General features: G+C 71.3%; 101 protein-coding genes and 1 pseudogene (1 of these 102 running past the window's edge). 56 read left to right on the forward strand and 46 right to left on the reverse strand.

Annotation, left to right across the window (positions count from 1 at the left end):
* From ACGFY5_RS18420 to ACGFY5_RS18435, 4 genes are all read right to left on the reverse strand, one after another.
* On the reverse strand, nucleotides 1–53 hold the start of the coding sequence (locus ACGFY5_RS18420) for a sensor histidine kinase (protein WP_392721244.1). 1,690 nt of this gene lie to the left of the window's left edge; 53 of the gene's 1,743 nt are visible here — the first part of the coding sequence; its start codon is at nucleotides 51–53; the stop codon falls past the left edge of the window.
* Nucleotides 54–145: 92 nt separating this feature from the next.
* Nucleotides 146–823: a response regulator gene (locus ACGFY5_RS18425; RefSeq protein WP_392721247.1), complete on the reverse strand. Its 678-nt coding sequence runs from the start codon at nucleotides 821–823 to the stop codon at nucleotides 146–148.
* A complete protein-coding gene (locus ACGFY5_RS18430; RefSeq protein WP_392721249.1) occupies nucleotides 814–2,574 on the reverse strand; it encodes a sensor histidine kinase in 1,761 nt (586 codons plus the stop codon). The genes ACGFY5_RS18425 and ACGFY5_RS18430 overlap by 10 nt, the downstream gene beginning before the upstream one ends.
* 244 nt (nucleotides 2,575–2,818) lie before the next feature.
* Entirely contained in the window at nucleotides 2,819–3,472 is a 654-nt protein-coding gene (locus ACGFY5_RS18435; protein ID WP_392721251.1) for an MBL fold metallo-hydrolase, read from the reverse strand.
* Nucleotides 3,473–3,585: 113 nt separating this feature from the next.
* Here ACGFY5_RS18435 and uvrA point away from each other — a divergent pair, with 113 nt between their 5' ends.
* A complete protein-coding gene (gene uvrA, locus ACGFY5_RS18440) occupies nucleotides 3,586–6,522 on the forward strand; it encodes an excinuclease ABC subunit UvrA (RefSeq protein ID WP_392722520.1) in 2,937 nt (978 codons plus the stop codon).
* Nucleotides 6,523–6,573: 51 nt separating this feature from the next.
* On the opposite strand, the gene ACGFY5_RS18445 is transcribed toward uvrA, so the two are convergent.
* Nucleotides 6,574–8,730 carry a SulP family inorganic anion transporter gene (locus tag ACGFY5_RS18445; protein WP_392721254.1) on the reverse strand — a complete coding sequence of 719 codons (2,157 nt, stop codon included), beginning with the start codon at nucleotides 8,728–8,730 and terminating at the stop codon, nucleotides 6,574–6,576.
* A 169-nt stretch (nucleotides 8,731–8,899) separates the two neighbouring features.
* Nucleotides 8,900–9,853, reverse strand: a complete 954-nt coding sequence (locus tag ACGFY5_RS18450) for a glucosyl-3-phosphoglycerate synthase (RefSeq protein WP_392721256.1) — start codon at nucleotides 9,851–9,853, stop codon at nucleotides 8,900–8,902.
* A 276-nt stretch (nucleotides 9,854–10,129) separates the two neighbouring features.
* Between ACGFY5_RS18450 and ACGFY5_RS18455 the strand changes: the two genes are divergently transcribed.
* Together ACGFY5_RS18455 and ACGFY5_RS18460 are read left to right on the forward strand one after the other, a co-directional pair.
* On the forward strand, nucleotides 10,130–10,666 hold the full coding sequence (locus tag ACGFY5_RS18455) for a polyadenylate-specific 3'-exoribonuclease AS (protein WP_392721257.1): 537 nt from the start codon (nucleotides 10,130–10,132) through the stop codon (nucleotides 10,664–10,666).
* 105 nt (nucleotides 10,667–10,771) lie between these two features.
* On the forward strand, nucleotides 10,772–11,800 hold the full coding sequence (locus ACGFY5_RS18460; RefSeq protein WP_392721258.1) for a 6-phosphofructokinase: 1,029 nt from the start codon (nucleotides 10,772–10,774) through the stop codon (nucleotides 11,798–11,800).
* 45 nt (nucleotides 11,801–11,845) lie between these two features.
* Here ACGFY5_RS18460 and ACGFY5_RS18465 read toward each other — a convergent pair whose 3' ends face one another.
* Nucleotides 11,846–12,235, reverse strand: coding sequence for a phage holin family protein (locus ACGFY5_RS18465; protein WP_392721260.1), 390 nt, complete (start codon nucleotides 12,233–12,235; stop codon nucleotides 11,846–11,848).
* Between the two features lie 28 nt (nucleotides 12,236–12,263).
* Nucleotides 12,264–13,463 (reverse strand): hypothetical protein, encoded by a 1,200-nt coding sequence (locus tag ACGFY5_RS18470; protein WP_392721263.1) that lies wholly within the window; start codon nucleotides 13,461–13,463, stop codon nucleotides 12,264–12,266.
* A gap of 80 nt (nucleotides 13,464–13,543) precedes the next feature.
* Between ACGFY5_RS18470 and ACGFY5_RS18475 the strand changes: the two genes are divergently transcribed.
* The 3 genes from ACGFY5_RS18475 to ACGFY5_RS18485 are packed head-to-tail and all read left to right on the forward strand — an operon-like array spanning nucleotide 13,544 to nucleotide 17,131.
* Nucleotides 13,544–14,869 (forward strand): class II 3-deoxy-7-phosphoheptulonate synthase, encoded by a 1,326-nt coding sequence (locus tag ACGFY5_RS18475; protein ID WP_392722522.1) that lies wholly within the window; start codon nucleotides 13,544–13,546, stop codon nucleotides 14,867–14,869.
* Nucleotides 14,866–15,855 (forward strand): threonine aldolase family protein, encoded by a 990-nt coding sequence (locus tag ACGFY5_RS18480; protein ID WP_392721265.1) that lies wholly within the window; start codon nucleotides 14,866–14,868, stop codon nucleotides 15,853–15,855. The genes ACGFY5_RS18475 and ACGFY5_RS18480 overlap by 4 nt, the downstream gene beginning before the upstream one ends.
* A 58-nt stretch (nucleotides 15,856–15,913) precedes the next feature.
* Entirely contained in the window at nucleotides 15,914–17,131 is a 1,218-nt protein-coding gene (locus ACGFY5_RS18485; RefSeq protein ID WP_392721267.1) for a hypothetical protein, read from the forward strand.
* Here ACGFY5_RS18485 and ACGFY5_RS18490 read toward each other — a convergent pair.
* The 6 genes from ACGFY5_RS18490 to pknB all read right to left on the reverse strand — a co-directional run bounded on the left by ACGFY5_RS18490 (nucleotide 17,128) and on the right by pknB (nucleotide 23,261).
* Nucleotides 17,128–18,153 (reverse strand): GDSL-type esterase/lipase family protein, encoded by a 1,026-nt coding sequence (locus ACGFY5_RS18490; RefSeq protein ID WP_392721269.1) that lies wholly within the window; start codon nucleotides 18,151–18,153, stop codon nucleotides 17,128–17,130. The two genes, ACGFY5_RS18485 and ACGFY5_RS18490, sit on opposite strands and share 4 nt — an antisense overlap.
* A gap of 94 nt (nucleotides 18,154–18,247) precedes the next feature.
* Nucleotides 18,248–18,727, reverse strand: coding sequence for a bacterioferritin (gene bfr / locus ACGFY5_RS18495; RefSeq protein ID WP_392721271.1), 480 nt, complete (start codon nucleotides 18,725–18,727; stop codon nucleotides 18,248–18,250).
* A gap of 130 nt (nucleotides 18,728–18,857) precedes the next feature.
* Entirely contained in the window at nucleotides 18,858–19,040 is a 183-nt protein-coding gene (locus ACGFY5_RS18500) for a bacterioferritin-associated ferredoxin (protein ID WP_392721272.1), read from the reverse strand.
* A 149-nt stretch (nucleotides 19,041–19,189) separates the two neighbouring features.
* Nucleotides 19,190–20,215 (reverse strand): 3-deoxy-7-phosphoheptulonate synthase, encoded by a 1,026-nt coding sequence (gene aroF / locus ACGFY5_RS18505; RefSeq protein ID WP_392721273.1) that lies wholly within the window; start codon nucleotides 20,213–20,215, stop codon nucleotides 19,190–19,192.
* Nucleotides 20,216–20,412: 197 nt separating this feature from the next.
* On the reverse strand, nucleotides 20,413–21,273 hold the full coding sequence (locus tag ACGFY5_RS18510) for a deoxyribonuclease IV (RefSeq protein WP_392721275.1): 861 nt from the start codon (nucleotides 21,271–21,273) through the stop codon (nucleotides 20,413–20,415).
* Between the two features lie 11 nt (nucleotides 21,274–21,284).
* Nucleotides 21,285–23,261, reverse strand: a complete 1,977-nt coding sequence (gene pknB, locus ACGFY5_RS18515) for a Stk1 family PASTA domain-containing Ser/Thr kinase (RefSeq protein ID WP_392721277.1) — start codon at nucleotides 23,259–23,261, stop codon at nucleotides 21,285–21,287.
* 203 nt (nucleotides 23,262–23,464) lie between these two features.
* Between pknB and ACGFY5_RS18520 the strand changes: the two genes are divergently transcribed.
* From ACGFY5_RS18520 to ACGFY5_RS18530, 3 genes are read left to right on the forward strand one after another with little or no spacing between them, the layout of a single operon-like run.
* Complete coding sequence (locus ACGFY5_RS18520; RefSeq protein ID WP_392721278.1) at nucleotides 23,465–23,821, forward strand: Rv2175c family DNA-binding protein; 357 nt, start codon at nucleotides 23,465–23,467, stop codon at nucleotides 23,819–23,821.
* Nucleotides 23,818–24,141: a lycopene cyclase domain-containing protein gene (locus ACGFY5_RS18525; protein WP_392721280.1), complete on the forward strand. Its 324-nt coding sequence runs from the start codon at nucleotides 23,818–23,820 to the stop codon at nucleotides 24,139–24,141. Before ACGFY5_RS18520 ends, ACGFY5_RS18525 begins: the two co-directional genes overlap by 4 nt.
* Nucleotides 24,138–24,440: a lycopene cyclase domain-containing protein gene (locus ACGFY5_RS18530; RefSeq protein WP_392721281.1), complete on the forward strand. Its 303-nt coding sequence runs from the start codon at nucleotides 24,138–24,140 to the stop codon at nucleotides 24,438–24,440. The genes ACGFY5_RS18525 and ACGFY5_RS18530 overlap by 4 nt, the downstream gene beginning before the upstream one ends.
* Here the strand turns inward: ACGFY5_RS18530 and ACGFY5_RS18535 are convergent.
* The 7 genes from ACGFY5_RS18535 to ACGFY5_RS18565 are packed head-to-tail and all read right to left on the reverse strand — an operon-like array spanning nucleotide 24,391 to nucleotide 31,785.
* Entirely contained in the window at nucleotides 24,391–24,831 is a 441-nt protein-coding gene (locus ACGFY5_RS18535; RefSeq protein WP_392721283.1) for a VOC family protein, read from the reverse strand. The two genes, ACGFY5_RS18530 and ACGFY5_RS18535, sit on opposite strands and share 50 nt — an antisense overlap.
* Nucleotides 24,828–25,274, reverse strand: a complete 447-nt coding sequence (locus ACGFY5_RS18540; RefSeq protein ID WP_392721284.1) for a helix-turn-helix transcriptional regulator — start codon at nucleotides 25,272–25,274, stop codon at nucleotides 24,828–24,830. The genes ACGFY5_RS18535 and ACGFY5_RS18540 overlap by 4 nt, the downstream gene beginning before the upstream one ends.
* 22 nt (nucleotides 25,275–25,296) lie before the next feature.
* A complete protein-coding gene (locus tag ACGFY5_RS18545) occupies nucleotides 25,297–26,229 on the reverse strand; it encodes a phytoene/squalene synthase family protein (RefSeq protein ID WP_392721286.1) in 933 nt (310 codons plus the stop codon).
* The gene (gene mptB, locus ACGFY5_RS18550) at nucleotides 26,216–27,700 is read right to left on the reverse strand and encodes a polyprenol phosphomannose-dependent alpha 1,6 mannosyltransferase MptB (protein WP_392721288.1); all 1,485 of its coding nucleotides are present in this window, start codon (nucleotides 27,698–27,700) and stop codon (nucleotides 26,216–26,218) included. Before mptB ends, ACGFY5_RS18545 begins: the two co-directional genes overlap by 14 nt.
* A gap of 13 nt (nucleotides 27,701–27,713) precedes the next feature.
* On the reverse strand, nucleotides 27,714–29,201 hold the full coding sequence (gene crtI, locus ACGFY5_RS18555) for a phytoene desaturase family protein (protein WP_392721290.1): 1,488 nt from the start codon (nucleotides 29,199–29,201) through the stop codon (nucleotides 27,714–27,716).
* A gap of 44 nt (nucleotides 29,202–29,245) precedes the next feature.
* The gene (locus ACGFY5_RS18560; protein WP_392721291.1) at nucleotides 29,246–30,640 is read right to left on the reverse strand and encodes a Tat pathway signal sequence domain protein; all 1,395 of its coding nucleotides are present in this window, start codon (nucleotides 30,638–30,640) and stop codon (nucleotides 29,246–29,248) included.
* A gap of 50 nt (nucleotides 30,641–30,690) precedes the next feature.
* Nucleotides 30,691–31,785: a polyprenyl synthetase family protein gene (locus ACGFY5_RS18565; RefSeq protein ID WP_392721293.1), complete on the reverse strand. Its 1,095-nt coding sequence runs from the start codon at nucleotides 31,783–31,785 to the stop codon at nucleotides 30,691–30,693.
* Between the two features lie 38 nt (nucleotides 31,786–31,823).
* On the opposite strand from ACGFY5_RS18565, the gene metF reads away from it, so the two are divergent.
* Complete coding sequence (gene metF, locus ACGFY5_RS18570) at nucleotides 31,824–32,735, forward strand: methylenetetrahydrofolate reductase [NAD(P)H] (protein WP_392721296.1); 912 nt, start codon at nucleotides 31,824–31,826, stop codon at nucleotides 32,733–32,735.
* Here the strand turns inward: metF and ACGFY5_RS18575 are convergent.
* Genes ACGFY5_RS18575 through ACGFY5_RS18600 form a run of 6 tightly spaced genes read right to left on the reverse strand, consistent with a single transcriptional unit; the run spans nucleotide 32,732 to nucleotide 37,929 of the window.
* The gene (locus tag ACGFY5_RS18575; protein WP_392721298.1) at nucleotides 32,732–34,210 is read right to left on the reverse strand and encodes a phytoene desaturase family protein; all 1,479 of its coding nucleotides are present in this window, start codon (nucleotides 34,208–34,210) and stop codon (nucleotides 32,732–32,734) included. The genes metF and ACGFY5_RS18575 overlap by 4 nt on opposite strands.
* Entirely contained in the window at nucleotides 34,203–35,354 is a 1,152-nt protein-coding gene (locus ACGFY5_RS18580; protein ID WP_392721299.1) for a glycosyltransferase, read from the reverse strand. Before ACGFY5_RS18580 ends, ACGFY5_RS18575 begins: the two co-directional genes overlap by 8 nt.
* Nucleotides 35,351–36,121, reverse strand: a complete 771-nt coding sequence (locus tag ACGFY5_RS18585; protein ID WP_392721300.1) for a carotenoid biosynthesis protein — start codon at nucleotides 36,119–36,121, stop codon at nucleotides 35,351–35,353. The genes ACGFY5_RS18580 and ACGFY5_RS18585 overlap by 4 nt, the downstream gene beginning before the upstream one ends.
* The gene (locus ACGFY5_RS18590; protein ID WP_392722523.1) at nucleotides 36,118–36,663 is read right to left on the reverse strand and encodes a GNAT family N-acetyltransferase; all 546 of its coding nucleotides are present in this window, start codon (nucleotides 36,661–36,663) and stop codon (nucleotides 36,118–36,120) included. Before ACGFY5_RS18590 ends, ACGFY5_RS18585 begins: the two co-directional genes overlap by 4 nt.
* Nucleotides 36,664–36,668: 5 nt before the next feature.
* Nucleotides 36,669–37,397, reverse strand: a complete 729-nt coding sequence (locus ACGFY5_RS18595) for a monooxygenase (RefSeq protein WP_392721301.1) — start codon at nucleotides 37,395–37,397, stop codon at nucleotides 36,669–36,671.
* 37 nt (nucleotides 37,398–37,434) lie between these two features.
* On the reverse strand, nucleotides 37,435–37,929 hold the full coding sequence (locus tag ACGFY5_RS18600; RefSeq protein WP_392721303.1) for a YbaK/EbsC family protein: 495 nt from the start codon (nucleotides 37,927–37,929) through the stop codon (nucleotides 37,435–37,437).
* 61 nt (nucleotides 37,930–37,990) lie between these two features.
* Between ACGFY5_RS18600 and ACGFY5_RS18605 the strand changes: the two genes are divergently transcribed.
* A complete protein-coding gene (locus ACGFY5_RS18605) occupies nucleotides 37,991–39,310 on the forward strand; it encodes an acyltransferase (RefSeq protein WP_392721305.1) in 1,320 nt (439 codons plus the stop codon).
* A 65-nt stretch (nucleotides 39,311–39,375) separates the two neighbouring features.
* Here the strand turns inward: ACGFY5_RS18605 and ACGFY5_RS18610 are convergent, their stop codons facing one another.
* The 4 genes from ACGFY5_RS18610 to ACGFY5_RS18625 form a co-directional block, all read right to left on the reverse strand.
* Entirely contained in the window at nucleotides 39,376–40,725 is a 1,350-nt protein-coding gene (locus ACGFY5_RS18610) for a trypsin-like peptidase domain-containing protein (protein ID WP_392721307.1), read from the reverse strand.
* Nucleotides 40,726–40,782: 57 nt separating this feature from the next.
* Nucleotides 40,783–41,478, reverse strand: a complete 696-nt coding sequence (locus ACGFY5_RS18615) for a phosphoadenylyl-sulfate reductase (RefSeq protein ID WP_392721309.1) — start codon at nucleotides 41,476–41,478, stop codon at nucleotides 40,783–40,785.
* Nucleotides 41,479–41,638: 160 nt separating this feature from the next.
* The gene (locus ACGFY5_RS18620; protein ID WP_392721311.1) at nucleotides 41,639–43,306 is read right to left on the reverse strand and encodes a nitrite/sulfite reductase; all 1,668 of its coding nucleotides are present in this window, start codon (nucleotides 43,304–43,306) and stop codon (nucleotides 41,639–41,641) included.
* A 113-nt stretch (nucleotides 43,307–43,419) separates the two neighbouring features.
* Nucleotides 43,420–43,512: a putative leader peptide gene (locus ACGFY5_RS18625; RefSeq protein WP_342673838.1), complete on the reverse strand. Its 93-nt coding sequence runs from the start codon at nucleotides 43,510–43,512 to the stop codon at nucleotides 43,420–43,422.
* Nucleotides 43,513–43,655: 143 nt separating this feature from the next.
* Between ACGFY5_RS18625 and ACGFY5_RS18630 the strand changes: the two genes are divergently transcribed.
* From ACGFY5_RS18630 to map, 6 genes are all read left to right on the forward strand, one after another.
* Nucleotides 43,656–43,721 (forward strand): putative leader peptide, encoded by a 66-nt coding sequence (locus tag ACGFY5_RS18630; protein ID WP_392722525.1) that lies wholly within the window; start codon nucleotides 43,656–43,658, stop codon nucleotides 43,719–43,721.
* Between the two features lie 283 nt (nucleotides 43,722–44,004).
* Nucleotides 44,005–44,544, forward strand: coding sequence for an adenylyl-sulfate kinase (cysC, locus tag ACGFY5_RS18635; protein ID WP_392721313.1), 540 nt, complete (start codon nucleotides 44,005–44,007; stop codon nucleotides 44,542–44,544).
* Nucleotides 44,545–44,549: 5 nt separating this feature from the next.
* Nucleotides 44,550–45,482, forward strand: coding sequence for a sulfate adenylyltransferase subunit CysD (gene cysD, locus ACGFY5_RS18640; RefSeq protein WP_392722526.1), 933 nt, complete (start codon nucleotides 44,550–44,552; stop codon nucleotides 45,480–45,482).
* A gap of 2 nt (nucleotides 45,483–45,484) precedes the next feature.
* Nucleotides 45,485–46,741: a sulfate adenylyltransferase subunit 1 gene (locus ACGFY5_RS18645; RefSeq protein ID WP_392721315.1), complete on the forward strand. Its 1,257-nt coding sequence runs from the start codon at nucleotides 45,485–45,487 to the stop codon at nucleotides 46,739–46,741.
* The gene (locus ACGFY5_RS18650; RefSeq protein ID WP_392721317.1) at nucleotides 46,738–47,565 is read left to right on the forward strand and encodes a sirohydrochlorin chelatase; all 828 of its coding nucleotides are present in this window, start codon (nucleotides 46,738–46,740) and stop codon (nucleotides 47,563–47,565) included. The genes ACGFY5_RS18645 and ACGFY5_RS18650 overlap by 4 nt, the downstream gene beginning before the upstream one ends.
* Nucleotides 47,566–47,624: 59 nt before the next feature.
* Entirely contained in the window at nucleotides 47,625–48,476 is an 852-nt protein-coding gene (gene map, locus ACGFY5_RS18655) for a type I methionyl aminopeptidase (protein ID WP_392721318.1), read from the forward strand.
* Here map and ACGFY5_RS18660 read toward each other — a convergent pair.
* Nucleotides 48,463–49,257, reverse strand: coding sequence for a YaaA family protein (locus ACGFY5_RS18660; protein WP_392721320.1), 795 nt, complete (start codon nucleotides 49,255–49,257; stop codon nucleotides 48,463–48,465). The genes map and ACGFY5_RS18660 overlap by 14 nt on opposite strands.
* 17 nt (nucleotides 49,258–49,274) lie before the next feature.
* Here ACGFY5_RS18660 and ACGFY5_RS18665 point away from each other — a divergent pair, with 17 nt between their 5' ends.
* Entirely contained in the window at nucleotides 49,275–49,982 is a 708-nt protein-coding gene (locus ACGFY5_RS18665; protein ID WP_392721321.1) for a VIT1/CCC1 transporter family protein, read from the forward strand.
* Here ACGFY5_RS18665 and ACGFY5_RS18670 read toward each other — a convergent pair.
* A complete protein-coding gene (locus tag ACGFY5_RS18670; protein ID WP_392721322.1) occupies nucleotides 49,979–50,677 on the reverse strand; it encodes a nucleotidyltransferase domain-containing protein in 699 nt (232 codons plus the stop codon). The two genes, ACGFY5_RS18665 and ACGFY5_RS18670, sit on opposite strands and share 4 nt — an antisense overlap.
* A 60-nt stretch (nucleotides 50,678–50,737) precedes the next feature.
* Between ACGFY5_RS18670 and ACGFY5_RS18675 the strand changes: the two genes are divergently transcribed.
* Nucleotides 50,738–51,931, forward strand: coding sequence for a hypothetical protein (locus ACGFY5_RS18675; protein WP_392721324.1), 1,194 nt, complete (start codon nucleotides 50,738–50,740; stop codon nucleotides 51,929–51,931).
* A gap of 47 nt (nucleotides 51,932–51,978) precedes the next feature.
* On the forward strand, nucleotides 51,979–52,668 hold the full coding sequence (locus ACGFY5_RS18680) for an HAD family hydrolase (protein WP_392721325.1): 690 nt from the start codon (nucleotides 51,979–51,981) through the stop codon (nucleotides 52,666–52,668).
* Between the two features lie 124 nt (nucleotides 52,669–52,792).
* On the opposite strand, the gene ACGFY5_RS18685 is transcribed toward ACGFY5_RS18680, so the two are convergent.
* The gene (locus tag ACGFY5_RS18685) at nucleotides 52,793–53,221 is read right to left on the reverse strand and encodes a ferritin-like domain-containing protein (protein ID WP_392721327.1); all 429 of its coding nucleotides are present in this window, start codon (nucleotides 53,219–53,221) and stop codon (nucleotides 52,793–52,795) included.
* A complete protein-coding gene (locus ACGFY5_RS18690) occupies nucleotides 53,218–53,784 on the reverse strand; it encodes a hypothetical protein (RefSeq protein ID WP_392721329.1) in 567 nt (188 codons plus the stop codon). Before ACGFY5_RS18690 ends, ACGFY5_RS18685 begins: the two co-directional genes overlap by 4 nt.
* 129 nt (nucleotides 53,785–53,913) lie before the next feature.
* On the opposite strand from ACGFY5_RS18690, the gene rimP reads away from it, so the two are divergent.
* The 15 genes from rimP to ACGFY5_RS18765 all read left to right on the forward strand — a co-directional run bounded on the left by rimP (nucleotide 53,914) and on the right by ACGFY5_RS18765 (nucleotide 68,854).
* Nucleotides 53,914–54,429 carry a ribosome maturation factor RimP gene (gene rimP, locus ACGFY5_RS18695; protein ID WP_392721331.1) on the forward strand — a complete coding sequence of 172 codons (516 nt, stop codon included), beginning with the start codon at nucleotides 53,914–53,916 and terminating at the stop codon, nucleotides 54,427–54,429.
* Nucleotides 54,426–55,472, forward strand: coding sequence for a transcription termination factor NusA (gene nusA, locus ACGFY5_RS18700; RefSeq protein WP_392721333.1), 1,047 nt, complete (start codon nucleotides 54,426–54,428; stop codon nucleotides 55,470–55,472). Before rimP ends, nusA begins: the two co-directional genes overlap by 4 nt.
* A 68-nt stretch (nucleotides 55,473–55,540) precedes the next feature.
* A complete protein-coding gene (locus tag ACGFY5_RS18705; protein WP_392721334.1) occupies nucleotides 55,541–55,822 on the forward strand; it encodes a YlxR family protein in 282 nt (93 codons plus the stop codon).
* Between the two features lie 104 nt (nucleotides 55,823–55,926).
* Nucleotides 55,927–59,046 (forward strand): translation initiation factor IF-2, encoded by a 3,120-nt coding sequence (infB, locus tag ACGFY5_RS18710; protein WP_392721336.1) that lies wholly within the window; start codon nucleotides 55,927–55,929, stop codon nucleotides 59,044–59,046.
* 61 nt (nucleotides 59,047–59,107) lie between these two features.
* Nucleotides 59,108–59,404 carry a DUF503 domain-containing protein gene (locus ACGFY5_RS18715; RefSeq protein ID WP_392721338.1) on the forward strand — a complete coding sequence of 99 codons (297 nt, stop codon included), beginning with the start codon at nucleotides 59,108–59,110 and terminating at the stop codon, nucleotides 59,402–59,404.
* Nucleotides 59,405–59,452: 48 nt separating this feature from the next.
* Nucleotides 59,453–59,959, forward strand: coding sequence for a 30S ribosome-binding factor RbfA (gene rbfA / locus ACGFY5_RS18720; protein WP_392721339.1), 507 nt, complete (start codon nucleotides 59,453–59,455; stop codon nucleotides 59,957–59,959).
* Between the two features lie 86 nt (nucleotides 59,960–60,045).
* The gene (locus ACGFY5_RS18725) at nucleotides 60,046–61,101 is read left to right on the forward strand and encodes a bifunctional oligoribonuclease/PAP phosphatase NrnA (protein WP_392721341.1); all 1,056 of its coding nucleotides are present in this window, start codon (nucleotides 60,046–60,048) and stop codon (nucleotides 61,099–61,101) included.
* The gene (gene truB, locus ACGFY5_RS18730; RefSeq protein WP_392722528.1) at nucleotides 61,098–61,985 is read left to right on the forward strand and encodes a tRNA pseudouridine(55) synthase TruB; all 888 of its coding nucleotides are present in this window, start codon (nucleotides 61,098–61,100) and stop codon (nucleotides 61,983–61,985) included. Before ACGFY5_RS18725 ends, truB begins: the two co-directional genes overlap by 4 nt.
* Nucleotides 61,986–62,054: 69 nt before the next feature.
* Nucleotides 62,055–63,056: a bifunctional riboflavin kinase/FAD synthetase gene (locus ACGFY5_RS18735; protein ID WP_392721342.1), complete on the forward strand. Its 1,002-nt coding sequence runs from the start codon at nucleotides 62,055–62,057 to the stop codon at nucleotides 63,054–63,056.
* A gap of 119 nt (nucleotides 63,057–63,175) precedes the next feature.
* Nucleotides 63,176–63,445: a 30S ribosomal protein S15 gene (gene rpsO, locus ACGFY5_RS18740; protein ID WP_035856924.1), complete on the forward strand. Its 270-nt coding sequence runs from the start codon at nucleotides 63,176–63,178 to the stop codon at nucleotides 63,443–63,445.
* A gap of 219 nt (nucleotides 63,446–63,664) precedes the next feature.
* Nucleotides 63,665–65,881, forward strand: a complete 2,217-nt coding sequence (locus tag ACGFY5_RS18745; RefSeq protein WP_392721343.1) for a polyribonucleotide nucleotidyltransferase — start codon at nucleotides 63,665–63,667, stop codon at nucleotides 65,879–65,881.
* Complete coding sequence (locus ACGFY5_RS18750) at nucleotides 65,878–67,197, forward strand: M16 family metallopeptidase (RefSeq protein WP_392721345.1); 1,320 nt, start codon at nucleotides 65,878–65,880, stop codon at nucleotides 67,195–67,197. The genes ACGFY5_RS18745 and ACGFY5_RS18750 overlap by 4 nt, the downstream gene beginning before the upstream one ends.
* Before the next feature lies 1 nt (nucleotide 67,198).
* A complete protein-coding gene (gene dapB, locus ACGFY5_RS18755) occupies nucleotides 67,199–67,954 on the forward strand; it encodes a 4-hydroxy-tetrahydrodipicolinate reductase (RefSeq protein WP_392721348.1) in 756 nt (251 codons plus the stop codon).
* A 1-nt stretch (nucleotide 67,955) separates the two neighbouring features.
* The gene (locus tag ACGFY5_RS18760; protein ID WP_392721349.1) at nucleotides 67,956–68,423 is read left to right on the forward strand and encodes a hypothetical protein; all 468 of its coding nucleotides are present in this window, start codon (nucleotides 67,956–67,958) and stop codon (nucleotides 68,421–68,423) included.
* A 68-nt stretch (nucleotides 68,424–68,491) separates the two neighbouring features.
* The gene (locus ACGFY5_RS18765) at nucleotides 68,492–68,854 is read left to right on the forward strand and encodes a zf-TFIIB domain-containing protein (RefSeq protein ID WP_392721351.1); all 363 of its coding nucleotides are present in this window, start codon (nucleotides 68,492–68,494) and stop codon (nucleotides 68,852–68,854) included.
* A gap of 47 nt (nucleotides 68,855–68,901) precedes the next feature.
* Here the strand turns inward: ACGFY5_RS18765 and ACGFY5_RS18770 are convergent, their stop codons facing one another.
* Entirely contained in the window at nucleotides 68,902–69,477 is a 576-nt protein-coding gene (locus tag ACGFY5_RS18770; RefSeq protein WP_392721352.1) for a GNAT family N-acetyltransferase, read from the reverse strand.
* Between the two features lie 182 nt (nucleotides 69,478–69,659).
* On the opposite strand from ACGFY5_RS18770, the gene ACGFY5_RS18775 reads away from it, so the two are divergent.
* From ACGFY5_RS18775 to ACGFY5_RS18795, 5 genes are all read left to right on the forward strand, one after another.
* Nucleotides 69,660–70,976, forward strand: a complete 1,317-nt coding sequence (locus ACGFY5_RS18775) for a winged helix-turn-helix domain-containing protein (RefSeq protein WP_392721354.1) — start codon at nucleotides 69,660–69,662, stop codon at nucleotides 70,974–70,976.
* Nucleotides 70,977–71,048: 72 nt separating this feature from the next.
* Nucleotides 71,049–71,567, forward strand: coding sequence for a DUF2752 domain-containing protein (locus tag ACGFY5_RS18780; protein ID WP_392721355.1), 519 nt, complete (start codon nucleotides 71,049–71,051; stop codon nucleotides 71,565–71,567).
* 38 nt (nucleotides 71,568–71,605) lie between these two features.
* Nucleotides 71,606–72,364, forward strand: a complete 759-nt coding sequence (gene thyX, locus ACGFY5_RS18785; RefSeq protein WP_392721357.1) for an FAD-dependent thymidylate synthase — start codon at nucleotides 71,606–71,608, stop codon at nucleotides 72,362–72,364.
* A gap of 44 nt (nucleotides 72,365–72,408) precedes the next feature.
* Complete coding sequence (gene dapA / locus ACGFY5_RS18790; RefSeq protein WP_392721360.1) at nucleotides 72,409–73,323, forward strand: 4-hydroxy-tetrahydrodipicolinate synthase; 915 nt, start codon at nucleotides 72,409–72,411, stop codon at nucleotides 73,321–73,323.
* Entirely contained in the window at nucleotides 73,320–75,038 is a 1,719-nt protein-coding gene (locus tag ACGFY5_RS18795) for a ribonuclease J (RefSeq protein ID WP_392721362.1), read from the forward strand. The genes dapA and ACGFY5_RS18795 overlap by 4 nt, the downstream gene beginning before the upstream one ends.
* Before the next feature lie 17 nt (nucleotides 75,039–75,055).
* Here the strand turns inward: ACGFY5_RS18795 and ACGFY5_RS18800 are convergent, their stop codons facing one another.
* Complete coding sequence (locus tag ACGFY5_RS18800; RefSeq protein ID WP_392721364.1) at nucleotides 75,056–75,205, reverse strand: hypothetical protein; 150 nt, start codon at nucleotides 75,203–75,205, stop codon at nucleotides 75,056–75,058.
* Nucleotides 75,206–75,366: 161 nt separating this feature from the next.
* On the opposite strand from ACGFY5_RS18800, the gene ACGFY5_RS18805 reads away from it, so the two are divergent.
* Entirely contained in the window at nucleotides 75,367–77,937 is a 2,571-nt protein-coding gene (locus tag ACGFY5_RS18805) for a DNA translocase FtsK 4TM domain-containing protein (RefSeq protein ID WP_392721365.1), read from the forward strand.
* Nucleotides 77,938–77,949: 12 nt separating this feature from the next.
* Here ACGFY5_RS18805 and ACGFY5_RS18810 read toward each other — a convergent pair whose 3' ends face one another.
* On the reverse strand, nucleotides 77,950–78,600 hold the full coding sequence (locus tag ACGFY5_RS18810) for a hypothetical protein (RefSeq protein WP_392721367.1): 651 nt from the start codon (nucleotides 78,598–78,600) through the stop codon (nucleotides 77,950–77,952).
* 330 nt (nucleotides 78,601–78,930) lie between these two features.
* Between ACGFY5_RS18810 and ACGFY5_RS18815 the strand changes: the two genes are divergently transcribed.
* Nucleotides 78,931–79,800: a nucleoside-diphosphate kinase gene (locus tag ACGFY5_RS18815; RefSeq protein ID WP_392721369.1), complete on the forward strand. Its 870-nt coding sequence runs from the start codon at nucleotides 78,931–78,933 to the stop codon at nucleotides 79,798–79,800.
* Here the strand turns inward: ACGFY5_RS18815 and ACGFY5_RS18820 are convergent.
* Nucleotides 79,728–80,366, reverse strand: coding sequence for a peptide deformylase (locus ACGFY5_RS18820; RefSeq protein WP_392721370.1), 639 nt, complete (start codon nucleotides 80,364–80,366; stop codon nucleotides 79,728–79,730). The genes ACGFY5_RS18815 and ACGFY5_RS18820 overlap by 73 nt on opposite strands.
* A gap of 223 nt (nucleotides 80,367–80,589) precedes the next feature.
* On the opposite strand from ACGFY5_RS18820, the gene ACGFY5_RS18825 reads away from it, so the two are divergent.
* Complete coding sequence (locus ACGFY5_RS18825) at nucleotides 80,590–81,240, forward strand: HAD family hydrolase (RefSeq protein ID WP_392722530.1); 651 nt, start codon at nucleotides 80,590–80,592, stop codon at nucleotides 81,238–81,240.
* On the opposite strand, the gene ACGFY5_RS18830 is transcribed toward ACGFY5_RS18825, so the two are convergent.
* Nucleotides 81,202–82,239, reverse strand: coding sequence for a helix-turn-helix domain-containing protein (locus ACGFY5_RS18830; RefSeq protein ID WP_392721372.1), 1,038 nt, complete (start codon nucleotides 82,237–82,239; stop codon nucleotides 81,202–81,204). The genes ACGFY5_RS18825 and ACGFY5_RS18830 overlap by 39 nt on opposite strands.
* Before the next feature lie 206 nt (nucleotides 82,240–82,445).
* Here ACGFY5_RS18830 and rimO point away from each other — a divergent pair, with 206 nt between their 5' ends.
* From rimO to ACGFY5_RS18865, 7 genes are all read left to right on the forward strand, one after another.
* Nucleotides 82,446–84,023 carry a 30S ribosomal protein S12 methylthiotransferase RimO gene (rimO, locus tag ACGFY5_RS18835; RefSeq protein WP_392721373.1) on the forward strand — a complete coding sequence of 526 codons (1,578 nt, stop codon included), beginning with the start codon at nucleotides 82,446–82,448 and terminating at the stop codon, nucleotides 84,021–84,023.
* A gap of 5 nt (nucleotides 84,024–84,028) precedes the next feature.
* Complete coding sequence (pgsA, locus tag ACGFY5_RS18840) at nucleotides 84,029–84,715, forward strand: CDP-diacylglycerol--glycerol-3-phosphate 3-phosphatidyltransferase (RefSeq protein ID WP_392722531.1); 687 nt, start codon at nucleotides 84,029–84,031, stop codon at nucleotides 84,713–84,715.
* Nucleotides 84,712–85,179 (forward strand): CinA family protein, encoded by a 468-nt coding sequence (locus tag ACGFY5_RS18845; RefSeq protein ID WP_392721374.1) that lies wholly within the window; start codon nucleotides 84,712–84,714, stop codon nucleotides 85,177–85,179. Before pgsA ends, ACGFY5_RS18845 begins: the two co-directional genes overlap by 4 nt.
* 216 nt (nucleotides 85,180–85,395) lie before the next feature.
* On the forward strand, nucleotides 85,396–85,791 hold the full coding sequence (locus ACGFY5_RS18850) for a helix-turn-helix domain-containing protein (RefSeq protein WP_392721377.1): 396 nt from the start codon (nucleotides 85,396–85,398) through the stop codon (nucleotides 85,789–85,791).
* Nucleotides 85,788–86,387, forward strand: a complete 600-nt coding sequence (locus ACGFY5_RS18855) for a helix-turn-helix domain-containing protein (RefSeq protein WP_392721379.1) — start codon at nucleotides 85,788–85,790, stop codon at nucleotides 86,385–86,387. Before ACGFY5_RS18850 ends, ACGFY5_RS18855 begins: the two co-directional genes overlap by 4 nt.
* A gap of 165 nt (nucleotides 86,388–86,552) precedes the next feature.
* Nucleotides 86,553–87,413, forward strand: coding sequence for a PspA/IM30 family protein (locus tag ACGFY5_RS18860; RefSeq protein ID WP_392721381.1), 861 nt, complete (start codon nucleotides 86,553–86,555; stop codon nucleotides 87,411–87,413).
* A gap of 15 nt (nucleotides 87,414–87,428) precedes the next feature.
* Complete coding sequence (locus ACGFY5_RS18865; RefSeq protein ID WP_392721382.1) at nucleotides 87,429–88,265, forward strand: hypothetical protein; 837 nt, start codon at nucleotides 87,429–87,431, stop codon at nucleotides 88,263–88,265.
* On the opposite strand, the gene ACGFY5_RS18870 is transcribed toward ACGFY5_RS18865, so the two are convergent.
* Nucleotides 88,262–89,056 carry an Fpg/Nei family DNA glycosylase gene (locus tag ACGFY5_RS18870; protein ID WP_392721383.1) on the reverse strand — a complete coding sequence of 265 codons (795 nt, stop codon included), beginning with the start codon at nucleotides 89,054–89,056 and terminating at the stop codon, nucleotides 88,262–88,264. The genes ACGFY5_RS18865 and ACGFY5_RS18870 overlap by 4 nt on opposite strands.
* A 111-nt stretch (nucleotides 89,057–89,167) precedes the next feature.
* Here ACGFY5_RS18870 and ACGFY5_RS18875 point away from each other — a divergent pair, with 111 nt between their 5' ends.
* Nucleotides 89,168–90,085 carry a hypothetical protein gene (locus ACGFY5_RS18875; protein WP_392721384.1) on the forward strand — a complete coding sequence of 306 codons (918 nt, stop codon included), beginning with the start codon at nucleotides 89,168–89,170 and terminating at the stop codon, nucleotides 90,083–90,085.
* Here the strand turns inward: ACGFY5_RS18875 and ACGFY5_RS18880 are convergent.
* The 5 genes from ACGFY5_RS18880 to ACGFY5_RS18900 form a co-directional block, all read right to left on the reverse strand.
* Nucleotides 90,082–91,584 carry a DUF4153 domain-containing protein gene (locus ACGFY5_RS18880; RefSeq protein WP_392721385.1) on the reverse strand — a complete coding sequence of 501 codons (1,503 nt, stop codon included), beginning with the start codon at nucleotides 91,582–91,584 and terminating at the stop codon, nucleotides 90,082–90,084. The two genes, ACGFY5_RS18875 and ACGFY5_RS18880, sit on opposite strands and share 4 nt — an antisense overlap.
* Nucleotides 91,585–91,650: 66 nt before the next feature.
* Nucleotides 91,651–92,772: an ATP-binding protein gene (locus ACGFY5_RS18885; RefSeq protein ID WP_392721387.1), complete on the reverse strand. Its 1,122-nt coding sequence runs from the start codon at nucleotides 92,770–92,772 to the stop codon at nucleotides 91,651–91,653.
* Nucleotides 92,769–93,464, reverse strand: coding sequence for a response regulator transcription factor (locus ACGFY5_RS18890; RefSeq protein WP_392721390.1), 696 nt, complete (start codon nucleotides 93,462–93,464; stop codon nucleotides 92,769–92,771). The genes ACGFY5_RS18885 and ACGFY5_RS18890 overlap by 4 nt, the downstream gene beginning before the upstream one ends.
* Before the next feature lie 84 nt (nucleotides 93,465–93,548).
* Nucleotides 93,549–98,498: an ATP-dependent helicase gene (locus tag ACGFY5_RS18895; RefSeq protein WP_392721392.1), complete on the reverse strand. Its 4,950-nt coding sequence runs from the start codon at nucleotides 98,496–98,498 to the stop codon at nucleotides 93,549–93,551.
* Between the two features lie 740 nt (nucleotides 98,499–99,238).
* Nucleotides 99,239–100,498, reverse strand: a complete 1,260-nt coding sequence (locus ACGFY5_RS18900; RefSeq protein ID WP_392721393.1) for a bifunctional pyridoxamine 5'-phosphate oxidase family protein/GNAT family N-acetyltransferase — start codon at nucleotides 100,496–100,498, stop codon at nucleotides 99,239–99,241.
* Between the two features lie 34 nt (nucleotides 100,499–100,532).
* Here ACGFY5_RS18900 and ACGFY5_RS18905 point away from each other — a divergent pair, with 34 nt between their 5' ends.
* The 5 genes and pseudogenes from ACGFY5_RS18905 to ACGFY5_RS18925 form a co-directional block, all read left to right on the forward strand.
* The gene (locus ACGFY5_RS18905) at nucleotides 100,533–101,852 is read left to right on the forward strand and encodes an aminotransferase class I/II-fold pyridoxal phosphate-dependent enzyme (protein WP_392721395.1); all 1,320 of its coding nucleotides are present in this window, start codon (nucleotides 100,533–100,535) and stop codon (nucleotides 101,850–101,852) included.
* A gap of 120 nt (nucleotides 101,853–101,972) precedes the next feature.
* The gene (locus ACGFY5_RS18910) at nucleotides 101,973–102,167 is read left to right on the forward strand and encodes a DUF3046 domain-containing protein (protein ID WP_392721397.1); all 195 of its coding nucleotides are present in this window, start codon (nucleotides 101,973–101,975) and stop codon (nucleotides 102,165–102,167) included.
* Between the two features lie 207 nt (nucleotides 102,168–102,374).
* Nucleotides 102,375–103,421 carry a recombinase RecA gene (gene recA / locus ACGFY5_RS18915; protein ID WP_392721398.1) on the forward strand — a complete coding sequence of 349 codons (1,047 nt, stop codon included), beginning with the start codon at nucleotides 102,375–102,377 and terminating at the stop codon, nucleotides 103,419–103,421.
* A gap of 635 nt (nucleotides 103,422–104,056) precedes the next feature.
* Entirely contained in the window at nucleotides 104,057–104,575 is a 519-nt protein-coding gene (locus ACGFY5_RS18920) for a regulatory protein RecX (RefSeq protein ID WP_392721400.1), read from the forward strand.
* A gap of 446 nt (nucleotides 104,576–105,021) precedes the next feature.
* Nucleotides 105,022–105,545 (forward strand): annotated as a pseudogene (locus ACGFY5_RS18925) (hypothetical protein); the annotation flags it as partial.

The raw sequence follows: 105,545 nt of genomic DNA on the forward strand, positions 1-105,545 counted from the left end.
GGGTACCAGGGGGCGCGCTTCCGCGCGCCAGCTGCTCCGAACTCCGTGACCACGAGGTCACCCTAGGGCTAGGAGCTGTGTGCTGTGTTCGCTTGTGCCCGCTCTGTGGCCGAGTCGGTGCCGTGCACAGGTTTCCTGGGATCTCTCACAAGTTCTCCGCGCCGTCCTGGCGGGCCCGGAGATAGGCCAGCACGGCGGAGACCCGGCGGTGGTGGTTGGTCTCGGTCGCCGGCAGCCCGAGCTTGGCGAAGATGCTCGCGATGTGTTTCTCGACGGTCTTCGTGTTGAGCACCAGCACCTCGGCGATGCCGCCGTTGGAGCGCCCCTCGGCCATGTGCCGGAGCACGTCCTTCTCGCGCTCGGTGAGCTGGGCGATGCCCGGACTGGTCGCGCGTTTGCGGCGCTGCTCGAGCAGGCGCTCGACGACCTCGGGCTCGATCACGGTGTCACCGGCGGCGATGCGGGTGAGCGTGTCCTGCAGGGTCGCGACGTCGGCGACCCGTTCCTTGAGGCGGTATCCGACCCCGCGCGAGCCGATCTCCAGCAGCTTCATCAGGTACGGCGTTTCGGTGTAGTGCGAGAGCATGAGAATGCCCAGGTCGGGATAGGTCGCCCGTAACTTCTCGGCGGTGGAGAGCCCACCGTCGGGCTTCGGGGGCATGCGGATGTCGAGGATGACGACGTCGGGAAGATCGGTCTTGATCTGCTCGAACAGTTCGTCACCGTCGGCGGCCTGAGCGGCCACCTCGACGCCGGCGGCCGAGAGCAGCAGGCACAGCCCGTCCCGGAACAGGGCCGCGTCGTCCGCGACGGCTACTCGCATGGAATTCTCGCGGCCACGGTGTAGTCGGTCCCCGCCTCTTTGGTGACACCGGTACTGGGGGTGAACAGTTCTCCGCCGATCGCACGCAGACCGCTGGCGAGCGGGGCGAAATAGCGTTCGCCCTGGTCCTTGGCTCCCACGCCGGTCGCTCGGACCCAGAGGTCACCGCCGGGGGCCGTCACCTCGACCAGGATCTCGGCGGCGTGCAACTGTCTGGTCACGATCGTCAGCACCTCGGTTGTGGAGTAGTACGCCACCGCTTCTACCACCGGTGGGAAACGACGGGCAGGTGCGGTGATCGTCACCGGCACCGGGAACCGGTCGGCGACGGCCTCCAACGCCGGTCCCAGACCCGCCTCGGTCAGTGTCGTCGGGTGGATCCCGTCGGCCAACTCACGCAGTTCGCGCAGCACCTCGCGGATCTCGTCCTGGATCTCCCCGACCAGGTCCTGGGCTCGGGAATCCAGCGGAACCGTCGCGCTGGCGGCCCCGAGCCTCATGGTCAGGGCCGCCAGCCGGTGCTGCGCGCCGTCGTGCAGGTTCTGCTCCAAGCGTCTTCGCTCGGCCCACCGCGACTCCTCCACCTTCCGGTGGGCGGCGGTGAGATCCTGTCTCTCCGCCCGGAGGCCGACCTGCAGGCCGGCCAGCGCGAGCGCCGGCCCGGCCGCTCGGACCGCGGCCGCGACCAGGTCGGTGCGGTGCCGGTGGTGAGGGCTTCCGACGAGCAGTGCAACGGGCTGTTCTTCCAGGTGGACGTCGGGCAGGTGGTCGTCGTTCTCGAGGGTGCGGCCGTCCTGGCAGACGACGGTGTACCGATCGTCGATCGGGGCTTCGAGCTCCTTGCCGTCGGCGTCGACGTAGCGCCGGAGCCCGTCGACCCAGTAGCCGATCTCGATCGTCGGGTCGTGCAGCGCCCGGCGGAGCGCGGACTGCAGCCGGTTCGGGCTCACCGGCCACGACATGCTGGTGACCGAGTCGGCGACCTCGGCCCGCTCGGCCGCGAGCCGGGCCGTCGCGGCCACGACGGTGATCGGCAGCACCAGCAGTGCCGCGCTGACCACGGCCTGCACGGAGAGCAGCCCCTGCCGGGTGAACGAGTCGGCGAGCACCCAGGTGATCAGCACGGTGGCCGCGGTGACGACGGCCGGAAGTTGAGCGGTGCGCAGCGTGCGGCGTTCCAGCCCGCGGGCCCGGCCCAGCCGCCGGGCGACCAGCGTCAGGAAGCAGGCGAGGCAGACCAGGCCGTCGATGTTCGAGTAGGCGCGCGCCCACTCCGCACCGTCGCTGACCGCCATCGCGACGTCGCCGATCACCAGCGTGACGGTCAGGAAGATCAGGTAACGACGTTCCCAGTGGTTGACCGCGTGCGTCCAGAACAACAGCGCGATCGTCATCGAGACCCAGAACGCGGAGTCCGACAGGTACGCGATGATCCGCGGCACCCCGTCGCCCCACAGGTAGACGTGGACACCGCAGCGGAAGATGCCGGCCAACCCGAACGCCCAGGGGACGACACCGCGCGGCAGGCCGAGGCTCGTCTCGCGCAACAGCGGAGTGACCGCCGCGAGCGCGACGGCCAGCAGCGTGTTGACGCTCGCGAGCAGCGGATTGATGGCCCAGAGCGGCCATTGGAGCGCCGTCGAGACCGCGGCGGCGGCCACCACGACCGCGACCATGGTGGTCGCCAACCGGGCCCGTTCGGGCACGGAAGCCCGAGCGGGACGGGTCAGCGACACGCGCTCCGCATACATGACACGATGCTTATCCGTCGCCCACCTGCCAGTACAGAGGGCCTACCCCCAACTCGCCAGGGGTGGCCCCACCCGAGGAGGTTCGGGGCCGACACGGCTGTCCGTCGCGAATGGAATTGGCAAGCTCTCTGTCACGGTCGACCGGCCGTGGAGGGGGTGGGGCCGACGGTCGCTGGGTCGCGCTGTGTCCGGGGGACAGATCGCACCAGCGTCCGGCGGCCCCTGTGCCGGTCGACCGTCCACTTCACCAGCCGCGCTCGCGCCATTCACCGAGGTGGGAGCGCTCGGTGCCGAGTGTCGTGTCGTCGCCGTGACCGGGGTACACCCAGGTGTCGTCCGGCAATTTGCCGAAGACGCGGCTCTCCAGGTGGTTCATCAGCGACCGGAAGTCCTCCGGCGAGTTCGTCTTGCCGGGGCCACCGGGGAACAGCGAGTCGCCGGTGAACAGGTGCGGGCGGCCGCCGGGCTCGCGGTAGAGCAGCGAGATCGCGCCGGGCGTGTGCCCGACCAGATGGATCACCTCGAGCGGAACGTCACCGACCGTGACGGTGTCGCCGTGGTCGACCAGGTCGGTGGCGGCGACCGGCAGCGCCTCGGCGTCAGCCGGGTGGGCCACCAACCGGGCGTTCGTCTCCTTGGCCACCTCGGCCAGCGCCTGCCAGTGGTCACCGTGGCGGTGGGTCGTGACGATCGTCGCCAACTCGGCGTCGCCCAGAACCCGAAGTAGGGTGTCAGCGTCGTTGGCCGCGTCGATCAGCAGCGTTTCTCTGGTGGCGGTATCGCGCAGGAAATACGCGTTGTTGTCCATCGGGCCGACCGACACCTTGGTGATCGTCAGCGGGCCTGCCTCGCGGCTGACCGGCGCTCCCTGGGGATCGACGTGACCGGTGTAGCTCATGGCTCCATCGTATGGTCGGAAAGCGCTGCTAGGGCGCGCGGGCAGAAACTGTCGGACCCCCTCGTTAGATTTGATGCTCTGGTATGTCCGTCGACGAATTGGAAGAGAACACCGTGGCTGACCGGCTCCTCGTGCGCGGAGCACGCGAGCACAACCTGCGGGACGTCAACCTCGACCTTCCCCGGGACGCGCTGATCGTGTTCACCGGTCTGTCGGGGTCGGGCAAGTCGAGCCTGGCGTTCGACACGATCTTCGCCGAGGGTCAGCGTCGTTACGTTGAGTCACTCTCCGCGTACGCCCGGCAGTTCCTCGGGCAGATGGACAAGCCCGACGTCGACTTCATCGAGGGTCTGTCGCCAGCGGTCTCGATCGACCAGAAGTCGACCAACCGCAACCCTCGTTCCACCGTCGGCACGATCACCGAGGTCTACGACTACCTGCGTCTGCTGTTCGCCCGCGCGGGTGTGCCGCACTGCCCGGTCTGCGACGAGCAGATCAGCAAGCAGACGCCGCAGCAGATCGTCGACCGGGTGCTCGCGATGCCCGAGGGCTCGCGCTTCCAGGTGCTCGCCCCGGTGATCCGCGGTCGCAAGGGCGAGTACCTCGATCTCTTCTCCGAGCTGCAGGCCAAGGGCTACGCCCGGGTGCGGGTCGACGGCGTCGTCCAGCCGTTGACCGAGTTCACCGAGGGCAACACCAAGCTGAAGAAGCAGGAGAAGCACACCATCGAGGTGGTCGTCGACCGGCTCGCGGTGAAGGAGAACGCCCAGCGCCGGCTCACCGACTCGGTGGAGACCGCGCTCGGGCTCGCCGGCGGCATCGTCGTGCTCGACTTCGTCGACCTGCCGGAGGACTCGGCCGACCGGGAGCGGAAGTTCTCCGAGAACTTCGCCTGCCCGAACGACCACCCGCTGGCGATCGAAGACCTCGAGCCGCGCACGTTCTCGTTCAACGCGCCCTACGGCGCCTGCCCCGAGTGCAGCGGCATCGGTACCCGCAAGGAGGTCGACCCGGAGCTGGTCGTCCCCGACCCGGAGCGGACGCTCGGCGAGGGCGCGATCCAACCGTGGTCCACCGGGCACAACCTGGAGTACTTCCTCCGCCTGCTCTCCGGCCTCGGTGACGCGCTGGGCTTCGACCTGGACACGCCGTGGGAGAAGCTGACCGCGAAGCAGAAGCGGGCGGTCCTGCACGGGCACGACACCCAGGTGCACGTCCAGTACACCAACCGGTACGGCCGCAAGCGCTCGTACTACGCGAGCTTCGAGGGCGTCATGCCGTTCCTCGAGCGGCGCCACGCGGAGACCGAGTCCGAGTGGAGCAAGGACCGGTACGAGGGCTACATGCGCGACGTGCCCTGCCCGGTCTGCCGGGGCACGCGGCTCAAGCCCGAGGTGCTGGCGGTCCGGCTGTCGGGCAAGAACATCGCCCAGGTGTCGTCGCTGGCCATCGACGAGTGCGCGGCGTTCCTCGCCGACCTGCAGCTCGACAACCGGCAGCGGATGATCGCCGGCCAGGTGCTCAAGGAGATCAACGAGCGGCTGCGCTTCCTGCTCGACGTCGGGCTGGACTACCTCTCGCTCGACCGGCCCGCCGGGACGCTGTCCGGCGGTGAGGCGCAGCGCATCCGGCTGGCCACCCAGATCGGGTCCGGGCTGGTCGGCGTCCTCTACGTGCTCGACGAGCCGTCGATCGGTCTGCACCAGCGCGACAACCGGCGGCTGATCGAGACGCTGCTCCGGCTCAAGAAGCTGGGCAACACGCTGATCGTCGTCGAGCACGACGAAGACACGATCGCGGCCGCCGACTGGGTCGTCGACATCGGCCCGGGTGCCGGTGAGCACGGTGGGCACGTCGTCGTGTCCGGCACCGTGCCCGAACTGCTGGCCAGCAAGAAGTCGCTGACCGGTGCGTACCTGTCCGGGCGGGAGAGCATCCCGGTGCCGGTGGTGCGTCGCCCGGTCGACCCGAAGCGCCGGCTGGTCGTGAAGGGCGCGCGCGAGCACAACCTGCGCGGGCTCGACGTCGCGTTCCCGCTCAGCACGCTGACCGCGATCACCGGCGTGTCGGGGTCGGGCAAGTCGACGCTGGTCAACGACATCCTGTACTCGGTGCTGGCGAACACGCTCAACGGCGCGCGGCTGGTGCCGGGGCGGCACCAGCGGGTGACCGGGCTCGACCAGGTCGACAAGGTCGTCGGTGTCGACCAGTCGCCGATCGGCCGCACGCCGCGGTCGAACGCGGCCACCTACACCGGTGTGTTCGACCGGATCCGGAAGCTGTTCGCCGAGACCACCGAGGCGAAGGTGCGCGGGTACGGCCCCGGCCGGTTCTCGTTCAACGTCAAGGGTGGGCGCTGCGAGGCCTGCACCGGTGACGGCACGATCAAGATCGAGATGAACTTCCTGCCGGACGTCTACGTCCCGTGCGAGGTGTGCAAGGGCGCCCGGTACAACCGGGAGACGCTCGAGGTGCACTACAAGGGCAAGTCGATCGCCGAGGTCCTCGAGATGCCGATCGAGGAGGCCGCGGAGTTCTTCGCGCCGATCACCGCGATCAAGCGGTACCTCGCGACGCTCGTCGACGTGGGGCTGGGGTACGTGCGGCTCGGGCAGCCGGCGCCGACGCTCTCCGGTGGTGAGGCGCAGCGCGTCAAGCTCGCGACAGAGCTGCAGAAGCGCTCCACCGGGCGCACGGTGTACGTGCTCGACGAGCCGACCACCGGTCTGCACTTCGAGGACATCCGGAAGCTGCTCGGGGTGCTCGAGCGGCTGGTCGACCAGGGCAACACGGTGATCGTGATCGAGCACAACCTCGACGTGATCAAGACCGCAGACTGGGTCATCGACATGGGTCCGGAGGGCGGCAACAAGGGCGGCACAGTGGTGGCCGAGGGCACGCCCGAGCAGGTCGTGGCCGTCGAGGCGAGCCACACCGGCCGGTTCCTCGAGCCGCTGCTGCGCGGCGAGGGCGCGGGCGCGGCGGCCCTGCGCGCCAGCGTCGCGGCCCAGCGCCCCAAGCGCACCCGCAAGCCCACGCCGGTGGGCTGACCCCGAGCGGTCCCGTTCCGGCGCGTTCCAGCGCGCCGGAACGGGACCGGTTCAGGCCAGCGCGGAGTCCTCGACCGGGGTGAAGTGGCCGTCGGTGTCGGCCATCCACATTTCGGCGCCGCCGATGTCGAAGAACATGCCGATCAGCTGGATCCGGTCCTCCGCGAGGGCCCGTGCCACCGGCGGGTACTGCGCCAAGTGCTCGAGCTGCTGGCGCACGTTGGCCTGGACGAGCTGCTCCGGCGGCTCGAACCGGGGATCCGGCTCGTCGCGCTCGTAGCGCTCCAGGCTCGGCCGGGCCGCGCACAGCCAGGAGGCCAGCGGCCCAGCGCCGTTGTCCCCACCGCTGCGCAGCGCGTTCATGGCGCCGCACGCCGAATGTCCACAGACCACGATCGTCGGCACGTGCAGCACGTCGACGGCGTACTCCACCGCGGCGGCGACGCTCGACGCCTCGTCCGTTCCGTACGGCGGCACCAGGTTGCCGATGTTGCGCACAGTGAACAGGTCACCCGGCCCGCTCGTCGTGATCAGGTTCGGCACGACGCGGGCGTCCGCGCACGTGATGAACAGCGTCGTCGGTGCCTGGTGGTCGGAGAGTTCCGCGAGGAACGGCCGCACCAGCGGGCGGGCCCGGCGCTGGAACTCGCGCGCACCGGTCAGCACCCGGTCACCCGGCTCGCCGGCCTGCCACTCACCCCAGGGCGAGAACCACCGCGGCAGAGGCAGCCCTGTGCGCGATCGCGTCTCGGCGGCGTCGGTCAGTGCCGAGTGACCGATCTCGTCGATCTGCACCGTGCCGCCACCGGCCCGGTGCCGGTCGATCCACAGGCTCAGGTGGTCGTACGCGGCGTGGTCGAGGAAGTCGACGACGAGCTCCACGACGACGTCACTGCGCGCCGGGATCGCGCCGAGGACGCGGGACAGGCGGGGCACCGCGAGGAAGCTGAGCGTGCCCTCCACCGTGATCCGGTGCCGCCCCTCGGCGTCGACATCGGCGGAGATGCCGGAGCAGAGCACCCGGCGCAGCGTCAGTGCGACCGCCAGCGCCAGACCGGCGAGCACCCCCTCCAGCAGGTTCAGGAACACGACCCCACCGGCGGTGACCAGGTACACGGAGAGATCGCCGTGCCTGCGTACCGCGCGGACGTGGTGCGGATCGACGAGCCGGACTCCGATCACGACGAGCAGGCCGGCGAGCGCGGCCAGCGGCACCTCCTCGATCGCGGCGGTGAGGAACAGCGTGATGACGACCACCCACACGCCGTGCAGCACCGCCGACGCCCGGGTACGGGCCCCGGCCGTGACGTTGGCCGTGCTGCGGACGATGACCCCGGTCACCGGTAGGCCGCCGAGGCCACCGGACAGCGTGTTCGCGACACCCTGACCCACCAGCTCGCGGTTCAGCGACGCGCGGGGACCGTGGTGCATGCCGTCGACAGCCATGGCGGAGAGCAGGCTCTCGACGCTCGCTACCAGCGCGACGGTGAGCACACCGACGACGAACGCGGGCCAGTGGCCGTCCGGCAGCGCGGGCAGCAGGTGACCGCGGAACAGGTCGCCGGGCAGGTCGACGCGGTCGACGGGCAACGCCAGCGTCATCGAGAGCACCGTCGCGCAGCCGATGGCGGCCAGCGGAGCCGGAATGCGCCGTACCGCGGCCGGCATCCAGCGCCAGCCGACCATGACGGCGATCGCGAGCAGCCCGACGGACGTCGCCGGGCCGTGTGGCGTCAGGAGCTGGCCGGGTAGTTCGATCAGGTTGTCCCAGCCGTTGCCGGGGCTGTCGGCGCCGAGCACCACGTGCAGCTGGCCGAGGGCGATCGTCAGCCCGATGCCGGCGAGCATGCCGTGGACGACGGCGGGGGAGAGGGCCATCGCCGACCGGGCGACGCGGCTCAGGCCGAGCACGATCTGCACCAGGCCGGCGATCACGGTGATCGCGCAGGTGGTGGCCCAGCCGAACTGGGCGACCAGTTCGGCGACGATCACGGTCAGACCGGCGGCCGGACCGCTGACCTGGAGCGGGGCGCCGCCGAGCAGGCCGGCGACGATGCCACCCACCGCGGCGGCGATCAGGCCGGCCAGGATCGGGGCGTCGGATGCGGCGGCGATGCCGAGTGACAGCGGTACTGCGACGAGGAAGACGACGAACGAGGCCGGTAGGTCGTACCGGAACAGCGTCGAGAGCTTTTCGGGCATGGGCATGGCGCGGCCTCCAGGGTCGCGTGCGTTTCAGTCCGAATGGTGCACAGAGCAACAGAAATGGGAGTATTCGCCCTATTTCAGACTAAGCGTTCGCGTCGGTGCACGGAAGGCCAGGCATGCAGCGAGGGCACCGAACCGGCGGTTCGGTGCCCTCGCTGTAACGCGGAAGTTAACTCAGTGTGGAGGCGGCCTTACGCGTGGCCTGGTACGAGGGGAGCGAGATCATCGGCGGTCGCTCCTCCCACGGGATGTCCCAGGTCACCGGGACGACTTCGCCTTCCACCCGGCTGAATTGGACCAGGTCGTGACCCTCGGCCCGGCTCGGGCCGATGCGCGCGGTCAGCGTCTGGATTATGGTGGCCGCCATCCGCCCCAGTGCGGCGGTGTCCTGGTGGCCGTGCCCGCGTTCACCCAGGTCTACCTGGGCGACGGCGTCGATGCCGTGGGCGAGCACCGTGTCGATGAGGATGCCGGTCTCCACCCCGTAACCCGGGGCGAACGGCAGTCGTTCGAGCAGGGAGCGCCGTCCGGCGTACTCCCCGGCGAGGGGCTGGACGACACCGGCCAGCTCCGGCAGGAACGCGTTGAGCAAGGGTCGTGCGGTGAGCTCGGTGACCCGTCCGCCACCGACCGGTGAGACACCGGCCAGCGGCCGGTCGTAGAACGCCTTCACCAGCTGGACGGTCGGGTCGCTCAGGACCGGGCCGAGGAGGCCCGTCACGTAATGGGGACGGAAATCGGTCAGGTCGGCGTCGACGTAGACCACGATGTCCGCGCTGGTCGCGTGCAGTGAACGCCAGAGCACCTCGCCCTTGCCCGGGCGACTGGGCAGGTCGGGGACGATGTCGTCGCGGTGGGCGACACGCGCCCCGGCGGCGGCAGCGCGCTCGGCGGTTCGATCGGTGGATCCGGAGTCGACGACCACGATGTCGTCGACGAGGGAGGTCTGCTCCGCCAGGCGCACGATTCGTTCGACGATCGTGCCGACGGTTTCTTCCTCGTTGAGCGCCGGCAGCACCACGGCGACGCTCGTCGAGCCCTTGCGGTCGGCAAGAGCCTCGACGGGCCAGTCACTCGCAGTGGAGGTCCGGCGGGAGAACCACGTACGGGTATCGGCTCTCATCGGCGACCCCTTCCGGTCAGGACCGAGCTGTGGGATAGCCAGCCCAGTGTGACGGGTGAGAACAACCACGCTGTCGGACAATAGTTTCTTGCGAGTTTCGTCCCGAGGTCACGTAAGTGACCTGTTGTGACCGGTTTGGAAGGGGCAGAACGTCCGGCCCCGGACAGCAGGCCATCTGTACCCCTTCACTCCCGTTTTAATACCGCTGAGAATTCCCTCCCGCCACCGCCCTGGCCTGTGATTTGTGCTGTGAACACGGCACGGCAGAATGGAGGGATGGCACCGCTTCGCCGAATCTTCTACGACACCGAATTCATCGAGGATGGGCACACCATCGACCTGGTCTCGATCGGAGCGGTCGACGAGGACGGCAACGAGTTTTATGCCGTTTCCACCGAGTTCGACGACACCCGCGCGATCCCCTGGGTGCGGAAAAACGTCCTCGACAAGCTGCCCGGTCCGTCGTCGAAGGCATGGATGTCGCGCGAGCGAATCAAAGGTGAACTCTTGGAGTTCCTCACCGCCGGGGTGCCCGCGCGCGGCTCGGTCGAGCTGTGGGCGTGGTACGCCGCGTACGACCACGTAGCGCTCTGTCAGCTGTGGGGCCCGATGCCCGCGCTGCCGCGCCCGATCCCGCGGTTCACCAAGGACCTGCGGCAGCGCTGGGACGATCTCGGCAAGCCCGAGCTGCCGCCGGCCGGCGTCGACCAGCACGACGCGGTGGCCGACGCCCGGCACAACCTCGCGCGCTGGCGCGCGATGGAGAAGGCGCGCGTTTCCGCTGCGGAAGGTGTCCGCATCGGATCGGTCTGACGACTACCGTGTGCACCGAGGCGGCTACCGCGTCGAATCGACACCCCTCGTAGCACCGTGACGCGGTTCCCTTCCGCCGCCCGCGTGCTACGAAAGGACCGCACCATGCACATCGGCGTGCTCACCGGCGGGGGAGACTGCCCCGGCCTCAACGCCGTGATCCGGGCTGTCGTCCGTAAGGGCGTCAGCGTCTACGGACATGAATTCTCCGGCTTCCGGGACGGCTGGCGCGGTCCGGTGGAGGACGACGCGCGGCCGCTCGGCATCGAGCAGGTCCGCGGCATCCTTCCTCGCGGCGGCACGATTCTGGGTTCCTCGCGCACCAACCCGTACAAAGTGGAGTACGGCGTCGAGAAGATCCGCGAGACGCTGGAGCGTCGGGGCATCGAGGCGCTGATCGCGATCGGCGGCGAGGACACGCTGGGCGTCGCGAAGAGGCTCACCGACGAGGGCATTCCGGTGGTCGGGGTGCCGAAGACGATCGACAACGACCTCGGTGCGACCGACTACACGTTCGGGTTCGACACGGCGGTGACGGTGGCGGTCGAGGCGATCGACCGGCTGCACACCACGGCGGAGTCGCACCACCGTGCGCTGGTCGTCGAGGTGATGGGTCGGCACGCCGGGTGGATCGCGCTGCACTCCGGGCTGGCCGGCGGCGCCAACGTGATCCTCGTGCCCGAACTGCCGTTCAGCCTCGACGACGTGATCAAGCACGTCGAGTCGCGGTTCGCCACGCAGCACTACGCGCCGATCCTCGTCGTCGCCGAGGGTGCGGTGCCGGCCGAGGGCGCCGAGGTGCTCAAGAGCGGCGAGCGCGACGCGTTCGGGCACGTCCGGCTCGGTGGTATCGGCCAGTGGCTCGCGGAGCAGATCGAGGAGCGCACCGGCAAGGAGTCGCGTGCCGTCGTGCTCGGGCACGTGCAGCGCGGTGGCTCGCCGACGCCGTTCGACCGCGTGCTGGCGACCCGGTTCGGCCTGCACGCGATCGACGCGGCGCACGAGCGGGACTGGGGAAAGATGGTGGCGCTGCAGGGCACGGAGATCGTCCGCGTCCCGATCGAAGAGGCCACCCGCGAACTCAAGACGGTTCCGTTGTCCCGCTACGCCGAAGCAGAAGTCTTCTTTGGCTGAGTGGGCTCCAGGTTCGAACGGACTGACTCCGCGCTTCGCGCGGGGTCAGTCTTCGTCGCGGCCGCCGGCCAGGTCGAGGGCGAGGTTCAGGACGAAGCTGACGACCCAGACGACGATGGCGCCCCAGAAACCGGCCCAGAAGCCGTCGACCTCGAAGCCGAGCCCGAACTGGTCGGCGAACCAGCCGACCAGCAGGAACAGGAGCGCGTTCACGATCAGCCCGAACAGCCCGAGCGTCAGGACGTAGATCCCGCAGCCGATCGTTTTCACGATCGGCTTCACGATCGCGTTGACCACACCGAAGATCGCCGCGACGACGAGCAGGGTGCCGACCTTGGCCGGCCAGGACGTCTCGGTGACGTCGATGCCGTCGACGACGTACGTCGACGCCAGCAGCGCCACCGCGGTGACGAGCACCGTGAGTATGAGCTTCACGGGCTCGATCCTGGCAGACCGGATCTACTCAATCGGTGAGGTCGAGCAGGTCCGGCGCCGCCGGGTGGTGTGCGGCGAGCAGGTCGAACGCCACCCGGGTGGGCGTCGAGCCCTCGGCCCGGTCGAGGACGTCCTCGTCCACCCGGTAGGCGACGCACGGCACGCCGGCGGCTCCGGCGAGCTGCGCGAGCTCGCGCAGGGACCACGCGAGCTCCGGCAGGTCGACGACCCGGTGCCCGGTGGCGTCCAGCAGCGCGACCCGGTCGACGTCCCCGGCCAGCCGCTTGAGCCCGGCCTCGGTCTCCCCGTCGAACGCGGGTTCCGGAGAACCGGGTGTCAGCCCCGCCGCGACCAGCACCACGACCGACGCCACCGGCCCACCCGGCCCGGCACCGTCGGTGACGGCCGACCCGGAGCCGCCGCCGGCCGTCGGGCCGGAGTACGCGCGGCCGCCGACTCGCAGCGTGCGGCGGTTGCCGTCGTCGTCGGTCAGGACTATCGAGCGGCGATCGGCACGCACCGTGAGCAACGGCTCCTCGATGAGCCACTCGGCGTACTCGACGGGATCGTCGAAATCATCCGGGCCGAGGTCCTCGTCGTACTTCAGCGTCACCGGCTCGGTCACCTCGGGTCGCAGCACGACCGGCGTCGGTAACACCGGGAACCGCTCTGGCTCCCGCTCGACCTGGCGCCGGATCTCGTCGCGCTGCGCGAGCCGCTCGTACTGCTCGAGACGCGGTCGTTCGTCGGCGGCCAGGACCAGCCCCAGGGTGGCCGGCCACAGCCAACCCAGGGTGAGGCACAGCGTTCCGCCGACGCCTCCCACCAGTGCCCATGACGACTCGGGACGCAACAGCGCCACCATCGGGCCGAGACAACCCAGTGCGAGCGTGATCGCCTGTAACCAGTCGCCGATCACCCGGGCGCGCTCGGCCCGCAGGCTCCACCCGCCGTACGATGCCAGCGGCCACGACGTCAGCCCACCGAGCGCGATCGCGGCCAGCGACCCGAACGCGGCGTACAACGTCCACGAAGCGTGGTTGGTCAGTGGCCACGCGGCGAAGCCGGCAACGGCGACCAGCCCGAGCACGACCCGGGCCGCACGCACCACCCGTCGCACCGGCCGCCGACCGGCGATCGCGACCCGCAGCGTTGTGTCGGGACGGCCAGCGGGCACCGCGGCCCGGCCGAACGGACCCACCGACTCCGGAATCGTCTGAACGCTCATACCTCTCCAAATCCACGTGGTGGCGGTCACGCAGGTGGGACCGCAACTCCGTAGCCACGGCAACTACCCTGGGGGACGTGATGGACACCGTCGTCGACGACCTGGATATCTGGCGCTCTCTGCCCGCCGCACAGCAACCGACCTGGCCGAATCCCGACACGCTCGCCGAGGTCGGCCGGACGCTGTCCACGGTTCCGCCGATCGTCGCCCCCTATGAGGTCGACGCTCTCCGTGAGCGTCTGGCCGAGGTCGCGCAGGGCCGTGCGTTCGTGCTGCGCGGCGGTGACTGCGCCGAGACCTTCGACGACAACACCGAGCCGCACCTGCGGGCGCTCACCCGCGTCCTGCTGCAGATGGCCGTCGTCCTGACGTACGGCGCGTCGATGCCGGTCGTCAAGATCGGGCGGGTCGCCGGGCAGTACGCGAAGCCCCGCTCGTCGGACGTCGACGCGCTCGGCCTGCCGTCGTACCGCGGCGACATGGTCAACGCGTTCACGCCCGACCCCGAGCTGCGCATCCCCGACCCCAGCCGGATGGTCCGCGCGTACGCCAACGCGGCCGCCGCGATGAACATGCTGCGCGCGTTCAGCCGGGGCGGCATGGCCGACCTGCACGCCGTGCACGACTGGAACAAGGAGTTCGTCAAGAACTCCCCGGCCGGTGAGCGGTACGAGACGATCGCGGCCGAGATCGACCGGGCGCTGAAGTTCATGCAGGCCGCCGGCGTCAACGACCCGGCGCTGCGCGCCACCGACCTGTACGCCTCGCACGAGGCGCTGATTCTCGACTACGAGCGCCCGCTCACCCGGCGCGACGAGAACGGTGTCGCGTACGACCTGTCCGCGCACATGATCTGGATCGGTGAGCGCACCCGGCAGGCCGACGGCGCCCACCTGGACTTCGTGTCGCGGATCGCGAACCCGATCGGCGTCAAGCTCGGCCCGACGACCTCCCCGGAGTACGTCGTCGAGCTCGCCGAGCGTCTCGACCCGGAGCGCATCCCCGGGCGCCTCACGCTGATCTCGCGGATGGGCAACCACAAGGTCCGCGACGCGCTGCCGCCGCTCGTCGAGAAGCTCCGTTCGACCGGGCACCTGGTCGTCTGGGAGTGCGACCCGATGCACGGCAACACGCACGAGGCGTCCAACGGCTACAAGACCCGGCACTTCGACCGCATCGTCGACGAGGTGCTCGGCTTCTTCGAGGTGCACCGCGCGCTCGGCACCCACCCGGGCGGCATCCACGTGGAACTGACCGGCGAGGACGTCACCGAGTGCCTGGGCGGTGCACAGGACCTGCTCGACGCGGACCTGGCCAACCGGTACGAGACCGCCTGCGACCCGCGGCTCAACAGCCAGCAGTCGCTGGAGCTGGCGTTCCTGATCGCGGAGATGCTGCGCGGATGAGTCTCGTCGACCTCCGGTCGGACACCGTCACGCGGCCGACCGACGGAATGCGCAAGGCCATCGCCGAGGCCGAGGTCGGGGACGACGTCTACGGCGAGGACCCGACGGTCAACGCGCTGGAGACCGAGGTCGCCGCGATGTTCGGGCACGAGGCGGCGCTGTTCGTGCCGTCCGGCACGATGGCCAACCAGCTCGCGCTGACCACGCTCCTGCGTCCGGGTGCCGAATTGCTCTGCGACGCCGACGCGCACATCGTCACGTACGAGGGCGGGGCGGCCGGTGCGATCGGCGGCTTCAGCACCCGCACGGTGGTGGGGCCGTCGCCCGGCGTCCTGGACGTGGACGCGTGGCTGGCGCAGGTGCGTGTGCCCGGGTATCCGGGGCTGCCGACGACAGCTGTGGCGGTCGAGAACACGAACATGCGTGGCGGCGGTGCCGTGCTGCCGTACGACGACCTGGTGCGGCTGAAGGCCGGCGTGCCGGCGCTGCACTGCGACGGTGCGCGGATCTGGAACGCCTCGGTGGCGTCCGGGGTGTCGTTCGCCGAGTACGGGGCGCTGTTCGACACGCTCTCGGTGTGCCTGTCGAAGGGGCTCGGGGCGCCGGTGGGGTCGCTGGTCGTCTCCACTGCCGAGCGGATCGCAGCGGCGCGCGCCCGGCGTCATCAGCTCGGGGGAGCGATGCGGCAGGCCGGCATCCTGGCCGCCGCCGGGCTCTACGCGCTGCAGCACCACGTCGACCGGCTGGCCGACGACCACGCCCGGGCGGCACGGCTGGCGGAAGCGCTCGGCGCGGACGCCCCGGAAACGAACCTGGTGCTGCTCACCGTCGACGATCCGGCCGCGGTGGTGGCGGCGGCCGCCGAGCGGGGCGTGCTGACGTCGCTGTTCGGGCCGCGCACGGTACGGCTGATCACGCACCTGGATGTGGACGACGAAGGCCTCGAACAGGCGATTCGGGTGCTCTCATCTGTACTGGGTGGATGAGCTGGAACCCTCCGAACGGAGCCTTTCTTTTTGCTGACGCATGGCGCAACGATGCGTCATGCGCACCTTACGGCGGGTTGTCGGTGAGCAATCGCTGATCCTCGCGTGGACGCTCGGCGTCACGCTGACCCTGTTGTTCGCCGAGTGGCTGCTCGAACCGTTCTTCCCGGTCGTGGTCGCGCTGGGCTTCGGTGCGCTGGTACTCGTCGTCCTGTTGACGATCCGCGATCTGGTCGACGTCCAGCTGACGGCGGAGAACGGGGTCGCCGAGCTCGACCAGCGGTCCGACCGGGCCGACGCCGCCCTGCGTGACCTGGGTGGGCGGGTGCGGGCAGGAGAGGGGGCCCGCCGGGAGGTCGACGAGCTCACCGACCGGGTGAGCCGGTTGGAGACCGTGCTGTCGTTGCTCACGCGGTGGCCGCGGGAGGGTTCCACGATGACCAACACGGTCCTGTTCCGGCCGTCCGCCGAGCGGAACGGGTCGTCGGCGCGGGACGACCTCGCGCGCTTCCGGGGGCGCCGGGCGGCCCAGGAGCGCGGGCGCAAGCGCATCGAACGGTGGCGTACGCAGCTGGGGTCGGGCCCCGATCGGCTCGCGGTGTACGTCGACGTGTTCTGGGTGCCGTCGGCGGAGGGTCCGTTGCTGCTCATCCGGCGGACGCGGATGAGCGCGCCGGAGTGGGGGGCGAGCCAGGAGTACCTGGTCGCGATGGAGGAGCGATTCGCGGACGCGCGTGCGCGGCGGGAAGTCGCGTTCTGGAGCGTGCCGGCGGGGGAGGACCTGGGGCGGCTGGTGAGCCGCCTGGCCGCTGACCAGGACCGGTGGCAGGACCTCGCGGACGGGCTACCGGCGGTGGTGCGGGAAGGTGACGCCGACCGGCTGGGTCCGGCGACGACAGCGGAGCTCGAGACGCTGATCGCGGCTGCCGAGCCGGTGCGGATCGTGCGGTACACCGCCGTGCTGGAAGGTGTGACGACGGCGGATCCGGCGTTCCGGCGGGCGTCGGTGGTGCACACCGAGGGCGATCCGGTGGCGGCGCTCGTCGCGGACGCGTTCGTGCGGGTGCTCGACGGGATGTCGGTGGACGCCTCCGAACCGGCCGACCCGGACGCCACGCTCGGCGACGCCGCGACCGCCGGGATCGCGCGGTGGCACGGCACCGAGGGCCTGCGCGCCGACGCCCAGTCGGTCCTCGACCAACGCCACCGCCGCAGCACGCACACCGCTCTGGAACCTCGCCGCCACCGACGCCCCCGCCACGGCGTCCCGGGCTAGGCGGCTGCGGAGGTTGTGACGGGGGCCAGGTTGCCGTTGGACTGGCGGGCGCACTTCGCGCGCTGGAGATGGCGGGCGACGAAGGTGCTGAGGCACTCGGCGAACTGCGCGTGGCCGCGGGCGTTGGGGTGGGCGGACTGCTGCAGCATGTTCATGCCCAACCCGTGCCGCACCCCGGCCAGATCCACCGACACCCCGCGCGACCACTCCTGGAACCGGCTGATCCCACGCGCGCACGCCTCGCGTCCGCGGAGGGCCGGCGCCAGATCGAGATAGGAGACGCTCCGCGATGCTGCGATCCGCGCGAACGCCGTACTGAACTGACCAGCGACCCAGTTCTTGGCCCAGTTCCCGTCGTCGTCGCGGACGGGACACCCGAACACGCCCCGGCTCGCCGTGCCGTACCGGATGTCGCCGGTCACCGGCGACGCGTACGACTGCAGGACGAGCGAGTAGTCACCAGGCCCGTACCCGGCCTCGCGCATCACGGTCTGGATGTCACGCACGTTCCGCTCGATCCGCGGCACCGCCGCGCCGAGCCGCTTCCGGACGATCGGCGTCCAGGCGTCCTGACAGCGCGGAGCGAGGTTCAGATAGGCGACGACACAGTCGTACGCCAGGTTGGCGTACCCGATGTCGTTGACGCCGACCGTCAGCACGACGAGCCGGACGTCGTAACGCCGGGCCACCGAGCGCAACTGCTCGGCCTGCGGCGCTTCGCCGTACCGACGGTGACCCCCGAGCCGGACGTCGGCCGTGCTCGCCCCCGCACAGGCGAGGTTCACCCGGACGGGGTTCCGCACGCCCGGCAGCGCGGTGTGCTCGATCGCGGCCGCCCGCGAGCGGTGACAGAAGTTGCCGCGGCGATCGGTGCCCGCCCGGTAGGCGCCGGCGCCCTCCCCGGAGACGAAGCTGTCGCCCATCCCGACGACCGCCGGCCGCCGCGCGGCAGCCTCCCCCGGGGGAGCGACCAGCAGACCGAGCATCACCAGCAACGTCACCGTCAGCGCACGCCATTGCACGCACTGATAGTCGCACAGTGATCAGATGAATACGCGGTGTGAAATGATGAAGGCCCATCCCAGCAGCTGCCGGGACGGGCCTCGATCAGTCGGTTCAGGATGAGGGGTGCTCAGCCAACCGGGACAGGTACAGCGGCTCGCCGAGCTTCTCGATCAGGTCGAGCTGCGTCTCGAGGTAGTCGATGTGGTGCTCTTCGTCCTTGAGGATGTCCTCGAAGATGTTGGCCGACGTGTGATCGCCGATGCCGCGCATGTGGGCGATGCCCTCGCGCAGCCGGGTCACGGCCTCCTGCTCGATCAGCATGTCGCACCGGAACATCTCCGGAACGGTCTCGCCGATTCGTAGCGCCAGCAGCTTCTGGTAGTTCGGAAGCCCCTCGAGGAACAGGATCCGGTCGGTGAGCACCTCGGCGTGGCGCATCTCGTCGATGGACTCGGACTTGGTGTGCGAGGCCAGCGTCGTGTAACCCCAGTTCTCCTGCATCTTGGCGTGCAGGAAGTACTGGTTGATCGCGGTCAGCTCGGCGGTGAGCTGCTCGTTGAGGAACTCGATGGTCCTCGCGTCGCCTTGCATGCCGGAGGCCCTCCGTTCGGGTGTGGAAACCTCACCCTAGCGCCGAAACGGAGGTTTTTCCTGTTGCAGGGCATGACTCGCCGACCGTAGAGCTTGTTGCCTCTACGATCGGGGTATGCTTACCCGCAGGTCAGGAAGCTCGAGCCAGCGGCGTTTCTCCGTCCTGGATTAATCCGCAGATCCGCTCGACGCAGGATCCGCACCCGGTGCCGGCACCGCAGGCCTCGCCGACGTCGAACTCGTCGCGCGCTCCGGCGGAGATCGCCATCCTCACCTCGGACTCGCGAACTCGTGCGCAGATGCAGACGTACATGAGCTCACCTCCGCGGCCGGGGAGTGGTTGGTAAGGCTTGGCTCAGTAAGGGTCACCTAAAGGGTCGCAGGATGCAAGTGGTTGTTCGAACTTGCTCCCGAACACCACGAGGCGCCGCCCACTGGGCGGCGCCTCGTCGTGTCGGCAGATCAGGGGGCCGGGGTGAGCGTCTTGCCCAGCGCCGGCGGAAGCGTGCGCACGGCGGTCTCCAGCTCCGCCAGGTCGGCCCCGTGCAGGGCCTGCGGCCCGTCACACTTGGCGGTCTCGGGGTGCGGGTGGACGTCGATCAGCAGCCCGTCGGCGCCGACGCCGATCGCCGCCCGCGACAGCGGGACGACGAGCTCACGGCGCCCGGCCGCGTGCGACGGGTCGATCAGGATCGGCAGGTGCGAGAGCTGGTGCATCATCGGCACCGCCGAGACGTCGAGCATGTTCCGGATCGCCGACTCGAACGACCGGACGCCGCGCTCGCACAGCACGATGTCGAGGTTGCCGCGCTGAGCGATATACTCGGCGGCCATCAGCCACTCCTCGTACGTCGCGGTGAGGCCCCGTTTGAGCAGCACCGGCTTGCCGATCGCGCCCACGGCCTGCAGCAACGGAAAGTTCTGCATGTTGCGGGTGCCGATCTGCAGCATGTCCGCGTACTCGGCCACCACGTCGACGTCGTTGGGGTCGACGACCTCGGTCACGACCGGCAGGCCGGTCTCGGTCCGCACGTCGGCGAGGATCTTCAGACCCTCGACGCCCAGGCCCTGGAACGCGTACGGGGACGTCCGCGGCTTGTAGGCGCCACCACGCAGCAGTGCGGCACCGGCGCCGCGCGCCATCCGGGCGGCCTCGAGCGTCTGCTCGGGCGTCTCGACCGCGCACGGGCCGGCGATCAGCGTCACGCTGTCGGGGCCGATCGGCACACCGCGGACGTTCACCGTCGACGTGCGCGGGTGGTTCTCGCTGCTGACCAGCTTGTACGGCGAGGTGATCCGGACCACCTCGGCGACGCCGGGCAGTCCTTCGACCTCCAGCGAGGCCAGCACCGGTTCCCCGGCGACGACACCGACGATCGTGCGGGTGACGCCGCGCGAGACGAACGCGGAGCCGCCCGCCTCCTCGACCGTCGACACGACTGTCGAGACGGCGCTCTCCGGAGCGTCGGGACTCATCACGATGACCATGGCGGATTTATCTCCTAAAAAACGAAAGAGCCCCGGGCCTGGGGCCCGGGGCGGAAGTTCCTAGCGGCGTGTGCGCTCTAGTGCAGCGCGACTAGCCGCCGGGGAGAGCCCGGGCGGTAGCCATACCAAAAGTAGAAGCGCTGCTGCATGGTCCGAAGCGTAACCGATGATGCGCACGATGCGCTGTCGGGTGCCGGTCAGCGGGTGGCCAGGCCGCGGAGCAGGCCGATGTCGGCGGCGTGGCCGATGCCGTCGTCGTCGGACGGGGTCTCGACGACGACCGGGACGCCGGCGGCGGCGGGGTGGGTGAAGAGGGCACCGAAGGCGTGGGCGCCGATCGTGCCGCGCCCCAGCGTCTCGTGCCGGTCGCGCAGCGAGCCCGCCGGATCGCGGGAGTCGTTCGCGTGCACGAGCGCCAGACGGCCGGTGCCGACCGTGTCGACGAGGGTGTCGAGCACCTTGGTCAGGCCGCCGGGTTCGGACAGGTCGTGACCGGCGGCGTGCGCGTGGCACGTGTCGAGGCACACCCGCAGCCGCGGGTGGTTGTCGACGGCCGCGTAGTACTCGCCGAGGTCGTCGATCCGGGACGCCAGCGCGAACCCGCCACCGGCGGTCGGCTCGACGAGCAGGTCGGGATCGTCCGGGGTCAGTTCGTCGAGCAGCGGTAGCAGGTGCGCCCGCAACTGCGCGTAGGCCTCCGCGCGGCGCTCGGTGGCGAGCGACGAACCGGCGTGGAACACGACGCCCCGGGCGCCGATCACCCGTCCGCGCGCCACCGCGTGGCGCAGCGACGCCACCGACTTCTCGACCGTCGCCTCCACGTTCGAGCCGAGGTTGACCAGGAACGTCGCGTGGATGAAGACCGGCACGCCCTGCTCGGCCACCCACGCGGCGAACTTCGCGTCCTGCGCCGGTACCCCGGGAGCCAGCGCCCAGCCGCGCGGGTTCGAGACGAACACCTGCAGGGTGTTGGCCCTGATGCGTTCGACGTAGGGGATCGCGCGCTTCGCGAGCCCTCCGGAGGCGGGCACGTGAGCGCCGAGAATCGGTGAGGACACGATCAACCAGCCTAGCCCGTGAAGAGCGTGACCTCACTGCCACCGGCGACGGTCTGGCCCGCGCTGGGGAACTGGAAGAGCACCCGGGCGTCGTCGTCGTCGCGGCCACCGCGGCGCTTGACCCGCAGCCCGGCCTCTTCGAGGATGTCCCGCGCCTCGTCGAACTCCCGGCCACCCACGTCGGGAATCTCCACTTGCGCCTGACCCTGCGCGACCTTCAGCACGACCTTCGTGTCGCCGGAGACCTGCCCCGCCTGCGGCTCCTGGTCGATGACCTTGCCGGCCTTGTCGGGATCGTTGTTCGACTCGTCGATCTGGACCTCGAAGTTCAGGTCCAGCTCGCGGAGCTTCTGCTCGGCCTCTTCGCGGGTCTTGTCCTTCAGGTTCGGCAGTTCGACGCCGGCGCCGCGGCTGATCAGGATCAGGATCGTCGTCCCGTACTTCGCCTTCGTCCCGAGTGCCGGCGTCGTCGAGATCAGCTTGTTCGAGTCGACCTTGTCGCTGAAGTCGTAGTCGGACTTGAACTTGAACCCGGCCTTCGTCAGTGCGGCTTCGACGTCACCCTTGCTCTTGCCCGCCAGGGTCGCCGGGATCGTGACGACGTTCGGACCCTTGGAGATCGTGATCGTGACCGTGCCGCCCTTGCGGATGCGGCCGTTCGGATCCGGGGACTGATCGAAGACTCGCCCGTTCAGCGCCTTGTCGTCGTTCGCCGTCTTGACCAGCACCTCCAGGCCCTGCGTCCGCGCCCGGCTGATCGCGTCGGTCTGGTTGAGCCCCACGAACGACGGCGTCTCGGTGTAGCGGCCGACGCCCAGGTACCACCCGGTGCTCGCCGCGACGAGCGCGAACACCACGATCGCGGCGATGAGCCCGAGCTTGCGCTGCTGCGGGTTGAGCGTGGCGAGCGGGCCCGGCAGCGGGAGGCCGCCGGCCCGGTGGCCACCGCCCAGCGGCTGGACGTTCGGCATCATCGCCGTGCCGCGGGCCTCGCCGCCGCGCGGCACGACCTGCGTGTGCTGGCCGGGGGACTGCGGCACCGGCACGGCCGCGGACGCGGTGATGGTCGGCGGCCCGCTCGGCTGGTTGAGGCCCTGCAGGATGCCGGTTCCGGACACGCTGCGGGTGCTGCGGCCGTCGAGCTCGTCGCGCACCATGCGCAGTTCGTCGAGGAACGCGCCGGCGTCGGCCGGGCGCGCGTTCGGATCACGCCGGGTGGCGCGCATCGTCAGCTCGTCGATCGCGGGCGGCACCAGCGGTGCGCGCGACGACGGCGGCGGCACGTCGGCGTGGACGTGCTGGAACGCGATGTTCACCGAAGAGTCGCCGCCGTACGGTACCGACCCGGTGAGCATCTCGAAGAGCATGATCCCGGCGGAGTAGACGTCACTGCGCGTGCTCGCCTGGCCGTACGTGATCTGCTCGGGTGAGACATAGGCCACAGTGCCCATCACGACGCCGCGGGTGGACGTCGGACCGACCGCTGCGACGGCTCTGGCGAGGCCGAAGTCGGCGACCTTGACCGCGCGGCCGTCCGCGCCGATGAGCACGTTCTCGGGCTTCACGTCGCGGTGGACCATGCCGGCCCGGTGCGCCGCGGCGAGCGCGTCGAGCACCGGGTCGAGGATCGCGAGCGCGTCGGAGGCGGGCAGCCGGCCGCGGGCGGCGAGCACCTCGCGCAGCGTCCGGCCCTGTACCTGCTCCATGACGAGGAACGCGAGGCCCTCGTGCACTCCCTGGTCGTACACCGCGACGACGTGCGGGTGGCTCAGCGCGGCGGCGGAGCGGGCTTCCTGGATGAAGCGGTGGACGAACGCCGGGTCGGAGGCGTACCCCGGATGCATGACCTTGACCGCGACGGTCCGTTCCAGACGTTCGTCGATGGCGTCATACACGGTCGCCATGCCGCCGCGCGCGATTCGCCCCCGAATTCGGTAGCGCCCCTCGAGCACGGAACCCACCATGGGGTCGGCCAGCGTCCTGTCCACGGGCATCAGTGTACGGAGAGACTGTCGACGAGACAGGCGACCTGCCATCCCGGTGGGCAGATCCTCTCCCCCCAGGCGCCATGGTGACCTTTGGTCATGATATGACCACGGAGTTTCATGTCCGAGCACACGGATTGCGACGACAAAAGGTTCGCGCGGACTCCGTTCGTCACTCAACCGAGACGTCATGGCATCGTGGTCACGTGGAACCGAGTGAATGGCTGACCGTCCCCGAGGCCGCTGAGCGCCTCGACGTCCGGGTGACGCGGGTGCACCAGATGGTGAAGAGCAACGCGCTGATCGCGGTCCGCCGGGACGGCGTGCTGAAGCTGCCCGCCGAACTGGTTCCGGACCTGCGGTCGGCGGCCGGGCAGAACTCCAACCTGGCGCGCCACCTGGCCGGGGTGCTCACCGTGCTGCACGACGCCGGCTACCAGGCCGAAGAAGCGCTGACGTGGCTGTACACGCCCGACTCGTCGCTGCCCGAGGGCACGCCGGCGGCCGCGCTGAGCGAGCGGCCGACGGAGGTCAAGCGCCGAGCGCAGGCGCTGGGCTTTTGAGACACCTCAGCTACCTGGCGGTCCTCGTCTTCGTGGTGATCGGGTCCGGGTGGCTCGAGGTGTTCCTGCGGGTCCGGGTGTACCAACGGTGGAAGCGCCTCCTGCTGGCCCTGGCGCCCACCGTCGTGATCTTCGTGCTCTGGGACCTGGCCGCGATCGCGGCCGACCACTGGACGTTCGACCCCGCGCAGATGACCGGCGTCATGCTGGGTCCGCTGCCGCTCGAGGAGCTGCTGTTCTTCCTGGTGGTGCCGGTCGCGGCGATCCTGTCGTTCGAGGCGGTCCGGAAAGTCACGGGCTGGCCGGCGGGTGACGAGTGACGTACACCCAGGCCGCTGTCCTCGGCGTGATCGCCGCGATCGGCGTCGACTTCTTCGTCTGGCGCACCCGGCTGCTCACCCGCCGGGTCTGGTGGGTCTCCTACGCGATCGTCGTGTTCTTCCAACTGCTGACGAACGGGTTCCTCACCGGGCGGGGCATCGTCCTGTACAACCCGGACGACATCCTGGGCCTGCGCATCGTCTGGGCGCCGGTGGAGGACCTGCTGTTCGGGTTCGCGATGGTGCTGCTCACGGTGTCGACGTGGGTGCGGCTGGGACGAACTCGCGTATCTCGGTGAGCCGGACGTTGTTGCCCGACGGGTCCCGGAACGACGTGTCGACGCCGTAAGCCTGGGCCGTCGGCGGGTCGTTGAAGACCACGCCGCGCGCGGACAACTCGTCGTAGGCGGCCTGGCAGTCGTCGGTCTCCAGGAACAGCGTTCCGCCGGCGCCGCGGGCGACGAATTCGCCCATCTTCGCCGAGTCGGCGTCGTCGAGCAGTGGCGGGCCCGGCACGGGCATCAGCACCAGCCCGACGTCCGGCTGGCTGACCGGACCGACGACGAGCCAGCGGAACGTCCACTCCGGCATCGTCACGTCGGAGCGCACCTCCCAGCCGAGTTTGCCCACGTAGAAGGCCAGTGCCTCGTCCTGGTCGTGCACCCAGAACTGTGCGTTCGCGATCTTCATGCGGGCGAATCTACGGACGCCTCCGGCGTCGGGTCTTCTCGAAACGTGCGGTATGCCGGACGTCCGTAGCTGCGGGCGACGCAGAGCGGGATCCGGATGTGCCGGGTGGCCGGCGGGAACGACGCCCGGTACGACGTCGGGGAGAGCCCGAACACCCGGCCGAACGCTGTCGTGAACGAACCGACGCTGGTCAGGCCCACTGCGTGGCAGATACGGGCGACCGTCCAGTCGGTGTCGCGCAGCAGCGCCGCCGCCCGTTCCAGGCGCCGGGTCAGCAGGTACTGGTGCGGTGCCTCGCCGAACACGCGCCGGAACTCACGGCTGAAGTACGACGGCGAGAGCCCGGCGGCGTCCGCCAGGTCGCGGACCGTGATCGGCTCGGCGTACCGCACGTCAGCCAGGTCCCGGGCGCGCTGGAGGTGCCGGACCGGGTGCGCGCTCACGCCGGCGCCGTGGGGTGAGCGCTCATCGCGCGGCGGGAACGCGGCGGGCGCGGATCGCTCGCGCCAACGCGGGGATCGCCACCGCGGCGCGGCGCGTGTTGCTCACCGAGACCCGGCGGTCGAGCACCTGGTAGTCGGCGCGCTCCACGGCGTCGAGAATGCCGCCGTAGAGCAGGAACGCGGTCTTCATGCACTCCTGGCTGGCCGGGTGCAGCAGACGGAAGCCGGGCCAGGCGGACCGGTAGACCTCCCGGCAGCGGGCGATCTCGTAGGCCAGCAGCCGGCGGACCGGACCGTCCACGACGCCGCGCTCGAGGTGCTCGCGGTCGACGCCGAACACCGCCAGATCCTCCATCGGCAGGTAGATCCGCCCGCGCCGCAGGTCCTCGCCGACGTCGCGGATGAAGTTCGCCAGCTGGAACGCGACGCCCAGGTCGGCGGCGTACGGCTCGACGACCTCACGCGGCACCCCGGGGTGTTCGAGGATCGGCACCATCTGCAGGCCGATCACCGCGGCCGACCCGTAGACGTACGTCATGAGGTCGTCGTAGGTGGCGTACTCGGTGACGGTCAGGTCCATCCGCATCGAGTCGAGGAACGCGTCGATGTACTTCCGGTCGATGTCCCAGCGGGCGACGGTGTCGACGAGTGAACGCGTGATCGGGTGGTCCGACGCGCCGCGGTCGAGGTCGGCCCGGACGGAATCGGCGAACCCGTCCAGCTCGCGGGCCTTCTCGTCGTCCGACAGCGTCGAGCTCAGGTCGTCGACGATCTCGTCCGCGTACCGGGCGAAGCCGTAGAGCGCCTGCACGTACGGACGCTTCGCGGGCGGCAGCAGCAGCGTCGCCAGGTGGTAGGTCTTGCCGTGCTCGGCCAGGAGACGACGGCACTCCGCGTACGACGCGCGCAGCTCCGGGTCGGTGATGCCGGCGGCGTCCAGTTCACGGGAGCTCATGGCGGAGGACCTTCCAACGACGGGCGAGACAGACCAGAAGACCGACGGTGACGACGACGTCGAGGATCGTGCCGGGCAGCTTGGCCTCGGTCGCGAGGTTCTTGCCGTCGGGCAGGACCAGGAAGCAGAGGACGGTGCAGGCGACCGCGATCGCGGTGGTGAAACGCGGCGACGCGTCGGCGACGGCGGCCAGCGGCACCAGCAACCACACCATGTACCAGGGGTGGAACGCCGCACCGAGGACGATCGTCACCAGCAGGGCAGCGGTGCAGGCGACGAGAACCCGGCGGGACTTCTCCGGTGTCGTGTGCACCCGCCACCAGATCGCGACCAGCAGGATCAGCGTGAGCACGGTGCCGACGGCGCGACCGGCCGACAGCGCTCCGGCGTCGTGCGTGGTGAACCAGCCCGCGGCCAGGCCCCACCCGGTCGGCAGCGACGTCCACTGGACGCTGATCCCGTTCGTCACCAGCAGTGCGTGCACGAAGCCAGGGCCGACGCCCGCGGCCAGGCACGACAGCGCGATCGCGAGCAGGGCGGCGACCGTGGCCGGAACGGCCGCGCGCAGGATGCGGATCCATCGGCCCCGGAACCCGGACGCCGCCGGGAGCCCGGCCGCAATCAGCAGCACGACGAACGGCAGCACCACCACCGCGGAGAGCTTCACCGCCGCGGCCAGTCCGATCAGCGCACCCGCGGCCACTCCGCGGTGGCGCTGGGCCAGCAGCAGGCCCGCCGCGAGCAGCGGCACCAGGACGGCTTCGTTGTGCGCACCGCCGACGAGATGCGCGAGCAGCAGGGGGTTGGCGACCGCGATCCATTGCGCCCTGGCCGGGTCGGTGCCGAACGCGGCGGCGAGCCGCGGAACCAGCCACGCGAACGCGACCACGCCGATCACCGCGACCAGGCGCAACAGCCCCATCGCGACCAGCAGGTTCCCACCGGCAAAGCGCGCCGCGACGCCGCAGAACGCCAGGAACAGCGGACCGTACGGTGCGGGGGTATCGAGCCACGTCACCGACATCGACGACAGCCAGTCGACGCCGGGACCGCTGGTAATCGCCGACGGCCCCACCTGGTACGGGTCCAGGCCCTGGACCAGCAGCATCCCCTGACCGGGGTAGATGTAGAGGTCGCGGCTGAACAGCGGCGGCGCGAGGGCCAGCGGCACCGCCCACAGCGCCGCGTTGATCGTCAGCCCGCGCACGTCCGCGTCGCGCGAGCGCCACCACGCGAGCACGAGCAGCGCCATGCCGATCGCGGCCAGCGTGATGCACACCGAGGGACCGACGCCGTGCCGCAACGACCGCAGCACCGGAGCGTCGGTCAACGGATCGGGACGCGGCAGTGCACCGGCACCGACAGCGGCGACCCCGATCAGCACCGACCCGGCGAACCCCAGCCACCGGAAGCGGACGAAACGGTCTCCAGGCGCGGTGGCGGGGGCCGCGGCGACGGACGGGGAGGTCACGACGACCATGCTCTCAGCCTTGGCGACCCGTGATCCGCTCGGCCGCGAGCCGGCCCGAGACCAGCACCATCGGCACACCGACGCCCGGCTGCGTGCCCGATCCGGTGAACACGACGTTCGCATACCCACGCGCGAGGTTCGACGGCCGGAACGGGCCGGTCTGGAAGAAGGTGTGCGCTGCGGCGAACGGTGCGCCCATCGCGAGGCCGCTCGCCTGCCAGTCGGCGGGCGTCACGACGCGCTCCACCTCGATGCCGTCGCCGAAGCCGACGTAGCCGCGCGCTTCCAGTGTCGCGACGATCTCGTCGCGGTACCGCGGCCCGATCACCGACCAGTCGATCGGCGCTCCGGTGTGCGGCGTCGGCGCGAGCACGTAGTAGGTCTGCCGCCCGTCGGGGGCCAGCGACGGGTCCGACCGGGTCGGGTTGCACACCAGCAGCGACGGGTCGCTCATCAGTTCCTGACGGTCGATCAGCTCGGTGAACGTCCGTTTCCACGCGCGTCCGAAGTGGATGTTGTGGTGGACGGTCTTCGAGTACGTGGCGGTCGACCCGGCGTGCAGCAGGAAGCACGACGGCGAGTAGCGCAGTTTCGACAGCCGCCGCGGAGCGGCGGAGGAGGGGAGCAGGTCGCGGTAGGCGACCGGAAGGTCCGGATTGAGGACGACGACGTCCGCCGCGATGCGCTCGCCGTCGCTGGTGCGGACGCCGGTCGCGCGGCCGTTGGACGTCTCGACCTGCGTCACGGTCGTGCCGTAGCGGATCTGTGCGCCGTGCTTCTCGGCGGCGCCGGCCAACGCCGCGGGCACGGCGTGGATGCCGCCCCGGGGGAAGAACACCCCGGCGACCGAGTCCATGTACGCGATCACCGCGTAGATCGCCAGGGCCTGGAACGGCGAGACGCCGGCGTACATCGCCTGGAAGCTGAAAACGCGCTGCGTGCGGGGGTCCTTCAGGTACTGGCCGACCTTCGGCGCGAGCCGGCGGAAGCCGCCGAGCGCGAGCAGGCGGGCAATGCCGGGCCCGACCAGGTCGAGCGGGGAATCGAGGTTGCGGTCGATGAACTCGTCCATCTCGAGGCGGTAGAGCTCGGAGACGAACCCGACGAACTTTCGGTAGCCGTCGGCCTCCTTCGGCCCGCAGACGCGCGCGATCTCCGCCGCCATGCGCTCGGTGTCCGGGTGGACGTCGAGCGTCGAACCGTCCGGGTAGAACGCGCGGTAGAGCGGGCTGACCTCGTCGAGCGTCAGCCAGTCGTCCATCCGCTCGCCGACCGCGCCGAACGCGTCCTCGATCAGGTTGGGCATCGTCAGGACGGTCGGGCCGGTGTCGAACTGGTAACCGTCGACGCTCAGCCGCCCGGCCCGCCCGCCGGGCACCTCTTCCCGCTCGACGATCGTCACCTGCCGTCCGGCGCCGAGCAGTCTCAGCGCGCAGGACAGACCGGCGAGGCCGGCTCCGACGACGACGACGTGATCAGTGGGGCCTTCAACCGTGCGCACGATTCCACACGCTAGGGCACCGGCCGGGCAACGGCATTTCGGAGCTACACGCGTGTTCGCGCGGGCGCGAGCGGGTTGCGCCCGGTAGCGGCGAGCAGGTACCAGGCGGTGGTGCCCACGTGCCGGTACGGGTAGTAGCCGAAGTCACTCGCCCCGGCGTGCAGTGGGCTGGACGCGGCGACGATGCCTTCGCCGGTCGCAACCGGCTTTCCGCCACCGGTCTTCCCGCCGACGAACCGGGTCTGGGCGTCCACGAGCCGGCTCAGCTGTACGAAAGCGGCGTCGCGGTCACCCGGGGCGCCGCGGCTCAGCAGCGCGGCCGCGAGCTGCGCCGACCCGGCGTACCAGACCGCGTCGGGGTCGGGCGCGCTCAGGCCCGGCTCGATCGGCTGGTCGGGGTTGGCCAGGCGGCTCCAGTCGCTGAACGTGACGCCGGTCGCCGTGGTGGTCGCGGCCAGTGCGCTGTTCGCGCTGCCGGCCGTGTCGGTCGTCGTCAGCGTCGACGTCACGTAGTCCAGCGACGTCCGCTGGGCGTCGGCGCGCAGCGCGAGCACCGGGAGGGTCTGGGCCTCGGTGGTCACCGGGAACGGCGCGGGCAGCACCCCGTCGTACGAGCCGGTCGCGTAGTAACCGCCGGACGACTGCCACATCGCGGCGACGAACGCGGCGGCCTTGGCCCGGCGCTCGGTCCAGACCTTCGCTCCTGTCGACGCGGCGAGCTGGTCGAAGAACGCGACGAGCACGGCGTTGTGCCCGGTGTCGGTGCGGCTCAGGACGTCACCCGCGCGGCCGACGCCGGCGCGGAACCCGCCGAGCGGCTGGTCGGTCGAGCAGTTCGTGACGATCCACTCGCCGAGCCGGGCGGCCGCGGTGCCGTACGCGGCGCCCTGGCCCCGGCGGGCCAGCGCGAGCAGCGCCAGCCCCGCCCAGGCCTGGTCACCGGTGGTGCTCGCGCTGTGGTCGAAGACGTTGCCGCTGTTCACCAGACCACCGTCGGGCTGGACGAACCCGTCCGGCTGGACGACGCCGTTCCGCGTGTACGGCCCCACCGTGTAGGACTCCCGGAGGCGGCCGTCCCGGTAGGCCGGGTCGTGCTCCTGGGCGTAGCGCAGCGAGTCGCCGATCGTCTTCGCCCTGGCCGTGGACGCGTCGGACCCCTCGGCCAGGTACGCGAGCGCGGCCAGCGCGGCGTCGGAGGTGTAAGCCGACCCGAAGAGGCCCGCCTCGTCGGTGTAGGACTGCGGCAGACGCAGCTCCCCGTATGCCGGGTAGTGCACGTCCATCGCGGTGTCGAGGAAGCGGTACCCGGCGCGGACGGCCGGGTGCCACACCGTGCCCACGGGGGCGGCCCCGAAAGCAGGTTCGCCGAGCCACAGGGCGCCGGCGAGAACGCCGCCACCGACCAGCAGGTTCCGCCGACTGATTCCGGTACGTGTCACCTGCTCATTGGGCACGGGCACGGTTGCAATCGGCGTCGACACGCCGGTGGTCAGGCCTTTCGGGCCGTGGCGGCGGCGGCGAGCTCGCCCAGCGCGTCCGCTGCTTCGGCGTCGATCGCGGCGTTCTTGAGAGCGGTCGTGGCACGGGCGGTCAGCGCACTGATCCGCTCTTCGGTGCGCGCGAGCGCGCCGGTCTCGACGAGCACCCCGCGCAGCGCCTCGACGCCGTCCGGGCCCAGGCCGGGGTCGCCGAGATGGCGCTCGATCAGCGCGTGCTGGGCGGGGGTGGCCTGCTCGGCGGCGTACGCGAGCAGCAGCGTGCGCTTGCCCTCACGCAGGTCGTCGCCAGCGGGCTTGCCGGTCTCGGTCGGGTCACCGAACACACCGAGGACGTCGTCACGCAGCTGGAACGCCTCGCCGACCGGCAGCCCGAAGCGGCTGAGCGCGTCGGTCAGGTCCGGGCCGGCGCCCGCCAGTGCCGCACCCAGGTGCAGCGGACGCTCGACGGTGTACTTCGCCGACTTGTACCGCACGACGCGCAGCGCGCGATCGACCGAGTGGTCGCCCTGCGCCTGGGCCAGTACGTCGAGGTACTGGCCGGCCATGATCTCGGTGCGCATCTCGTCCCATACCGGACGGGCGCGCTTGAGTGCGTCGTCCGGCATCCCGGAGCGGTCGAGCATCTCGTCGCCCCAGATCAGGCAGACGTCACCGAGCAGGATCGCGGCGGCGGTGCCGAACTTGTCGGCGTCGCCGTGGTATCCCTCGGTTCCGTGCAGCGCGGCGAACCGCTTGTGCACTGCCGGTTTGCCGCGACGGGTGTCGGAGCCGTCCATGACGTCGTCGTGGATGAGCGCACAGGCCTGCACGAACTCGAGCGCGGCGACCGCCCGGACCACGGCTTCCGAGCCCACGGCCCCGGCCGCCCGGTAACCCCAGTAGGCGAACGCCGGGCGGAGGCGCTTGCCGCCGTCGAGGAAGTCCGCGAGCGCGTCGGCGACCGGACCGAGTTCCGGGCCGACCAGCGCGAGAGTGCCGCGCTGACGGTGGAGCTGGGCTCGGAGGGCCGCGCTGACGCGGGTCCGCAGGTCGTCCCGGTCGAGCGGGGAGGCGGGCACGCGGGGCTCCTTCTTTGACGGGTTCATGTCAAGGTATCTCCTCGACCCGACTACAGTGTTGGCACATGGCAACCGGTGTCTCTGTTCGACGCACCTCTGTGGGTGATCTCGTCCGTGACGAGGCGCCGACGTTCTCGTTCGAGTTCTTCCCGCCCAAGACCGAAGCGGGGGAGCGGCAGCTCTGGCAGGCGATCCGCGAGCTCGAGGCGTTGCAGCCCTCGTTCGTGTCGATCACCTACGGGGCCGGGGGGTCCAGCCGGGACACCACTGTCGCGATCACCGAGCGCATCGCGTCGGAGACGACGCTGCTGCCGATGGCGCACCTCACCGCCGTGAACCACTCGGTGGCCGAGCTGCGCAACGTGATCGGGCACTACGCCGCGGTCGGTGTGCACGACGTGATGGTGCTGCGTGGTGACCCGCCGGGTGATCCGCAGGCGGAGTGGATCGCGCACCCGTCGGGTTTCGAGTACGCCAGCGACCTGGTGAAGTTGGTACGGGATTCCGGCGAGTTCTGCGTGGGTGTCGCCGCGTTCCCGGAGAAGCACCCGCGCTCGCCCGACTTCGAGTCGGACGTGCGGTACTTCGTGGAGAAGTGCCGTGCGGGAGCGGACTTCGCGATCACCCAGTTCTTCTTCGACTGGGAGGACTGGGCGCGGCTCCGGGACGCGGTCGTCGCGTCGGGCTGCGACGTGCCGATCGTCCCGGGTGTGATGCCGGTGACGAACGTGTCGCAGATCGAGCGGATGGCGGTGTTGTCCGGGGCGGCGTTCCCGTCGGAGCTGGCGTCGCGGCTGCGTGCGGTGGCGGACGACCCGGTGGCGGTGCGGGCGATCGGGGTCGAGGTGGCGACCGAGTTGTCCGCGAAGTTGCTCGCGGAGGGCGCACCGGGGATCCACTTCATCACGCTGAACCGCAGCGCCTCGACGCGAGAAGTCTACGACAACCTGGCCCCTGCCTCCGTCGCGGTGCGCTAGGCGGGGCCGATCAAACCGGCGACGGTTTGAGCTGACAGGGTCACCAAGGGCAAGCCGCCGCCGGGGTGGGAGCTGCCGCCCACCAGGAAGAGGCCCGGGACGGGGCTGCGGTTCGCCGGGCGGAGGAACGCGGCGCTCGCGCCGTTGCTCGAGGTTCCGTAGATCGCGCCGCCCACGGCGTGCGTCCGGGCCTCGAGGTCGGCGGGTGTGCGGATCTCGCGGAACAGGATCCGGCCCTCGAGGTCGTGACCCCGGTGCGCCAACTTCTCGACAAGCAGGTCCGCGTACCGCTCAGCCAGGCCTGGCGTCCGCCAGTCCACTGCTCCCTTGCCGACGCCATGGCGCGCGGCGTTGACCAGCACGAACCACGCTTCGTGACCCTCGGGGCGCACGTCCGGATCGTCGGGCACCGAGAGATAGAGCGTCGGGTCCGGCACGGGGCGGCCGGGATCGCCGAACACATCGTCGAACTCGGCGTCGTACTTTCCCGGCGGGAACAGCACCGTGTGATGGGCGAGTCCGGGCGTCCGGCCACGCACCCCGAGCAGCAGGACGAAGCCCGACAGCGACGGCGTGGTGGCGCGCAGGCGCCGTGCTGCCGACGGCACCGTGATCAGGTCCGAGTAGACGTGCGCGGCGTCGGCGTTGGCCACGACGACGTCGGCGGGCAGGTGACTACCGTCGGCGAGCTGGACGCCGTTCGCTCCGGTGCCGTTCGCGAGGATGCGGGTGACCTCGGTGCTCGTCCGGATCTTCACGCCGTGCTCCTCGCACCGCGCCTGCAGCGCCTCGGCGAGCCGGCGCAGGCCGCCGCGCAGGTACCAGCCGCCGTATCTCAGCTCGGCGTACGGCACCGACGCGAGGGCGGCCGGGGCCTTGCGCGGGTCGGAGCCGGTGTAGGTCGCGTAGCGCTCGACGAATTGCCGCAGTCGCGGATCGCGCAAATAGGAGCGAGCCAACGCCCGCAGTGAGCGGCCGGGGGCGATCGTGAGCAGGTCAGGGATCCGCGTCGTGTAGCGGGCGAGCGTGCGGGGGCCGTCGAGGGTCGAAGCGAGGAACGGTTGGTACGTGGCGTCCCAGATGCGTTCGGCGCGTGTCCAGAACGCGGCCCAGTCGCTGCCGGCGCCGCCGCCGAAGGCGTCGTCGATGCGTCGGCGGAATTCGTAGGGGTCGGCGCAGGAGTCGAGCTCGGTGCCGTCGCCGAAGCGGTAGTGGGCGATCGGGTCGAGGGGGACGAGGTCGAGTACCGACTCGAGGGGGTCGCCGGTTTCGCGGAAGAAGTCCGCGAAGACCTGCGGCATCGTGACGAGGCTCGGGCCGGTGTCGAAGCGGAAGCCGTCGCGGGTCAGAAGCCCGAGTTTTCCGCCGACCTCGGGGGCGCGTTCGCAGACCGTGACCCGGTGCCCTCCGGCCGCCAGCCGCGCCGCCACCGCCAGCCCACCGACCCCGGCACCCACCACCACGACCTCAGCCAACGTTTCGGCCTTTCCAGGTGAGGGTGCCGCGGCGGTGTTCGCGGAGGGAGCGGGCCACCAGGTAGGCGAAGGTGGCTATGGAGGCCGGGTGGGCCAGGGCGTCGGGAAAGGCTCGGCCGCCGCTGGCGCGGGCCGCGACGACCCGGCTGGTGACGCCGGCCGCGTAGCCGAGCAGGCCGAGGCGGCTGCCACGCAGGGCCGCGACCGCCGGCACGACGTAGAGCAGGCTCAGCCCGCTCACAGTGGCGGCGGCCCCCGCCGGTGAGCCGAACGCGGCCCAGAGCGACTTGCTGTAGCCGTCCCGGAGTTCGGTCCACGACCCGTACATGTGGCACTCGGCGAGCGTCGACCCGTCGGTGACCACGCCCCGACCTCCGCTGCGCTTCACGGCACGGAGCAGGCCGATGTCCTCGAGCACGTCGTCGCGCACGGCGGCATGACCACCGGCGGCGTCGTACGCCTTGCGCCGCACGACCAGGAACTGGCCGTTCGCGGCGGTCAGCGAGGGCTTCGGGGAGCGTTCGGCCAGGCCGAGGGGGAGCGTCGTGAGCCACGACCACTGCAGGAGCGGCTGCACGAGCCGCTCGGCGCCGGTTTCCGCGATCTGGCGGGGGTAGGGCGAGACGAGGTCGAGGTCCGACTCGTCCAGGACGGCGATCGCGGCGGCGAGCGCGTCCGGCGCGAGCGTGACGTCGGCGTCGACGAAAACGATCACGTCCGACGACGGGTCGGCGGCGTCGGCGGCCTGCTGGCAGGCGTGGGGCTTGCCGAGCCAGCCCGGGGGAAGGGGTGCGCCGGTCACGAGCCGCACCCGGTCGTCGGCAATCTGCCGGACGATGTCGGCGGTGCGGTCGGTGCTGCCGTCGTCGAGCACGACGACCTCGTAGGCCGGCACGCCCCGCTGGGCGAGCAGAGCCCGCAGACACGCCTCGACCCGCTGCTCTTCGTCCCGCACCGGCAGCAACACCGAGACGCGCACCTGCGTTTCCGGCGGCTGGGACGGCGGCCGCCGCAACTTCCGCGCATTGACGACGCTGTGCGCCGCCAGCGCGAGCGCGCCGACGGTGCCCCAGGCAACCGGATCGGCCGCGAAGCGCCGCACCGGCCCGCCCCGGCGCGAGCGCCGGCGTGCGCCGGGCGTCATCGGGTGCTCGCCATCGGCGCCGGGCGGGTGGTGCGGGTGAGGCTCACCGCCAGGGGGAGGGCCACTACGCCCATGCCGAGGGCACCCCACGCAGCCGACGCCGGGAGGCCGAAGAAGGCCACGTGCGCCAGCACCGACGACGCATAGGTCCACAGATAGAAGCCGAACATCGGCGCGACCGGCCCGGCATCCCCCTCACCGAGGAACAGCCGTAGCAACCCCGACATCACGACCGCGACCAGCACCCACCCGACGTAGTTCGAGATCGGAATCCCGGGAACCCCGGGCAACCCCGCCCCCGGCGACGACCACGTCCAGTGCCCGGCGTCGACCATCTGCGGATCGAGGAACAGGTCCCACGACGCGAGCGCCCATCCCGACACCGCCACCCGCGCCCACCCCGACGCCAGCCGTCCCGCGACGAGCCACGCCGGCCACGCCATCATCGTCCACGCGAGCGGGATCACCCACGGCACACCGAGGAGCTTCGATCCGAGCGAGTCCGCGTACGCGTACGCACCGAACGGGAACCCGGTCGCGGTACCCAGCGCCTCGACGACCAGCCCACCGCCCGCGGTGACCACCACGAGCACGGCGGCCACCCGCACGCCCCGGGTCACCGCGGCGTGCGTCACCGCCGCGGCGAACCCCAGGGCCACCGTCACCATCGTCAGAACGTTCCGAGCAGAACCGCTCACCAGCGGATACGCGATCTGGGCCAGGACGGTGAGCCCGACCAGGACGACCGGTACCCGCTGGCGGATCACGGCGTCGGGTCGTCGAGCGGCAGACCGCGGCCCAGCACCGCGAACGGCCGGTCGTCGCCGGGGAACACGACGTCGCGCAGCACGTCGAGAAAACCGAGGCGCCGGTACAGCTTCCAGGCCCGCGACTCGCCACCCTCCGGCGTCGACAGCGCGGTCGTGCGCCGGTTCACGCCGTCGAGCAGCAACCGGATCTGCTTCTCCCCGATGCCCTGTCCCTGCACACCCGGAGCGACGTGCAGCTCGACGACCTCGAAGCAGTCGGAGAGCCACGCCCGGTACCCGTTCGGGTCCAGACGCGAGCGCACGTGCTCGTGCCACCACTGGCCCGGCTCACCGCGGTACCCGTAGCCGAACCCCACGACGTTGCCCTCGGCGTCGAGCGTGCCGACCGCCCGGAACTCCGGCCGGCGGGTGTGCGCCACGAGGATGCCCCGCCGCCCCTCGACCAGGCTCGGCGAGTAGTTCATCGCGGAGCCGTAGACGCCCAGCACCTCGTCGAGATGGGAGACGACGTCGCGGGCGGACCAGCGGGCCGGGGTCAGCGGAGTCACGTCAGCGGATCTCTGCCGTCCAGCGAGCCGTCCGCCCGCACCACGCCGAAACGGGCGAAGAGTTCCTCGGCGTACCACCCGGTCTCCTTCGTTCTACGGATCGCCGCCACGTGGGCGGCTCCCTGGTACGCGAACGCACGGAGGTCGTCCGCGCTCCGCCAGACGCTCAGCGTCCCCTGCCAGCCGGCCGGGGCCTCGCCGACGCCGATCGCGGCCCGCAGGCCGCCGTCCTTGCGATGGTCGTTCAATGCCGACGCCACGGGCGGCACCGCGCGCCAGAACGTCACCATTTTTCGTGCGGAAATCCGTGCGCGGGTCAACGCGGCGACCGGACCGTCCCACTTCCGCGGGGTCGGCGCGCCGAACGGCTCGCGCTTGGACCAGCGGCCGTACGAGGCCAGCGGGGTCAGTTCGAGCCGCCACCGCTCGTCGGCCAGCCGGCCCCACCCCCGGACCGTGGAGGTGCGTTCGAACGCGGCGGCCTCGGCTTCGGAGCCCCACGTCGCCAGCAGCGCCCAGCGGTTCGGATTGGCGTCGCGAACCGTGAACGTGTCGCCGCGGCCGGTTCCCAGCAGGCGCGCAAACCGCAACCCCGGCGTGTGCCGCAGCCGGAGGCGATCGGTGGCCATCCGCGTGAGTGCGGCCGGCACCCGTCGATCCGGGACGCCCCAGACGTGGACGGTGACGATCGGGGAGCCTGGTTCGGCTTCCCGCGCTGCTGGCATGTCGCCAGCCTACGGGTGAGCGTGCTGAACGGCAGCGTCAGGCGACCTCGGCCGCGACACCGCCGGTGATCCGGAGCAATTCGTCGTACGTGGTGGGGAAAACGGCGTGCGGTATGCCACCGGCCGCCCACACCGTGTCGTATCCCGCGAGTGCGACGTCGACCAGTGTGCGCACGCGCGCCGGGTGACCCACCGGGGCGACGCCGCCGATCGCCTGCCCCGTGGCGTCGCGGACGAACTCCGGCGTCGCGCGCCGGACGGCCTCGACCTCGACCAGCGCGGCCACCATCGCGGTGTCGACACGGTGTGCACCGGACGCGAGCACCAGCAGCGGCACCCCGTCGGCGTCGAAGATCAGCGAGTTCGCGATCTGCCCCACGCTCACGCCGAGCGCCTCGGCCGCCTGCGCGGCGGTGCGGACGGCGTCCGGGAGGATCCGCACCCGGTTCGACGAACCGAACGCTTCGAGCACGGCGTTCACCGCCGCGACGTTCGGGTGGACGGGCTCGGAGGTGGTGGGTGTCGACGTCATGGCGGGCATCATAGGTAGAAGTGCTCTCGGCGGGGAGCGTCCGAGCCGGGACCGTTGAGGCATGACGCCCTCCACCCTCTCGGCGGCGGATCTCGCCGCGGCCACCCCCGCGACCCGCGACCGGTACGTCGACCTCCTGCGGGTCTTCTCGATCGGAGTGGTGGTCCTCGGTCACTGGCTGATGCTCACGCTGTCGGTCGACGACGGGGAGCTGCGCACCGGCAACGTGCTGGCGTCCCTGCCCGCTGCCCAGGGGCTGACCTGGCTCTTCCAGGTGATGCCGCTGTTCTTCCTGGTCGGGGGCGCCGCGCACGCGGCCGCGCTAACGTCGCGGCGGCGGACCTACGCGGAGTTCGTCGCGTCGCGGCTGCGGCGGCTGCTGGTGCCGACCGCGGTGTTCCTCGGGGTGTGGGTGGTGATCGCGGCCGGGACCGAGCTGGCGGGGCTGCAGTCGCACGAGGTGCTGCGCCTCGCGACGCGGACGATCGTCCAGCCGCTGTGGTTCCTGGGTGTGTACCTGGGGGTCGTCGGGCTGGCGCCGCTGATGCACGCGGCGCACCGGCGGTGGGGGGTGTGGGTGCCGGTGGCGCTGGTCGTGGCGGCGGGTGTCGTCGACGCGGTCCGGCTGCTCGGGGGTGTCGAGGCGATCGGGGCGCTGAACGTGGCGCTCGTGTGGCTGGCCGCGCATCAGTTGGGCTTTCTCTTTGCCGACGGGGTGCTGACCCGGCGGGTCGGAACCGGGCTCGTGCTGGGCGGGCTGAGCGCCGTCGTGCTGCTCACGGTGGTGCTGGGCTGGTACCCGATCTCGATGGTGGGGCTGCCCGGCGCGCCGGTCTCGAACATGAACCCGCCGACGCTGGCGCTGGTGGCGCACGGAGCCTGGCTCACCGGTCTGGTCGTGCTGGCGCGCGGCCCGGTGACGCGGTGGCTGGCGCGTCGTTCGGTGTGGACGGGAGTCGTCGCGGCGAACGGCGTCGTCATGACAGTGTTCCTCTGGCACCTCACCGCCCTGTTCGTGCTGGCGGCGGCAGTGGCGTGGGGTCTGCCGACGCCCACCCCGGGCGGTGCGCTGTGGTGGGCGACCCGGCCGGTGTGGATCGCGGTGCTGGCCGCGCTGCTGCTGCCCCTGGTGCTGGCGTTCCGGCGCTTCGAGCGGCCGTCGCCGCGGGTTGCCGCCCGACACGGTGCGTTGGACGGGGTCGGCGCGGGCATCGGCGTCGCACTGGCGACGTTCGGCCTGCTCGTGGTGGCGGTGACCGGCCTCAACGGCCTGCTGGCGGAGCGCACGGCCCACCTCGTGGTCGTGCCCGTGACCGCCTGGATCGGACTGGTGGCTCTGGGCCTCGGCTGGGCCCTGGTCCGTGCGGCCGGGCGGAAATAACACCGCCGCACCACACCCCGGGGAAGGTGTGGCGCGGCGGTGGGCAGGCAGCGCGGGGGGTCCGGTCAGGTCGCGCTGCTGTTGAGCGTGGCGGTGGCCGTGGAGGTCTGGCCACCGCGCTGATACGTCACCTTCACCGACTCGCCCGGCGTGTGCGCCCGGACGGCCGCGACGAGTCCGTCGGTGTCGGTCACCCGGCGGTCGTCGATCGCGGTGACGACGTCGCCGGCCTTGAGCCCGGCCTTGTCCGCCGCGGACCCACTGGTCACCTGGGCGATCTGCGCGCCGGTGCCGGTCTCGGTGTCCTGGGCGCTGACGCCGAGCGTCGAGTGCTCGGCCGTGCCGTCCTGGATCAGCTGCTTGGCGACGTTCAGCGCGGTGTCGGAGGGGATCGCGAAACCGACGCCGATGTTGCCGGACTGGCTCTCCTGACCGCCGGACGAACCGCTCGAGACCGTGGCGATCGCGGAGTTGATGCCGATGACGCGGCCGGACAGGTCGACGAGCGCGCCGCCTGAGTTGCCCGGGTTGATCGCGGCGTCGGTCTGGACCGCGTCGAGGACGGTGTTCTGGTCGGTGGAGGAGCCGGTGCGCACCGGGCGGTTCAGCGCGCTGACGATGCCCTCGGTGACGGTGTTCGACAGGCCCAGCGGGGCGCCGACCGCGAGCACGGTCTGGCCGGTCTTGACCGTCGAGGACTGGGCGAACGTCGCGGGGGTGATCCCGCTGGTGTCGGCGAGTTTGATCACCGCGATGTCGGACGACGGGTCGCGGCCGACGATCGTCGCGGTGCGGTTCTCGCCGTTGGGCAGCGTGACGCTGATCGTGCCGCCGTCCGCGGCGGCTTCGACCACGTGGTTGTTGGTGAGGATGTGTCCTTGCGCGTCGATGACCACGCCGGATCCGGTGCCGGAGCCCGAGTTGGCCGCGACCTCGATCGTGACGACGCTCTTGAGCGCGGTCTCGGCTGCGGCTTCCACGGTGCCGGTGGCGCTGGTCTTCGTGACCGCGGTGCCCGACTCCTGGTTGATCGTCACGCCGGTGCCGGAGTGGTCGCTGACCGCGACCCCGACCGCCGCGCCGGTCCCACCGGCGACCAGCGCCAACACGAGCGCCCCGCCGGCGATGGCCGCCGCCAACGGCCCCCGCCGCCGTCCGTTGCTCGCGGGCGGCGCGAGCGTGCCGGTCTGGTGCCCGTGCGCGCCCCCGGAGGTCCAAGCCGGAAACGGCCCGGTCTGATGGGTGGCCGAGTTGTAGGCCGGAGGAGCGGAGTAGGGAGCGGAAGGGGAGACAGGAGGCTGGGGAGCCCAGGGGGAGGACGCGTCCGAGGGGCGCGGGGTCCCGAGCGAGTGCTCAGTCGACGGGGTGCCGGCCTGGTCACCGCCGGCTGCGGGTGAGCGGTGCGATTCGTCCATGTCTGCAACGATCGCTCGCGAAACTGTGAGCTCCCTGTGCCCACCCTGAGGGATAACTCAGAGGTGGATCCCGCACTCCGTCTTCTCGGAACCGGACCACCGACCGGCCCGCGAGTCCTCCCCGAGCTGCACCGGACGCGTGCACGGCGCACACCCGATCGACAGGAACCCCCGATCGACCAGCGGGTTGATGATCACGTCCCGCTCGGCCACGAACCGGTCCACGTCCGCCTGCGTCCAGCACGCCAGCGGATTCACCTTGATCTTGTTGCGCCGCGCGTCCACCCCGATCACCGGCGTGTGCCGGCGGGCGTACGACTCGTCCCGCCGCAACCCCGACGCCCACGCGTCGTACGGCGCCAACCCGCGGTCGAGCGGCTCGACCTTCCGCATCCCGCAGCACGCGTCGGAATCCCGCGCGTACAGGCTCTGCCCGTACGTGATGTTCTGCTGCGCGACGGTCAGCTCCGGCTTCACCGTCACCACGTTCACGTCGAGTTCCGAAGCGACCCGGTCCCGCGTCTGCAGCGTCTCCGCGAAGTGGTACCCGGTGTCCAGGAACACGACGTCCACACCCGGCACCGCCTCCGCGGCCAGCGTCGCCAGCACCGCGTCACCCATGGACGACGTGAGGCAGAAGCGGTCGCCGAACGTCTCCCCGGCCCAGCGCAGCACCTCGATCGGGTGGGCACCCTCGAGCGCAGCCGCGGCCCGGTCGGCCACCCCACGCAGATCAGTGACCTCGAGGGTCATTGCGCCACCTCCTGGTCTAACGACGGACGGCTCAGGCCGACGTACTTCAGCGTCCAGACGCGTGTGCACGCACCACAGCGCCACTGGCCGTGGTGCTCACCGTCGGGACGGATGTCCTCGTCACCGCAATAGGGGCAGTAGAAGGGCGCAGCGCGCTCGCTCACTGGAGCCAGGCTTCCTCGGCGCGGGCCACGTATCCGGCGAACCGCTCGCCCGGCTCCCGGCGCTCCAGGTAGCCCCGGAGGATCCGCTCGACGTAGTCGGGCATCCCGTCCGCGGTGACCTTCAGACCCCGGAACTTCCGGCCGAATGCGGCCTCCGCACCGAAATGCCCGCCCAGGTGCACCTGGAAACCCTCGACCGTGTTGCCGTCGTCGTCGCGGACCATCGACCCCTTGAATCCGACGTCGGCGGTCTGAAACCGCGCGCAGGAGTTCGGGCAGCCGTTGATGTTGATCGTGATCGGCTCGTCGAACTCGGGCAGGCGCTTCTCCAGTTCCCGGTAGAGCACATCGGCGCGGGCCTTGGTCTCGACGATCGCGAGCTTGCAGAACTCCAGCCCGGTGCAGGCCATCGTGCCGCGGCGGAACGCGCTCGGCTTGACCTGCAGGTCGTGCGTGGCCAGCTCGTCGGTGACCTCGTCGACGTCAGCGGTGTCGACGCCGAGCAGCACGAGCTTCTGCTGCGCGGTGGCGGCGACGCGGCCGTCGCCGAGCCGGTCGGCCAGGTCGGCGACGGCGGTCAGCGTCGAGCCGGAGAGTCGCCCGGCGCGCGGGGCGAAGCCCACCGCCAGCTTCCCGTTACGCATGGGGGTGAGGCCGACGTGGTCGCGCTGGTCCTGGATCGGCTTCGCGGGCGGCGGCCCGTCGGGCAGCGGCTCCTTCAGGTACTCGGTCTCGAGCACCTCGCGGAACTTCTCGGGACCCCAGTCGGCCAGCAGGAACTTCAGGCGGGCGTGGTTGCGCGAGCGACGGTAACCGTAGTCACGGAAGATACCGACGACCCCGGCCCAGGCCGCCTCGACCTGGTCGGGCCGGACGAACACGCCGAGCCGCTCGGCGAACCGCGGATTGGTGGACAGGCCGCCACCGACCCAGAGGTCGAAGCCCGGCGAACCGTCAGGACCCACGACCCCGACGAACCCGACGTCGTTGATCTCGTGGTTCGTGCAGTGCTCCGCGCACCCGGAGATCGAGCTCTTGAACTTCCGCGGCAGATTCGAGAACGCCGGGTCACCGATGTAGCGGTCGACGACCTTCCACATCGGGCCGCTCGCGTCGAGCACCTCGGTCTCGAGCTCTCCGGCCAGCGGGCAGCCGAGGATGACGCGGGGCGTGTCACCGCAGGCCTCGGTCGTCGACAGCCCGACGGCCTCGAGCCGCCGCCAGATCTCCGGGACGTCCTCGATCGCGATCCAGTGCAGCTGGATGTTCTGCCGGTCGGTGACGTCGGCCACATCGCGGCCGAACTCCGTGGAGATGCCGGCGATCGTGCGCAGCTGCTCGGCGGTCATCCGGCCGCCGTCGATGCGCACGCGCAGCATGAAGTAGCGGTCGTCGAGCTCCTCGGGCTCCAGCACCGCGGTCTTGCCGCCGGGGATGCCGGGCGCGCGCTGCGTGTAGAGGCCGTACCAGCGCATCCGTCCGCGCAGGTCCTGCGGGTCGATCGAGTCGAAGCCGCCGTGCGCGTAGATGTTGACGATGCGGTCCCGGACGGTCAGGCCGTCCGAGTCCTTCTTCATCTGCTCGTTCTTGTTCAGCGGCTCGCGGTATCCGAGAGCCCACTGGCCCTGGCCTCGAGGTCGACCACTGGCGGTACGGGCAGGCATGTCTGGTTACCTCACAGGGGAGACGGACCGCAGCCTGCGGCTCTCACCCGGGGATTCGCGGGGAGATAGAGGCCGAAAACGGTCGAGAGACGGACGGGGCGCGGCGGGACCTGTCAGCTAGGACAGGCAGCGCTGATCACCCGCTGCAGGTCGACATGCAGGCGGGCGACCAAGAGGGTGCCTCGCGTCGTCACATCCAAAAGCATCGCACAGCGATGCGGCGCCAGCCAGATAATGGGAAACGGTGCTCACCTACTGGAATAGTAGGTAATCCGATCCTGGTTGGCTCGGCCTCATTGCTGTGTCATCATCGGCAACCATGACCGGCCTTACCCGCCCCGCCTCGGCGATGCTGACTTCGCGTCGGCACGTCGACTTCCTGCGCGTCTCCAGCGCAGTGTGTCGCGCTATCTGAGCGCGGCTGCGGCTTTCGCGGTACCGGCCTCTTCGCCGCGCAGACGGTTCCCTCGGTCCGGCCCCTGACCAGCAGCTCATCGGCGAGCGCTGACCGGTTGTCGTGCCCCCGTCGCGGAACTTCCGGCGGGACAATAGCGCTGCCCAGATAAGGCAAGTCGTCCCGGAAAGCGAAGTTCCTCCCCGAGGTCAGGAGTGATCGCGCGATGCCGATCGTTTCCGCCGCCGCCCCCGGCGTGCCTGCTCCACCTACGCAGAGTGGCGTCTCCGACACAGTGGATGTGGTGCATCCCACAGTGACTGGCGCCACCGTCTGGCTCACCGGTCTTCCCAGCGCCGGGAAGACCACCGTCGCGACAGCCGTCGGCGAGCGGCTGCGCGCCCAGGGCCGCCGCGTCGAGGTTCTCGACGGTGACGCCGTCCGCGAGCACCTCTCCGCCGGCCTCGGCTTCAGCCGCGCCGACCGCGACACCAACGTCGCCCGGATCGGATTCGTCGCCGAGCTGCTCGCCCGTAACGGCGTCCTCGTGCTCGCCGCCGTCATCTCGCCCTACGCCGCGGCCCGCGACGCCGTCCGCGCCCGGCACGTCGCGAGCGACACCCCGTTCCTCGAGGTCCACGTCGCCACGCCGGTCGAGATCTGCAGCGTTCGTGACGTCAAGGGCCTCTACGCGAAGCAGCGCGCCGGTGAGATCACCGGCCTGACCGGCGTCGACGACGTCTACGAGGCGCCGGAAGCGCCCGAACTCGTGCTCCAGCCCGAATCTCTCGACGCGTCCGTGGACGCGGTGCTCGCCGCGTTGTCCGAAAGGGGTCTGCTGTGACGACCATCTCCGACCTGCACCTCGAGCAGCAAATCGCCCACGACACTGCGTCCATAGCGCTCACGGCCCTCGAGGACGAGTCGATCCACATCCTCCGGGAGGTCGTCGGCAGCTTCGAGCGGCCGGTGCTGCTCTTCTCCGGCGGCAAGGACTCGATCGTCATGCTGCGCCTGGCCGAGAAGGCGTTCTCGCCCGGCCGGATCCCGTTCCCGGTGATGCACGTCGACACCGGCCACAACTTCGAGGAGGTCATCGAGTTCCGCGACCGGCGCGCCGCCGAGCTGGGCCTCGACCTCGTCGTCGCCTCGGTGCAGGACGCGATCGACAGCGGCCGCGTCAGCGAGCGCCCCGGCCAGTCGCGCAACCCGCTGCAGACCGTCCCGCTGCTCGACGCGATCACCGACAACCGGTTCGACGCCGTGCTCGGCGGCGCCCGTCGCGACGAGGAGAAGGCCCGCGCCAAGGAGCGGGTGTTCTCGATCCGCGACGAGTTCGGCCAGTGGGACCCGCGCAACCAGCGCCCCGAGCTCTGGGACCTCTACAACGGCCGGATCGCCCCCGGCGAGCACGTCCGGATCTTCCCGCTGAGCAACTGGACCGAGCTGGACATCTGGCGCTACATCGCCCGCGACCAGATCGAGGTCCCGAGCATCTACTACGCCCACGAGCGCGAGGTGTTCGATCGTGACGGCATGGTCCTCGCGGTGACGCCGTTCACGCCGCCGCGTGCCTCGGAGGAGGTGCGCGTCGAGACCGTGCGCTACCGCACGGTCGGCGACGCCACCTGCACCGGCGCGGTCCGCTCGACCGCGTCGACGGTGGAAGAGGTGATCGCGGAGACCGCGACCAGCCGCCTCACCGAGCGGGGCGCCACCCGCGCCGACGACCGCGCCAGCGAGGCCGCCATGGAAGACCGCAAGCGCGAGGGATACTTCTAACCATGGCCGATCTGTTGCGGGTCGCCACCGCGGGTTCGGTGGACGACGGCAAGAGCACGCTGATCGGGCGCCTGCTCCACGACTCCAAGAACGTGTTCGCCGACCAGTTCGACGCCGTCGAGGCCGCGTCGAAGCGTCGTGGTCTGGACGCCGCCGACCTGGCGCTGCTCACCGACGGCCTGCGCGCCGAGCGGGAGCAAGGCATCACGATCGACGTCGCGTACCGCTATTTCGCGACGCCTCGTCGGACCTTCGTCCTCGCCGACACCCCCGGCCACGTGCAGTACACGCGCAACATGGTGACCGGCGCGTCCACTGCCGACGTCGCGGTCGTGCTCGTCGACGCCCGGCACGGTCTGGTGGAGCAGTCGCACCGCCATGCCGCGGTCGCCGCGCTGCTGGGCGTCGGACATGTTGTTCTGGCAGTGAACAAAATGGACCTCGTGGACTTCTCCGAGGAGGTCTACGACCGGATCGTCGCGGACTTCGACATCCTGGCGTCGGAACTGGGCCTCGGGTCGCTCACCGCGATCCCGGTGTCGGCGCTGCACGGCGACAACGTGGTGGAACCGTCCACGAACCTCGGTTGGTACGCGGGCCCCACGCTTCTCGACCACCTCGAGACCGTGCCGGTGCCGCCGCGCGGCGGGCAGGTGGGGGCGCGGTTCCCGGTGCAGCTGGTCATCCGGCCGCGCTCGGCCGACCACCCCGACTATCGCGCGTACGCGGGTCGGGTGGCCGCCGGCACGCTGCGGGTCGGCGACGAGGTCGTCGTCCTGCCGTCGGGCCGTCGCTCGACGGTGGCGGGCATCGACACCCACGACGGCTCGCTCTCGGAAGCCTCCACCGGGCGTTCGATCTCGGTGCGGCTGGCCGACGACGTGGACGTCTCCCGCGGCGACCTGATCGCCGCCGCTCCCGACGCTCCGCAGCCGATCCGCCAGCTCTCCGGCCGGGTGTGCGTGCTCGCCGAGCGTCAGGTGCGGGCCGGGGATCGCTTCCGCCTGCGCGCGGGCACCCGTGAGGTTCGCGCGATCGTCGGTTCGGTCGCCGATCGGCTCGACGTCACTACCTTGAAACGCGAAGAGGCCGACGCTCTGGAGCTGAACGACATCGGCGACGTCACACTGCGGCTGGCCGAGCCCATTGCCGTCGACCCGTACGCGGTGTCGCGCGGAACCGGATCCTTCCTGCTGATCGACGAAGCCACCGGCGCCACCGTGGCGGCCGGAATGGTCGAGCAGCCCGCCGCGGTATGAGCGAGCCCGTTCTCCTGGCGGTGGCGCACGGCACCGCGCATCCGCCCGGCATCGCGACGCTGCACGCGCTGCTGGAGCAGGTGCGGGAGCTGGCGCCGGGGCTACGGGTCGAGCTGGCGTTCGTCGACCACGAACCGCCGTCCGTGCTGGGCGCGCTGCGGCGGTTCGCCTCCGAGGGCCTGACTGTCGCCACGTTGCCGTTGCTGCTGACCGCGGCGTCGCACAGCAAGGGGGACATCGCGGGGGCAGTGCGGATCGTTCGGGATTCCGGGTTGGTGGTGCGGTACGGCCGCCCGTTGGGGCCGGATCCGTTGCTGCTCGCTGCCCTTTCCGACCGGGTCGTGGAAGCGGGCGCCGGGGCCGACACCGCGATCGTGCTCGCGTCGGCCGGGGCGGACGACCCGGACGCGAACGCGGAGATCTGGCGTGCGGCCCGCTTGTTCTGGGAGTACCGGCGCGGTGGGCCCCCGGTGGAGGTGGCATACGCCGGTGCGACGACGCCGACCGTGGCGGAGGCGGTTTCGCGGCTCCACACCCTGGGCCACGACGACGTGCTGGTCGTGCCGTACTTCCTGGCTCCGGGACGCCTGCCCGGCGCGGTGCGGCGGGACGCGCTGGCCGGCGGCGCCCGGGTCGCCGAGGTGCTCGGCGCGCACCCGTCGGTGGCCCGGCTGATCCTCGAGCGCTACGCCGAGGCGGTCGGCAGCAACGTCCTAATGAACTGCGACACCTGCCAGTACCGGTCGCCCTGGCCGGGCAGGGAGAAGCGGGTGGGCCAGCTCCAGCAGCCGCACGCACACCCGGCGGATGTGTCTGCGAGCTAACGCTCGGGGTGTTGTCGGGGCCCGCCCGGCGTGGCGCGGGCTGACCTAATCTGGGGGACATGCGTGCACCCCTGGTTCCCGGCCGACAGTCCCCTCGGCGTGAGGTCCCGGCGTCCATTCCGCGTCCGGAGTACGTCGGGAAGCCCGCGCCGCAGCGGTGGACGGGTTCGGACGTGCAGACCCCCGAGACGATCGAGAAGATGCGGGTGGCGGGGCGGATCGCCGCCCAGGCGCTGCAGTGGGGCGGCAAGCACGTCGCACCCGGCGTCACCACCGACGAGATCGACCGCGTCGTCCACGAGTTCCTGATCGAGCACGACGCGTACCCGTCGACGCTCGGCTACCGCAACTTCCCGAAGTCGTGCTGCACCTCGCTCAACGAGGTGATCTGCCACGGCATCCCCGACAGCACGGTGATCGAGGACGGCGACATCGTCAACATCGACGTCACCGCGTTCATCGGCGGCGTGCACGGCGACTGCAACGCGACGTTTTTCGCCGGCGAGCCCGCTGAGGAGGTGCGGCTGCTCGTCGAGCGCACCGAGGAGGCCACGCGCCGGGCGATCAACGCGGTCAAGCCCGGGCGGCAGCTCAACGTCGTCGGGCGGGTCATCGAGTCCTACGCGCGGCGGTTCGGCTACGGCGTGGTCCGTGACTTCACCGGCCACGGCATCGGTGAGACGTTCCACTCCGGCCTGCACGTGCCGCACTTCGACGACCCGGACCTCGACGTCGAGATCGAGCCGGGCATGACGTTCACGATCGAGCCGATGATCACGCTGGGCACGTACCAGTGGGACATGTGGCCCGACCGCTGGACCGTCCTCACCAAGGACCGCAAATGGACCGCCCAGTTCGAGCACACCCTGGTCGTCACGGACTCGGGCGCCGAAATCCTCACTCTCCCCTGAGGCGCCGGGCGGCTGGGGTGCCGGCCGGGGGTTCGTGGAGGAGGACGTCTACGCCACGGGGGCCGTGGCGTTCGGCGGAGAGGCCGGCCTTCGCGGCTACCCGCACCACGCCCGCGGGATCGTTCACCTTCGCGGTGGTGGTGGCCAACGCGCGGGTGAGCAGCCCTTTCGCGTGCTTGTTGAAGTGTGACACCACCGAGCGGCTGCCGTCGGGCGCCACGTAGAGAACTCGCACCGTTATCGCGCCCGGCACGGGGCCGAGTTGCATGTACGCACCCGAGCGCAGGTCGACGACCAGCCCGGGTAGCTCGGCGAGCGCCGGGCCCAGCACCGGCTTCCACAGCGCGCCGAGCGTGCCGAGCCCCGGCAGCCGCGCGCCGGCGGAGAACCGGTACGCCGGGATGAGGTCACCACCGCGAACCGCCCCGAACAGCGCCGACGTGATCACGACCCGGTCGGCGGCCCGCTTGCGCTGCGCCGGGGTGAGCCCGGCCGGGTCGAACGCGTCGTAGAGCACACCGGTGTAGCGGAACAGCGCGGGGCTCGTCGGTGCTGTCTGCAGTGCGGCGTCGAGCGCGAGCTGGTCGCGCTGGCCGAGGGTGAGACCCAGCGCCTTCAGCGCGACCTCGGGATCGCCCCCGACGAGTTCGGTCAGCCCGGTGAGCACCCGCTCGCGCACGTCCCGGAGCTGCGGGAACGCGAGCGTGGAGAGATCCAGCGCCGGCCCGTCGCCACCCGGCCGCTTCGTCTCCGACGGGGGCAGCAGCAGGGTGAGGGACATGCAGCGAGACTACTTGCGTGGAGAACGATGAATACCTGCTGGTTCCGCACCACGGGGACGTTTCTGGCGGCTGGCTCCGGGCCGCGGTGTTCGGGGCGATGGACGGGCTGGTCACGAACATCTCGCTGATCGCCGGCGTCGGCGGTGGTGGCGTCGACCGGAACGCGATAGTGCTCACCGGCGTGGCCGGGCTGGTCGCCGGCGCGGTCTCGATGGCGCTCGGCGAGTACAGCTCGGTCCGCACCGCGAACGAGCAACTCGACGCCGAGGTGGCGAAGGAACGCCGGGAACTGAGCGCGCACCCCGCCGCCGAGCGACGCGAGCTCGTGCTGATGCTGCAGCGCGCCGGGCTCTCCCCGGACCTCTCCGAGCGCATCGCCGCCGAAGCGGCCACCAAGCCCGACTTGCAGGTGAGGCTGCACGCGTTGACCGAACTGGGCGTCGTTCCCGAGGAGAAGCCCTCGCCGTGGACCGCGGCGGTGAGCTCGTTCCTGTGCTTCTCCGTGGGTGCGCTGATCCCTCTGCTGAGCTTCCTGCTCGGGTCCGACGAGCTCTGGCTCGGGTTGTCGATCGGCGGCGTCGGCCTGTTCACCGCCGGTGCCCTCGCCACGCGCGCGACCGGCGGCCGCTGGTGGCTCGGTGGGTTCCGCCAGCTCGTCCTCGGCGCCGCCGCGGCCGGAATCACCTATCTCGTCGGGTCGCTGATCGGCGCGAGCATCTCCTAGAAGAGCTCGGCGTCCACCGGGCGGCCACGCTTCTCGAGCTCGGTGGCCTGCGCGCCCAAGCGGTCCCGCAGTTCGACGAGGTCCAGGCCGGTGGTGCCGGTCCGGCGGGCGGCGTCGGCGGGCCCGCGGAAGTACGTGCGGGTGAGCAGACCGTCGGTGACGGCAGCGGCGAGGCGGGCCTGGGCGAGCAGCAGGATCGCGCCGTCGTCGTCGTGCCACTGACCGGAGCGGGCGGCGGCGTCGAACAGCGACCAGGCCTCGCACCATGCCTCTTGCGCGAGGGCGCCGAACTCGCGCGTGCTGGCCTCGGCGAGCCGACCGAGGTGGGTGTCGCGGAGCGTCGCGAGCCAGCCGCTGTCGTCGTCGAGCGGGTGGATGTGCAGGTGGCGGTCCGCGAGCAGCGGCCACCGCGGGGTGAGTGCGCGGGCCCGGCTCAGCAGGTCCTGCTGGGACGCGACGGTGAGGACGACGACGTGTCCGTCGAGACGTCTGCGGGTCGGCGCCGGGCCGGTTCCCGGCCGGTACGTCGCGACGACGAGTTCGACGTCGGTGCCGTCGCGGTCGTCGTCGTGCGCCAGCGCGCCGGTCACGCCGACAGCGGCCACCTCGGCGCGCCAGCGGCGGCGGATGCGGCGGGCGCAGTCGGCGGCGAGGTCGGCGCGGGATTCCTGCTCAGACGCGTGGGAGAGGGCCACAGCGACATCCTGCCGTGCACGCTAAGGTCGCCGGAACGCTACTCGAGGAGAAGGACATCCGTGACGGGATCCGGAGCGGTCCGGCCCGACGCGCGGCCGGGGTACCGCGCGGTACTGCGGCACCCGGTCGCAGGCCCGTTGATCGGCGTCAAAGCGGTCTCCGAACTCGGTGACTTCGTCGGCCTGGCGGCCCTGTTGCTGCTCGGTTACCAGCAGACCGGTTCGCTGCTCGGTGCCGCGGCCGTCTACACCGCACGGGCGCTGCCGGCGATCCTGGTGGCGACGCTGGTCGGCGGCTGGCTCGACGTTCCACCCCGCCGCCCGACGCTGTGCCTACTGGCACTCGGGGGAGCCGCGGCGCTCGTGCTCCCGACGGCGTTCCCGGCCGCGGCGACGGCGCTGGCGGCGTCCGCACTGCTCGGCGCGATCCGGGCGGCGTACGTGGCCGTGACCACGGCGGTCGTCGCGGAGTCGGTGGACGCTCAGATCCAGCTGCCGTACTTCGGCATGGCGGCGGTGATCAACCTGCTGGTGCAGGTGGGCGGCATCGCGGTGGGCTCCGGACTGACGATCGCGTTGGGACCGCGGGTGGCGTTGCTCGTCGATCTGGCGTCGTTCCTGCTCGCGGCAGCGATCCTCGCGGCGCTGCCGATCGCGTCGCCGCGTTCCCGGCGCGACCGGCTCCCACCCGGCGCGGGGTTCGTGCTCATCTGGCAGCAGCCGACGCTCCGCGTGCTGGCGCTGCTCACTTGGGCGACACTCGTGTCGAGCGTGCTGCCGGAGACCGTCGCGACGAACGCCCCGCGGGCCTGGATACCGGCCGTGATGGCGTCGTCGGCGCTGGGCGGGGCCGCGTTCGCGTTCGTGGCGGGCCGGACCGTGTTCCTGGAGCGGCCGCTGAACCAGGCCCGGACCGCCGCGGTGCTCGGTGGCGCGCTGCTGGTGGGCGCCGGCGTGCTGTTCGCGGGGAGCCATCCGCTGCTGCTGGTTCTGGTCAACACGGTGATCGGGGCCGCGACCGGGTGGACGGTCGGCGCGCAGGCGACGTTCGCCCGGCTCGCACCCGCGGGCCGAATGGGCCAGCTCGAGGCGACGATGATCGCGTCGAACGTCTTCCTCGAAGGCGTGGGTGTGCTGGTGCTGAGCCTGATCGCGGTGGCGGCGGGATCGGACGGAGCGGCGTACCTGGTGGGCGGCCTGCTGGTGCTGGGTGCGGCGGCGGCCGCCCTGCGGCCCCTGAGCGCCGACCCCTGAGCGGCGACCCGGGAAAAACTGTCTGACCGCCGTGGGAGAGTGCCTGCATGGTGAAGGCGGTTCTCTTCGACTGGGGCGGCACGCTCACCCCCTGGCACACGGTCGACGCCAAGGCGCTGTGGCTCACGATCGCGACCGAGTGCGGCATCGAATCAACGCTGGTCGACGCATTGCTGGCGGCCGAGGATGCGGCCTGGCTGCGCTCGCGTGACGAGCACACCTCGGCCACGATGGCCGACGTCTGCGCGGCGGCAGGCATCGCGCTCACGGCCGAGCTGCTGGCCGCGCACGAGCGGCACTGGGCGCCGCACACGTACACCGATCCCGAGGCCGCGGAGATGCTCACCGCGCTGCGCTCCCGCGGCATCCGCGTCGGCCTGCTCTCCAACACGATGTGGGGGCGCGACCACCACGAGCGCGTCCTGGCGCGCGACGGTGTCCTCGACCTGTTCGACGGTGCGGTCTACACGAGCGAGATCCCGTGGACCAAGCCTCACCCCGAAGCGTTCCGCGCCGCGATGGACGCGGTGGGCGTCGACGACCCGGCGGCGTGCGTCTACGTCGGCGACCGGTTGTTCGACGACATCTACGGCGCCCAGTCCGCCGGGATGCGGGCGGTGCACGTGCCGCACAGCACGGTGCCCGCCCACCAGATCGGCCACACGGTAGGCCAACCCGACGCAGTCATCCAACGCCTCCCGGAACTGATCCCGGTAATAGACGACTGGCGCAGTTAGCGCCCTTGTCCGAACCTGGAGCCCGCCGAGGGCGGCGCTGCCGATCGGGCGGAAGGACGCCGCGTATAGGCAATACTCAAGTCCTTCCGCCCGCTCGGCAGCGTCGTTCTCGGCGGGCCGCCCACTAGGAGCCGGGCCAGGGGGTGGTGGGGGGCTTGCCGGGGCTTGCTGCGGTGCGCCACTGGGCGGCGCGCACGGCGGAACCGACGAGCGCGTCGAGCGCCACCTCGCGGTCGGTGCCGGTGAGGGACCCGAGCGCCGAGCGCCACACCGCCGCGGCCCGCGTCTCGACGTCCACGGCGAGCACCACCGCACCCGCCCGCTCGGTCACCGGCTTCGGCAGTTGGTACGCCGGTGCGGCCGGTGCGGGTGTGGCACCCGCGGCCGTGATCAGGTCCGACACGGCGTCACGCTGCTGGCGGTGGGCCAGGTCGGCGGCGCGGGCCCACGCCAGTTCGTCGCCGCTCAGCCACGCCCCGATCACCCCGTACGCGTACACGGCGGCGTTCTCCGCGGCCAGCGCCAACTGCAGGCGGTCTGCAACGCCACTCACGTCAGCGCCACCTCGTGCGACGCTTCCGCCGCGCAGATGCTGCCGAGCACGGTGATCCGCTCGGACGTGCTCGTCGCGCCGCCGCCGTCGGTCACGGCCAGGCACGCGGTGCGCGACGCTGCCGACGCGGTCTTCTCGGCCGCCCGCAGTGCGCTCAACGCGGCCGTCGGCGTCGCCCCGGCAGGCTTCGCCGCCGGCGCGCCGGGGGAGCCCGACGGTCCCGGTACCGCCGGGGTCGCCCGCGCCAGCGCGGCCCGCCGCCGGGCGTCCAGCAGCTCGAGCAGGGCGTCGCGGTGCTCGCGATGCGCCTCCCGCAACGGCCGCAGCCGTCCGGCCAGGTTCTCGTGCGCGGCGATCGTCGCGTCGTAGAGGTCGACGAGCGTCTGCTTCTCCACGGTCAGCTTCTCCAGCGGATCGGCCGCGACGGCGGGAACGGCCGGACCCGGATCGACCAGCCCGCAGCCCGCCAGTGACCCGGCCGCACCGGCGGCCAGCAGGCCCCCGAGTACTTGGCGTCTGTTCATCACGGTGAGCGAGCCGACACGGCGCGTTGCGAAGGGCACGCCCGCTAGTTTCCCAGTTCGTCGCACGCGTGCCGGATGGAGGGCGGTTCGTTGCGAACCGTTAGGCTGTCTCCCAGGTGTTCGGGGAACCCCAACAACTGCACAGTGACCACCGTTCGGAGGTGTCGGATGCCAGCCCCACAGGCGATGCGCTCCCGGATCGTGGCGTTGGTCGAACCCGTGGTGGTCGACGCCGGTTACGACCTGGAAGAGGTCGCGGTCAACCAGGCGGGCCGCCGCACCGTCGTGCGGGTCGTGGTCGACGTCGACGGCGGCATCTCCCTGGACGACATCGCAACCGTGTCGAAGGACGTCTCCGCCGCGCTCGACAAGGCCGACTCGTTCGGCAGCGGCCCCTACACCCTCGAGGTGACCTCGCCCGGCGTCGACCGGCCGCTGACCGAGCCGCGCCACTGGCGGCGGAACGTCACCCGGCTGGTCACCGTCCGCATCGGCGACAAGAGCGTGACCGCCCGTATCAAGGCGGTCGACGACCAGGGCGTGCACCTCGTCGACGACAAGGGCGAGCGGACGGTTGCGTACGCCGATCTCGGCCCGGGCAAGGTGCAGGTGGAGTTCGGTCGTTCCAAGAACGACGAAAACACGAACGACGAAAACGACGAAGAAGAAGGAGGAGACCGATGAACATCGACATCGCTGCCCTGCGCGCGGTCGAGCGAGAGCGCGAGATCTCCTTCGACACGATCATCGAGGCGATCGAGACCGCGCTCCTGACCGCGTACAAGCACACCGGCCACTCGCACTCCGACGCGCGCGTCGAGGTCGATCGCAAGACCGGCGTGGCCACCGTCTGGGCCGCGGAGCGCGCGGAGGACGGCACGCTCGAGCGCGAGTTCGACGACACCCCGGCTGACTTCGGCCGGATCGCGACGATGACGGCCAAGCAGGTCATCCTGCAGCGCCTGCGCGACGCCCAGGACGAGATGACGTTCGGCGAGTTCGCCTCCCGCGAGGGTGAGGTCGTCGCCGGTGTGATCCAGGCCCACGAGTCCCGCGCCGAGCGCGGCATCGTCTCGGTCAGCCTGGGCAAGATCGAGGCGACGCTGCCGCCGGCCGAGCAGGTGCCGGGGGAGAACTATCAGCACGGCGCACGCATCAAGGCGCTCGTCGTGCACGTGGCCAAGGGAATGCGCGGCCCCCAGGTGACGTTGAGCCGGACGCACCCGAACCTGGTGCGCAAGCTGTTCGCACTGGAGGTCCCGGAGATCGCCGACGGCACCGTGGAGATCGCCGCGGTGGCCCGCGAGGCGGGGCACCGCTCGAAGATTGCGGTCCGCGCCACCGTGGCGGGCGTCAACCCGAAGGGCGCGTGCATCGGCCCGCTGGGGGCCCGGGTGCGCGCGGTCATGAGCGAGCTGCACGGCGAGAAGATCGACATCGTCGACTGGGCCGAGGACCCCGCGCGGTTCGTCGCGGCGGCACTCTCGCCGGCGCAGGTGAAGGCCGTCGAGGTCGTCGATCTGGAGGCTCGTTCGGCGCGGGTCACCGTGCCGGACTTCCAGCTGTCGCTGGCGATCGGCAAGGAGGGCCAGAACGCCCGCCTGGCCGCCCGCCTCACCGGATGGCGCATCGATATCCACAGCGATGCTGAGGTCACCGGGCCTGAGGAGACCTCTGCGGCCAGTGTGGGGGAACCGGACGCTTCGGTCCCAGGCAGTGCGGGGTAGACTGGCCTGTGGTTCGCCGCACCAGTCCGGCGCCGTCCCCGCATGACCGCTTCCCAACGCGGACCTGCGTGGGATGTCGGCAGCGAGCGGCAGCCACCGAGTTGCTACGCGTCGTCGCGGTCGAACGTGGGGGTTCCCACGTCGCGGTCCCCGATCCGGCGCGTCGGCTGCCGGGAAGGGGCGCTTGGCTGCATCCCGACCCAGCGTGTTTCGTACTAGCGGAACGGCGCCGTGCCTTCGGGCGCGCGCTCCGGGTCCCCGGTGTCATCGGCGCCGAGGCCGTCGGTGAGTATGTGACACAGCTCAAGACGGGACTGGGCAACCTGCCCGGACCCACGGACGAAAAGTAGGTCTCCCGGTATGAGCGTGCGATGAAGTCTCTGCGATGAGCAAGCTTCGTGAGTAACTAGAAGGTCGAGCGGGTCGTGCCGCCCGGCCTCGGAAGAGGAGAGCAGTGGCAGGCAAGGCCCGCGTACACGAACTCGCCAAGGAACTTGGCATTCCCAGCAAAGACGTGCTGAACAAGCTCAAAGAGCTCGGAGAGTTCGTGAAATCGGCCTCGTCCACGATCGAGGCGCCAGTGGCGCGTCGGTTGCGGGAGGCATACACCTCGCCGTCGTCATCCGGCGGCAATGGCGGAGGGCGCAAGCCCGGTCCGCCCAGCGGCCCCAGGCCGCCCCGAAACATTCCGTCTCCGTCGACGATGGCCCGCCCGCAGGGCACGGCCAGCGCCCAGGACATCGAAGTCAAGGCCGAGCAGGCTCGTGCCGCCGAACTGAAGGCGGCCCAGCAGGCCCAGGCCGCTGCCGCGCGTGCGGCGGCGTCCGCTCCGGCCACCGATCGGCGTCCGACGCCGGGCCCGCGTCCGGGTCCGCGTCCGGCACCGGCCGCTCCGGCGGCGGAGGCTGCGGCCCCGCCGGCGACCGAGCGGCCCGCGCCCGGGCAGGGCGGTGCCCCGCGTCCGGGGCCGCGTCCCGGCCCCGCGCAGCGCTCGGCTCCGCGTCCGGGCAACAACCCGTTCGGTGTCGGCCCCGGCACTCCGGCGCAGCCCGCGCCGCGTCCCGGCCCGCGTCCGGCGGCAGCGTCCGGCCAAGGTCAGCAGGGCGGACAGGCTCCGGCCGGTCCGCAGCAGGGCGGCGGCCCGCGTCCGGGCCCCGGTGGCCCGCGTCCCGGCCCGCGTCCCGGTGGTCCGCAGCAGGGCGGCGACCGTCCCGGTCGTCCCGGCCCCGGCGGTCCGCGTCCCGGTGGGCAGCAGAGCGGTGACCGTCCGGGTCGTCCCGGCCCCGGCGGTCCGCGTCCAGGTGGTTCCAGCGGCCCCGGTGGTCCGCGTCCCAACCCCGGCATGATGCCTCCGCGGCCGAACCCGGGCATGATGCCCGGTCGTCCCGCGGGTCCCGGTCGTGGCGGCCCCGGTGGTCGTCCCGGCGGCGGTCCCGGTGGTGGCGGTGGCGGCGGTCGTCCCGGTGGCGGCGGCGGTGGCTTCCGTCCCGGTGGTGGCGGTGGCGGCGCTGGTCGTCCCGGCGGTGGCGGCGGTGGCTTCCGTCCTGGTGGCGGCGGTGCTGGTGCCGGTGCTCCCGGTGGTGGCGGCGGTTTCCGTCCCGGTGGTGGTGGCGGTGGCCGTCCCGGTGGTGGCGGTCGTGGTCGCGGCGGCGCCGCGGGTGCGTTCGGTCGTCCCGGCGGGCGTGGCCCGGTCCGTGGGCGGAAGTCCAAGAAGCAGAGGCGTCAGGAGTTCGACAACCTCTCCGCGCCGACGATGGGCTCGGGTGCCCCGCGCGGTAACGGCGAGGTCATCCGGCTCCCGCGTGGCGCGTCGCTGTCGGACTTCGCCGACCGGATCAACGCGAACCCCGGTTCGCTGGTCCAGGAGGCCTTCGGCCTCGGCGAGATGGTGACCGCGACCCAGTCGTGCACCGACGAGACGCTGCAGTTGCTCGGCGTGCACCTCGGCTACGAGGTGCAGATCGTCAGCCCCGAGGACGAGGACCGTGCCCTGCTGGCCCGGTTCGACATCGACCTCGACCAGGAGTACGACGACGAGACGCTGGTCACGCGGCCGCCGGTGGTCACCGTCATGGGCCACGTCGACCACGGTAAGACGAAGCTCCTCGACGCCATCCGGCACACGAAGGTCGCCGAGGGCGAAGCCGGCGGCATCACCCAGCACATCGGTGCCTACCAGGTCGACGCGCACGTCAACGGCGAAGACCGGTCGATCACCTTCATCGACACCCCGGGTCACGAGGCGTTCACCGCCATGCGTGCGCGTGGTGCGAAGTCGACGGACATCGCGATCCTCGTGGTCGCGGCCGACGACGGCGTGAAGCCGCAGACGATCGAGGCGCTCAACCACGCCCAGGCGGCCGAGGTGCCGATCGTGGTCGCGGTGAACAAGATCGACAAGGAAGGCGCCAACCCGGCGAAGGTGCGGCAGCAGCTCACCGAGTACGGGCTGGTCGCCGAGGAGTACGGCGGCGACACGATGTTCGTCGACATCTCCGCCAAGTCGCGCATCAACATCGACGGTCTGCTCGAGGCGGTCTGCCTCACCGCGGACGCGTCGCTGGACCTCCGGGCGCCGGTCGACGTACCGGCCCAGGGTGTCGCGATCGAGGGTCACCTCGACCGTGGCCGCGGCCCGATCGCGACCGTCCTGGTGCAGCGCGGCACGCTCCGCGTCGGCGACTCGATCGTCGCCGGCGAGGCGCACGGTCGCGTCCGGGCGATGCTCGACGACAGCGGCTCCCAGGTCGCCGAGGCGGGTCCGTCCGCCGCGGTGCAGGTGCTCGGCTTCACCGCCGTGCCCGGTGCCGGTGACACGTTCCTCGAGGTCGCTGAGGACCGGGTGGCCCGGCAGATCGCGGAGCAGCGGCAGGCGCGCGAGCGCAATGCCCAGCTCGCGGCGACCCGTGGCCGCCCGACGCTCGAGACGCTGCTCGAGCGGATGAAGGAGGGCGAGAAGACCCAGCTCAACCTCATCCTCAAGGGTGACGGTTCGGGTGCGGTCGAGGCCCTCGAGGACGCGCTGGCGAAGATCGAGATCGCCGACGAGGTCTCCCTGCGGATCATCGACCGTGGTGTCGGTGCGATCACCGAGACCAACGTCATGCTGGCGTCGGCCTCCGACGCGGTCATCATCGGCTTCAACGTCCGGCCCCAGGGCAAGGCGAGCGAGCTGGCCGACCGCGAAGGCGTCGACATCCGCTACTACTCGGTCATCTACGCGGCGATCGAGGACATCGAGAATGCCCTCAAGGGCATGCTCAAGCCGGAGTACGAAGAGGTCCAGCTGGGTACCGCGGAGATCCGTGAGGTCTTCCGCTCCAGCAAGTTCGGCAACATCGCCGGTGTGCTCGTCCGTAGCGGCGACATCCGGCGTAACTCCAAGGCCCGTCTCATCCGGGACGGCGCCGTGGTGGCCGACAACCTCCAGGTGCACTCGCTCAAGAGGTTCAAGGACGACGTCACCGAGGTCCGCGAGGGCTACGAGGCCGGTATCGGTCTCGGCTCCTTCAACGACATCAAGATCGACGACGTCATCGAGACCTTCGAGATGCGCGAGAAGCCGCGAGCCTGAGTTCGCACGGGCGGTCGGCCGGGGCACTCCCGGCCGGCCGCCTGTACTCCGGAGGAGCCAGGTGTTCACAGGCACGTTGGAGTTCGACGTCGTGCTGCCCACCGACAGCCGCAGCCTGAAGGCCAAGCGGGCGTACGTGCGCCCGGTGGTCGCCGCGCTGCGTCGGCTGGAGGTGTCGGCCGCCGAGGTCGATCTGAACGATCTGCACGGCCGGGCGGCGATCGGGGTGGCGGCCGTCGCGAGTACCGCCAAACATGTCGGTGAGGTGCTGGACGCCTGCGAGCGTCTGGTCGCCGGCCGGCCGGAATTGGAACTTCTCTCTGTGCGTCGCCGGCTGCATTCCAGCGATGACGACTAGCCGTTCGACGGCGGCGACAACTGATTCCCTGCCCAGGAGTGAGACACGATGGCTGACGCAGCACGGGCGAGGAAGCTCGCCGTCCGGATCCAGGAGATCGTCGCGGAGAACCTCCGCACGCAGGTCAAGGATCCGCGTCTGGGCATGGTGACGGTGACCGACGTCAAGGTCACCGCGGACCTGCACGACGCGACCGTCTACTACACGGTCTACGGCGACGACGCCGACCGCGCCGCCACCGCCGCGGCACTGGAGAGCGCGCGGGGTGTCCTGCGCAGCGCCGTCGGACGCCAGACGGGGGTGCGTTTCACCCCGACGCTGGCGTTCACGCTCGACGAGGTGCCGACCACGGTCAACCACATCGACGAGCTGCTGGCCGAGGCGCGCGCGGCCGACGCGGAGGTGCAGCGGCAGGCCGCCGGTGCCAGCTACGCCGGCGACGCCGACCCGTACAAGCACGACGACGAGGACGACGGCGAGGACGCCCCCGCGGCGGTCCCCGACGCGGCCGCCGTCGAGGCGGGCATCGACACGGCGGGCCGGAGCGGCCGGTGAACCCGGCAATCGTCGACCAGCCCGGCCTGCGTCCCGGCCGGGCCCATCGCCGGGCGCCTGCCGCGCGTCCGGTGTACGGTCCGGACGTGACCGACAGCCGGAGCGCGTCGACCGCGCCGGTGCCGCCGGCGGCCGGTGCGATCTCCGAGGACGCCTGGGCGCAGGCGCTGACGCTCCTGCGCGGCTCCGGTCGGTCGATCGTCCTGGCCTGCCACCTCAACCCCGACGGGGACGCACTGGGCAGCATGCTCGCCACCGCGCTGGGCCTGCGTCAGCTCGGCATCTCGGTGCAGGCGTCGTTCAGCAACCCGTTCCGGTTGCCCCAGGCGCTGGCCCAGCTCGCCGGCCTGGAGCTGCTGGTCCGCCCCGAAGAGGTCGTGACGCGGCCCGACGTGCTGGTCACGTTCGACACCGGCAGCGTCGACCGGCTCGGTGACCTGGCTCCGCTCGTCGCGGCCGCCGGCGAGGTGATCGTCGTCGACCACCACGTCACCAACAGCGGTTTCGGCACGTACAACCTCATCGACCCGCGGGCGGCCGCCACGGCCGTCGTCGTGGAGGAGCTGCTGACCCGGCTCGGCGTGCGGCTCGACGCCGCGATCGCCGAGTGCCTCTACGTCGGTCTCTCCACCGACACCGCGTCGTTCCGCGGCGCCGCCACCTCACCGTCGACGCACGAGCTGGCCGCGCGGCTGCTGGCGACCGGCATCAAGCCCGACGAGATCAGCCGGCGCCTCTACGACGCCCGGCCGATGCGGTCGCTGCACCTGCTCGCCGACGTGTTGAGCCGGGTCGTGCTCGAGCCCGACCTCGCCGGTGGCGCCGGTCTGAGCTGGTCGTACGTCACCCAGGAAGACCTGGAGCGCTACGGCCTGGGCATGGAGTGGGTCGAGGGCGTGGTGGACATGATCCGCGGCGCCGAGGAGAGCACGCTCGCGATGGTGGCCAAGCAGATCGTGCCCGGCGAGTGGTCGATCTCGCTGCGTTCCCGCGGCTCGATCGACGTCGGCGCGCTGTCCGTGCGGCTGGGCGGTGGCGGCCACCGGTTCGCCGCCGGGTTCACCGGTCGCGGTCCGCTCGAGGACGTCGTCGCGTCCCTGCGTGCGGCGCTGGACGACGTTCCGGTTCCGGTGACGAGCTGAACGCCAGCAGTGGCCTGGTCGTCGTCGACAAGCCGGCGGGAATGACGTCGCACGACGTCGTCGGCCGCATGCGCCGGATCGCGAAGACACGCAAGATCGGGCACGCCGGCACGCTCGACCCGATGGCCACCGGCGTGCTCGTGCTGGGCGTCGAACGGGCCACGAAGCTGCTCGGCCACCTGACGCTGACCGCGAAGACGTACGTCGCGACGATCCGTCTCGGGTACGCGACGGTGACCGACGACGCCGAGGGCGCGCGCCTGGACGGGGCTTCCGCCGCCGCCGTGACGCTCGATCAGGTGAACGCCGGTATCGCTGACCTCACCGGGGTCATCGACCAGGTGCCCTCGGCGGTTTCGGCCGTGAAGGTCGACGGCCGCCGCGCCTACGACCGGGTGCGGTCCGGCGAAGAGGTCGAGCTGAAGTCCCGGCGGGTGACCGTCTCGCGCTTCGACCTGCTCGCCGACCGCCGCCCGGAACCCGACCTCCTCGACCTCGACGTCGTCGTCGACTGCTCGTCGGGCACCTACATCCGGGCGCTCGCCCGCGACCTCGGCCGGACGCTGGGCACGGGTGGGCACCTGACCGCGCTGCGCCGCACCCGGGTCGGTCCGTTCACGCTCGCGGAGGCCCGGACCCTCGAACAGCTCGCCGACGAAGAGGATCCGGTCACACTCGATCTCGACTCGGCGGTGGACGCGGCGTTCCCGCGGCGCGACGTCGACGGCCCCACCGCGACCGTTCTCGGGCACGGCGGACGCCTGCCGACAACCGGTGTGACCGGCCCGTACGGGGTTTTCGGCCCCGACGGGCGGGTCGTGGCGCTGGTGGTCGAGCGGGACGGCGCGGCGCGTCCGGAAGTGGTACTGCGGCCGTCGGGCTGAGCGTCGGCCATCCCGACCGACGAACTAGGCTGAGTTCGATCAGGTAGTGCCGACGAGAGGCAGGCGAGCGTGCTGCGGTGGCGCGGGCTGGCGGACGATGCGCCGGACTGGAACCGGACCGTCGTCACGATCGGCGTCTTCGACGGCGTCCATCGAGGTCATCGGGCCTTGATCGACGCCGCGGTGCGCGAGGCGGCGGCGCTGCTCCCGGTGCCCCATCCCTCCGGCACCGGCGCTCCGCCGGTCGTCGTCGTGACGTTCGACCCGCACCCGGCGGCGGTGCTCCAGCCCGAGGCGGCGCCCGACCGGCTCACGACGCTCGACCACCGTGCCGTGCTGCTCGAGGCGCTGGCGGCCGACGGCCTGACCGTCGACGGTCTGTGCACGCTGCCGTTCACGCTGGAGCTGGCGCGGCTCTCGCCGGAGGAGTTCGTCCGGACCGTGCTCGTCGAGCACCTGCGCGCGGCGGCCGTCGTCGTCGGCGACAACTTCCGCTTCGGCCACCGGGCCGAGGGTGACGTCGCCCGGCTGCGGACGCTCGGCGCGGAGCTCGGGTTCGAGGTCCGCGCGGTCGGGCTGCTCACCGACGCCGACGGGCCGGTGTCCAGCAGCCGCATCCGGGCCGACGTCACCGAGGGCGAGGTCGAGCGCGCTGCGGCCGCCCTGGGGCGGCCGCACCGCGTCGAGGGCGTGGTGGTCCGCGGCGATCAGCGCGGCCGCGAGCTGGGGTTCCCCACCGCGAACCTGTCGTCGCCGTCGTTCACGTCGGTGCCCGCCGACGGCGTCTACGCCGGTTGGCTGGTGCGCAACCCGGCCCAGCACGCGGGGGACCGCGAGATCCCGCTGCCGGCCGCGATCAGCATCGGCACCAACCCGACGTTCGCCGGTGAGCGGGCGCGCCGGGTGGAGGCGTACATCCTCGACTTCGACGAGGACATCTACGACGAGAACGTCGCTGTCGACTTCGCCGCGCGGCTGCGGCCCACCGTCGCGTTCTCGTCGGTCGACGCGCTGATCACCCAGATGAACGCCGACGTGTCCCGGGTGCGCGAGCTGCTCCTCGGCGGGTGATTCGTCGTCAGGTGTACGGGCTGGTAGCGTTGGCTCGACGCCGGGTTTGACCCCGGCGGTGTGCAGGCTGCCCTCGTGACCACGACCGGGGGCCACACCGAAGAGATCAAGGAGAGTCCGTGGCGCTCGCCGCAGACGTCAAGAAGGAAATCATCGCCGAGTACTCGACGGTGGAGAACGACACCGGCTCCCCGGAGGTCCAGGTCGCGCTGCTGTCCCGGCGCATCAACGACCTGACCGAGCACATGAAGGCGCACAAGCACGACCACCACAGCCGCCGTGGGCTGCTGCTGCTGGTCGGCCGTCGTCGCCGGCTGCTCAACTACCTCGCCAAGACCGACATCAACCGCTACCGGTCGCTCATCGAGCGCCTCGGCCTGCGTCGCTGACGTCCTGCCTCGGGGAGCGCCTTCGGGCGCTCCCCGAGGCATAGCAGTACCGTTGTTGTAGACAAACCGAAGTACCGGGTGATCCGCGGACCCCGTGCGAGCCGGTCCTCGGTAGTACCCACTTGTGGAGCTCCTACAAGTTGGTTCGATCGAAGACCGGCACGAGATGCCGCTCGGGTCCTCCCATCGCCTGGTACGAGACCAGGAGGACCAAACTTTATGTCAGAACACACCGTGACCGAGGTCGTCGCGACCATCGACAACGGCAACCACCCGTCGCGGGAGATCCGCTTCAGCACGGGTCGGTTCGCCCGGCAGGCCGCCGGCTCCGTCACCGCCCAGCTCGGCGACACGCTCGTGCTGTCGGCCACCACGGCGTCCAAGAGCCCGAAGGAGCACTTCGACTTCTTCCCGCTCACCGTCGACGTCGAGGAGCGCATGTACGCCGCGGGTCGCATCCCCGGCTCGTTCTTCCGCCGCGAGGGCCGGCCCAGCGAGGACGCGATCCTCACCTGCCGCCTGATCGACCGCCCGCTGCGCCCGACGTTCGTCAAGGGCCTGCGCAATGAGGTCCAGGTCGTCGTGACGGTAATGTCGCTCGACCCCGACACGCTCTACGACGTGATCGCGATCAACGCCGCGTCGCTCTCCACCCAGCTCGCCGGCCTGCCGTTCAACGGCCCGATCGGTGCGACCCGGGTGGCGTACGTCGGTGGCGACTGGATCGCGTTCCCGACCCACAAGGAACTCGAGACCGCCACGTTCGACATGGTCGTCGCCGGCCGGGTCACCGAGGCCGGTGAGGTCGCGATCATGATGGTCGAGGCCGAGGCCACCGCGGACACCGTCGCGCTGATCGCCGGTGGCGCCCCCGCGCCCACCGAGGACGTCGTCGCCGCCGGTCTCGAGGCCGCGAAGCCGGCCATCAAGGCGCTGGTCGAGGCGCAGGCCGAGGTGGCCGCCAAGGCCGCGAAGCCGACCGGCGAGTTCCCGGTCTTCCTCGACTACCAGGACGACGTGTTCGAGGCCGTCTCCGCCGCGGTCAGCACCGAGCTGGACGCCGCGCTGCGGATCGCCCCCAAGCAGGAGCGCGAGACCGAGCTCGACCGCGTCAAGGGCCTGGCCATCGAGCGGGTCGCCGCGAAGTTCGAGGGCCGGGAGAAGGAGATCGGCGGCGCGCTCAAGTCGCTGACCAAGAACCTCATCCGCCAGCGTGTGCTGCGCGACAAGGTCCGTATCGACGGGCGTGGTCTCACCGACATCCGGACGCTCTCGGCCGAGGTCGAGATCCTGCCCCGGGTGCACGGTTCGGCGCTGTTCGAGCGCGGCGAGACCCAGATCCTGGGTGTCACCACGCTGAACATGCTCCGCATGGAGCAGCAGCTCGACACGCTCGCGCCCGAGACGCGCAAGCGGTACATGCACAACTACAACTTCCCGCCCTACTCGACCGGTGAGACCGGCCGCGTCGGCTCGCCGAAGCGTCGCGAGATCGGTCACGGAGCGCTCGCCGAGCGGGCCCTCGTGCCGGTGCTGCCGAGCCGCGAGGAGTTCCCCTACGCGATCCGGCAGGTCTCCGAGGCGCTGGGCTCGAACGGCTCCACCTCGATGGGGTCGGTCTGCGCCTCGACGATGTCGCTGCTCAACGCCGGCGTCCCGCTGAAGGCTCCGGTTGCGGGTATCGCGATGGGCCTGATCAGCGACACGGTGGACGGGAAGACCGAGTACGTCGCGCTGACCGACATCCTCGGTGCCGAGGACGCCTACGGCGACATGGACTTCAAGGTCGCCGGCACCAAGGAGTTCGTCACCGCGCTCCAGCTCGACACCAAGCTCGACGGCATCCCCTCCGAGGTGCTCGCCGGTGCGCTCACCCAGGCCAAGGACGCCCGCCTGACGATCCTCGAGGTCATGGGCGAAGCGATCGACGGCCCGGACGAGATGAGCCCGTTCGCGCCGCGCGTCACCACGGTGACGATCCCGGTCGACAAGATCGGTGCGGTCATCGGCCCCAAGGGCCAGATGATCAACGCGATCCAGGACGACACCGGTGCCGACATCACGATTGAGGACGACGGCACGATCTACGTCGGTGCCTCGGACGGCCCGTCGGCGCAGGCCGCTGTAGACCGCATCAACGCGATCGCCAACCCGACGCTGCCGAAGGTCGGCGAGCGGTACCTGGGCACTGTCGTCAAGACCGCTGCCTTCGGTGCGTTCGTCTCGCTGGTCCCCGGCAAGGACGGCCTGGTCCACATCTCGAAGCTCGGCGGCGGGAAGCGGATCAACAAGGTCGAGGACGTCGTCAAGGTCGGCGACAAGCTCCAGGTCGAGATCACCGACATCGACGCCCGCGGCAAGATCAGCCTGGTGCCGGTGAAGGACGAGGCCGCCGCTCCGGCTGCCGAGGCCGCTCCGGCCGAGACGCCTGCGTGACATCTGGCCAAGAAGGACGGTACGGCGGCACTGTCCGCCGTACCGTTCTCCCCAACGGTCTCCGGATCGTGACCGAGGCGCTGCCCACCGTGCGCAGCGTCTCGTTCGGCGTCTGGGTCGGGATCGGCTCGCGGGACGAGAGTCCCACGCTGGCCGGTGCGTCGCACTTCCTCGAGCACCTGCTGTTCAAGGGAACCAAGCGGCGCACCGCGTGGGACATCTCGGCGCAGATCGAGGCCGTCGGCGGTGACACCAACGCGTTCACCGCCAAGGAGTACACGTGCTATTACGCGCGGGTGCTCGACAGCGATCTGCCGCTGGCGGTGGACGTCATCTGCGACATGCTGACGTCCTCGCTGGTCACCAGCGCCGACCTGGAGGTCGAGCGCCAGGTGATCCTGGAAGAGATCGCGATGCACGACGACGAGCCCAGCGACGTCGTGCACGACCTGTTCACCACCGCGCTCTACGGTGACCACCCGCTCGGCCGGCCGGTCATCGGCACGACCGAGTCGATCACCGCGATGAAGCGCGACCAGGTGGCCGGGTTCTACCGCCGCCGGTACACGCCGCCGCAGCTGGTGATCTCCGCCGCGGGTAACCTCGACCACGACGAGACCGTGAAGCTGATCGCGGCAGCGTTCGCCGACGGTCCCGAGGGGACACCCACGACCGCCCGTCGTGGCCCGGAGGTCCGTCCCAAGGGCTCGGCGCTGGCCGTGCGCTCGAAGGAGACCGAGCAGGCGCACCTCGTGCTCGGCGTCCCCGCGATCGACCGGTTCGACGAGCGGCGGTTCGCGCTCGGCGTCCTCGACCAGGCGCTGGGCGGCGGCATGAGCAGCCGACTGTTCCAGGAGATCCGGGAGCAGCGCGGCCTCGCGTACTCGGTCTACTCTTTCGACACGCAGTACGCCGACGCCGGCCTGTTCGGCGTCTATGCCGGGTGCGCGCCGCGCCGGGCCCACGAGGTGCTGGACCTGATCCGGGTCGAACTCGACCGGGCCGCCACCGGTGGGATCACCGACGAGGAGGTCCGCCGGGGCAAGGGCATGCTGCGCGGAGCGAGCGTGCTCGGCCTGGAGGACACGTACTCCCGGATGAGCCGCATCGGCAAGGCAGAGCTGGTCCACGGCAACATCCTTTCGATCGACGACGTACTGGCCCGGATCGAGGCGGTGACCCCGGAGGACGTCCGGACCCTCGCCGCGGAACTGTTCACCGGGCCGGTGTCGCTCAGCGTCGTCGGGCCGTTCGCGGAGAACGACTTCGATTCGGCATTTTCGGCAGCGGCGCGGACTTCCGAGGGAGTGGCCTGAAATGGGAGCGATGCGGGTCGGCGTCATCGGAGCGCACGGGCGGATGGGCGCGGAGTCGGTCCGCGCGATCTCCGCGGCCGACGACCTGGAGATCGTCGCCGAACTCGGGTCGGGCGACGCCCTCGACAAGCTCGCCGACGCGCAGGTGGCCGTCGAGTTCACCCGCCCGGACGTCGTGCTGGACAACGTGAAATGGTGCGTCGAGCACGGGATCCACGTGGTGACCGGCACGACAGGGTTCACGACGGAACGGCTGGACACCGTGCGCGGCTGGCTGGCGTCGGCGCCGCACGTCGGGGTCGCGGTGGTGCCGAACTTCGCCCTCGGCGCGGTGCTCATGATGCGCTTCGCCGAGATCGCGGCCCGGTACTTCGAGTCGGTGGAGATCGTCGAACTACACCACCCGCAGAAGGTCGACGCCCCGAGCGGCACCGCGCGGCTGACCGCCGAGCGGATCGCCGCGGCGCGGACCGCGGCCGGGCTCGGCGACGTGCCGGACGCGACGTCCTCGGCGCTCGACGGCGCGCGTGGTGCGTCGATCGACGGGATCCCGGTGCACTCGGTGCGGGCCCGCGGGCTCGTCGCGCACCAGGAGGTGCTGTTCGGTGCGGCGGGGGAGACGCTGGCGATCCGGCACGACTCGTTCGACCGGACGTCCTTCATGCCGGGGGTGCTGCTCGCGGTGCGTTCGGTGGTGTCTCGGCCGGGGCTGACGATCGGCCTCGACCCGATGCTCGACCAGTCCGGTGTTGCCTGAAATGCGGCAGAAGGTCACCGTCGCCGCCCTGGTGGTGGTGCTCGCCGTCTACCTGGCGCTCGCACTGAACCGCGCGGTGATCCTGCTGCGCACCGGCGACGCCGTGTTGCTCGCGCTGGGCGTCGCCATGGTGCTGTTGCCGGTGCTCGGCGCGTGGCTGATCTGGCTCGAGATCAAGTTCGGGCGTGCCGCGCAGCGGCTGGCCGACGAGCTGTACGCCGAAGGCGGGCTGCCGGTCGACGATCTGCCGCGACGGCCGTCCGGGAGGGTCGTGCGGGAAGCCGCGGACGAGCGGTTCCGCGAGCGGCAGGCCGAGGTGGAGGCGGATCCGGACGACTGGCGTCGCTGGTTCCGGCTGAGCCTGGCCTACGACGACGCCGGGGACCGACGCCGGGCGCGGCACGCGGCGCGCAAAGCGATAGCCCTCCGCAACGACCTCGGGGATGCGCGGACCGGGCACAATCAGTGAGCGGAACCTGTGAGCGGCGTTCAGCCGTTGGCAGCGTGTCCATTCACCACTGAGGAGGCCTCCCGGTCATGATCTGTCCGAAGTGCCAGGCACCGATGCGGCAGTACGAACGAGCCGGCGTCACCATCGACCAGTGCACGGAGTGCCGCGGAATCTTCCTCGATCGGGGCGAGCTCGAGCGTCTGGTCGATGCGGAAGACAAGTACAGCCGCGGGCGTGGTGCGCCGAGCGCTCCTCCGCCCGCGCAGGGGTACCCGCCGCAGCCCGGCTACGGCCAGCAGCCCGCGTACGGCCAGCCCGCCTACGGGCAGCCGGCGTACCCGAGCCACGGTCAGCCCGCCTACGGTCACGGCGCCTACGGCCACCACGGCCACCGTCGCCACCGAGGCCACCGCCGCCACAAGTCCGTCTTCGACGACCTGTTCGGTTAGAGGGCGGCCCTGGACGGGCTCCAGGTCACTACTCAAAAGCGCAGCCGCTACGCGTCTGTGAGAGTGGTGGCTAGGCGGAGTTCGGGGACTTCGGTGCCGTTCATGTCTAGGACGCGGCCTACGCCGTCGGGGGCCCAGCCGGTGGATTCTAGGAACGATCGGGTCGCCTGATCGGCATCCAGGGCCCAGGCGACGGCACGGGTGAAACCGTCCTCGCGTGCGACGTCGGCCACGGCGGCCAGCAATCGGCTGCCGTGGCCGCGGCGTCCCCAGCGGGGTTCGACGAGCAGGGTGCTCACGGCGAGGGCTTTGGCGTCCCACTCGTCGCCGCCACGCTCTTCGGACGCGTAGCCGGGGCCCACCAGGTCCTCCACCGTCGCGGGGCCCGCGGCCGCGAATCCGACGGCGGCGTCGCCTTCGAGCGCCACGAGCACGTGGTGCCGCGGCGTCGGCGGCTCCACGATCGCCGACCGCCACTGCGCGGCGACGTCGTCCGCCTCCAGCGCGGCCAGCACGTCCTCCGGGATCACCCGCGCGTACGCGACGCGCCACGTCTCCAACTGGATCCGCGCGACGGCATCGGCATCATCGGCTCGCGCCGGTCGAACGAAGGCATCAACCACGTCGGCTATTCTGCACGGCCCGCTGAGAGCGGCGCAGGCAGGCGAGCGCGAGGTCTTGAGTATCAGTTATACGAGGCGACCTCGCGCTCGACTGCCTGCGCCGCTCTCAGCGGGCTCCACGTCAGAACAACGGAACAAGTGGCGCGACGGTTTTGTCGGTGGGTCCGGGCAGGATAGGCGCCGTGACCTCGATACAGAGTCTCTCGGCGGCCGAGGCGCGGCGGGCCGCGCTCGCGGCGCAGGGCTTCGCCGATCCGCGGCCGACCGGCAACCCCAGCGCCCGCGCGCTGCACCGCGTGCTCGACCGGGTGGGCCTGTTCCAGATCGACTCGGTCAACGTGCTGGTCCGCTCCCACTACCTCCCGGCGTTCAGCCGCCTCGGCGCCTACCGCCCGGAGCTGCTCGAACGGGCCGCCTACCGGCGCCCCCGGCAGCTGTTCGAGTACTGGGCCCACGAAGCCTCGTTACTGCCGGTGGACGCGCAGCCGTTCCTGCGCTGGCGCATGGCACAGGCCGCCGACAGGTCCTGGGGAGGCATGCGGCGCATCGCCGCGGAGAAGCCCGAGCTCGTCGCGAAGGTCCGCGACACGATCGCCGAGCGCGGTCCGATGACAGCAGGCGAACTCGAGGCCGAGAACGGTCCGAAAGCGCCCCGCTCCGGCCCCTGGTGGGACTGGCGCGAGAGCAAGCTCGCGCTGGAGTACCTGTTCTGGGCCGGTGAGGTGAGCACGTACGACCGGCGCAACTTCGAGCGCCGGTACGACCTCACCGAGCGGGTGCTCCCACCCGAGATCGTCGCGACCCCCACGCCGGAGCCCGCTGAGGCGTACCGCGAACTGATCCGCCGCTCGGCCCGCGCGCTGGGCGTCGCCACCGAGCCCGACCTGCGCGACTACTTCCGGCTCAAGCCCGACCAGTCCAAGCCCGCGGTGGCCGAGCTGGTCGAGGAGGGTGCGCTGATCCCGGTCGCCGTCGAGGGCTGGCGTGACGTCGGCTACCTCGCCGCCGACGCCCGGATCCCGCGTCGCGTCGGCGCGACCGCCCTGCTCTCACCGTTCGACTCGCTGGTCTGGTTCCGGCCGCGCACCGAGCGCCTGTTCGGTTTCCGCTACCGCTTGGAGATCTACACCCCCGCACCCCAGCGCGTGCACGGCTACTACGTGCTGCCGTTCCTGTTCCGGGGCCAGCTCGTCGGCCGCGTCGACCTCAAAGCCGACCGCGCCGCCGGCGTCCTCCGGGTCCCCGGCGCTTTCGGCGAGCCGGCACTCGCCACCCCGTTCGTACCGGTCGCGGACGGCGAGCTCGCGCTCCCGGCTGCGACCGGAGGCAGCGGCGGGTCCGTGCGGGGTGCCGGCGCCAAGCGTCGGGCCTTCGCCGAGGAGGCCGTGGCCTCACTCGCCGCCGAGTTGCGGGCGCTCGCGGGGTGGCTCGGGCTGGAACGCGTGGAGGTCGCCCCGAACGGGGACCTCGCGGCACCCCTGATCGCCGCTGTCGGGTGATCGATAACGCCCGATCAGCGATCGCGAACCGCGTGTATCGTCGCGATGGAGCCAGTTTCACGAGGAGGACGGATGCTCGAGCAGGCCGGAGCGCCGCAAGCCGGGCACGAGCACCACGAGCAGTACGGGTGGAACTACGCGCCCCCGAGTCGCTTCGAGCGCATCGCGATGGCCGCCTGGACCAAGCCGTCCTGGCTCGCCCCGCTCGCGATCCTCGGCTGCATGGGAGCCGCAGGTACCTACGTACTGAGCAACGACCCCACCGACGCACAGCTCGACCCGCTCGGGCCGTGCGCGTTCAAGATGCTCACCGGCCTGGACTGCCCGGGCTGTGGCGGCACCCGCATGGTCTGGTACCTCCTGCACGGCGACGTCCTCAACGCTGCGCGGTACCACATCGTCGCGCTGGCAGCGATCCCGATCCTGCTCTGGGCGTACCTCGTGTTCGGCGCCAAGCGCCTGTTCAACGTCACGCTGCCGAGCAAGCGCATCCCGCTCCTCGCCGTCTTCGGCTACCTCCTCTTCTGGGTGGTCTTCGCGGTGTTGCGGAACCTTCCGTGGGCTCCGTTCGACTGGTTCTACGTAAGCTGACCGGCGGACCCCTCACCGGTTAACAGCAAGGAGCAATCGTGGCCGAGATCGTGCCGCTGTCTGTCCGCGCGATCGCTTGGACGCACTTCGAACCCCCGGCCGACGTCGACTGGTCGACCGACGCCGAGGGCGGTGAGGCGCTCGCCGAGTTCGCCGGCCGTGCGTGTTACCAGTCGTGGAGCAAGCCGAACCCGGCCACCGCGACGAACGCCGGCTACCTCCGGCACATCCTCGACGTGGGCCACCTGTCGGTGCTCGAGCACGGCAGCGTCACGTTCTACCTCACCGGCGTCTCCCGCTCGCTCACCCACGAGCTGATCCGCCACCGGCACTTCTCCTACAGCCAGTTGTCTCAGCGTTACGTCCCGGAGCGGGACGCGGCGATGGTCGAGCCCGACATCATCGCGGCCGACCCGGAGCTGCACGAGGCGTTCGCGAAGGCCGCGGAGGCCAGCGTCACCGCCTACACGACGCTGCTCGAGGGCTTGGAGAAGAAGTTCGCCGAGGAGGGCGCCACCAACCGCACGCTCGCGCGCAAGCAGGCCCGCCAGGCCGCCCGGAGCGTGCTCCCGAACGCCACCGAGACGCGCATCGTCGTCACCGGCAACTACCGTGCGTGGCGCCACTTCATCGCGATGCGCGCCACCGAGCACGCCGACGTCGAGATCCGCGCGCTGGCCGTCGCGAGCCTGCGGGAGCTGCAGCGAATCGCGGCGAATGCGTTCGCCGACTTCACGATCACCGCGCTCCCTGACGGCACGGAAGTTGCTACCAGTCCCTTGGTCACCGAGGGCTGAGTCCGCCGACGCGTTGCGGCCGCCGGGACGGTAGCGTGAGCAGCATGAGTGCCGATCCACGGCGGCCGTTCGGCCGCGTTCTCACCGCCATGGTCACGCCGTTCGCGGCGGATGGGTCACTCGACCTCGAGGGCGCGCAGGCCGTGGCCGAGCACCTGGTCGACGTGGCCGGCAACGACGGTCTGATCGTCAACGGCACCACCGGCGAAGCGCCGACGATGACCGACGCCGAGAAGGAGTCGGTGTTGCGCGCGGTCCTCGAGGCCGTCGGCGACCGGGCGACGATCGTGGCCGGTGCGGGCAACAACGACACCCAGCACTCGCTGGAGCTCGTACGCACGGCCGAGAAGGCCGGCGCGCACGGCGTCCTCGTCGTTTCTCCGTACTACAACAAGCCGCCGCAGGCGGGTCTGGTCCGGCACGTCCGCACGCTCGGGGACGCCACCGGCCTGCCGATCATGCTGTACGACATCCCGCACCGCACGGGCGTGGCGTTCTCCACCGAGACGCTGATCGAGCTGTCGCAGCACCCGCGCGTGGTGGCGGTCAAGGACGCCAAGGGCGATCTGGCGGCCAGCGCCGAGGTGATCGCGAACTCCGGTCTGGCCTGGTACAGCGGTGACGACATCCTCACGCTGCCGCTGCTGTCGGTCGGCGCGGTCGGTGTCGTCAGCGTCACCGGGCACCTGGTCGGCCCCCGCATCCGCGCGATGATCGACGCGTTCGAACGTGGCGACGTGGCCGAGGCCACCGCCCTGCACCAGGCCATGCTGCCGGTCGATATCGGGGTCTTCCGTACCCAGGCAGCGATTCTCACCAAGGCCGCCTACAACCTGCTGGGTCTGCCCGGCGGGTCGGTGCGGTCCCCGCTGGTCGACGCGACGCCCGAGCAGATCGCTGTGCTCCGGGAAGACCTCGCGCGCGGCGGGGTGCACCTCGACAGCAAGGAGAACGCATGACCGTCCCGCCAGGGAGCAAGAAGGGGCAGCCGGTAGCGCCGGCGGTACTCGGACCGCCCCCGCCGCTCCCGGCCGGTGGCCTGCGCGTGCTGCCGCTGGGTGGGCTGGGGGCGATCGGCCGGAACATGACGGTCTTCGAGGCCGAGGGCCGCCTGCTCGTCGTCGATTGCGGTGTGTTGTTCCCCGAAGCCGACCAGCCGGGTGTCGACCTGATCCTCCCGGACTTCACGCCGATCGCGGACCGGCTGGACGACATCGAGGCGATCGTCCTCACCCACGGGCACGAGGACCACATCGGTGGTGTCCCGTACCTGCTGCGGCTCAAGCCCGACATCCCGCTGGTCGGTTCCCGCTTCACGCTCGCGCTGATCGAGGCGAAGCTGCGTGAGCATCGCATCGAGCCGTACAGCCTCACTGTGCGCGAGGGGCAGGCCGAGCAGCTCGGCCCGTTCGGCTGCGAGTTCTTCGCGGTCAACCACTCGATTCCCGACGCGCTCGCGGTGGCGATCCGCACGCCCGCCGGCACCGTGCTGCACACCGGCGACTTCAAGATGGACCAGCTGCCGCTCGACGGCCGGCTCACCGACCTGGGCGGCTTCCACCGCATCGGCCGGGAGGGCGTCGACCTGCTGCTCGCGGACTCGACGAACGCCGAGGTCCCGGGCTTCGTCACGTCCGAGCGCGAGATCGGGCCGGTGCTCGAGGATCTGTTCCGGTCGGCCAAGCGCAAGATCATCGTGGCGAGCTTCGCTTCCCACGTGCACCGCGTTCAGCAGGTGCTCGACGCCGCCCACGTGCACGGCCGCCGGGTCGCGTTCGTCGGGCGGTCGATGGTCCGCAACATGGGGGTCGCCCGCGACCTGAAGTTGCTGAAGATTCCCGAGGGGCTCGTCGTCTCGCTCGATGACGCCGCGAACCTTCCGCCCGAAAAGGTCGTCTTCATGTCGACCGGATCACAGGGCGAGCCGATGAGCGCGCTCGGACGCATGGTCTCGCGCGACCACCGCCACATCACGATCGAGCCTGGCGACACGGTCATCCTGGCCTCGTCGCTGGTGCCGGGCAACGAGAGCGCGGTCTACCGCGTCATCAACGGGCTCGCCCGGTGGGGCGCGAACGTGATCCACAAGGAAGTCGCCAAGGTCCACGTGTCCGGTCACGCCCCGGCCGGTGAGCTGCTGTACCTGCTGAACGCGGTGAAGCCGCGCAACTACATGCCGGTGCACGGCGAGTGGCGGCACCTGCAGGCCAACGCCCGCCTCGGCGCGCAGACCGGCGTGGCCGCCGATCGGATCATCCTCGCCGCGGACGGCGACGTCGTCGACCTGGTCAACGGCCGCGCGCGGATCACCGGGCACATCGACACGCACTACGTCTACGTGGACGGTCTGGCGGTCGGTGACGTCGGCGAGACCGCGCTCACCGAGCGGCGGATCCTCGGTGACGAGGGCTTCATCGCGGTCACCGTGGTGGTCGACGAGGCCACCGGCAAGGTCGTCGGTGGCCCGTTCGTCGCCGCCCGGGGCTTCGCCGACGACCCGACGGCGTTCGACCCGGTGCTTCCGCTGATCGAGCAGGCGCTGGAGTCCGCCGCGCTCGATGGTGTCATCGAGTCGCGGCAGCTCCAGCAGGCCGTGCGGCGCACCGTCGGGCGCTGGGTCAGCGACACCTACCGGCGTCGCCCGATGATCGTCCCAACGGTGCTCGAGGTCTAGCAGCCGTCTAGCAGCGTCTAGTAGCGGCGGCCCTTCAACCGGCTGGAGAGCTTGCGGAGCTTCTGCTGGTTGGAGGGCTTGCTCAGCTCACGCTGAGCCTGACCGATCAGCTGCTGGCCCTTCGGGGTGCGCGCGAACGCACGGATGCGGTTCATGATCGACGCCATCTGGCCGCCTTTCGGTTAGCACGGTCTTTCCTGGCGAACGTTCCTTCTCCAGTGAACAACGTCCGGACAAGCCGTAATCGTTCCGACACGTATGGTTGCGGCGTGTCGCACGACGGCGCGCTTCCGCAATCGACGAGTGTCGGCACGATACGGTCATCACCATGGCTGGTGGTTCGCGTGTGTCTGGTTCCAGAGGACCCGCGAAGAAGGCTGCCCCGCGCAAGACGACCGCGCGGAAGACCACCGCGGCCAAGGCCGCGCCCCGGAAGGCCACCGGCAAGGCGACAGCGGGCAAGCGGCCGGCCGCGCGCGCGAAAGCGCCGTCCCGCGTCCCCGGCCCCGGTCAGGCCTTTGTCAGCGCCTGGCTCATGGTCGCGCGGGGCGTCGGCGGGGGAGTTCGCGCCGCCGGACGGCAGGCATCGTCCGCGCGCGACCTTCCCCCGGAGCACCGGCGCGACGGCGCGGGACTCGCCGTCCTCGCGTTCGCGATCATCGCGGCCGCCGCGCTGTGGTTCAACGCGGGCGGCCCCACGGGTGAAGGCATCCGCGTCGCGGTCCGCTGGCTCGTCGGATCGGCGGCCGTCGCGCTGCCGCTCCTGTTCGGAGCCGCGGCCGTCCGCATGATGCGAACGCCGGCCGACCCCGAGCACCGTGGACGGATGCTCGTCGGATGGTCCGCGCTGACGATCGGTTTACTCGGCCTGTTCCACCTCGGAGCCGGTGACGCCGCCGACCCCGACACCTGGACGCACGCCGGCGGGGTGATCGGCCGGTTCGCGGCCGGGCCGCTGGTCGCCGCCGTCACCGCGTGGGTCGCGATCCCGATCCTGGTCCTCGTCGTCATCTTCGGCGTCCTGGTCGTCACCGCGACGCCGATCGCCGCCATTCCGGCCCGTCTCGACCAGCTCTGGGGCCTCACCCAGGGCCGCGTTCCGACGATCGAGCCCGACGTCGAGTACGACGAGGCTGGCCTGGAGGTAGTGGAAGACGCAATCGCGCCGCCGAAGCCCCGGCGTCGTCGCCGCACGGCCGACGGGCTCACGCCCGACACCGGTCCGGTGGGCGACCCGGAGGAGACCGGCGCCATCCGGCGGTCCGGTCCGGACAGTGTGCCCGCAGCGGGTGGAGTGCCCGGCCCGCGGCCGGGGGAGCGGCGTCCGAAGCCGTCGGACATCCCCGCCACACCGCCCAAGCCCGCCCCTGAACACACCCCGGCGCCGACGCGCTCCGAACAGCTCGCGCTCACCGCGACCGAGGGCGACTACCGCCTGCCTCCGCCCGACCTGCTCGCGGCCGGCCCGCCGGCCAAGACCCGCAGCCGCGCGAACGACACCGTGATCTCGGCGCTGACCGGCGTGTTCGAACAGTTCGACGTGGACGCTGCCGTCACCGGCTTCACCCGGGGCCCGACGGTGACGCGCTACGAGATCGAGCTCGGCCCCGCGGTGAAGGTGGAGCGCATCACGCAGCTCTCCCGGAACATCGCCTACGCCGTGAAGTCGCCGGACGTCCGGATCATCAGCCCGATCCCGGGAAAGTCGGCGGTCGGCGTCGAGATCCCGAACACCGACCGGGAGACCGTGTCGCTCGGCGACGTCCTGCGCAGCCACGCCGCCACCAGCGACGAGCACCCGATGCTGGTGGGCCTGGGCAAGGACATCGAGGGCGGTTACGTCGTCGCGAACCTCGCGAAGATGCCACACATCCTGGTGGCGGGCGCCACCGGAGCCGGTAAGTCCAGCTGCATCAACACGCTGCTGGTGTCGATCCTCACCCGGTCGACGCCGGACGAGGTGCGGCTGGTGCTGATCGACCCGAAGCGCGTGGAGCTGACGCTCTACGAGGGCATCCCGCACCTGGTCACGCCGATCATCACGAACGCCAAGAAGGCCGCGGACGCCCTGCAGTGGGTCGTGCGCGAGATGGACATGCGCTACGAGGACCTGGCGGCCTCCGGCGTCCGGCACATCGACGACTTCAACAAGCGCGTGAAGAGCGGCAAGATCGTCGCGCCCCCGGGCAGCGAGCGGGTCTACAAGCCCTACCCGTACCTGCTGGTGATCGTCGACGAGCTCGCCGACCTGATGATGGTGGCCCCGCGGGACGTCGAGGACGCGATCGTCCGGATCACGCAGCTGGCCCGAGCCGCCGGTATCCACCTGGTGCTGGCCACGCAGCGGCCGTCGGTCGATGTCGTCACCGGTCTGATCAAGGCCAACGTGCCGTCGCGGCTTGCGTTCAGCACCTCGTCGCTGGCCGACTCGCGGGTCATCATCGACCAGCCGGGCGCGGAGAAGCTCGTCGGCCGCGGTGACGGCCTGTTCCTGCCGATGGGTGCGTCCAAGCCGATCCGCATCCAGGGTGCGTGGGTCACCGAGAACGAGACCGCGGCGATCGTCAAGTTCTGCAAGGAGCAGCGCGATCCGGAGTTCCGCGAGGACGTCACGGCGCCGGTCGCGGCCAAGAAGGACATCGACGAGGACATCGGCGACGACCTGGACCTGCTCTGCCAGGCGGTCGAGCTGGTCGTGACGACGCAGTTCGGGTCGACGTCGATGCTCCAGCGCAAGCTGCGGGTCGGGTTCGCGAAGGCCGGGCGCCTGATGGACCTGATGGAGTCGCGCGGGGTCGTCGGTCCGTCCGAGGGCTCCAAGGCGCGGGACGTGCTCGTGAAGCCCGACGAGCTGGACTCGGTGCTGACGGTCCTCCGCGGCGGCGCTGCCGCGGAGTAGACCGCTGTCCGGTCAGGCCGGGTGGTGCGCTCCGAGCGCGGCCGCGCGCGCGCCGGCCTCGGCGGGCGTCAGAACTTCGTTGCCGACGACGACGGCCTCGAACATCGAAAGCGGGATGCGCTCGAACAGGGGCGAGCCCAGCGTGCCGAAGACGTTGGCGGGCACGAGCCGGTCCGGTGTGGTGACGACGACGGTGGGCAGACGCTCGGCCAGGTCGTGGGTACCGACGATGTTGAGCATCTCACCGGGGCCCAGGGCGTCGGCTCCGCAGAGACCGGTGCGCCCGTGCTCCGACGCCGAACCGAGTCGCGCCAGCAGGCGACGGGTGAGCCCGCTGCTCGGCGCGGTCACGAACTCGCCCGCGCGCCCGGCGAGCAGTCGGTGAGCGGTGTCGACGGCCGCCGTGGCGTCGGACTCCAGGCGCGCCGCGAAGCGCGGCAGTTCGGTGGCCGGATCGCCGGCGGCGAGCGCGCGCTCGAGGTGCCAGAGGCTCGCATACCCGGAGAGTTCCCGGCGCAAATAGCGCACGCATTGCGTTACGAGTTCCCTTTGGTCTGCGATTTCCTCGAGTTCGGAAATGGCGCGCAAGGTGACTCCGGTACATCCGACACCACGAACAGTGGTCAGCGCGACGAGTCTTGGGGGGATATCTTCCTCGGCCACCCTTCGACCTTTCCGATCCGTAGATGATTAATCGAGATCTAAGCTACCGTCGGGTGCAAGTGACCTGTCATCCGCGGTCGACTCAGTTTTATGCTGACCGAATACATGCACGCATTGCACTGCCGCGACTCCTCGTGGCGACCGGGAAACCCGCATTGTGCTGGGACGATGACGCTGTTCACGCTGGACTACCACACGCCTTTCTGGGAGGATGGGGTGTCTCGCTCAGAGCTTTCCCGCGTGGTCAGTGAATGGGAAATCATTCAACTTGACTCAGCTGCAATTCCCGTGCGGATGCGTACTGGTCTGGCCCGGTCGGCCGGTAAACAGTTGCTCTATTCCGTTGACACCTATTTCCGGGACGCCTGGGAAGATTTGTCGGGCGTCGCCGGAAAAGATGCCGTCGGCATCGCTGCCACGCACGCATTGTTGCTGCTCAAGCCCGACGCCGTCGTCCGGCGTCAGTTGACGCCGGCGATCGACTGGCTCACGACCCGCGGATGGCGGGTCGCCCACGCCGGACGCGTTCACGTGAACCGGTGGGCGATCCGCGCGTTCTGGCAGTACCAGTGGAACACCGCGACCCGCGACCGCCGCGAGATGGCCGACCTCTACATGACCGCTACCGATTCACTTCTGCTCGTGCTCGGAGCGCCCGGCGGGGCCGAGGGGGCCGCGGAGACGCTGACCCGGGCCAAGGGCACCTCCGATCCGACCCGCTGCCGCCCGGGGCAGCTGCGGTTCGCGCTCGGAACGCTCAACCAGCAACTCAACCTCGTCCACAGCGCTGACGAGCCGGCCGACCTCGTCCGCGAAATCGGCATCTGCTGCACCGAGGCCGAGCGCGCGGTGGTGTTCCGGGCGATGGCCGCCGGCACCGACGCGGAAGACGTCGCCCGGCGACTCGCGCGGACGCTGGAGAGCGAGCACGAGCCGCTGGACCTGACGCTGGCCGGCACCGTCGCCCGGCTCGTCGCGCGCCTGGGCGACGAGCCGGAACACGCCCGGCTCCGTCGGTGCCTGGAGGACGTCCGGGACGGTCGCGCGACCGGCTGGCGGTACGTCGTCGGGCTGGCCGAGCGGGCCGGCGTGCCGCTGACCCGCTGGGACCGGGTGGTGCTGGGCACCTACCTGCTCGACCCGACGCTGCCGGGCGTCGTGCCCCTGCTGCCGGACGCGTCGGCGGTCGTGACCTCGTAGGCGGTGCGCCGGTAGTGCTCGACCGGAATCGGCCGATCTCCGGCGGCCATGCGCTGGGTGTAGAGGACGCCGTTCAGGTGGTCGATCTCGTGCGCCACCAGTCGGGCGACGCTCCCCTCGAACGCCGAGGTGACCTGCGTGCCGTCCAGGCGCTGGTGGGCGATCAGCAGGTGCACCGGCCGCGCGACCTGTCCGCGGACGTCGAAGAAGCTCAGGCATCCCTCGAACCGGGTCTCGACAGCCGTCGACTGTTCTTGAATCCGGGGGTTGAGAAGCGTGATCACGTCGTCCTGCTCGGCCAGGTAGATGATCGCGGCGCGACGGTGGATCCCGATCTGGGGAGCCGCGAGGCCCATTCCCGTCCGGAAAGTGTGGATTTCGCGGACCTGAGCGGCCCGCTGGCGGAGCTTGGCGATCGTCCGTCGCGCCTCGGCTGCCTCGGCGGGGAGCCCGAAGTCCGTCGAAGGGAGCCGGAGCGAGGATTCGACGCTGTCCTGCGTGATGTCCAGCGTGCGCATGTCCGTACTGGACCCGCAGCGCAGGCGGCCGCTGAAGGGGGTGGTCACTGTGGTCAATGTGACGCGAGGGGCTCGTGATGGCACGGATGGGCAGATTAGCGGTTCGAGGCCTCCTCGCGCTGCCGCCTCACCGAAGGGTGATTCTCATCCATTCTCACGCCGATGCGGCCCCTGACCGATTGCGGCAGGCCGGGGTTGCGAATCACGCTTAGGTGTGTCGCACTTGCCGGGAAGTGAGGAAAGCCCACAGGACGACGTCGCATTACGGGTGGTGCTGTTCGATATGGACGGCACTCTCGTAGCGAGCGACGCGGTGTGGGATCGGGCCCTGACCGAGCTGGCGGCCGCACACGGCGGCCAGCTGTCGGCAGACTTCTTCGTCCAGATTGTTGGATTGGCCACTGTCGAGGCGATCGCGATCGCCCACGAGGCTCTGGGCCTGTCCGGAGACCAACTTCTCGAACGTGACCTCCAGTGGCTGCACGACCGGGTGCTCGACCTGTTCGACGAGACCCGGCCACCGTGGTTCGACGGAGCCCGCGACCTGGTCAGCGCCGTGCGGGCCGCCGGCCTCGGTACCGGGCTGGTGACCTCCTCGGGCCGCGAGCACGTGAACGCGGCCCTGGCCGAGACCGACCGTCACCGCTTCGACGTCATCGTGTGCGGCGACGACGTGGCAGCGCCGAAGCCCAGCCCGGAGCCCTACCTGAGCGCGGCGGCCGCGCTGGGCGTCGACCCCGCCGAGTGCGCGGTGGTCGAGGACTCCGCGATCGGCGTGGCGAGCGCGCTGGCCGCCGGCTGCCGCGTCGTCGGCGTGACACCGGTGACCAGCGACTGCGTCACCGTCGGAGGGATCGCGGAGGTCGACCTCGACCTCCTGCGCTCACTGCAGCACGGCAGGCCGTCGACGATTCAGGGCTGAGCGGCGTGCGCCGGATCTGGAATGGTCGGAGCGCTCACTGTGCTCCGACCGCTCGGCCCGGTCGGTCGCGCGTCCGACGCGCAGACCCGCGCCCGGACCGTTCTGGAACTGCCACAGCAGCCGATACCGCGCGTTGAGCTGCGGCTGCGGGACCTCCCAGAACCACTCGACCTCACCGTCGGGGGTGGACGTCACCTGCGGCGTGACCCCCAGTGGGGATCCGTCCGCGGTCATCGAGGTCTCGGTGCCCCACACCCGTGGCTCCAGGTCGGCGGGGAACGTGAGGCGGACCGACAGGTAGCGGGTGGGCAGCCGGATCGCGCGCTGGAACCAGTGGCCCCAGATGTCCTCCGCCACCGTGTACGAGTACTCGATCCAGGTGCGCGCACCGGGGTAGAGGGGGAACTCGTAGTCGCCGTGGCGGAACTGCAGCCACACCTGCTTGGCGAACGGCTGGTCGTTCGTCACCCGGTGGTCCATCGGCTCACCGTTGCAGGTCGCCTGCAGGTTGATCATGTCCCAGGTGAGCGGCGTCTCGGACCGGTCGTCGCTGGTGATCTTGATCCAGTAGAGCGTCACCGGCTTGCTGCCCACGTTGTGCAGGTAGCGGCGGATCGTCATCACGTAGTTCTGGCCGTCGAAGCGCATCGAGGCTTCTTCCCGCTCGACCACCAGGTCGGACGACGGGTCGGCGGTGACCGAAACCGGCACCGCGGCACCGGCGGCCGCGTTCTGCCGGGTGCGGTCGTACTCCCGCCACAGGGCCCAGAGCCGGCCACCGAGCCCGAGGACGTCGTCCGCACGGCGTGCGAAGTCCTCCGTGGGGCGGTGGCGCCCACTCTCGATGTGGCTGACGTAGGACGGATCGAAAGACATCCGTCGCGCCAATGCCTTCTTGGATAATCCGGCATCGACACGTCGCCTCGTCAGCTCCGTGCGAAACGCATCCATCGCCGCTGTCACCTGCGTCACCGGGGTCGTCGTGACGTCATGGTCCATGTGCGCACCTCACTGAGTGCGTGGACTTACTCCACACACTGTAAGCCGTACGAGCGTCAGGCGGCGACGTGTATGCAGACCTGGCCCGGTTTACGTGAATTCTTCCGGTGGAATCTGTCACATTCGCCCCGATCGGTTCCATACGGCGTCGCCTGCGGGGTCACGGTCCGGCGGGAGAACCCATCATCGGCCGGTAGGCTCGCCGCATGCCTCGGAATGCCGGCGACCGACGTGTCGCTCTCGTCACGCTGGGCTGCGCGCGCAACGAGGTCGACTCCGAAGAGCTCGCCGGCCGCCTGGCCGGTGACGGCTGGGAACTGGTCGACGACTCCTCGAACGCCGACGTGGTCCTCGTGAACACGTGTGGGTTCGTCGAGCAGGCCAAGAAGGATTCGGTCGACACGCTGCTCGCCGCGTCCGACAGCGGTGCGAAGGTCGTCGCGGCCGGCTGCATGGCCGAGCGCTACGGCAACGAGCTGGCCACCGCGCTGCCCGAAGCCGACGCCGTCCTGGGCTTCGACGACTACACGTCGATCTCCGACCGGCTCAACCGGGTGCTCGCGGGTGAGGAGCTCACCGCTCACACGCCGCGCGACCGGCGGAAGCTGCTGCCGATCAGCCCGGTGGACCGCGCTGCCGCTCCGGTCGCCATCCCCGGCCACGCCGCCGTCGTGGCGCCCGGGCCGGGTGCACCGGGCCGCGCAGGCGCGGCGGCCGATCCCGGCGCGCCGGGCGATTCCGGCGCGGGGGAGCTCCAGGGGGCGCCGGCGAGTGGGCCGCGGGTGCTGCGGCGGCGGCTCGAAGGCGGCCCGGTCGCTCCCTTGAAGCTGGCCAGCGGCTGCGACCGACGGTGCGCGTTCTGCGCGATCCCGTCCTTCCGCGGCGCGTTCGTCTCCCGACGGCCCACCGAGATCGTCGAGGAAGCGCGGTGGCTGGCGTCGCAGGGCGTCCGCGAGGTCGTCCTGGTCAGCGAGAACTCCTCGTCGTACGGCAAGGACCTCGGCGACCCCCGCCTGCTGGAGGCCCTCCTGCCGGAGCTGGCCGCCGTGCCCGGCATCGTCCGCGTCCGCGTCTCCTACCTGCAGCCGGCCGAGACCCGGCCATCGCTGATCAAGGTCATCGCCGAGACGCCCGGTGTCGTGCCCTACTTCGACCTGTCGTTCCAGCACTCCAGCGAGCCGGTGCTGCGCCGGATGCGTCGCTTCGGCTCCACCGAGCGGTTCCTGGAGCTGCTGGCGGCCGCCCGCGAGCTCGCGCCCGAGGCCGGCGTGCGTTCCAACTTCATCGTCGGCTTCCCCGGTGAGACCAAGGCCGACGTCGCCGAGCTCGCCCGGTTCCTGACCGCGGCGCGGCTCGACGCGATCGGCGTGTTCGGCTACTCCGACGAGGACGGCACCGAGGCCGCGACGCTTCCCGGCAAGGTGCGCCGCGACACGGTCGACCGCCGCTACGACCGCATCTCCCGGCTCGCCGAGGAGCTCACCGCGCAACGCGCCGAGGAGCGCCACGGCACGATCGTCGAGGTGCTGGTGGAGTCGGTGTCGGACGACGGCACGGCCGAGGGCCGGGGGGAACACCAGGCGCCCGAGGTCGACGGTTCGGTGACGCTGCGCGGCGACTGTCCGGTGCTCGGCCGCCTCGCCGTCGGCGATCTGGTCCGTGCCCGGGTCACCGGCAGCCTCGGTGTCGATCTGGACGCCGAGGTGCTGGGCGTCGTCGACCGGGTCGGCGTCGACCCTTCGCTCCTCGAGCGGGCTCCAGTGCCCGTCGGCTCTGGCGGATGAGCGGCGTGGCGGCCGGCGCTGAGTCGCAGGACGTTCCGAAGAAGCAGGCGCCGCTGCTGAACGCGGCGAACTTCCTCACCGCACTCCGGATCGTGCTCGTTCCGGTGTTCGTCGCCGCGCTGATCGTGTCGGGCGGCACGCACGCCGGGTGGCTGTGGACCTCGGCCACGCTGTTCGTGATCGCGTCGATCACCGACTACTGGGACGGCCGGATCGCCCGCGCCCACGACCTGGTGACGCCGTTCGGCGCGGTCGCCGACCCGATCGCGGACAAGGCGCTCACCGGCGCAGCGCTGATCGGGCTGTCGGCGTACGACCTGCTGCCGTGGTGGGTCACTGCCGTGATCATCGTTCGCGAGCTCGGCGTCACGGCCCTGCGGTTCTGGGTGATCCGGCACGGCGTGATCGCGGCCAGCCGGGGCGGGAAGCTCAAGACGCTGCTCCAGGTCATCGCGATCATCTGGTACCTCTGCCCGATCCCGGACCCGCTGGACCACGTCGGCACCGTCGTGATGGGAGCGGCGGTGCTCGCGACCGTCGTGACAGGAGCGGACTACGTGGTCCGCGCCCTGCGCCTGCGCCGCGAGGGCCGCGCACGCGCTTCCGGCGGCGTCGTCGACGGCGGCGGCGGCGACCGCGCGGAAGGGCCGGCCGCGAACGGCGGGCAGAGCGCCGCCGGCGGTCCGCGGTGACCGAGGCGACAGCTGCGGGGGTGCTCGCGGCGCTGCGGGAGCGGGGCGAGACGCTCGCGACGGCGGAGTCGCTCACCGGCGGCCTGCTCGCCGCCCACCTCGTTGACGTGCCCGGGGCGTCCCGGGTGTTCCGCGGCGGCATCGTCGCGTACGCCACCGAGCTGAAGGCCGCGCTCGTGGGCGTCGACGCCGATCTGCTCGACCGGCTCGGCCCGGTCGCCGCCGAGGTCGCGGCCGCGCTCGCCGACGGCACCCGGCAGCGCTGCGGCGCCGACTGGGGGATCGGCACCACCGGCGTCGCCGGCCCCGACCCGCAGGACGGGAAGCCCGCCGGCACCGTGTTCGTGGGCGTCGCGGGCCCGGACGGGGTCGTCACCCGGGCGCTGCACCTCGACGGTGACCGCGCCGCGATCCGCGCCGCGACCGTCACCGAGGCCATCGGCCTGCTCGCGTCCCGCCTCTGAGCGCGCGGGAAGCCCGGGAGACCCTGGGACGTTACGTACTCCGATGCTTGAAGCAGACGAAATCCGACGGCTACCCGACCCGGCGATGAACGGCCAGCGGTTACGCCCTGGGCAAACCTCGGCCTCTCGACGGCCCGTCACCGTGCCTCCGGCTGCGAGCCCGGAGTACGGTGACTCCATGCCTGATCCCTGGCAGCTGTGCGAGAGGGGTGCCTGATGGTCCTGCTGCGCCGGATCCTCGGCGACACGCTGCGATCGCAGCGGCTCGCCCAGCGACGCACTCTTCGTGAGGTGTCCTCGGCCGCGAAAGTCAGCCTCGGTTACCTGTCCGAGGTCGAACGCGGTCAGAAGGAGGCCTCCTCCGAGCTGCTTTCGTCGATCTGCGAGGCGCTCGGCGTCCCGCTCTCGGAAGTGCTGCGCGACGTGAGCGACACGCTCGAGGTCGCCGAGACCACGCCCGCCGCGAGTGCGAGCACGGCGGTGCTCAACGCCGTCGGCGGCGACGGCGCCGAGCTGGAGGTCGTCGGCGTCGGTACCAACGGCCCGAGCCGGCTCGAAGTCCACCTCGACCTGGACACGCGCGGCCGCCACCGGGTGGTCGCGGCAGCGTGACCCGGGACACCGGGGAGCTCCCGCTGGACTGGAGCGACGTCGAACGCACACGTGGAACCCGGGTACGCGCCGGCAATGCCATGGGGCGCACCCGGGCGTCGCTGCTCGACGCTGCCGTCCGGCTGATCGCCGAACGCGGCACGCGCCGGACGTCGATGACCGACATCGCGCAGGCCGCCGGCATCGCCAAGGGAACGCTCTACAACCACTTCCGTAACAAGGACGAGGTGTTCGCCGCCCTCGTCGAGGCCGAGATCACGCTCATCGCCGACGAGTGCCGCGGCGTCGAACTCGAGGACGCGCTGGCGATCGCCGCCATCCGCCTCGACACGCATCCGGCGTTGCGTCGGGTTGCCGACGATGATCCGGCGGCCCTCGCGGCCCTGGTAGGGGCCCCGATGCACGCCGCGGGACGGCGGGCTGCCCTGGCGGGTGCCGCCGAGTTGCTGGCCGCCTGCGGCCGTGACCCCCGCGGGGCCGATCTGGTCGTTCGTTGGCTGGCCAGCCATCTCGCCGCCCCGGACGCCGACGACGCCGAGGGGTCCGCGCGTCTGCTCGCTGCCGTCCTCCCGCTGCGGGTTCTGGCTACGGTCTGACCCTGAGCTCCACCCTGAGGTTCCCCTGAGCCTGGCCTCGAGCAGGTGACGATGGTGCGAAGGCCTGAGACGATAGGGGAAACGCACTTCGAGGGTCGAGCACGACTGGCAGCCGCGGCCGGCCCCGCTTTGGTCGCACGCGCCACAGGGGAGTTGAGGGATCCGATGGCCAACCCGATCATCAAGGCCTGGAAGTACTTCATGGCGTCATTGGGCGCCACGGTCGACGCGCACGCCGACCCGAAGGTTCAGATCGAGCAGGCCATTGACGACGCGAAGAACCAGCACCGTGCGCTCGTCGAGCAGGCCGCGAACGTGATCGGCAACCAGCGTCAGCTCGAACTGAAGCTGTCCCGCCAGATGACGCAGGTGGAGAAGCTGCAGGGCTCCGCGCGCCAGGCGCTGGTGCTCGCCGACAAGGCCCGTGCCGAGGGCAACGAGCAGCAGGCCACCCAGTACGAGCAGACCGCTACGGCGTTCGCCACTCAGCTGGTGGCCGGCGAGCAGGCGCTCGAAGATCTCAAGACGCTGCACGACCAGGCGTTGTCGGCCGCACAGCAGGCCAAGCAGGCCGTCGACAGCAACGCGATGCTGCTGCAGCAGCGGCTCGCCGAGCGGGCGCAGCTGCTCAACCAGCTCGAGCAGGCCAAGATGCAGGAGCGCGTGGCCGACTCGCTGCAGGGCATGTCGCAGCTCACCGCGTCGGGCAACGTGCCCAGCCTGGACGAGGTGCGCGAGAAGATCGAAGCCCGCTACGCCACCGCGATGGGCCGCTCCGAGCTCGCCCAGAACTCGGTGGAGGGCCGCATGCTCGAGGTGCAGAAGTCCGCGCTCGACATGGCCGGCGCGTCCCGGCTGGACCAGATCCGCGCCAGCATGGCCGGTGGCCAGCTCGGCTCCGGTCAGCAGCAGCCGGCAGTGGACTCGGCTCCGGCCTCGTCGAACGGCTCGCTGCCGCTGGCGGAGCAGCGCCTGGCCGAGCTGCGGCGGGAAACCGACGCCTCGTCGAGCCGGCCGCCGGCGTGATCGTGAGCTGACGTGATGATGGGGACGCGGGGCCCGGACGCCCGGGAACGACACCTGCGCGCACTGCGCAAAGCTCGGAACAAGGCACGGGCCTGGGGTGTGTGGGCCGCGACGATCGGCGGGAGCGCGATCGTCGCGGTGCCCTACGCGGGGCTGGGTCTGCCCGACATCCTGTGGGCGGGCGCGGCCGGTGGCGCCACCGCGATGGCCGTTCTGCGCCGTCGCGACCATCGGGAACTCGCGGCCGCGCCGGTGCCCGAACCGGAGCCGCGGCGGGACCTGACGATCGGGCAGCGGCTGGCGCCGCTGCTCGGGCCGCGGTTCGGTGCGCTGATCGACCACCCGCACCGCGTCGTGCTGCCGGTCACTTCGCCCGGCTACGACGCCGCGCAGCGTCTGAACAACGCCGCGCGGGTGCTGCCGCAGATGCTCGATCGGCTCGGGCCCTACCGCGGCCAGCTACCCGCCGAGGCCGAGTCGGCCCACGTCGCGCTCCGCGACCTGGGCAACCGGCTCGGGCTGGTGGAGAAGACGCTCGCGTCGGCCGCGCCCGAGGCGCGTCCGTCGTTGACGGTGGCGCGCGACGAGCTGGTGGCGCGCTTCGTCGAGGGCGTCGACGCGTACGAGGCGCTGACGACGGCGACGGCCGAGTGCGTCGCCGCGGTGTCCCGCGGTGGCGAGAACAGCGTGAGCATGCGGCTCACCGAGGCCGCCGACCGGCTCGCCGGCCTCTCCTACGGGCTCAACACGGTCCACGACACGAACCGGGAGCGGGGTGTGGAGGACGTCGATTTCGGCACGTTGCCGCTCAACACCACTGCTCGTCGCGCGCGGCGTGGCGTCCAGCATTAGAGCGGTTGGCAGTGTTTGCAGTAGAAGACGGTCCGCTCGGCATCGGTGCCCTCGGCGCCGGAGCCGAGCGGTTCGGCCGTGATTCGGGTGCCGCACCGTAGGCACGGCCGGTTGCGGCGGCCGTAGACGTAACGCTCCTGGCCGCGGATCAGCGAGCCGGTCGTCGACTGCTCCACGCGCGAGCGGTTCGCGTACAGCAGCCGCTGGGCCGTCTTCACGAGGCCGTGCAGGTCGGTGACCTCGCCGGTCGGCACCGAGGGGTGCACACCGCGCAGGAACAGCACCTCGGCCCGGTACAGGTTGCCGATTCCCGCCAGGTTGCGCTGATCGAGCAGCGCCAGGCCGATCGGTCGCTCGGGTGTGGCGAGCAGGCGCCGCACGGCTTCGTCGGCGTCCCAGTCCGGGCCGAGCAGGTCGGGGCCCAGGTGGCCGACCAGCGACGACTCCTCGTCGGTGCGCACCACCTCGAGGTCGTGCAGCCGCGCGCCGACCGCGACGACGTCGTCGGTGGTGAGCACGACACGCACCTGGTGGCCCGGCGACCGCCAGCGTTCCCGCGGCCGGTAGATCCACCAGTTGCCGTCCATCTTCAGATGGCTGTGCAGCGTGAGCCCGTCGCTGAGCCGCAGCATCAGGTGCTTCCCGCGCGGCACGCACCCGGTGACCGTGCGGCCGGACAAATCCACCAGCGCCAGCCGCGGGGTTCGCAGATCGGACGTGACGATCTTCTTCCCGGCCAGCGCGGCGTCCAGCCGGGCTGCGGTACGGAACACCACGTCTCCCTCGGGCATGTCCCTATCGTGCCTTCCACTGAACGGTTGAGCCGTCCCGGGCGGCTGCACGTTTCGGACGTAGGCAGGGCAGTATGGATGCGCATACGACGAGAGGGAGACCGACGTTCGATGCCGACCCAGCCCGGATACCGGTACCGCCGCTCCGCGGTCACCGAGGCACGTCACGGTCAGGATCGCGTCGTCGCGGTCCGGCGGCGTCCACGCCGCAAGCTGATCGGGACGCTGGTCGTGATCCTCCTACTGGTCCCGGCCGCGCTGCTCGCGGCCAAGTCGCTGTTCAGCACGATGAACGGCACCGCGGCCGACCCGGAGCTGGCTGTCGAGTCGCCGGTGCCCACGACCCCGTCGCTGAACCCGAACGACCCGTTCGACGGCACCCCTGCACTCAACTACACACCGGCCGAACAGGGCATCAAGCTTCCGGATGCCACAAAAACCGGCAAATGGTCCTCCAAGGACGTCGGTGCCGTGCTGGAAAAAACCAAGACCGTGCTCCTTTCGGCCCGTACCGACCCGAAGGTCCTCGGCGGCGATTCAAGTACCTATGTCGACGCTCTGGCGCCGAACGTCCGCTCGCAGGTGAAGAAGGAGATCGTCAGCGGCAAGGACACGCTCGGCTACGTGACGAACCTCGGCGCCGGGTACACGCTGGCCAAGCCGATCCGTGCGGTCGGGTCGCTCACCGTGACCACCGGCTCGTTGGAGCAGTTGGTCGTGCGGGCGGACGTCGTCTGGATCTATCCGTTGGCCGGGCCGCTGCCCGGCGGGTCGAAGGGCGCGGGCGTCCGGCTCGTCGTGCTGCACACCGTCGAGAGCTACGAGTGGTTCCCGTCCAAGGGCTTCGCGGACGAGGACCAGGGCGCCCGGCCCGGCGCGGGGGAGCGCGCGGTGTTCAACGCCGACTGCCCCAAGTACCTGCAGGGTGCGCTCGCGCTCCCGGAGACGCCGGTGAAGGACCCGGTCGAGGGCAACGAGGCCGTCTTCATCGCGACGACCCCGCTCACCTCGTTCCCGACGGGTTGCTAGCAGTTCTTTACCGGGTGGGCCTGCAGGATTGCCCGGGCCCGGACTCGGCCGACGTTCGCGGTGTACCAGGCCTCGTCGCCGTTGAGCTGGTATTCCATGAGCTGGAGCGCGCAGGCCCGCTGCGGCGCGGGGAGCCGGTCGAGCGCGGGGACCGCATCCGGTGACAGGTCCGCCAGCGACGCGACGTCGATCCGGCCGGTCTCGGCGTAGCGGGCGACGTTCCGCTCGGCGATGAACCCGTCGGGGTTCACGGTGGCGAGCGCGAGCAGCGTCAGCGCGCCGGTCGCGATGACCGCGCGCGGCAGCCAGCGTCCGCGCAGCCGGATCCCGGCGAACCCGACCAGCACGAACACCGCTCCCAACCACAGTTCGACGGCCTGGACCAGCACGCGGAGCCGGGTGAAACCGTAGGCGTCCTCGTAGATCCACATCCGGCGCAGCGCCGACGCCACCACCAGCACGGCCAGTACGCACAGCGCGCCGAGGAGCACCCGCAGTGTGGTCCGGTCCGCGCGGGTCTCGCGCCGGGCGACGCGGACGACGACGGCCACGACGAGCAGCGTCAGCGCGGTGACCGCGAGCAGCTGCCAGAAGCCCTGCCGGGCGTACTCGGCGTAGGTGAGGCCGGAGGTGCGCAGCACGTGCTGGTTCCCGTCGGCCAGAACCACGAGCTGGACGACGACGAAGCACGCGAACAGCGTGTTGAGCGCTCCGAGGGGAATCGCCCACTCGAGGCGGGAGCGGCCCGTGCCTCGGGCGGGGATGATCGCGTCGAAGTCGGGTTTCTGATGGGCGAGGCAGGCTGCGACGAGTACACCGGCCGTGACGAGGACCCCGACGATCGTGCGGACGATCGCGAGGGCTGGTGGGACCTCGGGAACGAGGCCGCCGAGGAGGTCGGCGAAGACCGGGTCGGCGCCGGCGAACAGACCGCCGAAGACGACGAGCAGGAGCACCGACACCGTGCCGACGACGAGGACACGGCCGACGGGTGCGCCCTTCGTGCGCGGGGCGATGCCGCGGCCGGTCCAGCGCGCGGCGCGGCTGACCGCGCCGAGCGGGGCGAACGTGCCGAGCAGGAGGCCGGTCCAGGTTCGGCCGGCGGTGATCGCGAGCAGCGCGGTGAGGGCGCCGGCGAGGATGCAGAGGGCGATGAGCCAGGGGGCGGAGCGGAAGGTCGCGACGCCGAAGAGCGCGACGGAAAGCGCGGCGAACCCGACTTGGAGCGGGGTTGTCGCATTGTTCGCCAGTGCGGTGACCAGGACGGCGAGTGCCAGGAGCCCCAGGCCGAGACCGATCTCGTCGGCGACCAGGACGAGGGCGCCGAGGATTCCCGTGGCCGCCGCCCCGATCAGGACGGTGAGGGGGGCGGGTGCCGTGGACACCGGCCAGATCCGGTCGGACCACAGCGGCGGTACGGGGTGGGTGCCCGGCCAGAGTTCGGGGGGCGGTGCTTTCGTGAGTTCGGCCGGTTTGTCGGGTGACTCGGTTTCGGGCACGGGGCTCCCTCGGTGGGGGTGTTTCGGGCATGGCGGACCGAGCTGTCGTTGCTCTGGCGGGGACTCTCAGGCGGGCAGGGTGACCTGGATTCGGCAGCCCGGACCGGTGTCGGCGACGGAGATCGTGCCGTCGTGCAACTCGACCGCCCACCGGGCGATCGCCAACCCCAGGCCGGTGCCGCCGTCACGCGCGATGGCGGGCGTCGAACCCCGGCTGAACCGGTCGAAGACCCGGGTGCGCTCCTCCGGTGGAATGCCGGGCCCCTCGTCGGTCACTTCGAGCAGCAGGCCGGTGCCGGATTCCGGTCCCGGCCCGGACTGTGTTCCCAGCCCGGACTCTGTTCCCAGCGCGGGCTCTGTTCCCAGCGCGGACTCTGTTCCCAGCGCGGGAAGGCCCCTGGCGCGTACCAGGACCCGGCCGCCCGGCGGGCTGTGCCGGGCCGCGTTGTCCAGCAGGTTCGCCACGACCTGGTGCAGCCGCGCTTCGTCGGCGCTGATCTCGAGCCCCGCCGGGAGCACGTCGACCTCGATCGTCACCCGGTCGCTGCCGACGGTCGCAGCGTCGACTGCGGCGGTCAGGAACGGTTCGAGCTTCACCGGGCTGCGGCGCAGCGGCGCCACTCCGGCGTCCAGGCGGGACAGGTCGAGGAGTTCGGTGACCAGCCGGGTCAGGCGCTCGGTCTGGGCGAGCGCGGTGCCCAGCGTCGCCGGGTCCGGTTCGGCGAGTCCGTCAACGATGTTCTCCAGCACCGCCTGCAGCGCGGTGATCGGTGTCCGGAGCTCGTGGGAGACGTTCGCGATCAGCTCTCGGCGCTGGCGGTCCGCGGCTTCCAGGTCCGCGGCCATGCGGTTGAACGCGCGGGCGAGCTCACCGACCTCGTCGCGGGACGTGGCCGGGACCCGCTGGCTGTAGTCGCCGCGGCTCATCGTCCGCGCGGCCGCGGTCATCGCCCGGATCGGCTGCGTGGTGCCGTGCGCGAGCAGTTGCGACGTGACCAGCGCGACGGTCAGCGCCGTGGCCATCGTCCAGAACGGGAAGAAGCCGAGCACCAGCGAGAAGTACGCGAACCCGATCCCGCCCGATCCGACGAGCAGGATCGCCAGCTTCAGCTTGATCGAGCGGATCCGGCCGAGCGGCTGGGGGAGCTGCCGGAGGCGGCCCGCCACGGCATTCCAGATCCGCCTCATCGCGCGGTTTCCCAGGCGTAGCCGACGCCGTGCACGGTGCGGATCCGATCGCCGCCGAGCTTGCGTCGCAGGGCTTTGATGTGGCTGTCGACGGTGCGGCTGCCCGCGCTGTCCGTCCAGCCCCAGACAGCGCTGAGCAGCCGCTCCCGGGGCAGCACCGCGCGGGGCCGGGACATCAGGCAGACCAGCAGGTCGAACTCGGTGCGCGTGAGGTGGACCTCTTCGCCGGTCACCCGGACGCGACGCTCGGTGAGACTGATCTCGACGTCGTCGAGCGTCAGGCTCTTCTCCTCCGGCGGCGGGGCGCTCGCCAGCTCGGTGGCGCGGTCGACGCGGCGGAGCAGCGCGTGGGTGCGGGCGACGAGTTCGCGCATGCTGAACGGCTTGGTCAGGTAGTCGTCGGCGCCGACGGCGAGCCCGACGAGGAGGTCCGTCTCGGCGTCCCGCGCGGTGAGCATCAGCACCGGCACCGCGCGCTCGGCCTGCAGCCGGCGGCAGACCTCGAGCCCGTCGAAGCCCGGCAGCATGATGTCGAGCACGACCAGGTCGTGCGGGCGGGCGACGAACGCCGCCACCGCGGAGGGTCCGTCGCCCGCGAGCTCGACCTCGAATCCCTCGGCCCGCAGCCGGGTCGCGATCGACTCGGCGATCGTCTGCTCGTCCTCGACCACGAGAACTCGGCGCTCGCTCATGCCGCTGACTGTAGGAGCCCCCGGTGCTCACTTCCGTCAGAGCTCGTGGAGAAACTGTGGAGATCTCGGGTGCGCCTGGCGGCGCTAGCCGCGTAGCCGGAGGCCTCGGGGGGTGGCTCGGAAGCCGGCGGCTTCCAGGGCGTCGGCGAGAGGGCTGCTGCCGACGGCGGTGCCGTCGGCGCGTTCGACGGTGAGGCCGCCGAGCCGGCCTGCCTGGACGGCTTCGGCGAGTGCTCCGGCGGCGAGCGCGAGCGTGTCGGGGTCGTCGCGGTAGGAGAGCAGTGTCTTGCCGCCCCGTTCGACGTAGAGCGTCAGCGCGCCGTCGACGAGCACCACGACCGCGCCGGACTTCCGACCGGCCTGGTGTCCCCGCGCGCGCCCCCGCCCCGACCCCTTCTCGGCCCCCGAGGAGCCCGCACCCGCGCCGCCGCGTGCGCCGGCACCGCCGGAACCCGTGCCCGAGGCGCTGGCAGCGGCGCCGACGGTGGCCGCGTTGCCGCGCACGCCGGTGCCGGGGGTGCCGCCCGCCAGGGCGGCCCAGGTGCCGGTGGGCTCGGCCCCGCCGAGCGGGTCACCGGCGGCGGACTCGCCGTCGGCACTGCGCCCCGGCCACGGCAACGCCGCGCCGTACGGGTTCGCCGGATCGGTGGCGGCCAACACCACGGCCTGCGGCCGATGGTCGTCGGCCTCCAACTCCGAGGCCACGGCCCGCAGCCGCTCCACCGCCCCCGGCTCCGCGAACTGCGCCCCACCGAGCCCTTCGACGAAGTACCCGCGCCGCACCCGCCCGGTGTCTTCCGCCGCGCCCAGCACCCGGTACAGCCCCCCGAAACCCCCGGGGAGCCGCTCCGGCCCGACCGTTCCGCGCACGACCACGCCGTACCGGTCGAGCATCACCTCGGCGGCCGCGTGCGTCCGACGCGTCGGATCGAGCTCCCGCTCACCCACCAGCGACCAACGCCCGGCCATCGTCGGCGGCCCGCCCCGGCTGGGCATCGCCGGCCGGGGCACCCCCGGGGCCGCGCTGCTCAGGCCGCTCAACCCGCCCCGACCGAGCCGCCGGAACCGCGCCGGGGGCGCACCCCGGCGCACCGGGTGCCGCGTACGGCCTCCGCTCTGCAGCGCACGCAGCGGCGCCAACGTGTCGTTCGTGACGACCCCGGCCCACACGAGATCCCACACCGCGGCCGCCAGATCCGCGTCGTCGGTGGTGCCCACTGACGCCCCCACAGCGTCCGACAGTGCTCGGAAGAACAGTGCACGACCCCCGTCGAGCGCCTCGAGTACCGCGTCGTGCACCGGCGTCGTGCTCCACTCCGCCGCGGGCGGCAACAACAGCGGCGCAGCGTCCGCGTACGCGAGCGTCACCCACCCGTCGTCACCGGGAAGCGACCCGGCGCCGCTCCACACCACCTCACCGGCCGTGCACAACTCGTCGAGCAACGCCGGGGAGTAGCCGGGCACCCGCGACGACAGCACGAGCTGCTCCAGCGCCGACGCGGGGATCGCCAGCCCCTGCAGCTGCTCCACCGCGCGCAGCAGCGAGTCCGCAGCGCCGGTGCGGAGCTTTCGCCCGCTGATCGGCTGAGCTGCGGTGATCTGCTGCCACCGGGCGAGGAACGTCGCATAGGCGGCCGGGCCGACCGGCTCGACCTCCTTGCGCAGCGCGGCCAACGAGCGCCGCCGCAGCGTCCGCAGCACCTCGGCGTCACACCACTCGGTGCCCGCCCCGTCCGGCCGGAACTCGCCGGACGTGACCCGGCGGCTCGCGGCGAGCCGCTGCAGCGCGCCGTGCACGACCGCGACGCCGAGCCCGAACCGCTCGGCGCACTCGGCGGCGCGGAACGGGCCGTGCGTGCGGGCGTACCGGCTCACCAGGTCGCCCAGTGGATCGCGCACCGGTTCGGTGAACGCCTCCGGCACCCCGACGGGCAACGCGACGCCGAGCGCGTCACGCACCCGCCCCGAGTCCTCGATCGCCAGCCACCGCTCCTCACCGGCGATCCGCACCCGGATCGCGCGCCGCGTGGTCTCCAGCTCGGCGAGCCACTCCGCGGTGGACCCCCGCTCCGCTGCCTCGGCGGTGCTCAGACCACCCAGCACCCGCAGCAGATCGGCCGTGGAGTCGACGTCGTGCGCCCGGCGTTCCTCGGTGAGCCGCTGCAGTTGGAGCTCGGTCTCGGCGATCACGGCCGGATCGAGCAGCTCACGCAGCTCCGCCCGGCCGAGCAGCTCGGACAGCAGCGACGAGTCCAACGCCAGCGCCTGGGCGCGACGCTCGGCCAGCGGTGCGTCGCCCTCGTACAGGAACGCGCCGACGTACCCGAACAGCAGCGAGCGGGCGAACGGCGAGGGCGCCGGCGTCTCCACCTCGACCACGCGCAGCGTGCGGGACTGCAGGTCCTTCGCGAGGCCGATCAGCCCGGGGACGTCGAACACGTCCTGCAGGCACTCGCGCATCGTCTCCAGCACGATCGGGAACGACCCGAACTCCGACGCCACACCGAGCAGTTGGGCCGCGCGCTGGCGCTGCTGCCAGAGCGGCGTCCGCCGCCCGGGGTTCCGGCGGGGGAGCAGCAGCGCTCGGGCCGCGCACTCACGGAACCGGGCGGCGAAGAGGGCCGAGCCGCCGACCTCGTCGGTGACCAGCGGTTCGATCTCCTCGGGCTCGAACAGCGCGAGGTCGGCCGTCGGGGTGGCCAGTTCGCCGGTGACGTCGGGCAGCCGCAGCACGATGCCGTCGTCGGAGTGCAGGGCCTGCACGTCCAGGCCGGTGCGCTCGCGGAGCCGGGCGGCGATCGCCAGCGCCCACGGTCCGTTGACCGGCGTGCCGAACAGCGAGTGCACGACCACGCGCCAGTCGCCGAGTTCGTCGCGGAACCGCTCGACGAGGATCGTCCGGTCGTCGGGGAGGCGGCCCGTGGCCTGGCGCTGTTCCTCCAGGTACGCGAGCAGGTTGGTGGTGGCCCACTGGTCGAGCCCGGCCGCCGCGGCGCGGGCTGCCGCGGCCTCGGCGTCGAGGCCGGACAGCTCGCGGAGGAACCCGCCGATCGCGCGGCCCAGCTCCACCGGGCGCCCGGCGGTGTCGCCCTTCCAGAACGGCATCCGGGCGGGCTGACCCGGCGCCGGCGTCACCAGTACCCGGTCGTGGGTGATCTCCTCGATGCGCCAGGACGTCGAGCCGAGCAGGAACACGTCGCCGACCCGGGACTCGTAGACCATCTCCTCGTCGAGCTCACCGACCCGCCGGCCGGTCTCCCCGGGCGTGCCGACGAGGAAGACGCCGAACAACCCCCGGTCGGGGATCGTGCCGCCGCTGGTGACGACCAGCCGGTGCGCGCCCGGCCTGGCCGTGAGCACACCGGTGACCCGGTCCCACACCAGCCTGGGGCGCAACTCGGCGAAGTCGTCGGACGGGTAGCGGCCGGCCAGCATGTCGAGCACGGACTCCAGCGCGGAGTCGGGCAGTTCGGCGTAGGGGGCGGCGCGGCGCAGCACCGCGGCCAGGTCGTCGACCGCCCACGGCTCCATCGACACCATCGCGACGACCTGCTGCGCCAGGACGTCGAGCGGGTTGCGGGGGTAGCGCATGGCCTCGATGCGGCCGGCGGCCATCCGTTCCGCGACCACCGCGCAGGAGACCAAGTCGCCCCGATGCTTGGGGAAGACGACACCGCGGGACGCGGCGCCCACCTGGTGCCCGGCGCGGCCGATGCGCTGCAGCCCCGACGCCACGGACGGCGGCGCCTCCACCTGTACCACGAGGTCGACAGCGCCCATGTCGATGCCGAGCTCGAGGCTGGACGTGGCGACCACCGCGGGCAGCCGCCCGGCCTTGAGGTCCTCCTCGATGTCCCGCCGCTCCTCACGCGACACCGACCCGTGATGCGCCCGCGCCACGACGGGCGGCGCCCCCGCCGCACCCCCGGCCTGAGCCATCACCTCCGCCGGCATCCGCCCGCCCCGCCCGCCGGCGGCCGGCCCGAAGACATCGGCCGAACCTCCGTCGGCGCCGGGGCCGCCCGCGCCGCGCCCGCCCGGGCCGCCCGGCCCAGCGGACGCGGCTGCGAGGCCGGCGGCCTCCTCGGTGCGCTCCTCCGCGAGCTCGTTGAGGTGCGCACAGAGACGCTCGGCGAGCCGCCGGGAGTTCGCGAACACGATCGTCGACCGGTGACTACCGACCAGATCCAGCACCCGCTCCTCGACCGCCGGCCAGATCGAGTTCCGCCGGGGCGCACCCAGCGCGTTCCCTTCCACCTCACCGGAGGGCTCGCCGAGCTGCGACATGTCCTCGACCGGCACCTCGACGGTGAGCTCCACCTGCTTCGACGACGGCGGCTGCACGACCGTGACCGGACGGGCGCCCCCCAGGTACCGGGCGACCTCTTCCACCGGCCGCACGGTGGCCGAGAGCCCGACCCGCTGCGCCGGCCGCTCCAGCAACTCGTCGAGCCGTTCCAAACAGAGCGCCAGGTGCGCGCCGCGCTTCGTGCCACAGACCGCGTGCACCTCGTCGAGAATGACGGTCTCGACGCCCTTCAGCGCCTCGCGCGCCTGCGAGGTGAGCAGGAGGAACAGGGACTCGGGCGTGGTGATCAGGATGTCGGACGGCGCCCGGGTGAACGCCCGCCGGTCGACGGCCGGGGTGTCACCGGTACGCATCGCGACCGTGACGTCGGGCTCCTGGTGGCCGAGCCGCTGGGCCGCCTGCCGGATACCCGCCAGCGGCGCACGGAGGTTGCGTTCGACGTCGGCAGCGAGCGCTTTGAGTGGACTGACGTACAGCACCCGGCAACGGCGGGATGCGTCCTCCGGCAGTGGCTCCCGGCTCAGCCGGTCGAGCGCGGACAGGAAGGCGGCAAGCGTCTTGCCGGAGCCCGTCGGGGCGACCACCAGCACGTCGTCGCCCTTGCCGATCGCCGACCAGGCGCCGAGTTGCGCCGCGGTCGCCTCGGCGAACGCGGAACGGAACCAGGCGCGTGCGGGCTCACCGAACGCCTCGACCGGGTCACCCCCGGAGAATTTCTCCACCACGCCACCATCGTGCCTCGACCCACCGACAGAAACGGTGAAGGCGATCCGGTCAAGATCCACCCTGGGGTCGACGCACACGACTTCAACCCACCGTTACGGTCTTAACACGCTGAGCGTTCGAACGGCGGGGGGTCGGTCGAACGAAAGCGTGTAAACCGGGCGAAAGGGCGGTGCGGGGTGTTAATCACCGCGACGACAGGGTCAGGCACGAGAACGCCGTGGCGTTTCTGATCCACCGGGCGCGAAAGCTGTGTCGGACCCACCTCCGGCGCAGGCACTGGCCCCGGTAACCCGGCAAGAGGTCCGGCCACTCGGACCATCACGGCAAGGAAACCACCGCGGGGACGCGGTGATCGGTCGGCAACCGCTGACGATGTGACGCCGCCCTTCGGGGCCGCGCGGTTATACCGGTGAGCTGGTCGGATGGGGGTCCGGCTAGTACGACGGCGCCGGTTGGACCGGGAAGCATCGCATCGGTGGTCTCGTTCTCCCGCGGAGAGGGGACGCACGGGGAACTGGGACGCCGAGCTCTGCTGCCTTCGGGCGCGGGGTTCAGTGGGAAGCACGGCCGTCCAGCGGCTGGGCGGCGGAATCGAGGGGGTTCCGTCGTCCAGCCGCGCCCCCCTTCTCAGACATTCCGGGGCGGCCATCGGCGGGTGTGTGGGGCGCACCACCGATGGAGCGGCGCTTCGGGGGAGCGGCGGTACCGAGTGACTCCCGTCCTCGGTACCGCCGCCCTTTCAGTTCTCGAGCCGGGCCCGCAGTCGGTCGCGGTGCTCCGGCCACTCGGGTGCGGTCATTCCGTAGATCACGGTGTCGCGCCAGGACCCGTCCCGTCGCTTCTTGTGCCGGCGGTGCACACCTTCACGCACCGCTCCGAGCCGCTCGATCGCCTGCTGTGACCGCAGGTTCCGGATGTCGGTGTGCCAGGTGACCCGCTCCGTGCCGAGCGTCTCGAACGCGTGGCTGAGCAGCAGCACCTTCGCCTCGGTGTTGATCGGCGACCGCCACCACGCCTTGCCGAGGAACGTGTACCCGATCGCGATCGACGGCCGGTCGGGCTCGATCTCGTAGTACGAGGTGCTGCCGATCGCGCGGCCCGTCGCCCGGTCGATCTGCGCGAACGGCACCCGGACGCCACGGTCCGCATCGGCCAGTGCCGCCGCGACCAGCTGTTCCATCTGCTCGCGCGTGCCGGGAACGGGGTGCGGGATGTGCTCGTGCACCTCGGCGTCGCTCGCGGTGGCGAGCAGGTCGTCGACGTGCTGCGGACCGAGGGCCTCCAGCCGGACGTGGCGCCCCTCCAGCACCGGGGCGCGGAACCAGGCGTTCTTCGGGCCGGCCGAGCCGGGGCGCCGGTAGGTCTTGAGGTAGCTGGGCGTCGCGATGTCGGCCAGGTCGGCGGACGCCACCGGTGCACCCGGAACCACGCGCAGCGGTAGGAAACCGGCCCAGTAGGAAAGGGGGACGTCCTCCGGCTCGTCCTCGACGACTGCGCCGGGAACCAGCCGGTCGCCGATCTTCGCCGACGCCTCGGCCAGCGGCACCGCGAGTACCGCGGTCGCGGCCAGCTCCTTGCCGCTCGGCGGCCGGCAGTCGGCGGCGCGACCGGCCGCCGCCTGCTCGAGCAGTGCGTCGAGCGCGCGGAGCTTCTCGTCGCGATCGGTCACCGTACGGGCATGGCCGTGCACCATCACCGAGCGGTAGTCGACCGAGTGGTTGAAGCCGGAACGTGCGAACACCAGGCCGTCGAGCAGCGTCACCGTGACGCAGACCGGGGTGGGTGCCTCGCGCAAGGGCCTGCTGGCGGTGGATCCGTGCAGGTAGAGCGTGTCGCCGATCCGCGCGTGCAGCGTCGGGATCACCCGGGGCGCCCCGTCGATCACGAGGCCGAGATGCGCGACGAGCGCCTCGTCGAGGATCGCGCTGATCGTGTCGGAGTCGTAGCGGGCGCGGTCCGCGTAGCGGGTGGGCACGGTACGTGGGCTGGGAGCGTCCATCCTCGGGCCTTTGTTCTGGTACAAAGTTAATTTTGTGACGACACAATATCGGATCACCGGCCGACGGGCGGAAGAGATTTCCGCGGCTGTGGAAAACGGAGTCCGGGAGGGCGAGCTGCCGCCGGGGTCCGTGCTGCCGCCGGTGCGTCAGTTGGCGTCCGACCTGGGTGTCGCACCCACCACGGTCGCGGCCGCGTACTCGATCCTGCGCCGCCGCGGTGTGGTGGAGACGGCGGGCCGGCGCGGCACCCGCATCCGGCCCCGCCCGGCGACCGCGCCGCGGTCGGCGGTCGCGATCGCGGTTCCGTCGGGTGCGCGCGACCTGGCGCACGGAGAGCCCGATCCGGCGCTCCTCCCGTCGTTGGCGCCGGTGCTGTCCCGTCTGGTGCCGGAACCGTACGGCTATGCCGACGACACGGTGCTGCCGGCCGTGCGGTCGCTGGCCGCGGGCCGCCTGGAGTCCGACGGCGTCCCCACCGAGGCACTCACGCTGTGCCACGGCGCGCTCGACGCGATCGAGCGGTGCCTCTCGACCCGGGTGCGTCCGGGCGACCGGGTCGCGGTGGAGGATCCGGCCTGGGCCAACCTGCTCGATCTGCTCGCCGCGCTGGGCGTCGAGCCGGTGGGCATGGCGGTGGACGGGGACGGTCCGTTGCCGTCCGCCGTCGACTCGGCGATCCGGCGTGGTGCCACCGCGATGGTGGTCACCAGTCGCGCCCAGAACCCGACCGGGGGAGCGATCAGCGGAGCGCGGGCGGCGGAGCTGCGGGACGTGCTCTCCGGGCACGACCTGCTGCTCATCGAGGACGACCACGCCGCCGAACTGGCCGGCGTCCCGCTGGCGACGCTCGCGGGCGTCACACCGTACTGGGCCGTGGTGCGATCGGTCAGCAAGCCCTACGGCCCCGACCTGCGCTGCGCCCTGCTCGCCGGTGATCCGACGACGGTGGCCCGGGTCGACGGCCGCCGCCGGCTCGGGCCGGGCTGGGTCAGCCGGCTGACCCAGCAGATCGTGGCTGAGCTCTGGAAAGACGTGGCCGTGGACGCTGTGATCGCGCGCGCCGCGAGCGTGTACGACGCGCGTCGCGGTGCGCTGTTGGACGCGCTGCGGGACTGCGGAGTTCCGGCGACGGGCCGCACCGGCCTCAACGTGTGGGTGCCGGTCACCGACGAGACCGCAGCGGTGACGGCGCTGCGGGACGGCGGGATCGTGGTCGCGCCCGGGTCGCGGTACCGGGTGAACTCCGGCCCCGGCATCCGGATCACCGCCAGCACCCTGCCGGAAGCCGACGCCCCGGTCGTGGCGGCCGCCGTGTCGTCCGCGGTCGCCGCACGGATGGCGCCCCACCGGTAGCGCGGGTCGCGGCGCGGACGGCCGGTCGCGCTGAGCTGCGGCCGTGGTGGCGTCCGGTGCCGCCGAGACGGCTGTGGACGACACGGCGGATCGGGCGGGGGAGCAGGTAGCCTGGCCGCCGTGCGGCTCACGGAATTCTGGCAGCGGATGGACGCCGCGTTCGGTCCCGTCTACTCCCGGTCGGTCGCGTCCGACCAGGTCCTGGCGACGCTCGGCGGCCGGACCGTCGAGCAGGCGCTGGCCCAGGGCGAGGACGCCAAGTGGGTGTGGCGTGCGGTGCACGCCGCGTTCGAGCTCCCGGCGAGGGAGCGCTGACTCTCACTCTCCGTGTCCGGAGCGACACGCCTGTGGAAGGTGTTGCGCAATCGAACATAAGTTCGGTTAGCATGGCTCTACGCGCATCGTGACCGACCATCGGAGTGCTGGTGTCCACAGATCCGCGCCAGAGCGCGAAACTGTCGTACCCAGCCTCTAGCGTCAGCCGCGATGAAAACTTCCCGACGACTTCCCAAGGCGGCAGCCATGCCAGCAGCACCTGACCGCGACAAGGCGCTCGAGGTAGCGCTAGCCCAGATCGACAAGCAGTTCGGCAAGGGCTCCGTCATGCGCCTCGGCGAGGACAACCGGCCGCCGATCGCCTCGATCCCCACCGGCTCGATCGCCCTCGACGTGGCGCTCGGCATCGGCGGGCTGCCCCGTGGTCGCGTCATCGAGATCTACGGCCCGGAGTCCTCCGGTAAGACCACGGTGGCCCTGCACGCGGTCGCCAACGCACAGGCCGCCGGCGGTATCGCCGCGTTCATCGACGCCGAGCACGCGCTCGACCCGGTGTACGCCAAGGCGCTCGGCGTCGACACCGATGCGCTCCTGGTCTCCCAGCCCGACACCGGTGAGCAGGCGCTCGAGATCGCCGACATGCTGGTCCGCTCCGGTGCCATCGACATCATCGTGATCGACTCGGTGGCCGCTCTGGTGCCCCGCGCCGAGATCGAGGGTGAGATGGGCGACAGCCACGTCGGCCTCCAGGCCCGGCTGATGAGCCAGGCGCTGCGGAAGATGACCGGTGCGCTCAGCAACTCCGGCACCACCGCGATCTTCATCAACCAGCTGCGCGAGAAGATCGGCGTCATGTTCGGCTCGCCGGAGACCACCACCGGTGGTAAGGCGCTGAAGTTCTACGCGTCGGTCCGGCTCGACGTCCGTCGCATCGAGACACTCAAGGACGGCTCCGACGCGGTGGGTAACCGCACCCGCGTCAAGGTCGTGAAGAACAAGGTCGCGCCGCCGTTCAAGCAGGCCGAGTTCGACATCGTCTACGGCCACGGCATCAGCCGCGAGGGTTCGCTGATCGACGTCGGCGTCGACCAGGCTCTGATCCGTAAGTCCGGCGCCTGGTACACGTACGAGGGCGACCAGCTCGGGCAGGGCAAGGAGAACGTCCGCAAGTTCCTGGTCGACAACCCCGATCTGGCTGACGAGATCGAGAAGAAGATCAAGGAGAAGCTCGGCATCGGCGCCATGGCTGACGCCGACGTCAACGGGGTCGCACCGGCTCCGGTCGACTTCTGAGCCCGAACCGGCCCCGGGCCGGTAACGCCCCCGCCGGGAACGCCCCGGCGGGCCCCGCCCCCAGCCCCACGGCCCCTTCCCCCACCCCACCCGTACCAAGCCCCACCGCGCCACCACCGCGCTCCCACGCGACCGTACCCGCCGCGCTCGACGAGCCCGCCGCCCGCGCACGAGCGGCCGCTGATCGCGCGTCGGCTCCCGCCGGAGCGGCCGCCGACCGCGCGGCGATCGCGCGTGCGGCTCTGGAGGAAGCCGAGCGTGTTGCTCATTCGCGCCCTGCCGACGCTTCGGCGGCCCCGGGCGCGGGCTCTGACCGCGCTGGTGCTCCGGCGGGAGCGGCCGCTGATCGCGCGGCGATGGCTCGTGCTGCCTTGGAGGAAGCCGAGCGTGTTGCTCGGGCCCGCGCTGCTGACGAGTCGGTGGACGAGGGTGGGCGCGCGCGGCGTGGTGGCTCGCGGGGTGGGCGCACCGGGGCCGGCGAGTCGGGTGGTCGGGAGCGCGCCGGGCGGTGGGGGACCACCGGACGGGGGTCACGGCGGAGTGGAAATCGTCGGCGTGGCGAGGAGCGCACGAGCGGTGATGAGTCGCCAGAGTGGACGGACGGTGACGACGCCGGTCCGGACGACGACGCTCCGATGGCCAACCCCGAGCAGGTCGCCCGGAACATCTGTCTCCGGCTGCTGACCGTTCAGCCCCGCACCCGGGCCGAACTAGCCGCCGCGCTGGCGAAGCGCGACGTTCCGGCCGAGGCCGCCGACGCGGTGCTCGACCGGTTCGGCGAGGTCGGCCTCATCGACGACGCGGCCTTCGCGCGCGCCTGGGTCGAGAGCCGCCAGCGCGGTCGCGGGCTGGGACGCAGTGCGCTCGCCGGAGAGCTGCGCAAAAAGGGCGTCGATCGGGAGATCGTGCAGGAAGCGCTCGAAACGATCGACGGTGACGCCGATCTTGCGGCGGCTCAGCGACTCGTCGCGAAGAAGCTCCCGAGCACGCGCGGGCTGCCCTCCGACAAGCGGGCCCGGCGTCTCGTGGGGATGCTCGCGCGCCGCGGTCACCCGGCGGGTCTGGCCTACCGGGTCGTCCGTGAGGCGCTCGCCGCGGAGGGGTCCGATCCCGACCTGGCAGGCGTGCCCGACCCGACGCTCACCGACGACTGAGCCGCAATTGTTGGTCACTGTGAGTAGTCAAGCCTTGACCTCGGGTCGAGAGTGAGGCCGGTGAGCGGCGGGTGGACGTTCCTTGACCGGCCGGTAACCTGCACATAGCCTCACGGGTACTGAGATCGAGCCTGTGTACGTGACATCTCTTGATACGCACCTGCGATACCCATAACTCCGCGAAGACCGCTTCGTGCTGAATGTGCTGGACTGAGTTGGATACTCGGACGGTCCCGTCGGGGCTGACCGTGTCCTCATAGGCTGATCGGTCCTCTGGGTCCGATCGCGCTCCGTCGTGCACTCAAGCGACGGAGCCTTCTTCGTTCGTTCGGGATGCGCGACGGCGTGTCCCGTACTGCGGGCTCGTGTGCGTGCCCCGGCACGAGGACTGCCCGGTCTCCGGACGGACTTCCCTCCGCGGCCGCACGCCGGGACGAGGAGGGGCCATGTCGTCGGAAGCCGAGTTCGCCGGTTTCGCCGTGGTCGTTCTGTTGGTGGCGGTGGTGATCGCCGTAGTGACGGCGTTCGTGGTCCTCCGCGCACTAGCCCCCCGCCTCCGACCCCCCACCCCCCAAGACCCACCCGCCCCCCTCCAACGCACCGCCCCCACCACCAACGCCCAGGCCGTCAGCGCCAGCGGCGCCACGGGCAGCGGCGCCACGGGCAGCGGCGCCACGGGCAGCGGCGCCACTGGTACTGGCGCCACGGGCCGTGGCGGCGCGGACACGGACGCTGCTCGCGGTGCGGACACGAACGCTGCTCGCGGCGCGGGCACCGGCGCTGCCGGCGGACCCGACACCGGCGCCGCTGGCGCATCGGACACCGGGGCCGCCGGCATTGGCGCCGCGGGCGCAGCAAGCATGGGGGCCGCAGGCACCGGCGCTGCGGACGACTCGGGCGCTCGCACTCCGGGCACCGGCGCGCTTGGCGTCCCGGGCGCCGCCGGCACGGGCGCCGCTGGCACGGGCGG

It is taken from the genome of Cryptosporangium sp. NPDC048952, assembly GCF_043197895.1.
GTDB lineage: Bacteria > Actinomycetota > Actinomycetes > Mycobacteriales > Cryptosporangiaceae > Cryptosporangium.

What these genes read in the sequence shown, in the direction of transcription:
- ACGFY5_RS18860 (WP_392721381.1), top strand. Translation starts at nt 86,553, where the DNA reads ATGGCCAACCCGATCATCAAGGCCTGGAAGTACTTCATGGCGTCATTG.
- ACGFY5_RS18765 (WP_392721351.1), top strand. Translation starts at nt 68,492, where the DNA reads ATGATCTGTCCGAAGTGCCAGGCACCGATGCGGCAGTACGAACGAGCC.
- ACGFY5_RS18500 (WP_392721272.1), bottom strand. Translation starts at nt 19,040, where the DNA reads ATGTACGTCTGCATCTGCGCACGAGTTCGCGAGTCCGAGGTGAGGATG.
- ACGFY5_RS18565 (WP_392721293.1), bottom strand. Translation starts at nt 31,785, where the DNA reads ATGAACCCGTCAAAGAAGGAGCCCCGCGTGCCCGCCTCCCCGCTCGAC.
- aroF (WP_392721273.1), bottom strand. Translation starts at nt 20,215, where the DNA reads ATGGTCATCGTGATGAGTCCCGACGCTCCGGAGAGCGCCGTCTCGACA.
- ACGFY5_RS18450 (WP_392721256.1), bottom strand. Translation starts at nt 9,853, where the DNA reads ATGAGAGCCGATACCCGTACGTGGTTCTCCCGCCGGACCTCCACTGCG.
- ACGFY5_RS18535 (WP_392721283.1), bottom strand. Translation starts at nt 24,831, where the DNA reads ATGAAGATCGCGAACGCACAGTTCTGGGTGCACGACCAGGACGAGGCA.
- ACGFY5_RS18885 (WP_392721387.1), bottom strand. Translation starts at nt 92,772, where the DNA reads ATGAGGCGGATCTGGAATGCCGTGGCGGGCCGCCTCCGGCAGCTCCCC.
- metF (WP_392721296.1), top strand. Translation starts at nt 31,824, where the DNA reads ATGGCAACCGGTGTCTCTGTTCGACGCACCTCTGTGGGTGATCTCGTC.
- recA (WP_392721398.1), top strand. Translation starts at nt 102,375, where the DNA reads ATGCCAGCAGCACCTGACCGCGACAAGGCGCTCGAGGTAGCGCTAGCC.
- ACGFY5_RS18805 (WP_392721365.1), top strand. Translation starts at nt 75,367, where the DNA reads ATGGCTGGTGGTTCGCGTGTGTCTGGTTCCAGAGGACCCGCGAAGAAG.
- ACGFY5_RS18615 (WP_392721309.1), bottom strand. Translation starts at nt 41,478, where the DNA reads ATGACCCTCGAGGTCACTGATCTGCGTGGGGTGGCCGACCGGGCCGCG.
- ACGFY5_RS18580 (WP_392721299.1), bottom strand. Translation starts at nt 35,354, where the DNA reads ATGACGCCCGGCGCACGCCGGCGCTCGCGCCGGGGCGGGCCGGTGCGG.
- map (WP_392721318.1), top strand. Translation starts at nt 47,625, where the DNA reads ATGCGTGCACCCCTGGTTCCCGGCCGACAGTCCCCTCGGCGTGAGGTC.
- ACGFY5_RS18480 (WP_392721265.1), top strand. Translation starts at nt 14,866, where the DNA reads ATGAGTCTCGTCGACCTCCGGTCGGACACCGTCACGCGGCCGACCGAC.
- ACGFY5_RS18800 (WP_392721364.1), bottom strand. Translation starts at nt 75,205, where the DNA reads ATGGCGTCGATCATGAACCGCATCCGTGCGTTCGCGCGCACCCCGAAG.
- ACGFY5_RS18850 (WP_392721377.1), top strand. Translation starts at nt 85,396, where the DNA reads ATGGTCCTGCTGCGCCGGATCCTCGGCGACACGCTGCGATCGCAGCGG.
- ACGFY5_RS18610 (WP_392721307.1), bottom strand. Translation starts at nt 40,725, where the DNA reads ATGGACGAATCGCACCGCTCACCCGCAGCCGGCGGTGACCAGGCCGGC.
- ACGFY5_RS18455 (WP_392721257.1), top strand. Translation starts at nt 10,130, where the DNA reads ATGGCACCGCTTCGCCGAATCTTCTACGACACCGAATTCATCGAGGAT.
- ACGFY5_RS18760 (WP_392721349.1), top strand. Translation starts at nt 67,956, where the DNA reads ATGCGGCAGAAGGTCACCGTCGCCGCCCTGGTGGTGGTGCTCGCCGTC.
- ACGFY5_RS18425 (WP_392721247.1), bottom strand. Translation starts at nt 823, where the DNA reads ATGCGAGTAGCCGTCGCGGACGACGCGGCCCTGTTCCGGGACGGGCTG.
- ACGFY5_RS18445 (WP_392721254.1), bottom strand. Translation starts at nt 8,730, where the DNA reads ATGCCCATGCCCGAAAAGCTCTCGACGCTGTTCCGGTACGACCTACCG.
- ACGFY5_RS18830 (WP_392721372.1), bottom strand. Translation starts at nt 82,239, where the DNA reads ATGGACCATGACGTCACGACGACCCCGGTGACGCAGGTGACAGCGGCG.
- ACGFY5_RS18485 (WP_392721267.1), top strand. Translation starts at nt 15,914, where the DNA reads ATGCGCACCTTACGGCGGGTTGTCGGTGAGCAATCGCTGATCCTCGCG.
- rbfA (WP_392721339.1), top strand. Translation starts at nt 59,453, where the DNA reads ATGGCTGACGCAGCACGGGCGAGGAAGCTCGCCGTCCGGATCCAGGAG.
- ACGFY5_RS18430 (WP_392721249.1), bottom strand. Translation starts at nt 2,574, where the DNA reads ATGTATGCGGAGCGCGTGTCGCTGACCCGTCCCGCTCGGGCTTCCGTG.
- ACGFY5_RS18780 (WP_392721355.1), top strand. Translation starts at nt 71,049, where the DNA reads ATGCTCGAGCAGGCCGGAGCGCCGCAAGCCGGGCACGAGCACCACGAG.
- dapA (WP_392721360.1), top strand. Translation starts at nt 72,409, where the DNA reads ATGAGTGCCGATCCACGGCGGCCGTTCGGCCGCGTTCTCACCGCCATG.
- ACGFY5_RS18890 (WP_392721390.1), bottom strand. Translation starts at nt 93,464, where the DNA reads ATGAGCGAGCGCCGAGTTCTCGTGGTCGAGGACGAGCAGACGATCGCC.
- ACGFY5_RS18470 (WP_392721263.1), bottom strand. Translation starts at nt 13,463, where the DNA reads ATGAGCGTTCAGACGATTCCGGAGTCGGTGGGTCCGTTCGGCCGGGCC.
- bfr (WP_392721271.1), bottom strand. Translation starts at nt 18,727, where the DNA reads ATGCAAGGCGACGCGAGGACCATCGAGTTCCTCAACGAGCAGCTCACC.
- ACGFY5_RS18660 (WP_392721320.1), bottom strand. Translation starts at nt 49,257, where the DNA reads ATGTCCCTCACCCTGCTGCTGCCCCCGTCGGAGACGAAGCGGCCGGGT.
- ACGFY5_RS18595 (WP_392721301.1), bottom strand. Translation starts at nt 37,397, where the DNA reads ATGCCAGCAGCGCGGGAAGCCGAACCAGGCTCCCCGATCGTCACCGTC.
- ACGFY5_RS18920 (WP_392721400.1), top strand. Translation starts at nt 104,057, where the DNA reads ATGGCCAACCCCGAGCAGGTCGCCCGGAACATCTGTCTCCGGCTGCTG.
- ACGFY5_RS18625 (WP_342673838.1), bottom strand. Translation starts at nt 43,512, where the DNA reads ATGCTTTTGGATGTGACGACGCGAGGCACCCTCTTGGTCGCCCGCCTG.
- ACGFY5_RS18680 (WP_392721325.1), top strand. Translation starts at nt 51,979, where the DNA reads ATGGTGAAGGCGGTTCTCTTCGACTGGGGCGGCACGCTCACCCCCTGG.
- ACGFY5_RS18650 (WP_392721317.1), top strand. Translation starts at nt 46,738, where the DNA reads ATGAGCGAGCCCGTTCTCCTGGCGGTGGCGCACGGCACCGCGCATCCG.
- dapB (WP_392721348.1), top strand. Translation starts at nt 67,199, where the DNA reads ATGGGAGCGATGCGGGTCGGCGTCATCGGAGCGCACGGGCGGATGGGC.
- ACGFY5_RS18875 (WP_392721384.1), top strand. Translation starts at nt 89,168, where the DNA reads ATGCCGACCCAGCCCGGATACCGGTACCGCCGCTCCGCGGTCACCGAG.
- ACGFY5_RS18870 (WP_392721383.1), bottom strand. Translation starts at nt 89,056, where the DNA reads ATGCCCGAGGGAGACGTGGTGTTCCGTACCGCAGCCCGGCTGGACGCC.
- rimP (WP_392721331.1), top strand. Translation starts at nt 53,914, where the DNA reads ATGCCAGCCCCACAGGCGATGCGCTCCCGGATCGTGGCGTTGGTCGAA.
- ACGFY5_RS18435 (WP_392721251.1), bottom strand. Translation starts at nt 3,472, where the DNA reads ATGAGCTACACCGGTCACGTCGATCCCCAGGGAGCGCCGGTCAGCCGC.
- nusA (WP_392721333.1), top strand. Translation starts at nt 54,426, where the DNA reads ATGAACATCGACATCGCTGCCCTGCGCGCGGTCGAGCGAGAGCGCGAG.
- ACGFY5_RS18900 (WP_392721393.1), bottom strand. Translation starts at nt 100,498, where the DNA reads ATGGACGCTCCCAGCCCACGTACCGTGCCCACCCGCTACGCGGACCGC.
- ACGFY5_RS18865 (WP_392721382.1), top strand. Translation starts at nt 87,429, where the DNA reads ATGATGGGGACGCGGGGCCCGGACGCCCGGGAACGACACCTGCGCGCA.
- ACGFY5_RS18645 (WP_392721315.1), top strand. Translation starts at nt 45,485, where the DNA reads ATGGCCGATCTGTTGCGGGTCGCCACCGCGGGTTCGGTGGACGACGGC.
- ACGFY5_RS18475 (WP_392722522.1), top strand. Translation starts at nt 13,544, where the DNA reads ATGGACACCGTCGTCGACGACCTGGATATCTGGCGCTCTCTGCCCGCC.
- ACGFY5_RS18605 (WP_392721305.1), top strand. Translation starts at nt 37,991, where the DNA reads ATGACGCCCTCCACCCTCTCGGCGGCGGATCTCGCCGCGGCCACCCCC.
- ACGFY5_RS18795 (WP_392721362.1), top strand. Translation starts at nt 73,320, where the DNA reads ATGACCGTCCCGCCAGGGAGCAAGAAGGGGCAGCCGGTAGCGCCGGCG.
- ACGFY5_RS18620 (WP_392721311.1), bottom strand. Translation starts at nt 43,306, where the DNA reads ATGCCTGCCCGTACCGCCAGTGGTCGACCTCGAGGCCAGGGCCAGTGG.
- rimO (WP_392721373.1), top strand. Translation starts at nt 82,446, where the DNA reads ATGCCTCGGAATGCCGGCGACCGACGTGTCGCTCTCGTCACGCTGGGC.
- ACGFY5_RS18600 (WP_392721303.1), bottom strand. Translation starts at nt 37,929, where the DNA reads ATGACGTCGACACCCACCACCTCCGAGCCCGTCCACCCGAACGTCGCG.
- ACGFY5_RS18460 (WP_392721258.1), top strand. Translation starts at nt 10,772, where the DNA reads ATGCACATCGGCGTGCTCACCGGCGGGGGAGACTGCCCCGGCCTCAAC.
- ACGFY5_RS18545 (WP_392721286.1), bottom strand. Translation starts at nt 26,229, where the DNA reads ATGAGCTCCCGTGAACTGGACGCCGCCGGCATCACCGACCCGGAGCTG.
- ACGFY5_RS18745 (WP_392721343.1), top strand. Translation starts at nt 63,665, where the DNA reads ATGTCAGAACACACCGTGACCGAGGTCGTCGCGACCATCGACAACGGC.